The organism is Algoriphagus sediminis (assembly GCF_030403435.1).
GTDB classification, from domain to species: Bacteria; Bacteroidota; Bacteroidia; order Cytophagales; family Cyclobacteriaceae; genus Algoriphagus; species Algoriphagus sediminis.
Window position 1 is genome coordinate 518,487 of the sequence record NZ_JAUEPH010000003.1, and the last position, 115,343, is coordinate 633,829.

Sequence of the window (115,343 nt, forward strand, 5' to 3'; positions counted from 1 at the left end):
CTGAGTCCCAAGGCCGTGTACACACCTCAGCTGCGACAGTAGCGGTACTTCCAGAAATGGATGAGGTAGAAGTAGAGATTGATATGAATGATGTTCGAAAGGATACCTATTGTTCTTCCGGGCCTGGTGGACAGTCTGTAAATACCACCTACTCAGCTGTACGTTTGACACATAATCCAACTGGTTTGGTAGTCACATGTCAGGATGAAAAATCTCAGATTAAAAACTTTGAGAAGGCACTGAAAGTGCTTCGATCCAGGCTCTATGAAATGGAACTCGCAAAGCATAATGAAGAAGTAGGTGCCCAAAGAAGATCAATGGTAGGTAGTGGAGATCGATCTGATAAAATCAGAACTTATAACTATTCTCAGTCTCGGGTAACCGATCACAGAATAAATAAGACGGTGTATAATTTGCCCGAAATAATGGATGGAAGCATCGAGGAATTTATTTCAGCTCTTAGACTAGCCGAGAATTTCGAAAAAATGAAAGAAGGAGGCATGAATGAGTGATAATCGGTTATTTTTATCAGTTAAATATTGATAGATTTGATTTAACACTTTTCAAAAAAATAGGAATAAATGGTTTTATCGGGGGAGAGAGAAATTAATTTGGTTACTTGGAATGAAGCCCATTTCCATCAGCTTTATCCTTTGGCTAATAATCCTAAAGTAGCCATGAACCTGAAGGATAGTTTTCCTCAACCTTACACGATTCATGATGCAAGACATTGGATTGAGCATAACCAAAAGTTTAACCCACCACAGAATTTTGCAATTGAGTTTGAAGGAAGACTTGCAGGTTCAATAGGAGCTGAGATGGGGAAGGCAGAACTTCGCACGAATATGGAGCTGGGCTTTTGGATTGGAGAGCCTTTCGCAGGAAGAGGGATAGCCACAGAGGCCGTGAAAATTTTCACTGAATACATTTTTGATAAATTCGAAATCCAGAGAATTTTTGCTCAGGTTTATGACTTCAATGGAGCATCAATGAGTGTTTTGGAAAAGGCTGGCTACATCCCAGAAGCCATTTTAAAAAAGGCCTTCATCAAGAATAATACGATTGGAGATATCTTTCAGTATGTCTCTGTTCGTGGAGAGACTGAAGATTCTATTTGACAATTATTCTTCGAACAATCTGCCCTTGATTTCCGGTCATTCTAAGTAGTAGAACCCCACGTGGGAGGTTTTCAAATGTTACTTTTTGGGACCTACCCAATAAATCTACCTGTCGAATCAGACTACCCTGAAGGGTCCATATTTCCACAGATTTCCAAATTGCCAAATAGTCAGATTCAATTTGAAGCATACCAGAACTTGGGTTGGGATAAATGAGCAAACTGGGGTCAATAGGCTCTTCTAAGGAGGTAATAATATTCACTTCAATATTCAGAGTTTGTACTTCTCCTTCGTTACATTGATTTCTCGGTGTGACTGTAAGGGTGTACTCACCCTCCTCTTCCCATTCTATTAGGATATTTCCTGTTCCCTGACCTGAAATAATCTTACCACCTTCGGAAGAGATTTCCCATGTGTAATTTATTCCTTCTTCTTGTGTGATTTGATAGCGAGCTTCACCCAGTCCAGTTAGGGTTTCTCCTTGAATAGATGAGGGCTGGTCTGGCGCGGAGTTCACTTGCACGGGTAATGTCAATCTCTCAGATTCTCCGCATTCATTTGATAAAATGAGGCCTAATTCCTGAATTCCATTCTCTGTCCAATTTATTGAAACCTCGGTTTGCCCTTGTCCCGACTCAATTTCACCACCGATTACCTCCCATAAAATCTCTATCTCATCAGCTATTTCTATGGTATAGGTTTCGAGAATCCCGGTACACACGGTTCCATTTCCAACTATTTTATCAACTGAGGGGATGTCAGATACCAAAACTTCCATGGAAGAAGTCTCTCCATTTCCACAGAAATTCTCATTTGAAACCAAAACAGCGTTTCTGCCTACCCTATCCCACCGCACTTGGATTCGACTAGTTCCTTGGCCCTCAAGAATCGTCCCACCATCCACTCTCCACTCGATGAAGGCATCGTCTATCTGGGGTTCATCAATTCTATATTCTTCGATCACAAGACAGCTAGTTTCAGGCCCGGTAATTTCGCTTAGGGCTCCGGGTGGAGTGCAGGTGTAGTTTAGGAAAGTTCCCTCCTCTCCCACGGCGTATGCGATTAGAGGAGTGGCAATGCTCACTGAGTGGAGGTCCGATCGTGTACCGCTTGGAATTTGCACCCATGTTTCACCACCATCTTTGGTTTGAATGGTCAGTCCATTGTTTCCTACGGCCATGCCAAGCAGATCATCCCAAAAATCTACATCATTAATGTTTTCTGAATAATTGTTTTGTATTTCCCTCCAGACTAGAGCCTTTTCTTCACCCTTCAGAATGATTCCGGCATCTCCTACAATTATAGCGGTGGAGGAATCCAATTTGGCTAGAGCGTTAAGGTTTTCCTCGGTTAGTTTAGGTAGGTTTTCCCATTCATTCCCTCCATTTGACCAGCTGATCTGGCCATTATCACCCATGGCAAAACCAACTTGAAAATCGAAAAACGTTACGTCCCTTAGATTTGTAGAGGTATTGCTAATTACTCCAGGATCCCAAGTGCCGCCTGAATCGAAAGACCTAGAAATATATCCTTCTGAACCTGCGATATAGGCGACTGAAGGTGCAAAAAGATAAAATCCATTAACATCATTTTCTTGTTGGGTAGGAACACTTACCCAAGTTCTGGCTGAATTGCCAGTCCGGTATATTTTCCCATTTGCTCCTGAAACGTAACCAAATCCGGTATTCCAAAAATCAGTACTTATTATATCAGTGGGTTCAGGGAGAGGGCGATAAATTAAAGATGCTCCAGCATTGCCTGTGACATAGACAGCGCCACCCTCACCTGCTAAGAATCCAAATCGATCGGATTTGAAATCAACATTTGAAAAGTTATTCCGAATACCGGCTAGTCTAGAAGTCCAGGATCCGCCACCATTCGTAGAGACAATCAAATAACCGTCCTGTCCGACTGAGGTGGCGATATTGGTTTCAGGGATAAATTCTAGATCTCTCAAGTAGCGTAAGTTATCATTTCCCAGATTTGCTCGGCCGAAAGTACTTCCACCATTCGTGGATCGGATTGCAGTTGCATTTTCACCCACAGAAATGATGATATTGGCATTGACCGGACTGATTTTGATGTCATTTAAAGGATCCGAAACACCACTGTTCAAAGCTTGCCAGGTAGCTCCAAAATCTGCTGACTTGAGAATCGTCCCCTGATCACCCACCAGGTAACCGTTTTTATTTTGATCAAAGAAGATACTGTTGAGGTCGAAGTTCGTTCCAGTGGAAATTGAAGACCAGGAATTGGATTGATTGGCTGAAAGATAAAGTCTTCCTTGATTTCCTACTGAGAAAATTGAATCCTCGGAGAAAAAGAAAAGGTCCTTTATAATTAAGTTTGGAACACTTGGTGAGGTGGTCCAGGATTGTCCCAAATCGGTGGAAATGAGAATTTGTGAATTGCTAAAAATGGTGATGTAGTCCTCCGTGAAAAATCGAATTCCCTTGATGTCTTCATTGGTTGGCGAATCAACTGTACTCCAATTTTCACCAGAATCTGTGGATCGGATCAAATAACCATTGTCACCTACAGCCAAGCCGATTTGATTATTGAGAAATTTGATATCCAGAATTCTAGAGGTTGGAAGGAAATCAACTTCCTCCCAGCGCGTTCCGCCATCGGAAGTTTTGATGATTAAGTTTTCTCCTGCGGCAAAGGCTGTGTTTTGATCAATCCAATCAATTGTCTCTAAGTCCAAGCCCCAACTTTGTAAACGAGTCCAGGTCTGAGCTTTGGCCGAATAGGCCAAAAAAAATATCAAGCATATGCCGAGAACAGATGAGCGCATCAACCAAAAATAGCATACTTTATAGAAACAACTACGAAACCAAGGACAGAAACACTGAGTTCTTAAATCATTCGATTCGGAAACTCCGGATATTTAAGAAATAAGTAAATTTAAAGCATGAAGAGAATCTGGAAAGCCCCCGTCGTTTTTGTTGTAATTTCATTTTTGCTTTTTGCTTGTGGAGGAGGTGAGCGAGTTTCGAAAGAGGTTTTTGATGAAGTTAATGAAAACATGGAAGTGAAAAGGCTGACTGAGGCAGAGATACTCCAAGAGGCCATGATTTGGGGTGATTCTATTACCCTTGAGGCTCAAAGTCAATTGATTTCAGCACTGACTAATGCGATCTCAGAAAATGGAACCTCCGGGGCTGTGGAGTTTTGTAATATTCAGGCTTTACCTATTCTCTCCGAGGTTTCAGAGCAATATGGTGTGGAATTGCGAAGGGCTTCCAATCGATACAGAAACCCTGCAGACAAACCCAATTCTGAAGAAGAGGCAATTCTGGAGGCATATGAATACAATGCTGAAAATAATCTACAGAGTGACCCTAATATCCAAAAAATAGATGGCGGAGAGACCTATCTATATACCAAAGCGATTAAGATACCAAGTGCATTTTGTCTGAGCTGTCATGGTACACCTGGTACCGACATAGAGGATGAAACACTAGGAATGATTGATAAACTTTATCCAGATGATAATGCGAAAGGACATGAAATAGGAGATCTACGAGGAATGTGGTCCTTAAGGATTCCAAAAAGTGAGGTGGTCAAGAGAATGTGATGCTAATGAGAAAGCGCTTTCTTTTTCTTTGATAATCTGGTATTTTGAAGGGCTTTGAAGTAATCTAGCCCTATGCCCAATCTGAATTACACTTTCCTCTTGCTTATTTTTTCTCTTTACCAGTTTTGGACTGGGCCTGGTGAGTCGCCAGAATATCAGGCTGAGTTTAAACCCTATAATCAGGAAATTCCTGGTACTCAAGTTGCATTTGAAATGATGCCCATACCTGCAGGAGAATTTTCTATGGGCTCAGAATCAGGAGATTTTCCTGATGAAAGTCCCTTGCATAAGGTGACTCTTGATGCTTTTTGGATGGGTGCACACGAGGTGACTTGGGATGCATTTGAATTATTTCTGGATAAAAATTATGAGTTAGCTATTTCCGAAACTCCGCTTTCTGAAGAGGTAGACGGATTGACCCGGCCAAGTTTACCCTATCTTGATATGACCTTTGGAATGGGTAAGGAAGGAAAGCCTGCAATAGGTATGACCCAATATGGAGCCATTCAATTTTGCCGATGGCTTTACTTGAAAACCGGTATTTTTTACCGTCTGCCTACCGAGGCTGAATGGGAATATGCCGCAAGAGCAGGTACCGAGACCAAATTTTTCTATGGAGATGATTCAGGCAAATTGTCAGATTATGCTTGGATTGCTTCTAATTCCGAAGGAACCACCCAGAAAATTGGACTTAAGGAAGCTAATCCCTATGGACTGTATGATATCTATGGAAATGTGATGGAGTGGACCTCGGATCAGTATGAAGAAGATTTTTATGCAAATTCCACAGATGAGAACCCACAAAACCCATCGTTGCAGCTTTACCCTCGTGTGGTCAGAGGAGGGAGCTTTAAGCATAGCAAAGAAGAAATCAGCTCATCTCGGAGATATAAAAGTGATCCGAAATGGAAACAATTAGATCCTCAAATTCCCAAGTCCCAGTGGTGGTTCCCAGAGGCACCGTTTATCGGAATGCGTCTGGTGAGGCCTTTTGAGACACCATCTGATGAAGAAATTGAGGCGTACTACTCAAGAGAACCAATTCCAGATTATTAATAACCCAAAAAATAAAAACCCATGAAAAACCCAAAAACAAGAAGGGACTTTTTGAAAGCCTCCGCTCTCGCATCGGGCGCATTGATAACCCAGCCTTTTACTCTTCATGGAGCGTATGCGGCTCCTGATAATCATCTTAAATTAGCCCTAATTGGCTGCGGGGGACGAGGTACCGGAGCTGTTTTCCAGGCCTTTGATACAGGGCAGCCGATCAAATTGGTTGCTATGGCAGATGCGTTTAGAGATCGATTGGATAAAAGTTTAGAGCCAATTTTAAATAAATATGGTGCCGATAAAGTAGATGTCCCGGAGGAACGAAAGTTTGTTGGGTTTGATGGATACAAGCAGGCCATGGCTGAAGCTGATGTGGTGATTTTGGCTACGCCTCCTGGATTTAGACCCATGCATTTTGAGGAAGCAGTCAATCAGGGGAAGCAGATTTTTATGGAAAAACCGGTTGCTACTGATGCTGCAGGAATTCGAAAAGTTTTGGCGGCAGCTGAATCTGCCAAAGCTAAAAAGCTGAATGTGGTGGTTGGTCTACAAAGGCATTATCAAAATAATTACCGTGAAACCATTAAAAGAATTCATGATGGGGCCATTGGGGATATTGTTGGAGGTCAGGTGTATTGGAATGATGGAGGTGTTTGGGTTCGGGAGAGACAGCCAGGTCAGACCGAAATGGAATATCAAATGCGCAACTGGTATTACTTTAATTGGCTTTGTGGTGATCATATCACCGAGCAGCATGTCCATAACATTGATGTCGCCAACTGGGTGAAAAAGGGATATCCTGTGAAAGCAGAAGGCACAGGTGGTCGTCAGGTTCGTACAGGTAAGGAACATGGTGAAATTTTTGATCATCACGTTTTGACCTTTACATATGAAGATGGCTCTGTCATACATAGCGAATGCCGGCACTTTCCAGGTGCTTCCAATCGCGTCGATGAAACGTTCCAAGGGACTAAAGGTAAAGCCTATTTGAGTGCAGGGAACCATGGAATTCTCACAGATTGGTCCGGAAACTCAATCTATGACCATGATCGCGAGAATAATCCCAACCCCTATCAACAGGAGCATGATGAGCTTTGGGCAGCACTGGTGAATGGCGAATATAAATTTGCTGATGCAGAAAATGCAGCGAAAAGCACGATGACTTCCATCATGGGTAGATACGCGACTTATTCGGGAAAAGTAATCACTTGGGAGGAAGCAATGAACGGTCAGGTGAACCTTTTTCCAGAGACCTTATCTTGGGATGCGATGCCAAAAATTGTACCCAATGAGGATGGATATTACCCTCATGCCATTCCCGGAAAAACTAAAGTAGTCTAATCATGGAAAGAAGAAAATTCATCAAAAACCTTGGAGCTAGCGCCACTTTAGCGAGTATTCCTGGAGTATTTGCTTCGGCTAACTCAAAGAGCGAGCTAAAAAAAGCGGAGCCCTTCAAAATAGACTTTGCACCTCATTTTGGGATGTTTAAAAACTCCGCCGGAGAAAGCCTTGGTGATCAATTGAAATTTATGGCTGATCAAGGCTTTCGGTCTCTTGAAGATAATGGACTTTTAAAACGAAGTGTAGCAGATCAGGAAATGATCGGAAAAGCCTTAGATGATCTGGGTATGCGCATGGGTGTATTTGTAGTGGACGGTGGCCAAAACTGGATGACATCTCTGACTACCGGAAGACAAGAGTTTATGGATGTCTTCTTGGATACCTGTCGGAAATCCGTGGAGGCAGCCAAACGAGTGAATGCCAAATGGATGACGGTAGTACCCGGCTTTTATGATCGACGTATGCCGATTGGGATTCAAACAGGGAACGTGATTGAGGCAATGAAGAGGGGAGCTGAAATTTTCGAACCTCACGGATTGACTATGGTCATGGAGCCTTTAAGTGACACCCCAGAATTATTCCTAAGACGATCTGATCAGACTCATATGATTTGTAAAGCTGTAGGAAGTCCAAGTTGTAAGATTCTTTACGATATCTATCATATGCAGCGAAATGAAGGGAATCTTATTGCAAATATGGAGAGCTGTTGGGATGAAATAGCCTATATCCAAATCGGAGATAACCCAGGAAGAAAGGAGCCGGGAACTGGGGAAATCAATTTCAAGAATGTATTTGAATTCATGCATTCCAAGGGATTCACCGGAATCTATGGAATGGAGCATGGAAACGCACTTCCTGGTAAAGAGGGAGAGATGGCCCTAATTGAGGCCTACAGGGAGGTAGATATTTCTTGATGGCTCGATTATTTATTCTCTCCTCTTTTGGATTGATTTTCTTCCTCAATTCTAATTCGATCTATGGCCAGTCTTGGAAGGAGTTTGATACTTCGGTCAAAGCGTCTCTAAGAGGGCTGTCTGTAGTCAGTGAAAATGTAGTTTGGGCAAGTGGATCTGATGGTACTTGGCTTAAGACATTGGACGGAGGAAAAACCTGGGATAATGGAGTCATTGAAGGGATGGACTCTGTGGATTTTAGATCAATCCATGCTTTTGATGCAAAAAATGCTGTGGTAGCCTCTGCAGGTCAGCCAGCTGTGATTTACCGCACCTCTGATGGAGGGAAGAATTGGGATCATATGATGACTTTATCCAAGGAAGCCTTCCTTGATGGGATAAGCTTTTCTGACTCATTGAATGGATTTGTTTTTGGAGATCCATTAAAAGGACATTGGATGATCCTAAAAACCACTGATGCTGGCAGATCGTGGAGTCATATGGAAAATCCCCCAAAAGTAGTAGAAGGTGAAGCAGGGTTTGCAGCAAGTGGTTCATCCATGGTTTCAAGTGAGAATTTGCTATGGATAGGGAGTGGCGGGGCAGAATCTAACCTTTGGTTTTCTGGGGATTCGGGCCAAAGCTGGGAGAAGTTCCGAAGTCCATTGGCTCAAGGAGAACCTTCAAAAGGCATATTTTCTACTTGTTTTGCAGATTCTGATTTGGTAGTTTCTGTGGGAGGAGATTATTTGAATCCCGAAGAAGCGGATTCTACCTTAGGTATATTTTCGATTTCTAAAAAGAAATGGCTAGACACAGAATCCCAACTATCAGGTTACAGATCTGGGGTGACCTATCTAGCTCAAAAAAAACTACTCGTAGCAGTTGGTCCTTCTGGATCAGATATTTCCATGGATTTAGGAAAAAATTGGACTTCATTTGATGATAAAGGCTACCATGCAGTAATGACTGATCGAAGTAGTGAAGTGGTGTGGGCTAGTGGAAGCCAGGGCAGGATAGCTAAACTAATCCAACATTAATCTCAAATCATAAAGTTTATAAATTTTGATTATCTACTTTAGGATTTTGGTTCGTGATATTATCTTTGAATCCCTTTAAACCTATTCATCCAGACTGTGAGCAATTTTGAAATTATACCTTCCATTTGGCTAATTGATGGCAAATGTGTGAGACTGAAGAGAGGTGATTTTTCTACTGAGGAGGTAATCTCAAACAATCCTCTCGGAATTGCCCAATCCTTTGAATCAGTTGGGATAGGAAGAATTCATCTTGTTGATTTAGACGGTGCCAGAAGAGGTGAACCTAAAAATTATCATATCCTCGAAGCGATAGCCGGATATACTGATCTTAAAATAGACTTTACCGGAGGGGTAAATACAGATGGTGATGTGATAAAGTCTTTCGAGAATGGAGCTGCAACAGTTACGATTTCCTCGGCCGCAGCAAATCATCCTGAGCGTTTTGCCCAGTTTATCCTCAGCTATGGGAGGGAAAAAATTATTCTGGCAGCGGACACCGATCCGGTAGACTACAAGATTAAAATTCGCGGTTGGCTCAAGAAGACCAAAATTGATCTTTTTGACCATATAGAATTTTTTTATGAAAGAGGACTAAAGTATGTGAAGGTTTCAGATATCTCCAGAGATGGGGTAATGGAAGGCCCTAATCTTGGTTTATATAAGGAGGTTCTTGATAAGTTCCCGACTATATCTTTAAGAGCCAGTGGAGGGATTCGCGGGATAGACGATTTCAAAAAATTGAGGGATATGGGAGTTCAATCAGTACTCTTTGGACGCGCGTTTTTTGAAGGAAAAATATCCCTAGATGAAATTGAAAAATTCAAAAGCTCGAATTAGTCAGCTTTGAATTTGTCTACGATATAAAGAAATAAATTAAATGAGAGGGTCGAAGCGCCCTCTTCCTTTTTTGCAACAACCTTTTCGGTTTTTTCTTCTTGCCTTGTAGGCGTCTTAGGTTGACCTATTGAATTTGGGAGGTTTTTGGAAGGTGTTGATGATTCGATATCCAAAAGACCATCTGACATTACTACATCAGAACTAACTGGTCTATCTTTAATTACGTCAGGATTTTCCTTGTCCTGATCAGAATTTTGCTCCGATTGAGCATATCCCGAACCAACAAAAAAGAAGAAACCGATCGTTAAAAGAGCAACGAAAGGTAGTTTTTTCATGGTAAAGGTCGTTTTAGAAAGCATGTTTTGCAGTTTCTTGCGACTAGTTAACATTTATTGTTGGAAAAGGTTCGTAAAATTAAGAAAAAATATCACGATGCAAACGATTGATTTCAAAGATTTCGCACGAATCGATCTCCGAGTGGGTACGATAAAAGAAGTTCAAAGGTTTGATAATGCTCGAAAGCCGTCATACAAAATTTGGGTAAATCTGGGAGAAGAAATGGGGTTAAAGAAATCTTCAGCACAACTGACTTCGGTCTATAACCCGGAGGAATTAATCGGTCAACAAGTGGTTTGTGTATGCAATCTTAAGCCTAGGCAAATAGCCGATTTCATGTCAGAGATCTTGATCACAGGATTTGATACCAAAGAAGGAGTGGTGATCACCACGGTTGAGAGGCCTGTTCCTGATGGAAGCAGACTGTACTAATCATATTGGTACTTTTATTTTTAAGCCAATTTCTGAAAGCTCCGATGGATACGTTTCCAAATCTGGACAGTACCCTGCCTTAACCTTTCCTCCTTTTAATTCAAACCTATATTGATGAAGAGGGCAAATGATCTCACCCTTCTGGTTAATACTACCTTGAATTAGAGAAGCTCCTCTGTGCGGGCAGAAAGCATCAAAGACAAAGAATTCCTGATTTCTCCTTGTAATACCAAATAACTTCCCGTCTATTTTGATTTTTTTTATTGCACCTTCTGGCACAAGCGATAAAGCCTCTTCCAAGGTATTTCCTATCACAAACTCCTTCATCCATTTACCTTTTGAATCTGAAAAAGACCAATTCTGGGGAATTGCTTTTAAATCTGTGATAAGTTTGATTATTTAATCTTATAACAAAAAGAAAAGCAATGAAAAATCTTTTGATTCTAACCTTTGTCCTGGCTTTTAGCTTTGCTCATGCACAGGATATAGAAGGAGCCTGGAAGCTCACGCATCAAAACGGTCAAATGGTGACCGATATGGAATATGTAAAAATTATTCAGGATGACTACTTTTCCTTCGGAGCAAAAAGCCTTAGCGATAATCATTTTGTCGCAGCTGGAGGTGGTCCTATCGAAGTAGATGGCGAAAAATATATTGAAACGCTCGACTTTTTCACTCTTAATCCTCTACAGGTAGGGACTGCTACAATTTTCAAGTTGGATATGGTAGATGGGAAAATGGTTATTTCTGCCAATACCGATAATGGGATGCTGGTAGAAATATGGGAAAGAATTGAAGGAAATTCCGACCAGCTAACCAGAAACTGGGTGATTACCGGGAGGAAAAGAAATGATGAAATCAGTCGATCTACACCTGGTGCTAGGAGAACTATTAAAATTCTAAGCGGAGGTCGTTTTCAGTGGGTTGCTTTTAATTCAGAAACGAAGGAGTTTATGGGCTCAGGAGGAGGGACCTATACTGCTGAAAATGGAAAATATACAGAAAACATTACCTTTTTCTCAAGGGATGATAGTCGAGTAGGAGCTTCCTTGGAGTTCGATTTTGAAGTCATTGATGGAGAGTGGCATCATTCAGGATTAAGTTCACGGGGGGACCCAATCTATGAGATTTGGTCACCGTATGAAACAGCCTATAACCCTTCTAATTAAATGATAAAGGACCTCTTTTCCTTCTTAAAAAATCCAAGCCGATTTGAGGAGTATACTCCCATGACTGCGAAGGATTTTTTTGTTCTGCTTTTTGCAGTATTAGTCGTAATTACGCCTTATGGGCTGATTATGGAACAGCTGGATCTTCAGTTCGACAACATGGTGGAAGAGCTGATGAGGGATTATAAATGGATAGTAGTGGCTGGAGCCATTATTCTTGCCCCAATTCTTGAGGAGCCTGCATTCAGAATGCATTTGGATTACAAACGAAATTCATTTTTCTGGGGAATAGGTTTGGCGATTCTTTTTTTGTCTGAACTTTGGTATATCCCAGTAGCCTACATGGGCTATCTCTTTTACTGCTGGATGAAAGTAAAGGAAAATGATCCTCCGAAACTCAAATTTGTGGTTTATACCTCCGCCGCTTTCTTTGGTCTTGTTCACCTTGGCAATTACCAAAATGTAGATTGGTCTCAATACTTTTATTTCATGCCAATATTAGTTTTGGCACAATTTCTATTAGGGCTGGTATTGAGCTTCATTCGGATGAAACATGGTCTTAAATACGCTATATTTTTTCATGGAGCGTATAATGCGATTTTGCTCATCCCCACAGCAATCTGGGGTGATTTCTAAAAAAAGGGAGCTTCAAAGCTCCCTTTTTTACACTTCTTCTACCGCGTAAAGTGATTTAAGTTTCTCTGTGGTATAGAGCACATCATCCATGGTATTAAATCGGCTGAATGAAAAACGAACAGCATCACGTTCTGGGGAGTGGTGAAGCGCTCTAAGAACATGTGAGCCTACTGTGGCTCCTGAGCTGCAAGCCGAACCTCCAGATGCTGAAATACCCTCCAGGTCAAGATTAAAAAGAAGCATGCCCCGGTTTGTCTCAGAGGGAGGAAGGCTCACGCTTAAAACTGTGTAAAGGCTTTTATTTAAATCTGCGGAGTTACCATTAAACTCTACCCCAGGGATTCCATCTTTTAATTCTTCAATAAACCTGGTTTTTAAGGATTCAATATGCTTTTGATGATCAGCCATATCTTCATAGGCTATTTCAAGAGCTTTGGCTATGCCCACGATACCTATTACATTTTCAGTGCCACCACGCATATTTCTTTCCTGAGCTCCACCGTGGATAAATGGGGGGATTTTTTTCTCCTTGTTTAAGTACAAAAAACCGGAACCTTTAGGACCATGAAATTTATGTCCGCCGGCTACAAGGGCATCAATAGGCAAGGTAGAAAGGTCATGGGTGTAATGCCCCATTGTTTGCACCGTGTCTGAATGAAAAAATGCCCCATACTCTTTCGCAAGGGTTCCAATTTTTTCAATATCATTGATATTGCCAATTTCATTATTAGCCTGCATCAAGGAAACAAGGCTGTTTGGGTTATTTCTTAACAAATCCTCAAGTTGTTCGAGGTCAAGATCACCTTTTTCATTGACATTGAGGATACTCAATTTGATATGTCCCTTTTGTTCACATATCTCGAGAGTATGAAGAACAGCATGGTGCTCAAGCGGGGATGTGATGGCATGAGTAATCCCACGGGCTTCTATACTTCCCAAAAGAGCCATATTATCCGCCTCAGTACCTCCAGAAGTGAAGCAAATTTCACTCGGGCTTGCATTCAAAAGCTCCGCAACTTTTTTTCTGGCTCTTTCTATTGCAGTACGTACTTCCCTACCATGACTATGCACCGAGGATGGATTTCCATAATGATTTCTCATGTATGGCAGCATAGCTTCGATCACTCGATCATCCATAGCCGTAGTCGCAGCGTTATCGAGGTAAACTTTCATTTCTTCAAATGTTAGGTTATTTCAATATGAATCAAATCACAGTGGAGTTGACAATCTCTTTGATATCCTGAATAATCTTTTGCGCCAGGTGTTCAGCAGTGGCTTCAGACTGGGATTCAGAATAAATCCTGATTATTGGCTCTGTGTTTGACTTCCGCAAATGTACCCATTCCTTTTCAAATTCGATTTTCACCCCATCAATTTCATTGATTTCGTGGTTTTTGTATTTGGTTTTGATCTCAGAAAGGATTTTATCCACGTTGAGTTCGGGAGTGAGTTCAATTTTATTTTTGGAAATAAAATACCCTGGATAAGTGGCTCGAAGTCTGGAGATGGATTTCCCTGTTTTAGCCAAATGGGTCAAAAAGAGTCCGATTCCAACCAAAGCATCTCTACCATAATGTGAAGTTGGGTAAATTACTCCTCCATTCCCTTCTCCGCCTATTACGGCATTCACTGCCTTCATTTGATTTACTACATTCACCTCTCCAACCGCTGCCGCGTGATAAACCCCTCCGTGTTTCTCAGTAATATCCCTCAAGGCACGAGTAGAAGAAAGATTAGACACAGTATTTCCTGGAGTCTTTGAAAGAACATAATCCGCTACGGCTACCAATGTGTATTCCTCTCCAAATGGAGAGCCATCTTCATTTACAAAGGCTAGTCGGTCCACATCCGGGTCCACTACAATTCCAAGATCAAAATTCCCTTTTTCCAGTTTGGCAGAAATATCCCTCAAATGTTCAGGTAATGGTTCAGGATTGTGAGGAAAATCTCCTGTCGGCTCACAAAACATTTTCTCGATCACCTCTACTCCTAACGCTTCAAGAAGCTTTGGCACCACAATACCTCCCGTAGAATTAACTGCGTCCACCACTACTTTGAACTTGCGGGCTTTTATGGCGTCTACATCTACTAGTTCCAAATTGAGTACATGCTGGATATGTTTATCCATGTAGTCATTGATCTGGATGTACTTGCCAAGTTTCCTTATTTCGGCGAATTCGAAATCTTCGCTTTCAGCTCTTGCTAGAATATCCTGACCTTCTTGAGCAGAAATAAATTCTCCTTGATGGTTTAAAAGTTTGAGTGCATTCCATTGGATGGGATTATGACTTGCCGTCAAAATAATACCTCCTCCTGCTTTCTCCATTGGAACTGCCAGCTCGACTGTAGGGGTGGTACTTAGCCCCAAATCGATCACATCGATTCCAAGGCCTTGTAACGTTGATGCGACCAGGTTTGAAACCATCTTACCGGAAAGACGCGCGTCTCTTCCAATTACAATTTTTCGGTTTTCTGAATGATCAAGAACCCATGAGCCATAGGCTGATGCGAACTTGACAACATCTACGGGTGAAAGACCTTCGCCCACCTTGCCTCCAATAGTACCTCGAATACCGGAGATTGACTTGATTAATGCCACTTAGAAAAGATTTATTGAAAAAGAAAAGCCTCCATTTAAGAGGCTACTGAATTATTTGAATTTGGCGAGTACCTTATCTACTTCGTTATCAGGATTTCCGCAGCTACTATTCGCATCTACAGTCTTGCCACAATAGCTACAAGTTCCCCCATCCTTATTTAGATAAGGGTTTTGTGAAGCACATGTCCCTTTGAACTCCCCGTTCTTTAAAAAGAGAAGCCTTACGGACATCAGAATAAAGAACAAAGCGATAAAACCAAGGGTAAGATATACAGTTGCCATAACGAATATTATTGCGCAAATTTAAAACTTTACTTTGACAACGTCCACACTTTCTTCATAGTTTCCTCATTCATGACAAATTTGAGTACCAGAGCCCAAAAGCTAGAGGCATTTGACAGACTTTTGACCATAATGGATGAGCTGAGGGCTCAATGTCCATGGGACAAAAAGCAGACAACCGAAAGTCTTCGACATTTGACCATCGAGGAGACCTTTGAACTTTCTGATGCCATTTTGGATGGTGATGCAGACGAAATCAAAAAGGAGCTTGGAGATCTGCTTTTGCATATAGTTTTTTATGCCAAGATCGGCTCAGAGGAAGAAACCTTCGATATTTCCACAATAATTGATTCGCTTTGCGAAAAACTTATCCGGAGGCATCCACATATTTATGGAAATACAGAAGCCAAAGACGAGGAAGCGGTGAAGCAAAATTGGGAAAAAATAAAGCTGAAAGAGAAAGGGAATAAGTCTGTGTTGGGAGGAGTCCCAAAGTCCCTTCCCGCTTTGATTAAGGCGATGAGGATTCAGGAAAAAGCCCGAGGGGTTGGTTTTGACTGGGATGAAAAAGAGCAGGTTTGGGAAAAGGTGGAGGAAGAGATGCAGGAATTTCATACCGAGTACGATGGAGCCTTGTCAGAGAAAGTAGATAAGGAAAAGGCTACTGAAGAATTCGGAGACTTACTTTTCTCCCTGATAAACTACTCTCGATTCATTGACATTAATCCAGAGGAAGCCTTGGAAAGAACCAATCTTAAATTCATCAAAAGATTTCAGTACTTGGAGCAATCGGCGAAAGAGGCAGGAAAGCAAATTTCGGATATGACTCTTGACGAAATGAACGTTTACTGGAATGAGGCAAAAACAATTTAATCATCGAATCTTTTTTAATAGGTAAATCATGAGCAAACAAATCATTTATACACCCGAAGCACCCGAACCCATCGGGCCTTATTCTCAGGCCGTTTTAGCTGGGGATACACTTTACGTTTCCGGAAACATTGCTTTGGATACGGAAGGAAATCTGATAAATGAAAATATCACGGAGGAAACTCATGCGGTTATGAAAAATATGGAAGCCGTATTGAGGAGGGCTGGCTTTGGTTTCGAAAACGTGGTTAAGTGCAGTATTTTTGTGAAGAGCATGGGGGATTTTGTCGCGGTTAATGAGGCTTATGGTCAATATTTTAAAACCAACCCCCCAGCCCGCGAGACGGTGGAAGTTTCTATGCTTCCAAAAAATGTAAATGTGGAGATTTCTTGTATTGCAGTAAAATGATTTAGTGGCACATTGGCTTCCATATCACTCTGAGACTCTTGTCAGCTCCTTTTCCAAGGAAGAGGTAAGGGACTGTTTGAAGAAGGCAACATCCGAGGTTAACTATCTGGATCGCAGGAGTATGACTCGAGAAGGAGTAAAATTCAATGGGCTAATCGCTGAATCTGGATTCAAAATTTCCAAGATTGTGGACAAGGGAGATACTTTTCTGCCTCTGATACTGGGAGAATTAGAAGCTACACCTCGGGGGACCATTATTTTTTTAAAATTCCGACTTTTCCCCGGTGCAAAGTTTTTTCTTGGACTTTGGTCTGTTCTGTTAATCATCTTTGCCGTGGTATTTGCGTGGGTAAGCTCCGAGCTTAGTTACGCCCTGTTCTGCCTTCTGGCAGGAGTGTTGAATTATTTTATTTCAGTTTTCTTTTTCCAACGTCAGGTAAAGGTGTCAAGAGACATATTTATGGAGCTCCTTGACCTCCAGGTTAAGGATTAATCTGATGATTGGCTAGGCAAAAAACCTCATGGGCTGTATTTTAGCGGTCCAAAAAACAACACGAACATGAGCATTCGAATAGAAAAAGATACCATGGGTCCGGTAGAGGTCCCTGCGGACAAATATTGGGGAGCCCAAACTCAAAGGTCCATCAACAATTTTAAGATCGGCGGAGAGAAAAATCAGATGCCTATAGAGATTATCAGGGCATTTGCCATTCTTAAAAAAGCGGCTGCGCAAACCAACGCTGAGTTGGGAGTACTGGCTCAGGAAAAGGCAGACACTATTTCTACAGTTTGTGATGAGATTTTGAGAGGAGAGCTTGATGATCAGTTTCCTTTGGTGGTATGGCAAACAGGCTCAGGCACACAGTCCAATATGAATTCGAATGAGGTAATCGCCTACAGATCTCATGTGCTTTTGGGTGGATCTCTTGAGGATTCAGTGAAAAAGATTCATCCAAATGATGACGTAAACAAGTCTCAGTCATCCAATGATACCTTTCCTACTGCTATGCATATCGCCGCGTATAAGATGGTAGTGGAAACCACCATTCCAGGGGTGGAACAGCTTCGAAATACGCTTCATGCCAAGGCAAAAGATTTCGAAAATGTGGTTAAAATTGGAAGAACCCATTTTATGGATGCCACACCACTCACTTTGGGACAGGAGTTTTCTGGTTATGTAGCTCAATTGAATCATGGATTAAAAGCCCTAAGAAGTACCTTGGATCATCTGTCAGAACTCGCGTTAGGTGGAACAGCAGTTGGCACAGGGTTGAATACACCGAAGGGCTATGCTGAAAAGGTCGCAGAAAAAATTGCTGAATTCTCTGGACATCCTTTCGTCACGGCACCGAATAAATTTGAGGCTCTCGCTGCTCATGACGCCATGGTTGAGGCTCATGGGGCTTTGAAGCAATTGGCAGTTTCTTTAATGAAGATCGGAAACGATATCCGAATGCTATCTTCTGGACCAAGATCCGGAATTGGTGAAATATTGATTCCTGAAAATGAGCCCGGATCCTCAATTATGCCTGGGAAGGTAAATCCAACGCAATGTGAAGCTTTGACCATGGTCGCTGCCCAAGTAATGGGAAATGATGTGGCCATCAGCGTGGGTGGTTCGACAGGACACTTTGAGCTTAATGTATTTAAACCGATGATTGCCGCAAACTTCCTTCAGTCAGCTCGTTTGATTGGAGATGCCTGCGTTTCCTTCAATGATAATTGCGCGGTAGGAATCAAACCAAATGATTCGATGATCAAGAGGCACTTAGAAAATTCTCTGATGCTGGTAACTGCATTAAATACGCATATAGGATATGAGAATGCTGCAGCCATAGCTAAGAAAGCTCACAAGGAAGGTACAAGTCTAAGGGAGGCCGCTATTGCTTTAGATCTTCTTACTTCAGAACAGTTCGATCAATGGGTAAGACCAGAAGATATGACTGGAAGCTTAAAATAAAAGCGTACTCAGAATGAAAAAGCCTGCTATAATCACTATAGCAGGCTTTTTTGTTTTGTGCAAAGTTTATAATCAATCTTCCTCCTGCACACTTTCATTTGCAGTAAAAGGATTGGATTTTCTCAAAAGCCCGTCAGGAAGCTCTCCTTCGGTGCTGGCCACCACGGTACATACCGTAGCATCGCCGGTCACATTGACCACCGTCCGAAACATGTCCAAAATTCTATCAGGTGCTAAAATCAACGCAATGCCTGCGGCAGGAACAGCGATAGATTCCAAAACAATGATCAACATGATTAAACCTGCCCCCGGAACTCCAGCAGACCCAATGGAGGCCAGAGTAGCCGTCAATACAATCATCAGCTGCTGGGTGATGCTTAAATCCATTCCTAGGGCCTGGGCGATAAATACTGCGGCAACACCCTGGTAAAGGCTGGTTCCGTCCATGTTTACTGTGGCTCCAAGGGGAAGTACAAAGCTGGATACCTCTTCCGATACACCGAGTTCTTCTTCTACTTGCTTCATCGTCACTGGAAGTGTGGCAGAACTTGAACTTGTGGAAAAAGCCAATAATTGAGCCGGACGAATTGCCTTGAAAAAATCCAAGTAATTAATTTTAGTGAAAAGCTTCAGTAAAGTGGGATATGCCACCAAAATCATAAACAGTAAACCACCCACTACCACGAGGCTGTACTTTAAAAGGGCAAATAGAAGTGCAAAAGCTGAATCTGGATTATCCCCGGCAATTTCTACAATTAATGAAGCCATTAATGCGAATACACCATATGGAGCAATCATCATAATGAAATTCACAATCTGAATAATGACATCATTAAACCCATCGAAGAATGCGATAACCGGATTTGCTTTTTCTTTTGGGATTTTCAAAAGTGCAATTCCAATAAGGATGGCAAAAAACACGACCTGAAGCATGGCTCCATTATCCGTTGTTGCCTGAAAGAAGTTTTGCGGAACGATATCAACCAAAGGCTGTAGGGGTCCCTGGTTTTGTAATTCAGCAGCTGCACCCATTCGGGATCCGGCATCTCCTTCGTACAGACTCATGAGGTTTTCCCGGGTCTCCTGAGGAAGGCTTTTTCCTGGTTTAAATACATTTACCATGAGTAGACCCATGGTTACCGCCAGCACTGTGGTACACAGATAAATGGTGATGGTTTTACCACCAATTCTACTCAGCTTAGAAATATCACCAAGGTTTGAAACTCCCACTACAAGCGATGCCAACACCAAGGGTACGGCAATCATCTTTAGGGAATTAATAAAAATGGTCCCTACCGGCTTGATGTAATCAATCGTGAAAGAACTGGGTATGGCTGTGAAAATTACCACCAGCCCAAATGCAAGACCCAGGACAAGTCCGATGATAATTTGTGTATGTAATGGGATTTTTTTGAACATCTTTTTCAGGTTGATGGCTTACAGTTTATTGCTTTTTGCCAACAAAATATAATCGACAATGACTAAAGCGGCCATGGCTTCCACGATCGGTACGGCTCTGGGCACTACACAGGGATCATGTCTGCCTTTTCCCGAAACAGTTACCCGCTCTCCATCTTCATTTACCGACTGCTGATCCTGCATAATAGTGGCTACTGGTTTAAAGGCCACATTAAAATAAATGTCCTCTCCATTGGAGATTCCTCCTTGGATTCCACCCGAATGATTTGTGGTGGTTCTCGTTTCACCCTCTTTCTGCACGAAGGAGTCATTGTGTTCAGAACCCCTCATCTTGACTCCGTCAAAGCCGCTGCCATATTCGAATCCTTTTACCGCATTTATGCTCAGCATGGCTTTTCCTAACTCCGCATGAAGTCTGTCAAAAACAGGTTCTCCAATTCCAGCTGGTGTATTTTGAATCACGCAAGTGACTATACCGCCAATGGTATCCCTGTTTTTTCTTACCGAATCGATCAGTGTGACCATCTCTTCAGCAGTTTCAGGATCTGGGCATCGAACGATATTCTCTTCGGCTTTCGCCAAATCCATCTCTTTGTAATTCTTGGTTAGGGCCAAATCCCCAACCTGTGAAACATATGCTTGAATAGAGACTCCGTAATGATTCAAAAGTTGCTTTGCGATAGCTCCTGCAGCTACTCGGGCCGCAGTTTCCCTTGCACTGGAGCGACCGCCGCCTCTGTAATCACGGATTCCATATTTTGCGAAATAAGTAAAATCCGCATGTGAGGGGCGGAACTTATCAGCGATGTGAGAATAATCTTTGCTCTTTTGATCAGAGTTCGGGATGACGATCCCTATTGGAGTACCAGTGGTTTTTCCTTCAAAAACACCAGACAGAATCTGAATTTGGTCCTCTTCCTTTCTTTGAGTGGTGATTTTGGATTGGCCGGGTTTACGCCGCTGCATTTCCTTGATGATCTGAGCTTCATCGATCATCAGTCCTGCAGGACAGCCTTCAATAATCACACCTAAAGCTTTGCCATGAGATTCACCAAAAGTGGTGATCCGGAAAAGCTTACCGAAAGAATTCCCCATTATTTTCTGCGAATTATCAACACGACCAAAATTATTACAGCTAGCAAGAGCAAAGCATTGATCGCCGCGGCAAAATAGTACTTATATTCCTCGTTTAAAAACTTGTTGTCTTCTATCGCAATTCGATCATAAACCCCGCCAAGACGAAGATTTGAGATGGATTCGTTCACTTTGGACTCACCGCTCACCAGTATTTTAGCTGCTGACTTTAGCGTGTCATAAACTTCCCGGGAGGGATCAAAGTAAATCCATTCAAATTGATCTGCCAGGTTATATTCTCCGGCTTCGTTTATGGTGATGTAGTAGTTAAATTCCTTTATCCCGGAAACCCGCCCATAGCCTCTGTTGATTTGCTGCCTGACATTCGGGTCATAGGTGCTGAGATTTGGGACGGAAAGACTTTTCGGGGGAGAGATGGAATTAATATTTCCTACACCGCTGATTCCAAAGCTATAATCAAACCCTTGTCCTGTTTCGACAGAAACTTCATCAATGTTTTCTCTAAGCTGAAATTCTCCCACGCTGACTTCATTTTTCAAAGGATGTGGAGGCAGTGGTTTCACTGCAATGGTTTTTGGGGCCGAATAGAATGTTTTGATATCCTCAAGTCGGTTGGCACCAAAAAAGCTTGGATTTCTGGCCACCTTATATTTAATCATGTCCCAGGCTATAGAAGGAATTTTTATTTCTCCTTCGGCAAATGGGAAAAACGTCGCCTCGTAAACCTTATATCGGGTCCATTGCTTTCCGTTGAAATTGACTTTTTCAGGTTCAATGTTGGTGATATTGAAGTTTTCCTCCCAAACATTTGTGGGCTTAATTTCTTTAAGGATTTTATCCAGTTGCTGTCCAGGCTCATAAAATTGGAAAGGCGCTTGATTTTCCTCAGACATGTAAAAAGCCAGGTTCATAGTGAATCCTTCACCCGCATAGATTTCCTCTTTATCCACTGAAACACCAAAAAATGCGTCGTCCTCCATTTCAATATATTCAGGTTCGGTGGTAGGCCTTCTGGAGAAGAAATCGGAAAAAGGATCACTAGGACTTCCACCAAAGCCCTGATTAGAAACTGCTTCGGTTACAGTGATTTCTTGTCCGGGAGAGGAGTATTCATTCCCATTGATTTCAATAGTGAAAGGAGCCAAGGTTGTGGTTCCCTGTCGAAGTGGTTTGTAATACTGAATGAAACTATTTGAACTGGTCATTTGACCATTGATCAAATTCATGGAGGAGGACTGAGAAACGCCCTGTTTTTGAAATCCTGGAATTTCAGGAAACTCGGCATTCGACCGGATTTTTTCATTTTCCAAAGTGACTTTAATCGTAAAGGTTTCATTGATACCAATCTCGGTTGGACCTAAATCAATCGTAACTTCCTGAGCCAAAAGCACTCCTGAAAAAAGAGTGAGGAAAAATACCAAAGACGTAAGTAAATGCGTTTTACCCATGACTGCGAAAATAGGGATTATTCTATTTGGAATGATCCTCAAAATAACGTAACATCATTGGATTTGACTCCGTATGGAGACTTAAAATCAGTTAATAACTTCTAAACTCTTTAAAGTATGATCGAATATGTAAAGACCATTCTGCAAAAGGTCAGCTTCAGTAAGTACTTATTTGAGAGAGAACTTAGAAAAGGCCTTCGCTTAATCAGGCCTGAGGAAGCTGAGGAATTTAAAAACTGGTGTTATCAGATGTTTGAGAGGCTCCATGGAGCCATTCTCAATCGCTACTTCAAACCCGCTTTTTAGGGTATATCCCCGACATTCAGTCGGGGATTTTTTTTGTCCATTTCTTCAAAGGTCTTTATTGGAACAATTCCTTGGCTCGGCGGAATAATGATTTAATTTTGCCTCAAATTTTATCAAAGGAAGATGAATCAAAAACCAACACTTTTAGTGCTCGCTGCCGGAATGGGAAGTAGATATGGTGGAAATAAGCAGATCGACGGCTTCGGGCCCAATGGAGAAACTATTCTGGAATATTCCATTTTTGATGCCATTCGAGCCGGATTTGGTAAAGTGGTGATGATCGTGCGAGATGAGATTCTTGAAGTAGCTCGGGAAAAATTTATGCCGAAGCTAGAAGGAAAGATCGAAGTGGAATGGGTGATTCAGTCTTTGGAAAGCTTTGTTCCAGCGGAACTTCGTCAGGCAGATCGGGTGAAACCTTTTGGTACGGCCCATGCCATGCTTTGTGCAAAAAATGTGATTCATGAACCCTTTGCCGTCATCAATGCAGACGATTTTTATGGAAAGGAAGCCTTTGAAGTACTTGGCAAGTTTCTTTCTGAAGAAGTGAAGCCTGATTTACATGCTATGGTCGGATATGCTATTCAGAATGTACTTTCTAAAAATGGAACTGTAAGTCGCGGGGTTTGTGAGACCAATGAAAAAGGCCAGCTGATAGGAATGACCGAAAGAACCTCTATCGCCAGAGAAGGGGATAAAATTGTGAGTAGAGGTGAAGATCAGGAATTAGTGATTAAAGAGGGTACTCCGGTAAGCATGAATTTTTGGGGTTTTCACGCGGATGTTTTTGCAGATGTGCAAAGGATGTGGGATGAATTTCTTCCTGCAAATCTTCATAATCTAAAATCCGAATTCTACATTCCAACTGTAGCAAATAATCTCATTCAGGAAGGTAAAGCAGCGTTTGAGATTTTGCCTGGTGGCAAAACATGGTTTGGGGTAACCTACACAGAAGATAAACCTGTGGTGATTGAGTCATTAAAAAATTTGCATGAGTCCGGGGAGTATCCTGAGAGGCTTTGGTAATTAGCCTATTGCTTCACCGTTCCAGATTCTACCTCAAAGAAAAAGGCCTCAGCATCTAATTCAGAAAGAATCGAATACGATCTTTCCGGACGGGCATCCGTCAGAAAAATCTGACCAAAAGTATGTTTGGAGATTAGCTTCATCAGCTGCTCGATTCGCTTGTCATCCAGTTTATCAAAAATATCATCTAGGAGAAGAAGTGGTTTTTCTCCTTTTTCTTTTTCGAAGATTTGAAACTGGGCTAGCTTTAGGGCAATGATAAATGACTTTTGCTGTCCTTGACTTCCGATCTTTCTTAAGGGATGTCCATTTATTAAAAAGTGATAGTCGTCTTTGTGGATACCCGCGGCTGTACTTTTAATCATTAGATCACGATCCCGCTTTGAAAAAAAATAATCCTCAAAATTTTTATCCAGAGCTCTGGTTTCATAGCTGATTTCCACCTTTTCCTGTCCCTCGGAAAGTTCTTCATAGTATTTCTGAAGAATGGGGCCTAACTCGTCTAATAGTGCACTTCTTTTACTCGCGAGACTTTCACTTAAAGAGATGAGTTCCACATCGTAACTACCCAGAAGCGTAAAATCTGGTCTGCCTGTTTCTGCAAATCTTTTCAATAAAGCATTTCTTTGCTTCAAAAAATTATGGTAGCGAATCAGTTTTTGTAAGTATTCACGATCCAGTTGAGAAATAAGGCCATCAAAGAACTTCCTTCTTCCATCACTTCCCCCGCGAATCAAATCTGTATCATCGGGAGCGATTAAGACCAGCGGGATTGTACCGACATGTTCTGAGTTTCTGGACAATGGGTTTTCATTCTGGAAAATAGTTTTTTTCTTCCCCTGCTCCATGGTACATCTCACCTCTAGGTTTTGTCTGGAAAGCTCAAAATCACCCTTAATGGTAAAAAAAGGCTGATCATGGAGCACATTAAGGGTGTCACTGGATTGAATGGCACTTTTTGTTAGGGATAGATAATGAATCGCATCCAGAATGGTTGTTTTTCCACTTCCATTCAGTCCCACTATGCAGTTGATCTCTTTGGAAAAGAGTAGCCTGGATTTTAGGTGATTTTTGAAATTGATGAGCTCCAGAGACTTCAGGTGCATCTGCGGGTTTAATTATTTGATTGCTACCCTTATTTTTAGGTAGGGTTGATTATATTTGAGGCCTAAAATTAGCAAAATTGATCAGTTAGATATGGCAAAAAGACGGACTACGGCGAAAGCGAAAGCGAAATATTCAAAGGAGACCTATACCTTTTGGTACGAGAGTATGCTCTTGATGAGACGGTTTGAGGAGAAAGCCGGTCAACTTTACGGTCAACAAAAAATTAGAGGGTTCTGTCATTTGTACATTGGGCAGGAAGCCTGTGCATCAGGGGCGATTACTGCCCTTGAAAAAGATGACAAGTGGATCACTGCCTATCGTGATCATGCTCATCCGCTGGGATTGGGAACTGATCCCGGTGCGGTGATGGCGGAGCTTTTTGGCAAAGCCACCGGAACCACCAAGGGAAAAGGTGGCTCTATGCACATTTTTGATAAGGAAAGGAATTTTATGGGAGGTCATGGTATCGTAGGGGCGCAGGTTCCTATGGGACTTGGAATTGGCTTTGCAGAAAAATATAAGGGAACAAAAAATCTCTGCATCTGTCATATGGGTGATGGAGCAGTGAGGCAAGGTGCAGTCCATGAAGCTTTTAATTTAGCCATGCTTTATAAGACTCCTGTAATTTTCGTAATCGAGAATAATGGCTATGCCATGGGTACCTCTGTGAAAAGAACTTCGAATGTGACAGAGCTGTATCAGATAGGAGAATCTTATGATATGCCTGCCTTCCCAGTAGATGGGATGAATGTAGAGGCAATCCATGAGGCAGTGGCAGAAGCAGCGGAAAGAGCTCGAAGAGGTGATGGTCCAACTCTTCTTGAGTTCAGAACTTATCGATATAAGGGGCATTCTATGTCTGATCCGCAGAAATACCGAACCAAAGAAGAGGTGGAAGAGTACAAACAGCGCGACCCAATCGAGCAGGTACTGAAGACCATTCAGGACAATAAAATCCTTACTGAAGAAGAAATCAGCGAAATCAACGCGAAAGTGAAAAAGCAGGTAGCTGATGCTGTGAAGTTTGCAGAGGAGTCTCCATGGCCAGACGGACAGGCAGCATTTGAGGATGTGTATGTTCAGGAGGACTATCCATTTACCATGGAATAACCTTAAAAAATCAAAAAAGAAGCCATGAAGTGATTCTCAGCTTCATGGCTTTTTTATTTGTCTTTGAGGTATTTATAAAAACCGTATATTTGCGGCTGAAATTTGAGCAGTATGGCAACTAAAAGAAGCAAAACGAAGCATCACGATCCAGCAAACGATCTATTGGAAGACCCATCAATGATCGCAGAAAGACTTGGTCGTGGTGAAGAATTTGTAAAGAAAAATAGTAAAATATTAGGTGGAATTCTGGGAGCTGGAATTCTTGTTATTGCAGTAATCCTTTATTTCCAAATCAACAATCAGAACCAGAATGAAAACGCACAGGAAGATATGTTCCAGGCGGTTTATTTCTATGAGCAGGATAGTGTTGAGTTCGCTTTGAACGGTGATGGGATCAATTCAGGTTTCTTACAAATTGTAGATGAGTACAAAGGTACGGATGCAGCGAACTTGGCTCATTTTTACATTGGTTCAATCTACATGAGTGAAATGAATTTTACGGATGCATTGACTCACTTGGAGCAGTTTTCTTCTGACGATTATCTTGTGCAGGCTAAGGCATATTCGCTCATAGGTGATGCTAATTTAGAATTGGGTAATACTCAAGAAGCGATCTCATATTATGAAAGAGCTGCGGAGTATCAGGACGATAAATATTTCACTCCAAAATATCTTTCTAAGCTAGCTATAGCTTATGAAGAAGCGGGACAGCTTGAAGATGCAATAGAAGTATACCAGAGAATTGAAGATGAGTTTTTCGAGTCTTATGAATTTGCTGGGGCTCGAAAACATAAAGCCAGACTAGAGGGTCTTGCTTCTAATTAATTTGTGAATCAATCATGATATTTAAAGAGTAAGGCGTGGGTCTTACTCTTTTTTTGTTCGAAAAAATTATATTCCGAAATGGCAACCTCCAATAAAAACCTAAGCGATCATTCCTCTAAAAACATCATTGATGTGAGTGGGAAAACCTTTGCTATAATCGTTTCAGAATGGAATGAGGAAGTGACAGAATCACTTTATTCCGGGGCATATCAAACTTTATTGGACAATGGAGCTCACAAGGAGAATATCATTCGTAAGAATGTCCCTGGCTCTTTTGAACTTACCCTTGCTGCGCAGTGGATGGCCAGCGAAGCGGATATCGACGCTGTGATTTGTTTGGGTTGCGTGATTCAGGGTGAGACTAAGCATTTTGATTTCATTTGTGATGCAGTGGCTCATGGGATTACAAACGTGGGTTTAAAATATAACAAGCCTGTGATTTTTGGGGTTTTGACTCCAAATAACCAGCAACAAGCCCTTGATCGTGCTGGTGGAAAGCATGGAAACAAAGGAGATGAAGCGGCGATTACCGCCATTAAAATGCTAGGTTTCTAAATAACCAACTTTGCTTTTTTGAAATGAGAATAATGAAATTCGGGGGAACCTCTGTGGGTCGCCCAGAACGTATGCATCAGGTGATGGAGCTGGTATCAAATACCGGAGAGGATACCATCGTTGTTTTATCAGCATTATCAGGAACTACCAATGCATTGACGCAAATTGGAGAAGCCTTAGCGGAAGCTGATCGTCAGCTTGCAAAGGAGAGAATAGATGCCTTAAATCAACATTACTTGGAGTTTTATCTTGCCCTTCTTGAAAGTGAAGAGGGAAGAGAAAAGGCAAAGAAGGTAATTGATGAGCATTTTGAGTTTTTAAATATTCTTCTAAAAATCTCCTTTAATGAGGCCCTGAATCTGGATATCCTTGCACAGGGGGAATTGCTTTCTACCAAGCTTTTCTTTATCCTTTTGGAAGAGAAAAATGTGGAGGCTACTTTTCTAATAGCCTTGGACTTCATGAGTATAGACGAAAATGGAGAGCCAGAACTCGAGAAGATTTCCAAAAGGTTAAAGTCTATTCTTGACCAAAATGACGGTACCAATAGACTTTTCATCACCCAAGGTTACATCTGCAAAAATCACAGAAACGAAGTGGATAATCTCAAACGTGGAGGTAGTGATTATACCGCCTCATTGATCGCAGCGGCTACCAAAGCACGGGTTTGTGAGATCTGGACGGATATAGACGGTATGCATAATAATGATCCAAGGGTGGTAGATCGGACCAGGCCTATCGCAAAGCTTTCCTTTGACGAGGCTGCTGAGCTCGCCTATTTTGGTGCCAAAATTCTCCATCCAGCTTCTATTTGGCCAGCCCAACAATACAATATTCCTGTGCGCCTTTTGAATACCATGCAGCCTGAGGCACCGGGAACGATCATCAAAGATGAGGTTCCAAGGGATGGTGTAAAGGCGATAGCCGCCAAGGATGGCATCACGGCCATAAAGATCAAGTCCAGTAGAATGCTTTTGGCATACGGATTCCTGAGAAAAGTTTTTGAGATTTTTGAAAAGTACAAGACTCCCATCGACATGATTACGACCTCTGAGGTGGCGGTGTCGGTAACCATTGATGAGCTTAGTCACCTTGACTTCATTGTGGAGGAGCTTGAACCTCTTGGGAATGTGGAAGTAGATTCCGGGCAGTCTATCATTTGTATTGTTGGAAATAGAATTGCCGAAGATGAAGGGACCTTAAGGTCGGTTTTGGATGCCTTGAAAGGGATTCCGGTGCGGATGCTTTCTTATGGAGGAAGCCGTCACAATGTGTCGGTATTGGTAGATTCAAAAGTCAAGCAAAAAGCGCTTAATCAACTGAATGAAGGTGTATTTACTTGGTAAAAAAAACCTATGAGTGAAGAAAATCAGAAAAAGAACTATTTGCAAAAACTTCAGGAAAAGTGGAATTTGGATAGCCTGAAGCAGGTCATCATAGTACTCATTGTGTTTGCTTTTACCGGAACCACCATTCTATTTATCAAGCAGCCCGTACTAGATTTTTTTGGTGTTCAAAAAGGAGGCTTTGTAAACACAGTTTTTTACCTCTTGCTCGTATTGCCCCTATACCAAATTCTGCTTTTGTTTTATGGTTTTATTTTTGGCCAATTCAAGTTCTTCTGGGAGTGGGAGAAAAAGACTTTCCGTAGAATAGGATCCCTTTTTGGAAGAAAATCTAAGAAATCCGACTCCAATTAATTGCATGTTTTTTCTGAGTCCGGATTTGATTGAGGATAGGACGATTTTCTTCTGAACTTAGATCCGGGTCATTTCCTAAAGTTAATTCAGCCGCATCTCGGGCAAGGGTTAACAAAGGTGCATCTTTACTTAAGTCAGCAATGAGTAAGTCTGTAACACCACTTTGCTGGGTTCCCATCATATCTCCCGGACCGCGAAGTTTTAAGTCCACATCGGCGATTTCAAAGCCATCGTTTGTCCGAACCATGGTGTCCAATCGGATTCTTGAGTCTTTTGAGAGTTCATATTTACTCATCAAAACACAATAGCTTTGCTCTGCACCTCTTCCCACTCTTCCTCTCAGCTGATGCAGTTGTGACAGTCCAAAACGTTCAGCATTTTCAATAATCATCACCGAAGCATTAGGGACATTCACGCCAACCTCGATCACGGTCGTGGCAACCATTATTTTGGTTTCAGCCTTCACAAATCGCTGCATTTCGTAATCTTTGGCATCGGCCTTCATTCCCCCATGAACAATGCTCAAAGGAAACTCTGGGAAAGCCCGCGAAATACTTTCATATCCATCCATAAGATTTTTCAAATCCAGCTTTTCTGATTCATCAATGAGAGGATACACGATGTAAACCTGTCTTCCTTTTTTGATTTCCTTTTTGATAAAGCTGAAGACTAGGGAGCGATCTTTGTCGTATCGATGTACCGTTTGGATGGGTTTACGACCTGCAGGCAATTCATCGATGACTGAAATTTCAAGATCCCCATGAAGGGTCATAGCCAATGTTCTAGGTATCGGGGTGGCGGTCATCACCAAGACATGTGGCAGGAAATTTTCATTTTTTGCCCAAAGCTTTGCCCGCTGGGCCACACCAAATCTATGCTGCTCATCGACTATAGCAAGACCTAAATTTTTAAACTGAACCACATCTTCCAAAAGGGCATGGGTGCCAATCAGAATTTTCAGTTCTCCACTTAATAATTCCTCATGAATCTGACTTCGCTCACTTTTTTTACTTGAACCAGTAAGCAAAGCAATTTTAAGATTCATGAGATCAGCATATTCCTTCAGACCTTCAAAGTGCTGGTTCGCTAAAATTTCCGTGGGAGCCATAAGGCAGGATTGGGCTCCTGAGCTTATCGCGAGAAGCATACAAATAAAAGCAACCATGGTCTTCCCACTACCCACGTCCCCCTGAATCAATCGGTTCATCTGCTTACCGGATTTCATGTCTCGATAAGCTTCCCGAATCACCCTTTTTTGAGCATTTGTCAGTTCAAAGGGAATATGGTTGGCATAAAATTCATTGAGTAAGTCGGTGTTCGAAAGAATCTGACCGGGAGATTTTGCTGTTCGGGTAAGCTTCATTTTGAGTAGCCTGAGCTGTAGGAAAAAAAATTCCTCGAACTTCAATCTCTTTTTTGCCGCCTGAAGAGCCTTGCCCGAACTTGGGAAATGAATCTCCTTCAAAGCTTCTTTTTTCCCTATCAGGCCAAAACGATTCATGAGCTCCGTTGATAGGGTTTCCCTAATTTGGTTTTGGGTAAGAGCCAAAAGCTGCTCCTGAAGTCTTGAGATTCCCCTGGAATCCAGAAATCTGGCTTTCAGTTTTTCGGTAGTAGAGTAGACAGGTTGGTAACTGTTTCTTTGCTCCCGAGACTGGGAAAGTGGCTCCATCTCCGGGTGAGCAATGCTCCATTTTCTACCAAATTGGGCGGGTTTTCCGAAGAAAACGTAAACTGCGCCGATGGGTAGCTTTTTTTGAACCCATTGGATTCCTTTGAACCAGGTCATTTCCATGGAGCCTGTCTCATCCACCACCTCAGCTACCAATCTTCTTTTGCCACCAATTCCCAGAATTTCTAGCTTTTTCACCTTGGCAACCACCTGAACATTCTCAAGGTCTCTACTTAGCTGATTTATTTTCCAAAAACGGCTCCTGTCCTCGTAGCGAAATGGGTAGTGTTGGATTAAATCTCCATAGGTGAAAATAGACAGCTCTTTATTAATGAGCACAGCTCGCTGTGGGCCAACGCCTTTGAGAAATTCTATTTTCGTGTCAAAAATACCGGGCAATTGAGCTGAGGTTTATCCGAAAGGCAAATTATGTTCTTCACCTTCATCAGGCAATGGAATGTCAGTTTTTGTCAGAGCCAAGTGAGTTAAAAATTCCTTCAATCTCTTCCCTTTTTTCCTGCATGCTCCCCAAGAGCTTCATTTGATTCTTTGCGCGGTTTAAGTTTGCCAAAGGATGATGCACATGATAATACACGTTTCCTTCCAGATGATCAGTCAAAAAACGAAGGCCCATCATGAGGGTCATGTATTCCCCGGCTAGTTTTAAAGATTCTATCTCGGGCTTTGAAATGTCTTTCCCGAAACCGCTTAAATATCCTTTGAGCAAGGCCTCAAATAGGGCAACTTGCAGGTTAACCTGAGCCAAGTCTTCGCTGTTTTCATCCGCTCCAGAAGCAGCAGTACGTACTAAGTCACCAAAATCATACATAATGTAGCCCGGCATTATCGTGTCCAGATCGACCACCGCATTTACATTTTTCAGATCTTCAGAGAAAATGAGGTTATTAAGCTTGGTGTCGTTATGAGTGATCCGTAGGGGGAGTGTACGGATAGATTGGCTGTAAGTATATACAAGATTACCCTGGTTTTTGTAAAAGTCTGTGATGGGATTCAGTTCCTCCGAATGGGTACTTTGAGATAAAACATTTAGAAAACGCTCATATCTTAAATCGAGGCGATGGAAATCAGGTATGGTTTCACTCAGACTTTCTGGGTGAATAGAGTTCATGGCTGCCGCAAAGCTCCCAAAGCTCTTTGCAGCCTGAAAAGCCTGTTCCGGATTTTCTGGATAGTCTATTGATTTTCCTTCCACAAAATCAAAAAGTCTGAACAAACCTTCTTTGCTTCGATAAAGAAGTTCACCGGATTTCCTTGGGATTGGGAGGGGAACCTGAAAAGGTAATCTTTCGAACTTAGCCTCCGAATGAAGGGTTTTCTGATTTTTGGTGATTTTTTCAGGAGACTTAAATACCTCATCATTGAATTCCTGCAAGATGAACTTTTTAGCCTTGGTCTCTACCAGAAAAGTGCGATGAATATGGCCATTACCAAAAGGTTTGTACCTCATCGCCTCCAAATTCCCTATTGGGAAATGAGAAAGAACAGAATGGATTTGCTCGGAATTCATTTCCCAAATCTACGGGATGAATCTCAAAGTTAATCATTCAACTACCTCCGGAGTTTATGGATTCACTTGGATTGTGTGCTTGAACTTTACTTGATAGAAATGCCAAAACTTAATTGTATTTTTCTTTCCTTGATAAACTTTTTATGATACATTGCTAAAAATATTATAGAAGTTTTTATGCTTTTATAAAAAAAATTAATAAACCTTCTTTTCACCCCAACCTAGAAGCTATGAATGTTACCGGAATTGATTGGGCCATTATTGGGGCCTTTTTTCTTGTTTCCCTTCTGATCGGTCTTTTTACATCCAAAAAGGCAGGTTCATCCGCTAAAGAGTTCTTCCTTTCAGGTAGAAATATGCCCTGGTGGCTTTTGGGTGTTTCCATGGTTGCAACCACCTTTTCTGCTGATACTCCAAATCTTGTCACTGATATTGTCAGAAAAAATGGTGTCGCTGGGAATTGGACCTGGTGGGCTTTCCTACTTACTGGAATGCTGACTGTTTTTGTATATGCTAAGCTCTGGCGTAGATCAGAAGTGACCACGGATTTAGAGTTTTATGAATTGAGGTATTCTGGTAAAGGTGCAGCATTCTTAAGGGCATTTCGGGCCATATATCTCGGGGTATTCTTTAATGTGGTGATTATGGCTACGGTCTCGCTAGCCGCTATTAAGATAGGTGGGGTAATGCTTGGACTCTCCCCAGTGCAGACCTTGCTTATAGCCTCAGTAGTAACGGTGGTTTATAGTTCGCTTGGTGGTTTGAAAGGGGTTTTGTTGACTGATTTCTTTCAGTTCTTCATTGCGATTATTGGCTCTTTTGGAGCTGCTTATTACATCATAGACCTTCCGGAAATTGGTTCGGTAAGTAACCTTCTTTCCCATGAAATGGTAGCGGATAAACTGGATTTCTTTCCTGATTTCTCTGACCCCAATGCCTACATACCTTTCTTCCTTTTACCGATTGCTATACAGTGGTGGGCTACATGGTATCCTGGTGCTGAGCCAGGTGGTGGTGGTTACATTGCGCAGCGAATGCTTTCAGCCAAGGATGAAAAAAATGCAATGGGAGCAACCCTCTTTTTCAATATTGCGCACTATGCATTAAGGCCATGGCCATGGATACTGATAGCTTTGGCTTCATTGGTGATCTTCCCAAATATTAGTGACATGCAAGCGGCCTTCCCTGCCATTACAGAAGACAAGCTTGGGGATGATCTCGCATATTCGGCTATGCTCACCTTTTTACCCACTGGATTAATCGGAATTGTTTTGGCCTCTTTGATTGCCGCTGTGATGTCGACTTTATCTACACATCTTAATTGGGGCTCATCATATATTGTAAATGACTTTTATCTAAGATTCTTAAAGCCAGAGGCCTCTGATAAGGAATTAGTAGCGGTGGGAAGAATTTCGACTGTCACATTAATGGTTTTATCCGCTGTTTTGGCTTTAGCACTTTCGAGTGCCTTGGATGCATTTAATATTCTCCTTCAGATCGGAGCCGGCACGGGTTTGATCTTCATTCTGAGATGGTTTTGGTGGAGGATCAATGCTTATACAGAAATTTCTGCTATGGCTATTTCTTTTGTGGTTGCAATCTTTTTTGAGGCCATAAATCCAAATATTGGACTGATTGACATTCCTGAAGACCAGGCTTATTTGAAGCTTATTTACAGTGTTTCAATTACTACCGTAGGATGGCTTCTGGTCACATTCTTTACCCAGCCTGAAAAGGATGAGGTATTGTTAAGCTTTTACAAAAAAGTGAGTCCAGCTTCCTTCGGCTGGAAGAAAATCCTAGATAAATATCCAGAAATCAAACAAAATCCAGGACAGCTTCCGAAAGAAATCGGAATGATGCTTTTGGGCTCTGTGATGGTTTATACCGCGCTTTTCTCCACTGGATTCTTTATTTACAGCGAAATTCTTGGAGGAATAGTTTGCGGGTTGATCGCTTTAGCTTCAGGCTTAGTGATGCTGAAAACCTGGAAGACACTGGATTAATTTTCAAAGGTGACAGAATTCATCAAGTGAGCCATATCAATTTTGATGTATTCAATTACTGGGGCGAGTGAATCATTTTTCATCGCGGTATTGAAATACAGGGCTCCTCTCAAAAAGTGCTGAGTTGAATCTGTTACGAAGAATTGAAACTGGGTAGGAACTTCTCCCTCCAATTCAGCCACCACACCTGTGTATCCATTTGGAGTGATGGTGATGGCCTCTTCAATTCCGTAAGCCTTGATTTGATGCTTGGCGGTTAGCTTAAATGCATCCTCGGATAAGGTTCTGAAGTCTACCTCATCCCCATCGATCTCCTTATAAGTCATATGGATTTTAGCCCCAAAATCCACATAGTGAAGATTAATCCAGTTCTTCTCGGCTAGGTTAAAGGAGTCTGCTTCCACTTGGCTATATTTAGAATGTTCCAATTGATAGGGCAACTCCCTAGTTAGCTCCTGAAACTCATGTTCTGGGAGATCGATACGATTATATCCAGGCGGTTTAGGTAAGTAGTTTTCCGAGCAGGAGCTCAAAAGAATTGAGGTAAATAGGATCAAAGCTGATCTCTTCATAGAGTAAATTTAGTCGATTGGGTTTGAAATAGTCCGGAATAAGTACAACTTTAACGATAAATCAAACACCACGTTACTATGAACAAGTTCACAAAATCGTTTGGAGCATTCGTGTTCTTCATTTCATTTTTGGCTATGGGAAATCTACAAGCCCAAACCACTATGGAAGAATTCGCCACCAAGTGGAATCATGGGAAGCAATTCACCATTGATGTTTTAAATGCGATGCCTGATTCGGGAATGGATTACAAAACTGACCCTGAGGCCATGTCCTTCAAGGAACAAATACACCATATTGGATCGGCAATAGTTGGGATAAGCCAAGGGCTACTCAAAGGAGGTGAAGCCTCGGCTCCTCAGATTGATGTTGCAACTGCATCAAAGGAAGAATTAGCTGCATTTTTAGAAGAGGCATATGAATATGGGAAATCAGCTATCGTTGGTTTGAGTGAAGCCGACCGTGCGGAAGTAATCAATGCTTTTGGAAATGAATTGACCAGAAGACAGGTAATTGCCATGTTAGATGATCACTGCACTCACCATAGAGGGGCAGCTATTGCCTATCTAAGAGCAAATGGAGTGACTCCTCCAGCATTTGTAGGTTTCTAAGCAGACCTTACCAAGACCATGAATAAGGCTGGATCAATATCCAGCCTTTTTTTATTCTGTGACCCAAGCTACTTTTTCGTCTAGCGGATCTCGTTTTCCAGTCGGCCAATTATCAGAAGCTGGTTTCGCGACATAGAAAAAGCCCATCAACATATCTTCGCCCTCTAGACCAAAGTCTTCTCTGGCCTCCGGCCAAAAGGTAGGGCCGCCCGTTCCCCAATATCCAGCGAGTCCGTATGCAGAGGCAGTCAGGTACATATTCTGAACCGCCATAGCTGTAGCAGCGATTTCTTCCATTAAAGGAATATTTTCAGAACGCTTCATCAAAATGGCAATTACGTGGGAAGCTTTTTGGGGGTTGTTTAGAAACTTTTCATAGGTGGCCTCGATAAAAGGAGTTCCATTTTTCTCTGCTCGCATTTTATACATATCGGCCTGATATTGCCCAAACTTCTTAAGGCCTTCTCCAGTGTAAACGATAAACCGCCAAGGCTGAGTAAGCTTATGTGTAGGGGCCCATCGCGCATTTTCGAGCATTTCTTCGATGATGGCATCATCTATGGGGTCATTCTCCTTAAACTGTGCCACAAACATGGATCTTCGGCCACGGATTATTTTGGTTACTTCTTCTGGGTTAAAGTCTGGTTTTTGCATTCTTTTTTCTTTTCATAAATCAAAGATGGGATAATTGGTTCCCTTTCTGATTAGTTTAAAATTCCAGTTATGAATTCCCGAATATCCTCGGCCAGTGCATCAAAATCTTCTTGCCGATTATACATCATATGCCCTGCTTCATAATAGGTCATATGAATACGATCCTGAGGGAATTCATGTCGAGAAAAGGTGAATTCTGAATCGAAGAACGGAGTGATTAAGTCGTAATATCCATTTGCTACCATCACTTGAAGCTGGGTGTTTCTCCTCATAGCCTCGCTCAGATTTCGGGCAGTGCTAACATAAGATGGCTCCCAATAGCCTCCTGACGAGGGTTTCCAATCCCAACCGGACATACTTTGGGAAGAAGTGAAATAGGGTCTATCCATTTCCACTTCGAGCTCATTCATCAAATAATCATTGAAAGTAGCAGTGTAGGCTGCACTAGTCATGTAGCTACTTGGATCTCCTAAAACCGGGTTCTCTGCAACCGCTTCGGTCTCTTCATTTAAAAATCTCCCATCCAGTGTGCCTATGACTTTGCGCTCATCGCGCAAAAGCTCTTTCTTAAATCGGCCCATCAAGATCTGATTATCCGAAAGAAGAATGTAATCTTTATCTAATCCTGTGAAATAGGCTAGTTTCTCCGCGATGGCATCCTTTTGTTCCAGAGTTTGTTTTTGGGCTAGGAACAAAGACTCAAGATATTCTCCATAAGCGAATTCTCTAGCCTCTTGAGCAAATTCCTCTATGGTTTTACCTTGTCCCGCTTTGCCATGATACCAGGCAGTGACCGCCTGAGATGGTAGGTAAGTGAATAGTGAGGTCAGGTTATCCTTTGTGGAAGTGGATCCTGCGTAGTCCAAAGCCTGAGAAATCAAAACCAATCCATTCAATGCCATAGTTTGACCACCGCCTTGCAATATCTCGGTGATGAGTGCGGCTCTGGTAGTACCAAAGCTTTCTCCGGCGATAAACTTCGGCGCTTGCCAGCGATTATGCTTGGTTACCCATGTTCTCATGAATTGTGCAATTGAATTGGCATCCGCTTTCAAACCCCAAAAGTCTTCACCTTCCCCTTTGCCTTCCAGTTGGCTGAATCCAGTTCCGATTGGATCCACAAAAACCAGGTCTACCAAGTCAATTAGGAAGTCAGAATTATCCACCAATTCGTATGGTGCAGCACCATCATCTTCATCAGCATCGCTATCCACTTTGACCACTTTAGGTCCAAAAAAGCCCATATGCAACCAAACTGATGCAGAACCAGGACCACCATTGAAAATGAACATCACCGGGCGAGGCTCATCATTTGGAATTCCAGTTTTTAAATAAGAAGTACTCCACATCGAGCCGATGACTTCTCCCTCAGAATCCTTGATGAATGTTTCTCCCACGATGGCATCGTAGGTAAGGAGCCTTCCCCCAAAAGTTCCTTGATGACTAGTCTTGAATTCTTTTGGCTCTCTGGGCTCCCAAGCCTTTTCCTCCTCTTGAGCGAAAGAGATGGTGCTGAAGAGTGTCATCACTAAAACCATACTGATAATTCGTCTCATAGTTCTTGGTTAAAAGTCTAATAATTAAAACCTAGCTTAATGCCTCCATACCAGTTTCTGGCTGGGGAAGGCTGATAAAATCTTCCTCCAAATGGATTGAGGTCATTCCCAAGGGAATACACTTCATCCAGTAAATTGTCTATTCCTGTAAATATCTCCAAATCCCATTTTCTTCCAAGATTACCAGCCCAGCCAATTCTCAGGTTCATCAGATTAAATGGATCCTGATAAACTGAATTAGCATCGTTTAAAGGTATTTCAGAGACGTACTGATGAGTTAGATTTAAATAAATCCCAGGAGATGTACGCAGGTCGAATCTGCTGACCAAAGTGGTTTGAGGAACTCCCGTAAGATCATTTCCTGAAAAATCGTTCTCTCTTTTTTGATAATCTACGAAAGTGAAAAACTGACCTGTGTAAGCCGTTCCAAGGCTTAGGTTTCTAATCGCTGCCGAACCATTTCGAATAAAGTCATAATCTATGGCCGCTTCGATTCCTTTCTGGTCCGTCGCCCCGGCATTTTGGAAAAGAACTACGCCTTGCTCATTGGTAAAGGTGGTGATGGTCTCATCCAACTTGAAAAAGTAAGCCGTAAAGTCAATGTTCAGTTTTTCTTTCCCATGGCGGAATCCGATCTCGTAGTTTTGACCTCGCTCGGCTTCTAAATCAAGATTCAAACTCCCTTCATTGGTTCGGACTTCGTCGATGGTTGGAGGTGAAAAGCCACTACTTATACTTCCATACATCGCGGTGAATTCAGAGATTCTATAGTTCAGAGCTACTCTTGGAATCAGGATAGGATCGAAAGTTCTTTTTTGAATTCCGGTAGCTCCTCCTGATGCATCTACTTGCCTATCTATTTCAAAACTTGAGAAGTTTTCACTTAGACCTAGTGTAAAAAGGAACTTCTCGGATAAATTCCATTCCAATTGCTGGAAGAGAAATGCCTGGCTTGCTCTGAGCTTATCAGCAAAGCGGATGGTGTCAGCCACACCATTCACATTTCCAAAATTTTGAGCATCGGTAACACTTCCCTGAGCTTCTGCCCCGAGGACAATTCTCATGGGTTTTTTGAGAAGATTTCCATTTAATTCAAAGCTCGTTCTACCGCCATACCCGAAGCTTAATTCCTTTTTATAATCCAGAATAAATGGATTTTCAAACTCGGTTGTCATGAGGTAAAGAGCTGTTGTATTTTTAGTATTTGTTGAGAACGTATAGGACTGGGCCAGGGAGCCAAAAATCGTTTGTTGGTCGATAGAGCTATTCTGGTTTTCAGAGCCAGGTCTGGCCTGAGTCGGATCTTCATTGAGCTGATCTTCATTTAGTCCTCCCGGAATCTCATATTGAAGGTCTGATACCAAAAGCTGGGTTCTGATTTCCTGTTTTTCAGATGGATTAAAGCTCCCGGATAGCTGAAATACTTTACGGTCCATGGCAGAATGATCACGATAGCCATCAGATTTTTGGCTTACAAATGAAGCTTCCAGAGCTCCTGAACCAATTTTTTGAGCTAGGCCCAGTCGATATTTTACCAAGCCAAAGTCACCTAAAAGCAAATCGGAGCTAACTCGATTTCCACTTACTTGAGCAGGGCTACTCAAATTAATGACTCCACCATTTCCTGCACCATAGACACTTCCTGAAGGACCTTTAATGACTTCTCCGGTTCGGATATTGGTAAGGTCCAGAAGGTTCAGAGGAGTGGTTCCATCCGGTGCGGTAAATGGAACCTCATTCCAATACACTTTTACATTTCTCACCCCAAAAGGAGCTCTGAGCGAACTGCCGCGTATTGAAACCCTATAACTGGCTGGTGCACGCTCTTCGATTCGTACCCCCGGCTTTGTATTAAAAGAATTGACAAGGGAGGTTTCATTGAAGCGATTAAAGTCAGCTTCCCGAACCACGGCAATTGCCGCGGATTGCTCCAGCAGAGGTCTTTGGGATTCAAAAGCAGTAACGGTAACCTGGGATAGGTCGATCGCAAGCTTTTTTAAGAAGACTACATTTTCTCCGGGTGAAAGTCTGACTCGGAGTGTCTGGTAGCCTTCTTTGGATACGATAAAGGTTTCAGACTTTAGAGAATTAAAGGTCACTTGACCTGATTCATCACTTAATTCTGTTTTGCCATCTACACTTTCAAAGATGACATCCTGAATCGGAATCTGACTTTCCTGATCCAAGACTTTGATGGTAATTTGCCCGTAGCAGACTAGGCTGATGAAAAGGAGCAGAAGGGTGAAAATTCTACGCATGGTGAAATTTAATGTATTTTTTGGAAGAGCTTTTACCTGAAAAGACCAATGGTCAGGTAAGGTGATGGACCAGCAAAATATCCTTTCTATTTCCACATAGAATCCGTAATATTCCTGTCTACCAACCAGCCATGAAAAAGTATTTTTATTCCGTTATCCTTTTGGGTTTCTGGGCTTGCCAGCCGAAAGTTGCTCCCCCTGAGCCGGTGTTGCCCATCCCGGATGAAAGACAGATTCTTTGGCAAGAGCTAGAGTATTATGGATTCATTCATTTCAATATGAATACATTCTCGGATCGGGAATGGGGGTTTGGAGATGAATCCCCTGAGCAGTTTAATCCTACGGAATTGGATGCCAGACAATGGGCGAAAGTGGCCTCAGAAGCGGGAATGAAAGGCTTGATTTTGACGGCAAAGCATCATGATGGTTTTGTACTTTGGCCATCGGCCTACACTGAGCACTCAGTAAAAAATAGCCCCTGGAGAAATGGAGAGGGCGATTTGATTCAAGAATTTGTTGATGCCTGTAGAGAATTTGGGCTGAAGCCCGGAATCTATTATTCCCCATGGGATAGAAACCATCCTGACTATGGCAAGCCTGAGTACATTACTTACATGCGAAATCAGCTGACTGAGCTACTCAGTAACTACGGGGAGATTTTTGAGGTTTGGTTTGATGGAGCGAATGGCGGAGATGGTTGGTATGGCGGTGCCAATGAAACCCTAAGAGTGGATAAGCTGACCTATTACGATTGGCCGAATACGCATGCTTTGGTTCGGGAACTCCAACCCAATGCAGTTTTATTCAGTGATGCCGGTCCGGATGTTCGTTGGGTGGGAAATGAAAGTGGCTTTGCTTATGAAACCACCTGGTCGAATTTATTTCGAGATTCGGTTTATGCTGGGATGCCGGAGTATGCTCAGGAATGGTCGGATGGACAGGAGAATGGCTCGCATTGGGTTCCAGCTGAAACAAACGTCTCCACGAGACCAGGCTGGTACTATCATACTTATGAAGATCATAAGGTGAAAACCCTCGATCAGTTGGTGGGTATTTATTATGAAAGTATCGGTCGAAATACTTCGCTTTTGATCAATTTTCCCGTGGATACCAGAGGTTTGATTCATGAGCAAGATGAGGAGGCAGTTTTGGCTTTAGCCACAAAAATAGAAGAGGACTTCGCGTATAATTTGCTTGGTGCATCTGAGATCAAGGCCTCAAGTGAAAGGGGAAAATCCTATGAAACAGATAATTTGATTGACCAGGATTATGAATCCTACTGGACAGTTCCTGATAATTCATCAGACTGGGAATTGACTTTTGATTTTGGAAAGGAAACTACCTTTAATCGACTTTTAATTCAGGAATACACTCCGCTGGGGCAAAGAGTTAAGTCATTTGTACTAGAAAAAGAATTGGATAATGGCTGGGAGCCAATCGCAGATGGGACTACTGTGGGCTACAAGAGAATTCTGAGATTTCCCGAGCAAAGAGCAGAGCGGATTCGGCTTCGATTCTTAGATGCCAAAGCTATTCCGGTTATCTCAGAAATAGGAATTTACGATGCTCCTGCGCTTTTGATCCCTCCAAAAATATCAAGGGAAAAGAGCGGAATAGTTACGCTTACCTCTCCTGATGAAGATCTGGAGCTTTACTATTCCCTTGGTGCTGATGGAGACGAAATTCCTTATTCTCAGCCTTTTCAGATTGATGAAGCGGTGAGTTTGACGACTTTTTCGAAGGACCCTGGAAGTGGAGAAACCAGCCAGAAGTCTGTAGTGACTTTGGGAAAGAGTAAGGCTTTATGGGAAAGTGCGGATGAAAAAATCATAGACGAGAACCCTCAGACCTACTGGACAAGTGAAAATAATTCAATTGAGATTAATCTGGGAGAGGAGTTGGATATTTCAGGGTTTACCTATTATCCCATGCAAGCCCGATATCCCAGTGGATTTATCAGCAAGTATGAATTTCAGGTGAGTCGAGATGGGAAGCTTTGGAAGAAAGTATCCGAAGGTGAGTTTTCAAATATCCAAAATAATCCTGTGCAGCAAGAGATAAGGTTTGATGTGGAAAAAGCCAGGTTTATCAGGCTCACGGCCATCCAAACTGTGGATAACCAAGCAGCGACCTTTGCAGAGGTTGGAATCATTACGCCCTAAACTATGAGAAAAGTACTTTTTTTGATTGGCCTTATGGCCCTGAGCGAACTTAGCTTTGCCCAGCAAAAACCCAACATCATCATCCTCTTCGCTGATGACATGGGTTATGGTGATGTGGGAGTGAATGGCCATCCCACCATCCAGACACCAAACCTCGATCAAATGGCGATGGAGGGAATTCGCTTCACCAATTTCTATTCCACATCGCCTGCCTGTACCGCCAGTCGATATGGCCTTTTGACTGGTAGATATCCAGAACGCTCCGGATTCGGATGGGTTTTAAACCCGGATTCTCCCAGAGGAATCCATCCCATGGAGTATACTCTTGCAGAATTTCTGAAGGATGAGGACTACAATACGGCCATGTATGGGAAGTGGCATTTGGGAACGACCAAAAGAGAATATCTGCCTCTGCAAAACGGCTTTGATGAGTACATCGGTCTGCCTTATAGCAATGATATGATTCCTCCAAAGTGGCCGGATATTCCATTGCTATCAGGGAATGATACGCTGGAGCTGAATCCTGATCAGACCAAACTCACCCAGCTTTACACCGAAAAGGCCATAGATTTCATCAAAAAGAATGAGGACAATCCTTTCTTCATTTATCTTCCCTATGCCATGCCGCATGTGCCGCTTTATCCCGGGGAAAGGTTTCAGGGTAAATCCAGACGTGGACTTTATGGTGATGTAATTGAGGAGATTGATTGGTCCGTCGGACAAATTTTGGATTACCTAAGAGAAAATGGATTGGCGGAAAATACAATGGTTTGGTTCACCTCGGACAACGGGCCTTGGATAATCAAGGATGAATTGGGAGGATCTGCCGGTCTTTTTAGAGATGGAAAAGGTTCCACCTGGGAAGGGGGTCAAAGGGAACCTGCATTTTTTTGGTGGCCTGGGGAAATAGATGGAGGCGATGTTTACATGGAAATTGCCTCGACCAAAGACATTTTCCCAACAGTTGCCGGGATACTTGACAAGGAACTCCCAAATGATAGAATCATAGATGGAATAGACCTTTCTGAGTTTTCACTTTTAAAAGAGCAAGAGGAGCGGACCTTCTTTTATTATGGATTTGACAATACTGTTTTTGCCGTGAGGCATGGAAGATGGAAACTGCATATTCGTACAAATTCCCAAACCGGAAAAACCTATTTCGATGATCCTTTACCGTTGCTTTTTGATGTAGAAACAGATCCTTCTGAGCAGTATAATTTAGCCGCTGAGCAACCAGAAATTGTCAGACAATTACAAATCCTAATCCAAGCACACAATGAAGAATCCGCGGAGAATCCTGACTTTTTTACCCTTGAAGAAGGAAATGAAAAGTAAACTGATATTGGCCTCAGCGTTTCTGCTCATTCTAGTTTCATGTGCTAAGCGGGAGGCTGAAGTTCCGAATCCTTCCAAGCCAAATATCCTGGTGATTCTAACCGATGATCAAGGTACGCTGGATCTAAATAGTTACGGAAGCACCGACATTGAAACTCCAAATCTGGACAGGCTTGCCGCGGCCGGCGTTCGGTTTACGCAGTTTTATTCCGTCGCTCCTGTCTGTTCGCCTTCAAGAGCAGGACTTCTTACAGGGAAGTATAATTACAATGCAGGGCTTTTTGGAAATGTGGATACTCCAAACAACGACCCAGAAGGTAAAACCGGCATGCCTACGGAGCAAGTGACCATGGCCGAAGTATTTAAGCCGGCTGGCTATAGAACGGCCTTGATCGGGAAATGGCATTTGGGACATACCCCTGAAAAACTTCCGAATGGACAGGGGTTTGATTATTTCTTCGGACATCAAAGAGGGTGCATAGATAACTATTCTCACTTCTTTTTTTGGAATGGTCCAAATCTTCATGATCTCTACCAAAACGAAACTGAAGTCTACCGGGAAGGGGAGTTTTTTGGGGACTTGATGGTGGAGGAATTAGTGAATTTTACCCAGCCCAAAGGCGATCCTTTTTTTGTGTATTGGGCGATTAATATGCCCCATTATCCTTATCAGGGGCGTGAAAGCTGGCTAAAAAATTATGCCAATTTGCCTAGCCCAAGGAAAGAGTATGCTGCTTTTATTTCTACCATGGATGAGCTGGTGGGTAATGTTTTGGATCATCTGCAAGCCACGGGGCAGATTGATAATACGATCATTGTTTTCCAGTCTGACCACGGTCACAGTGTGGAATCTCGGGCTTATTTTGGCGGAGGAAATCCAGGCCCATTTAATGGAGCCAAGTTTAGCATGCTGGAGGGTGGAATCCGGGTTCCGGCGATTATATCCTGGACTGATGGTGATATTCCAAAAGGTGAGGTAAGAAACCAATGGGCCGGGGCAGTGGATTGGCTTCCCACGCTTGCTGATCTGGCAGGGGTGGACCTTCCAGATGGTGAAATTTTGGATGGGTTTAGCCTGAGGGACGTGATCTATTCCAATGCAGATTCACCACATGAAACCATGTTTTGGGCTACTGGAAATCCTGAAGTCAAAACAAATTCCTGGGCCGTTAGAAAAGGTGATTGGAAGCTTCTGGGGAATCCATTTGATCCTAGGAATGAATTGGAGTTTTTGGAATCAGATTCTCTTTATTTAGTGAATTTGAAGCAGGACAGCACAGAAAGTCAAAATCTGGCAAGTATGCATCCTGAGGTACTTTCCGAGCTAAAGGCTATTCATAACAATTGGCGTAAAGAAATTTTGAGCCAATAGTCAGTTTTGGGTGGTTTTTCGGCTGGGATTTACTTAGTTTATATGCCTAATTACCCAAAATAATTATCTATGAATAGAAGAATTGCCCTTAAACATCTCGCGATGGTCACCGGAGGCATAGCTTTGATCCCTTCCTGTGACTTCAGCTCTGATGATATTATTGCCGCTTACGAGAAACTACAGATAAAAGCCTCCGAAAAAGATCTGCTTGGTGCCATTTCAAACACCATCATTCCCGCAGGGGAGATAAAAGGCGCACTTGATATCGAGGTGCCGGATTTCATTTTGGTGATGGTGAATGACTGTGTGAAGTCTGAAGATCAAAACAGATTTATGGCGGGGCTAAGAGCTTTTCCGGAATTTGTAAAAACCAAAGCTGGAAGCGGCTTCTCAAGTTTAAGCGACAACGGAAGAGAAGAAATCATTAAGGAAGGACTGGCAGCGGAGACTGAAGAATCCGCCAACATCAAATACTTCCTTCAAATGGCCAAACGATTTACCATCCAAGGTTACATGGCCTCCGAGTATATACAAACCGAAGTCATTCCTTATTCCTTGATTCCAGGTGAATACAATGGAGCTGTTTTGATTTCAGATATCAATAAACCAAGGATTAATGGCTAATCTAAACCTAAAGAATAAGCAAGATCGAACTTACGAAGCGATCGTGGTAGGATCAGGTATTTCCGGGGCCTGGGCGGCCAAAGAACTTTGTGATCTGGGGGTGAAAACCCTGATGATCGAGCGGGGAAGAAATGTGGAACATAACAAGGACTACCCTACCACAAATATGCTTCCTTACCAGTTTGAGCATAGAAACCAGCTCACAGAAGACATAAAAAAAGAAAATCCGGTCATCAGTAAATGCTATGCGTTTCGGGAAGATGCCATGCATTTTTTCGTAAAAGATAAAGAGCATCCCTATGTTCAGGAAAAACCTTTTGATTGGATTCGTGGCTATCAGGTGGGTGGTAAGTCATTGCTTTGGGCGAGACACGTTCAGCGCTGGTCCAAGTATGATTTTGAGGGGCCAGCCAGAGATGGCTTTGCAGTGGAATGGCCTATCACTTACGACGAGATCGCTCCCTGGTATAGTCATGTGGAGAAATTTGCCGGGGTAGCCGGCAACAAAGACGGATTACCTAATCTGCCAGATGGTGAATTTCTTCCAGCTTTCAAACTGAACATAGTCGAAAAACATTTCCAGGAAAGCCTGAAAAAGAACTATGGCAATGACCGCCACATGATTGCGGCCAGAATGGCTCATATCAATGGTAATCCTGAGAAGTTTGTGGAACAGGGTCGTACACTTTGCCAAAGCAGGAATCTTTGCCAAAGAGGATGTCCATTTGGGGGATATTTCAGTAGTAATTCTTCTACAATTCCGTGGGCGCTGAAAACAGGTAATCTCACATTGAGGCCTATGGCAGTAGTGCACTCCGTGATTTATGATGAGGAAAAAGGTAAAGCTACCGGTGTCAGAATCATCGATGCAGAAACTAAGGAAATGGAGGAGTTTTATGCTCCAGTGATTTTCTTAAATGCAGCCGCTTTGAACACTAATGCGATTCTCTTAAACTCTAAATCTGATCGCTTCCCTGAAGGCTTGGGAAATGATAACGGATTGCTAGGCAAGTACATTGCTTTCCATAATTATCGGGCAAGAGTATCAGCTGAATACGAAGGTCTATCCGAGTACACCACGTCGGGTGGCAGACCAACTAGTGGTTATTTCCCAAGATTTAGAAATGTGTACAAGCAAGAGACCGATTTCCTCAGAGGGTATGCGGCTGGTTTTGGAGCGAATAGAGGTTCAAGTCCGGACACTGATGCCATAGGAATGGAGCTTAAAAACAATCTTCTCAATCCAGATCAGTATGGTCCATGGAGAATAGGTTCTCATATGATGGGAGAGACTATCCCAAAAGAGACAAACTATGTGAAATTGGACCCCGAGTTGACCGATGATTTTGGAATCCCACAGCTGCGAGTTTCTGTGGATTATGATGAGAATGATGAGAAAATGACCAGGGATTATATCGAACAGATGTCAGATATGTTTGAAAAGGCTGGATTCACTAATATTCGGTCCAGTGATAGTAAACAAGCTCCCGGTTTAGACATTCATGAAATGGGAGGCGTGCGCATGGGCAAAGACCCAAAAACCTCACTTTTGAATAAGCATCATCAGCTTCACGCAGTTCCAAATGTATATGTGACGGATGGGGCATGTATGACCTCTACCTCTACTCAAAATCCATCACTGACCTATATGGCTTTTGCAGCGAGGGCTGCGCATCATGCGGTGGAAGAAAGTAAGAATTAAGTTTTTAGAAAGAAGGCTCGAAAAATTAAATTTGGGCCTTCTTTTTTAGTAAACATTTGACTTTATTTTTTTTAATAAATCGTGAAGCAAATCTCCAAGTCCAATGAGGTCAGTAGCTTTTACATCCATAGAACCGGCATAACCCATTTTATTGATGATGCTCTGAAAGCCTTTAATTATTCTTTCGGATTTCATGACTTCAGGAGCTTGAACTCGAATGATAAATAGTTCATCCGCGCTCGATATTTCACCATTAGTGATCACTCTAAATTCTCGGGTAATCACACATATGAGATCAGGAGCAATGGCTAGCGGAGAAGTATCTTGGGTAGAAAAAACAATGAGGTTTTCATTTTGATTCAGTATGGTATAGAATAATCCGGCTTTTTCACTATCTGCAATTACTATTTTTCCATGGTCAAAGCCCCCTCCTACATTATCCAATGTATTTAATACCTTACCTTTTCCGATCAGCTGGGCTTTTAGTTTATTTACTTCTGCAAGAGATCCTTGATCAGGAATAGATAGTTTTTGTAAACTCTGAATAACCTTACCCATCGCTATGCTCAGACTTATAGTTCCAGGTATCATGGTTTGTATAAGTTTGGAGATGGGGTTGGAAAACATCGCGAGGCTGGCGGAATTACCAAAATCTGGTATGCTTATTATTGGTCTAAGCATTTCATCGAGCTTTGCTGATGAATCACAAATCAAGGTGACCGATTTATTCTGGTCATTGGTAATCACTGCCGGAGAGACAGACAAGTCTCCATTTGCCCAGGTTGTGAGCTCTATCTGAGGTACGGCCCGTCTGGCCCCATCACCATCTAAAACCACCACTTTTGGATTTGCTGCGGCAAGTACAAATGGAACCATTGTACTTTCTGGCCCTAACTCCACTGGTAATACAGCAAGGGTTTCAACTTGTGTATAATTCTTTTGATAGGTAGCAAGACTTTCGAAAGCTGCAGAAATTGCGATATCTTGTCTACTCTCGATTGCTGAGACAGCTCCAATGTCGCAAATGACCATGCCCAATGAGTTCTGGTCTAGGTTGTCGTCCTTGGTTACCAAGGAAATGGAGAGGTCAGGTTTTTCACTTTTCAGCTTGCTAAGAAAATCATAACCGGTTTTGGTCATTCCACCACCTCCACTTCCCAAAAATGCCGTGCCTAGGATTATCTGCTCTAGTTCAGTGAAACCAATCTTTTTCATACCGTTCCATTTAGGATATTAATGAGTATATTATTTCGAATTAAATCTGTTCTAACTTAACATAATTTTTCAAATGGACTGGAGTGTAAAATATGATGAAATCAAAAATGATCTTAAAACCGGTGATGTGGTTTTGATGCATGGGGATTTTCCTATGAGCAAAATGATTCAATTTCTTGAAGGGAGTAAATGGACTCACTCAGGTATGATTATTCTTGCTGAGGATATAGGGAAAAAAGGTCTATGGCCAGATGTTCTTTTTTGGGAATCAAACAGCTTAACTAACCTTCCTGATTTGATTACTGGTAAAAATAAAACGGGACCGATGTTAGTACCCTTCCAAGAAAGGCTTCAGACAAATATGAATAATTACTACGACAGTATTTTTGCCACCCGGCCAAATAATACCCCGATGGATGCTGAGTCTTATAAAAAAATGTGGCAATTCATGCCTTCTGTTTCCAGTGCCGTTTTTCCGACCGATCTTAAGATGTGGAAGGAAAACTACGAGGGAAGACATAGTGGAAAGTTTACAGGTACTGCGCAGATTTTTTGTAGCGAGTTACTGACCATGACCTATCAAGCTATGGGTATAATGTCTGAGAATTGGGTGCCAAATGCAGTCAGACCAAAGGATTACTCAGCTGAAGGAAACATTTCATTTCTTAAAAGAGGAGCTTTACTACCTGAAATTTATATTAGCATTGCAAAAAATAATTAATGAAGCGTAACCAGCTTTTTTCTGGTTTCTTATTGATATTCCTGAGTCTTCTTGCTCATTTTACCGTTTTTGGCCGGTCCAATTTTTCTGCAAGGTCTGGAGTGTTGAAAGCCGAACCTTCTGAATCAGGTAAATTATCTGCGTTTCCTCTTTCAGGAGAATGGGAATTTTTTTTTCAGAAGTTTGCCACAGAAATCTCTCCTCAAGACGAAGGACAAATTCTGAATGTACCAGGAGACTGGCATGAAGTCTCCGATTTCGGGCCTAATTATACTGAAGGATTTGGTACCTACAGGTTGAGGATTTCAGGTCTTAGAAATGGTCAAATCTACGGATTGAAAATCCCTACCATCCATAGCGCTCACCGTATAATTCTTGACGGGACTTTGATGGGAGGGTTGGGTGAAATAGGGCGTACTAGAGATGAGGTGGTTCCAGAAGTAGGAGGTCAAGTCCTGTACTTCACTGCTGAAGCAGCAGAAATCATTTTATTGATTGAGGTGTCTAATTTCCATTATTTCCAATCTGGGATATGGTCGCCTATTTTCTTGGGAGATGAAATGTCCATTCTTCGGATGGATAGGACAGACCGAATGTATTCCTTTTTGTTAGTAGGGGCTCTATTGATAATGGGTATTTACCATTTGTTTCTGGTTTTTATTCAAAAGAGATTTAAAGAAAGTTTATTCTTCGGTGCAGCTTGTATTTTCTTAGCTGTACGTGAACTCGCAGGTCCAGATGCTATACTCCTAGATATTTGGCCCAGTTTAAGCCATAGTTTCATTTTGAGGCTTGTTTTTCTCTGCTTGGGACTTGCCTTTATGTTTCAAACACTTTTTGTTTTCAAATTATTCCTAGAGAATAAGAAATCTTGGGTTTTTAAGAGTCCCATAATCGTAACTGTTGTTTTCATCTTGGGGATTCTGGTTTTAGACACGAGGACCGGTTCAGTTTTCTTTAATTATTTCACATTGATTTTGGCTCCTCCCTTTCTACTCTTTTGCATTTATTTGGTCATCAAAGCTGTAGTCAAAAAGAGAGAAGGAGCTTTTATTTTTCTTTCGGGTCTTGTTTTTTTCTACACAGCAGCGACTTACGATTTTATCTGGGCTTTCAGAGATGCAGGAAGTGGAAGCTCAAATTACCTCCTTCCTTATGGATTCTTTTTCTTGATCCTGAGTCAATCTGTTTTACTCGCTATTCGATTCAATAAGGCATTTATAAATGAGGCGAAACTTTCGAATAGGCTTAAGCTTACTAATGAATCATTTAGGAGGTTTGTGCCTCAAGCATTCCTTAAACTTCTCGGTAAAGAGGATATTATTGATGTAAAACTAGGAGATTCCATTTCCAGGGACATGACCGTACTCTTTGCCGATGTGAGAGACTTCACTTCTCTTTCTGAAGGTCTTTCAAGTAAGGAGACTTTTGAATTCATCAATAGATTATTGAAACGGACTGATCCCATTATTTCTAAAAATGGCGGGTTTATCGATAAGTACATTGGAGACGCTGTAATGGCTTTGTTTGAAGAATCACCAGATGATGCCTTAAAGGCTGCCATAGAGCTTCAGAAGCAAATAGATGAAGCCAACAAATCCTCCGGATTGAATATAGGCCTGGGGATAGGGGTTCATTTCGGAAATCTGATTTTAGGCACTGTGGGTAGCGACCAAAGAATGGATGGCACGGTGATTTCGGATGCCGTAAATACTGCAAGCCGGATAGAAGAGTTGACGAAAACCTATAATGTCAGGATCCTGATTAGTGATGACTGTAAAATAATGTTGAATAATCCGGATGAATTCAAATTCCGAAAAATTGATGAGGTAAACCTTAGAGGGAGAAAAGCACTTACCAAACTTTATGAAGTGATTTTTTCTGAGTCAAAAAATCAGGAAGAATTTCTGGGTCTTTATGAAAAAGCTTGGAGCTTTTACCGACAGGTAAATGTAGTTCCTGCCAAGGAGCTTTTTGAAAAATGCCTAGATTTCGAACCAGAAGATGGACCGAGCAAATACTTTTTAAGGAAAATAAAAGAATACAATAAGGCACGTCCTCGTCAATTTGAATAGATTTTGGCTAAACTTGGAATTTTGGGCTAAGTTTTTGTTAGGAAGGTTGGATAAAAAAAGGGATGTGAAAATTCTAAGAAATTCTTTTATCTGGGTTACAGTATTAGGTCTTGTGGCAAGCTGTGGTGAGGAAGAAAATCCTTTTCCTCCAGGTCCCGGACCAGATGGTGATATCACCTTCGGAATTCGTGGAGATCTCGACTTAAGCGATTATGAGAGAGTGGCTAGGAATGATGCTCCCTATAATACAAGCGAGTACCCTGATTTTTCACCTGTTGTTTCCTTTGTTTACAGTATCAATGGGTCCGATGAATATGATTTCGTTGCTTCGGGAGTCCTCATTAGTCCGGATTGGATTTTGAGTGCCGGACATAATTTCTTCGTTTCTGATGACCAATCTTCACCTGCCCCAGAATCTGGAATTCGGGCGGTCTATGGTGATGACCCCAATAATGAAGATAATTATCTCGAGGTGGAAGAAGTAATCTACTTTCCAACATGGTTGGAGGATGACGATATATTTGGTAAAGCCAATGATTTCTGCCTTGTGAGACTGAAGGAGCCATTAAATGGTATTACCCCTGCAAAAATGCTCACCACTGAATCAGAACCTTTGAATACCTTGGTTTGGGCATGTGGTTTTGGAGATTATTCTCAAGAACCAGGTCAAGATCCAGATTTTTATTCCTTGAAACATGCTACTTCCAGTATTCTGGATAGGGTGGTAGGTGGAATTACATCTTCATCTTCAGCAGGAACGTTCACTGGTGGTTTGTTGGCCGTGGATTTTGATTCCCCAAGTGGACAAATCAACACACTGGGTGATGATTATATTTCACCTGATGAGCCTCTTTTGGGAACTGGAACCAGTAGCCCAACTGTAACCGAATTTGAGGCAGGAGCAGTTCAAGGTGATAGTGGTGGACCGCTATTCGTTCGAGTGAATGGAGAATGGCTGGTGGCCGGAATATTATCCGGTTCGGCCGAAGAGCCTTTTATCGGACACGTTGGTAATAGCTATGGGGAAATAGATATTTACACCCGTGTTTCCTTAGCTTACGATTGGATTAATGAGGTGACAGGATTGTAGGCTTTAGAAGGGAAGTTTTTCTAAATCTACATTACCTCCGGAGAGGATAATCCCTACTTTTTTTCCTTGAAACTTAGATTTGTTGGCAAGTAAAGCCGCCAGAGGCACAGCACAGGATGGTTCTATGATGATCTTCATGCGCTCATAAATCAGTCTCATAGCCGAAACTATTTCATCATCGCTCGCAAGTAGAATGTCTTTGACATACTTCTGAATGATTTCAAAATTAAGCTCACCTAAAGAGGTTAAAAGCCCATCTGCGATCGTATTAGGGTTAGTTTGTGGGATTAGCCTACCTGCTTTAAAAGACTGGTAAGCATCATCGGCCCCTTTTGGCTCTGCTCCATATACTTCAATTTCAGGATCCCAATAATGAGACAAAAGCGCAGTCCCTCCGAGCAAACCTCCTCCCCCGACTGGGGCCATTAAAACTTCCAGATTGTCTTGTGCTTCTAAGAATTCCAGGGCACAAGTAGCCTGACCCTCTATCACATCCATATAATCGTATGGAGGGATAAAAGTAGCTCCAGTTTCATTTACCACCTTTTCCAAATTGGTTTCTCGCGCTTTTAGCGTGGGTTTACATTCTATTATTTTACCACCATATCCTTTGACCGCTTTTTTCTTGATTTCTGGTGCATTGGATGGCATTACTATATAAGATGGGATTCCAGCAACTGAAGCGGCCCTTGCCAATGCGGCGGCGTGATTTCCACTGGAGTGGGTAGCTACTCCCTTCTTTTTTTGCTCATCGGATAGCTTCATCACAGAGTTGGCAGCACCCCGGGCTTTGAAAGCTCCTACTTTTTGGAAGTTTTCACACTTGAAAAACAGCTCACAACCCGCTAATTCATTTATGGCAGAGCTGGTGAGGATAGGAGTATTATGGATGAATGACTTTATTCTTACTGCTGCAAATCGAATGTCATTGAAACTGGGGAATTCCTGTTTTTCCATAGTGAAATGTAAAAATTAATCTGCGACAAAAGAAAGGTTCTAAACCAGAGTTTTTACATGAAGAGTTTAGGATAAAGAATCATTTTTTTAACATTTGAAGATGAATTGGAATGAACCATTGATCTTCCCGATTATGGGGGAAGATTTGACCCATGAGAACAGCCTTAAAATGGATTTTTCTCCTGCAAATGAAGAATTGAAAAAGGTTGATTTGAGTAGTACTGAAGCTTTTAATCGATTTGTATTTGGGCAGTTGAAGTCGGAAAATAAGAAATTTGGCCTTGGTGGCTATCTAGAGAAAAGAGCCATTTACCAAAGGTCGGACATGTTTGCCACCAAACAGGAAGATTTTCGAAACATCCATTTGGGGGTTGATATTTGGGTGGAGGCTGGTGCAGAAGTTTTTGTACCCTTGGATGGAGAAGTTGTGGGTGTTCAGGATAATAAAGGCTTTGCGGATTATGGACCTACGATTATTCTAAAGCACGATTGGGAAGGTAAGACACTTTTCTCCCTTTATGGTCATCTGTCAAGAGAGGATTTGAAATTTCTGGAGGTAGGTCAAAGGGTTATTTCAGGAGAATTGCTTTGCCACGTGGGGCCATATCCTGAAAATGGGGATTGGCCACCTCATCTTCATTTCCAATTAATGCGGGATATGGAAAAGAATTCAGGGGATTATCCCGGAGTTTGCTCTGAAAGGGAAAAAGAACACTTCTCAAAGAACTGTCCTGACCCTAACCTTTTTCTGAATTCGAAGGTGCTGGATTAGGTGTTTGCCAAAGTCATAAGGCGAAGACCTCTTAGTGTCAAATTTTTATCAGACTCATCAAATACCTCTTGGAGATTGGTCAGAATTTCAGATAGACCGCCTGTGGCAATGACCTTAAAAGATAGCCCGGTTTCTGATTTGATCTTCTGAATCATTTCTTTGACCAAGCCTGAATAACCGTAAAGAATACCTGCCTGAATCGCGTGAACGGTGTTTTTGCCAATGACTGACTTAGGAAGTTTGAGTTCGACCTGAGGGAGTTTAGCGGTACCCGAAGACAATGAGCGAATAGCAGTCTTCAATCCAGGGACGATACTCACTCCTAAAACCTGACCGGAATCATCTATGACGGTAAAGGTCAGGGCTGTTCCAAAATCCACTACGATGCTGGCCTGTTGGAACCTATCCCAGGCTGCCAGGACATTACACATTAAATCTGTCCCGATCTCATCCGGCCTGATGGTTTTCACCGGAAGCTTTGAGTAGCTTTTACTACTAATTAGATAAGCTTTGGTACCCAGGAAGCTTTGGCAGTAATCCAAAAGAATGGGATTGATATGTGGAACTACCGAGCTAATTCCTATTTTCTCAATGTCCTGAGGGCCTAAGCCATGCTCCAGAAAATAAAGCGGTACTTTTTTGGCAAGCTGGGCCCTGAGGCTTTCGGGTTCAGTATCCAATCTGAAATGATTGGTCCAGGTTTGATTTTCTTCATTATGGATGGCGAAAACTATATTCGAGTTGCCAACATCAATCGCTAAAAACATATATGGGGCTTTTGATTAAATTTAGTCCTTCAGTTTTTCAAAATCTAATTTAATCTCAGATTGTAAACATGTTCAGGTTAAGAGAAGGAGTAAAAGAAGATCTACCCAGGGTTTTAGAGTTAATTAAAGAACTCGCCATTTATGAAAAAGCCCCGGATGAAGTCGATAATACTGTAGAGCTGATGGAAGAACAAGGCTTTGGTAAAAATCCTGTCTTTGGTTTTTTTGTCTGTGAGAAAGAGTCAACAGGAGAAATAATCGGTACGGCTATTTATTATTACCGTTATTCTACCTGGAAAGGCAAGCGAATTTACCTGGAGGATTTAATTGTGACTGAAGAAGAAAGAGGGCAGGGTGCTGGAAAGATGCTCTTCGATTCCATCATCCAGAAAGGGCTTGAAGAAGGTTGCTCAGGAATGATGTGGCAGGTTTTGGATTGGAATGAGCCGGCTATAAACTTTTACAAAAAATACTACAACGCCACCATTGATGAGCAATGGTTCAATTGCAGTTTACAAGACTCAGAAATGAGGGAAATTTTAAACAAATAAAAAAAGGCTGGTTGAAAAACCAGCCTTCCATTTTATGATTTTAAGCTATAGTTTGGAGCTTCACGGGTTACGCTTACATCATGAGGATGTGATTCCTTCACGCCCGCCGCGGTGATTTTCACAAATTTGCCATTCTTCTTCAGATCTTCGATGGTGGCTGTACCACAATATCCCATCCCAGCCTGAAGACCTCCTACTAATTGATAAAGAACCTCAGCCACAAGACCTTTATAAGGCACTCGCCCAACGATTCCCTCTGGAACTAGCTTTTTGATATTATCTTCAGCATCCTGGAAGTATCTATCTTTTGATCCGGATTCCATGGCCTCCAAAGAACCCATTCCGCGGTAAGACTTGAATTTTCTTCCCTGGAAAATGATCATTTCACCGGGAGCTTCTTCAGTTCCAGCAAGTAAGGATCCAATCATGATGGAATTTCCTCCTGCCGCTATGGCTTTAACCAAATCTCCTGAATATCTGATACCACCGTCTGCAATGACCGGTACATTCCTATCCTTAAGTGCTTCAGAGCATTCGAATACTGCTGATAACTGTGGAACTCCCACACCTGCAATAATCCTGGTGGTACAAATAGATCCTGGTCCAACACCAACTTTCACAGCATCTGCTCCAGCATCCGCCAATGCGATAGCTGCTTCTGCCGTGGCAATATTTCCCACGATCACCTCCAGCTCTGGAAATGCATCTTTGATTTTTCTACAGGTTTCAATTACACCTTTAGAATGGCCGTGAGCAGTATCTATAGAAACTACATCCACTCCTGCTTTTACCAAGGCTTCCACTCGGTCCACAATATCGGCCGTTACGCCTACCGCGGCACCTACCCGAAGTCTTCCGTACTCATCTTTACAGGCATGTGGTTTATCCTTTCGCTTCAGAATGTCCTTATAAGTAATCAGACCTGAAAGCTTATTATCCTCATCCACAATGGGAAGCTTTTCGATTTTATATTCCTGAAGAATCTCCTCGGCTTCTTCCAAGGACACCCCTGACTTTGCCGTAATGACATTTTCAGTCGTCATAATCTCTTTTATTGGCCGATTTTGATCCTTGATGAATCTTAGGTCTCTATTGGTAATGATTCCTTTTAAAACACGTTTTTCATCCACCACAGGAATCCCTCCTATGTGATATTCCTTCATGATAGATTCGGCGTCTTTAACTTTGGCACTGACGTGCAAAGTGATTGGGTCCAAGATCATCCCTGCTTGAGATCTTTTCACTTTTCTGACTTGAGCAGCCTGCTGCTCGATGCTCATGTTTTTATGAATAAATCCCAATCCACCCTCCAAGGCGATAGCAATAGCAAGCTCTGCTTCGGTAACTGTATCCATGGCCGCAGAGACCAGAGGAATATTCAGTCGGATGTTTTTGGTTAATTGTGTGGAGGTATCAGTGTCTCGGGGGAGAACTTCTGAGTATCCTGGAACTAGAAGCACGTCATCGTAGGTGAGAGCTTCGTAGAGGAACTTGTCTGAATTTCTGTTCATAGCAAATATCGGTTATAGGTAACCCTATTTGCCCGCCAAAGATACACACAAAATCCCGAGTGGTAAAAAGCCTTTGAAAAATAATTTTAACTATAGAAAACCGAGAAAGCTTTTTCCCTGAAGAGCATACCAAAAAGTGCCAGAAGAAAGAATAATATATAATACCCCAAAGGCCCATATTCCTTTAGGGTTATGGCGAAAAATGTACCAGCCGGCAAGAGATAAAACCTGTAGCCCATGCAAGGCAAAAAAGTGAAATATTCTTAGGTCTCCGTAAGCTTTGGCCCAGCTTAAAAAGAAAATACCTTCCTGACCGTCAGCCGCTCCCACGGTATGACTCAACCTTGCCGCCATAATGTAACCCTCATACCCCCCTATGAGAAAAATGATCAGTCCCAACATCACTCCAACCTTATAACCCTTTGCCAAACCTTTTTCTCTTGCGAAAAGGATTAGCAGATAAACATAGAACAAGGAATTGACAAAAATAAGTATGCCCATAATTCCGAAAAGAATACCATCGGTAGGGGAGGACACATTGAAATGAGAAGCCTTGCCCTGGAAAGCTTGAAAAGTAATGATTACAAGTTCTCCAGCCAGACAAATTACTGTTCCAATGCTAATAAGTCGAACCGCTTTTCGATTCGAAATATCATTCATCAGCCACCCTGTGGTCCAAAATAATACTGCAATGGATAAATAAAACTTAATGGGCTTGTTCCAAATATTGACCCCATAAAGCTGACGACCATCAAGAAAAGAGAGAATCACCATCCCTAGGCAAATGATAAAACAAATTAGCCCTGAGTAAGCCAGAAGCCTATTTCTCCTTACTAATTCAAAATACCAGCTCTTCATCATAAGGGTGATGTGGGAATCTTTTCAAATGAACTGTTCTTATGATTATGTACAAGAGAAGACCTGCCGGACCGAGCATAAAAGTGCCAAGGAGGCAAGGTAGAATCACCCATCTGTTGATTCCCCTTTTTTTGGCATCTTGAGTAATCCACATTCCCACGAAGAGGTCAAAAACCAGATAGTGAATCCATCCGGCCAGTACTGCTTCATCCTTTGAAAAAAGAGCCTTGACATTTGCCAGGCTATCAAATCCCCCCTGTGAATCACCTCCCAGACCTGAGGCTATAAACCAAATGTATGTCAGTGCCATAAGCACAAAAACTCCTGAGAAGATTACAGTGAAAACCCATTTCTTTTTGTAGAAAACGAAAAGGAATATCCAACTGAAAAATGCAACCGAGTTGACGATGGAAAATATTTGTTCGAGTGTCATAGGCCTGATTTTTCTTTAAAGTACATAATTGTACCCTAAGTTTCAGACCTCCAGGCTCTACTTTTTTAGAAGTCGTGCGATGTAAAAACCATCAAAACCACTCTCCTGAGAGAGAATTCTTTGCTCATCCATTAACTCAAAATTCTTTCCGGCCTCACTACTGAGAAACTTTTGGACCTGCTCCTGATTTTCAGAAGGAAGGACACTGCATGTCGCATATACCATTTGCCCTCCGGGCTTAAGCATGGTTGGGTAAGTTTGAAGAATTTCAGCCTGAGTTTCTTGTACCTTTTTGATGGATTCTTCTGAGAGTTTCCATTTGGTATCCGGGTTTCGGCGTAAGACACCCAAGCCAGAACATGGAACATCCAGAAGTAGTCGATCAGCTGACTCCTTTAGACGTTTGATCGTTTTAGAACCCTCGATGAGCTTTCGTTCAATAATAGAAACTCCAGATCTTCTGGCTCTCAGTTTGGTTTGTTGAAGTTTCCATTCTTCCAGATCCATGGCGATTATCTTTCCCTTATTCTCCATTTTTGCAGCGATGTGCAAAGCTTTACCACCGGCACCAGCGCAGGCATCTATTACACGCATGCCTGGCTCTACCGCCATAGCCTCAGCTACCAATTGGGAAGAGCCATCCTGTACCTCAAAAAGTCCCTCCTTGAAAGCAGGATTTTGGAAAACATTCTGTCTTTCTTCCAGAATAAGGGCATCCGGATAGCCTTTAATGGTATGGGTTAAAATTCCGTCTTCTTTTAATCGGTTCTTAAGTTTTTCGCGATTTGCCTTAATGGTATTTACTCTCAAAACCACTTCAGCTTCCTGGTTAAGACTGTGAACTTCATCCATCCATTTGTCTCCCAGTTCTTTTTCTCCCAGCTGATATAACCAATCAGGAAAAGACTCTATGGTGGCAGGATCTTCTAGAGATTCATATTTCCCCTTAAGTCTCTCTGGATTTAGGCCTTTAAACTCTTCCCAAGGAGGAAGCTCGTTTCCCTTCATCAGCCAGTAAGTCCCGAAGAGATCCCAGTAGTCTTTAGACTTGCTGAGATAATTGATCAGTCGCCACCAGCGGACCATATCATAAGTAGTTTCCGCTATGAAGGCTCTATCCTTAGCTCCCCATTTTGGATTAGATTTAAGCGTTCTGGCAATGACCTTATCCGCATATTGTCCCTCTTCGAAAATCGCCTCAAGAGCAGAATGTACTCCTTTGATGGTATTGTTGTGTAGCCTCATCCTTTGTTTACTAATTGCACAAAGGTAGGATTTCTTTATGAAGGATTTATGAAATTAAAATGGGCTGAAAACTAAACCCAAACGAATTCCTTCCCTACTGACTGCTGAGCCAAAATCTGTGTAGGAACCCATATAGGCTTCGATCTTATCAAAAATTGGATCAGTCGAGGAAGAGTCAAAGTCTCCGGTTCTGGCATCTGAGATATTTTGTCGCCTCAATTCAAGCAAATTGGCGCGAAGCTCAAGCTTAATCCAGTCGCTTGCCTGATAAGCAAATGCGGCATCCACCCCAAACCTCCAATTCTCTTTTCGGATAGGCACCTGCAAAGGTCCAGCAACAATGCTAAGACAGTTGATACACGGATCAAAAAATCCAGAAGGGTAATAGATATTAAGGTTACCGGAATCTCCGGATTCTCTCATGACGTATGGGCTTAGATTGATTGAGGTTTTTGCTCCAAGCGTAAAGTACCTTCTTGCGAAGAGACCTACTCCAAAGAGGTTGTTATCAATCGAAACATCGTAGATATCTGTTCTGGAATTATAGCCTACAACCATTCCATCTTCACCAATGATCGGGTTTTCATAAGTAAATGGGAATGAATTCAATTGCTGCTCATAGGAGTTGATGCTGGACATAATTCCTACATCCCATTTGTCGCTGACCTTTAGTCCTATCATAGGACGAATACTTGAGAATTTCTCATTTTCAATTCCGAAGTTGCTTCCGTCCTTTATGGATTTTTGCCAGTAGCTTCCGTCTAGACCGAACCAAAAATTGTTGTCGGTTTGAGCTGTTGCAAAAGAAGTGATGAGTGAGAATAGATAGATAAAGTAAATTCTTTTCATAGTTGGTTTGCTAGTTTGGTACTTTTACGGCAAAGTCTACTGCGGAGTTAAATTATGAGTCAGTTATTTCGACAAATTAAAGGCTGGGTAGCTCAGCTTGAGCAATACGATTCGGTGGAGGCTGAGTCATTGGTTTCCTGGCTTTTGGAAAAGCATTTTGGGATCAGCAAGAAGGATTGGAACAACGATATAGATATTGAAAAGCCTGAGCTTTTCCTTGCTGATTTAAAGGGTCTTGCCACAGGGAAACCCATACAATATATTCTGGGCGAAGCTCCATTTTATGGGCGTGATTTTTTAGTAAACGAGGCGACTTTGATTCCCCGGAATGAGACTGAAGAGTTGGTTCACTGGATATTGACGGAAAACAAAAGAGCGGCTTATTCATTTTTGGACATAGGGACTGGTACAGGTTGCATCCCTATCACCTTACTTCTCGAGTTGGGTTCGGGGAAAGCCTACGGTTTAGATGTTTCTAGGGAAGCTTTGGCGGTAGCTGAATCAAATCAAAATCGATTTAATACAGATGTAAATTTCTTTCAGGGAGATATTTTTAAAGAAATTATATCTCTGCCAAAACTAGATTTTGTGGTGAGTAATCCACCGTATGTTTTGGAGTCGGATAAGCTTCAGATGGAAAGAAATGTACTTGAATTTGAGCCAGAAAAGGCCCTTTTTGTATCTGACGATAATCCTCTCATTTTCTACAAAAGAATAGCCTCGGTTTCCAAGAAGCTACTCAGAAATGGAGGGAAACTGTATTTCGAAATCCATGAAAAATTTGGGAATGAACTCGCTGAAATATTGGCATCTGAAGGTTATGAATCCATAGAAATCAAAAAAGATCTGAACGGTAAGGATAGAATGGCAAGGGCTATTTGGAAGCCTTGAGTTCTTCCCCGATCCAAAAAACCTCCTTTGCTTCCAAAGCTGTGGTGCCCTCTGGAACTTCAAATTGAGTCAGATATAAATTTGGAACAATTGTCACTCCAGATTCATTACTGATTTGGATGGGTAAATCATCCTTTGCAAGAAATCTCAAGGTAGATTCCCTAAACCATTTGGAGAGCTTTTTATGGCGTACAGGATAGTACTTCCAGTTTTGGTCAATGATAGTCAAGTTTATCTTATCCAGCAAGGAATTAAGTTCCAAGAATTTTGAGTGATCATAGCCTACCAGATGTGCTGCAAAATGATCTGTGGCTAGTAAATATTTGATTCCATCACTCAGGAAATTTTCACTTTCAGATTGCAAAAAAATAATGGGGGATTGTTCATTCAAGAGATTTTTATTTACGTTTTGAAATTTCTCAGTTGCTATCAGGACATCTACTTTAACCCCCCAGCTAATTACTTTTTCAAGAGATTTTTCCGTGGCTATGACGGTTGGAACCCATTCCAGCATTGGGCCTATACTGTCAAAAGAAACCCCAACAGTATCAAGGATGAAAACTGCAGGTTCCTGTTGCTCTTTTACAAAATGATGCGATGACATTAGCTCCAGAGTTTTTGGTAAAAATTCAAGGAATTTTGATAGGCTAGACCTTTGAGTTTTTCCTTGGTCAACCTTTGATTCAGATGATCCAGAATCGAAGGATATTTACTTGCATTTTCTGCCAAAGGAAAATAGAAAGGAAATCTTTTAGGGTCAGGGAAGTCTCTAGTGTAGAAAAAATCTGCGCCGAAGCAGATGGCCTTTTCCCCACCGATTGAAAACCCATGGAGGATATGCTCATAAAGTCTTTCAGGAACTTCATTATCTAAAAAAGCTCTTAGGAAATTTACTCCCAGAAGGCCTTCTCGATGAATCAATTCTTTTGCAAACTCGTCAGAAATATTTCTTGGGTGACTCCAGATCGACCTAAAATTGGAATGGCTGGCAATCACCGGGATTTCCAATCCCTTTTGAGTTATATGGTTTAATATTCCTCCAGCCAGTTCATCTGAAGTATGAGATAAATCAACAGGAATTTTAAGGCCGTCCATTAAATCAAGCAGCCTTTTTCCATCTTCTTTTAGCCCAATTCCGGAGGTATAGTTTCCTCCTCCAAATCGATTTTCAGTATGATGAGTCAGACTGATATAGGCTAGTTGACCAGTCAGTGAGCGAATTTTCTGAAACTGTTTTTCAATTTCAGAAAATGATGCCTTTTCATTTCCCAGACCCGCTGCATTTTCGATCGAAGCGATTAAAGATACTTTTTCTAAGGAGGGCCAATTATCTAGATTTTGAACTAGATGAATGAGATCATTCGGGTATTTAGAAGGAAGTTCGCTGAATATTTTGGCCTGATTCAGGGCCGAATTCATAGATTCTGGAGAAACTCCTGTATAAATGGCACAAACCTGAGTTTTGACATTTCCCTTCTTTAAATATGGAACCGCACAAGGCAAATACTCACTCGCATCATAAGGACTCGCTTCAGGGAATTTATCCAAGTAGGAAAGCAAATCGCAATGCATGTCAAAAATCGGGAGGGGCATAAACAGTATGTTTGAAACAAAGTAAGCCAAAAATCAATTGGATTTTAATACTTTTAATTTCAAAAAAAGATTAACCAAAGCCAGAAATGAGCATTTCAAAACCCTTCAATTTTAACAAGTGGATCGATGACAACAGGCATCTGCTTAAGCCACCGGTAGGAAACCAGCAGGTTTACAAAGGCAATGATGATTTTATAGTCATGGTAGTCGGGGGTCCAAATGCCAGGAAAGATTATCACTACGAAGAAGGGGAAGAATTTTTCTACCAGATAGAGGGAGACATTGTTCTCAAGATCATAGAGGATGGAAAACCGAAAGATGTGGAAATCAAAGAAGGTGAAATCTTCCTTCTTCCTCCCAGAGTACCCCATTCGCCTCAGCGCCCTGCAAATACTGTCGGCCTGGTAATGGAAAGATATCGGAGAAAAGGAGAAAAAGATGGTTTTCTCTGGTATTGCGAAAATTGCGGGAATAAGCTTCATGAAGAATATGTGGAGCTTACTGATATCGTGAAGCAGCTTGCCCCAATCATGGAAAGGTTTTGGAAAAATGATAAATACCGGACTTGTAAATCATGCGGGACTTACATGGAAAAGTAAACACTTTCACTGTTCCAGACTTATGAACCTATGAGCAATATTGAATATCAGTTTAGCGAGGACTTTGCCCGAGAGATGGATAAAAAGGATCCATTGGCAGGTTTTCGGAATGAGTTCCTGTTTCCGCAGATTAATGGTAATCCAGCGATTTATTTCTGTGGAAATTCTTTGGGCCTTCAGCCAAAAAACACCAAAGCCTACATCGATAAGGAACTTCAAAATTGGAGTGAGCTCGCTGTAGATGGTCATTTCGAGGGGGAGGATGCCTGGATGTATATCAGGCAAAAATCGAAGCCCGCTCTCGCTGAGATAGTGGGTGCACATACCCATGAGGTGGTTGCCATGAATAATCTCACTAGTAATCTTCACTTTCTATTAGTCAGTTTTTTTCAGCCAAAAGGCAAAAGGAATAAGATAATTTGCGAGGCAGGGGCTTTTCCCTCTGATCAATATGCTTTAGAAAGTCAGGTAAAATTTCATGGGCTCAATCCTGATGAAGTGATTGTGGAGTTGGCACCAAGACAAGGAGAACACACGTTGAGGACTGAGGACATCATCAATAAAATTGAAGAGGTCGGGGAAGAACTTGCGCTTGTGATGATGGGTGGAATCCAGTATTACTCGGGTCAGCTCTTTGACATGAAATCCATCACAGAGGCCGCTCATAAGATAGATGCTTATTGTGGATTTGATTTGGCACATGCCATGGGCAATGCCCCCCTCAGCCTGCATGACTGGAATGTAGACTTCGCTACATGGTGTAGTTATAAGTATTTAAACTCCGGTCCTGGGAATATTTCAGGAATCTTTGTGCATGAACGCTTTGCTGATAATGCGGACTTACCAAGATTTGCTGGCTGGTGGGGACACGATGAGGGTCAAAGGTTTCTGATGGAGAAAGGCTTTATCCCAATGCACGGAGCGGACGGTTGGCAAGTGGCTAATTCTAATGTTCTAGCTTTGGCAGCACATCAAGCTTCACTGGATTTATTCCAAAAAGCCGGGATCAAAAATCTCAGGAAGAAAAGTGAGATTCTCACAGGGTATCTTGAGTTTCTGATTGAGCAAATAAGCGGAGAATCAGGTGTTTTGGAAATAATTACGCCTAGAAGCCCATCGGAAAGGGGCTGTCAGTTATCTTTGCTAATCCATAAAGGCGGTAAGGCAGTCTTTGACTCCTGGTACGGAAAGGGTGTGGTTGGCGATTGGAGAAATCCGAATGTGATCAGACTGGCTCCAACGCCCATGTACAATAGCTTCACGGACGTGTATCAATTTGGCCGGATTCTGGAACAATCCCTCGCTGAGTTCGCTTAATCAATTGACAGTAAATTAGTTCCTGATGAAAAACAACAAGGTAACTCTTCTTGGTGCTGGATTAATCGGCTCTCTTATGTCCATTTACCTGAGGAGACAGGGTTTGGATGTTAAGGTCTATGATAAGCGACCAGACAAAAGAAAAACGCCTTTTACTGAAGGTGGACGCTCCATAAATATGGCTCTAAGCACACGTGGTTGGAAAAGTTTGGAGGAGTGTGGTCTTAAAGACAAGGTTTTGCCTTTGGCAATTCCGATGTATGGCCGAAGAATTCATGATGAGCATGGAGGAACTACTTTTGCGCCCTATGGGAAGGAAGACCAGGCGATTTACTCTATTTCTAGAGGAGGATTCAATCAGCTTCTGGCTGAAGAAGCCGAAAGACTGGGAGCTGAATTCTGCTTTGATCACAAGGCTAAAGACACTGACTTCAGAACTCAGGAGATTACCTTTGAAACCCCGGAGGGTGATAAGGTGATCCAATCAGATGTTATAATTGGGGCAGATGGGGCTTACTCATCCTTGCGTATGTCCATGCAAAAGCAAATCCGCTTTAATTATAAGCAGGAGTACATTTCGCACGGTTACAAGGAATTGACTATACCTCCTACTGAGGATGGTGAATTTGCAATGGATCCCAATGCGCTTCATATCTGGCCAAGGGGTAAATTTATGCTCATTGCCCTGCCCAACCCGGATAAATCCTTCACCGGGACCTTATTCCTGCCTTTTGAAGGAACCAAAGTTTGTTTCGATAAAATTCAGGATGCTGGTGATTTAACCAGTGTTTTTAAAGCCTACTTCGAGGATGCATATCAACTTATGCCAGATCTGACCGAAGAGTTTTTCCGAAATCCTACTTCAGCATTGATTAATGTAGAATGTTATCCTTGGGTTAATGGTCAAAGTCTCTTGATCGGGGATGCCTCCCATGCCATGGTGCCATTTTATGGTCAGGGTATGAATTGTGGCTTTGAAGATTGTTCCATTCTAAATGGGCTAATTGAAAAATACGGAACCAGCAGCTGGGATATGGTTTTTGAGAAATTCCAGAAAATCCGAAAGGATGATACTGCGGCTATTTGCCAGATGGCAATGGATAACTTCGTAGAGATGAGGGATACAGTGGCAGATCCTAAATTCATGCTCAGGAAAAAAATTGAGGCAAAGCTTCATGAACTGTATCCAAAAGACTGGGTTCCGCTTTATACCATGGTGACTTTTACGGACATTCCTTATGCAGAGGCATATGCCCAGGGTAAATTACAGGAATCCATTATGGATAAGGTGATGTCAAATCCCTTAATCACGGAAAATTGGAATAAGATGGATTATGAGGAAATTATCAATCAGCTTGATTCAGCCAAAGCAGTCTAAGGACTGCTTTTTTATTTATACAGCTTCCTGACTTCTCTTTCAAATAGATTTTTTACCGAATGTCCTTTATGATTTTGGGAATACCACCAATAAGTGGTAAAATATGTTCACTTAGTTGATTTTCAGGCTACTTAAGCTTGGACTTTGATTAAAGAATACCCAAAATAATTCCTGATGTTACGTAGTTTATTCATTGGCTCTGCTGTTGGACTGTTGTTGTTGACAGCTTGTGAAGAAAAGAAAAGCATTCCTGTTGAAACTGAGGATTCACCAGCTAGAAGTGCTGAGGAGGAAATGAAAACATTCGTCTTGGAAGAAGGATTCAAAATTCAGTTGGTAGCATCTGAGCCTCTAGTGCAGGATCCTATTGCCATGTCATTTGATGAAGATGGTCGGCTTTGGGTGGTAGAAATGCGTGGTTTTATGACCGATCTGGAAGGTTCAGAAGAGGATAAGCCAATCGGTAGAATATCAATTCTTGAGGATACGGATTCAGACGGGCAAATGGATAAAGGCACAGTGTATCTGGACAGCCTGGTAATGCCAAGGGCTGTAGGCCTGGTAAGAGGAGGGGCCTTGATTGCAGAGAATAATTCCCTTTGGATGACTCAGGATTTGGATGGTGATTTAGTCGCCGATACCAAGGTTTTATTTGACTCCACTTATTCCCAAAATGGAATTCCTGAGCACTCGGATAATGGCTTGCTGAGGGCAATGGATAATTGGTATTATTCAGCCAAGTCTAGACTTCGGTACAAGGAGGTTGATGGTGAATGGATTCGTGATAGTACGGAAGCAAGAGGCCAATGGGGGTTAAGTCAGGATGATGAGGGTCGCCTCATTTATAATTACAATTGGTCACAACTCCATGGAGATCTTGTTCCTCCAAATTATTTATCTCGTAACGCAAATCATAGGCCATCTACAGGTATTGATCATGGATTGACTATTGACCGAAAGGTCTTCCCAATCCGTTCAAATCCTGCAGTAAACAGGGGCTATATTCCTGGCACCTTGGATGAGAGAAACAGATTATTGGAGTTTACAGCAGCATGTTCCCCATTGGTTTACAGAAGCGAAACTTTCCCCAAGGAGTATTATGGAAATGTATTCGTTTGTGAACCCTCAGGCAATTTGATCAAGCGAAATGTGGTAGAGGAAAATGGGGCCATTCTCACCGCCTTTGATCCTAATCCTGGAACTGAATTTTTAGCATCTACAGATGAGCGTTTCAGGCCAACCAACACAGCCCTCGGCCCAGATGGAGGTCTTTACATCTCCGATATGTATAGAGGGTTGATTCAGCATGGAGCTTATGTAACACCCTATTTGAAAGAGCAAACTATTGAAAGGGGGTTGGTTTTGCCGGTACATCTCGGTAGGATTTGGAGAATTGTTCCTGAAGATTGGGAGCCTTCTCCCTCACCTAAATATTCACAAGCGAGTACTGAAGACCTGGTCGAGGCACTTTCACACGAGAATGGCTGGCATAGGGATATGGCACAGCGATTATTGGTTGAGCGAAATGATCCTCTTGCGGTTGCGTTGCTTGAAAAAACACTTGAAGATGGAGCTTCGGAAAAAGGCCGTCTTCATGCTTTATGGGCTTTGGAAGGACTCGGTCAATTGAATTCCTCTATTCTCGTTAGGTTACTGGATGATAATTCGATTCCGATTAAGAATGCCGCCCTCCGAATTTTGGAGCAGGAGTCCAAAAACTCAGATGAGCTAAAAAATGCATTGGCTTTGAAACTCGAGCAAATGTCACAGACTCCTAACCAGAAGGAAGCCTTACAAATTGCTCTTAGCTCAGAGGCCTTAGATGCCCCGTTCGCTATCCAAACTTTGAAACCGATTCTCGCCAATCATGGTGAGGAGCCTCTAATTAGAGACGCGGTGATGAGCAGCCTTGAAGGGAAAGAATTTGAATTAATGCAGGCCCTCTGGAATGAGCCAGACTGGTCCGAGCCTAGTATGGAAAGGGAGATTTTTATGGAAAATCTTGCCTCTGCTGTTGTAAAAAATGGAGATGCAGATGAGTTGGAGGCTACCTTGGCTCTGATTAATTCTTCAAATCAGGAGTTTGGATGGAGAGAGAAAAGCGTACTGATGGCCATGTCTATTCAGGCTGCTGATCCTGCATATGTCGGTAGTATTCAATTGGCAAGTTCACCTGAGCTTTTCTCAAGATCTGATTTGCCCCTGGATGATAAAAAAATAGGAACACTAAAAAGCTTGTTCGTATGGCCTGGTCATGAACCTGAGCTATTAGCCAGTTCTTCCGGTATCCTTGACGAAGGAGCGAGGAAACAATTTGCCGAAGGCCGACAAAAATATCTCACGAGCTGTGCAGGCTGTCATGGCTCTGACGGAAAAGGAGCAACGAGAATGGGACCGCCACTTGCCGGTTCAGAATGGGTTTTAGGGGATGAAAAGCGTTTGGCTTTGATCTTACTGCACGGGATGGAAGGTCCGCTAGAGGTAGCGGGAAAAACTTATGATGCTCCAGAAATCTTACCAGTCATGCCTTCACATTCGACCATGGATGACGGAAGTATCGCATCCATACTTACCTATATTCGAAACGAATGGGGAAATGAGGCGCCACCAATATCCAGGGGAACAGTAGGGTTTACCAGGCACCGATCCCAAGGGCGAGTGTATCCCTGGAGTGCACCGGAGCTGAATGAGCATATACAGAGAGAGGCTGAAGCCAAACCAGAAGAATAGCCTAAAATGATAAACCCCAGCCAAATTTTCGAATCAAATACCAGGAGATCCTTTTTAAAAAAGTCAAGTCTCGGACTTCTTGCTTTGACCCTGCCTTTTACTTCCTTACCAAAGCCGCTTCGTGGAGTGGGCATGGGGGTTGTGGTCCATTCTTATTGGTCCCGCTGGGGAGCAGACAAGGGCTCTATCAAATATCCCGGATTTGAGAATGCTTTGGATCTAATGAGGCATTGTCACTCTATAGGTGCAGGCGGAGTACAAGTTGGGGTGAGAAATTGGGCGAGTGATTTTGCCAAGGAGGTCCGGGATGAAAGAGAAAATCTGGGTCTTTACCTGGAAGGAAGTATAGGACTTCCAAAAAACGAGAATGAGGTTTCGGCTTTTGAAGAGGAAGTTCGCTCCGCAAAGGAAGCTGGGGCTACTGTTTTGAGAACCGCCTGTCTAAGTGGGAGAAGATATGAGACATTTGATTCAGCTGAATCCTACCAAAAATTCAAACAAGAATCCATTCAGGCCATCCAAAGGGCAGAACCCATCATTAGAAAACATAAAATGAGACTAGCTGTGGAGAACCATAAGGATTGGTTTTCTCAGGAGCTGGTCGAAATGATCGAAACTATTGGTAGTAATTGGGTAGGAGCTACTCTGGATTTTGGCAATAATGTGAGCCTTCTGGAGCATCCAATGGATGTAATACGGAATCTTGCACCTGTGTCATATTCTACTCATGTGAAAGATATGGGAGTTCGCGAATATGAGGGTGGTTTTCTGTTATCTGAGGTGCCTTTAGGGGAGGGAATCGTTGATTTAGAGGAGGCGGTAAAGCTTTGCCAAAAAGCAAACTCAGACATCCGGTTTTCCTTAGAAATGATCACAAGAGATCCATTGAAAGTGCCCTGTAAGACGGATAAATATTGGGAGACCTTCGGCGAAAAGTCAGAAAAAAACCTTGAAGAAACCATGAAATTTGTAAGTGAACATAGCTTTGCGGCAGAGCTGCCAAAGCTGGAGGGTTTAACTTCTGAAGAAAAGCTCGCCAATGAAGAAAATAATATTATCGCTTGTTTAGATTACAGTAAATCTGAACTTGGACTTACTTAAAAAATTAAAACCCAACCATAAAAATGAGTACAGCAAACACACCATTACCAGGAATTAAACTTTTTGATCTAAGCGGAAGGACGGCCATCATCACCGGGGGCTCTAAAGGGCTTGGCCTGGCTATGGCGGAAGGACTTGCGTCTGCAGGATGTAATGTGGTGTTCGTGAGTAGAAATGGGGAGGAAGGTGCTGCCTCAGCGGAAAAGGTTGCCAAAAATTTCGGTGTTCAGGCCAGAGCATTCTCTGCCGATGTAACGGATTTACCTGCTTTGGAAAAAATCGCAAAAGAGGTCTTTGATGAATTTGGACGAATAGATGTACTGATCAATAGTGCCGGAATTAATATCCGGGGAGCCATTGATGAATTAACACCTGATGATTTTCAAAAGGTGATGGACATCAATGTGAATGGAACATGGAATGCGTGCAGAGCAGTCACACCTTATATGAAAAAAGCCGAGAAGGGAAGTATCATTAATCTGGCAAGTACACTTGGATTAGTTGGCCTGGCGAATAGAACTCCTTATGCCACGAGCAAAGGAGCTGTAGTGCAACTGACCAGAGCTTTGGCACTGGAATTTGCTCCTTTCAACATTACGGTTAATGCCATTTGTCCTGGACCATTTTTAACAGAAATGAATACTCCGATCGCTGATACCGAAGAAGGTAAAAAGTTTGTGGTAGGAGCTACCGCTCTTGGGCGATGGGGTAAACTGGAAGAAATTCAAGGAGCAGCGATTTATTTGGCGAGTGATGCCGGAACCTATATGGTAGGATCTATGCTAACTGTGGATGGAGGCTGGACCGCCAGATAATCAAGAGCTAGCTTCTTCAGGAATCATTTCTAGGATTTCCTCAAGAAAATTCCGCTCATTAGATAGTCTGGGTACCTTATGTTGTCCTCCTAGCTTCCCTCTTTTTGCCAGCCAGCTATCGAAAATACCTGCTGGTGCAAGATGAATTATCGGTTTTGTGAGAGCCAAATCCTTATACCTTTTGGCATCGTAGTCAGAATTAATTTCTCTTAGGTTTTTATCCAGGAGAGAGCCGAATTCTTCCATGTTAGTGGGTTCTGAGTGAAACTCCACGATCCATTCATGAGCACCTTTTGAGCCATCTCTGTCAAAATAAACTGGGGCAGCGGTGAAATTAGAAATGGAGGCAGAGGTCTGATCTGCAGCTTTCTGAATCGCTCTTTCGGCATTCTCCACGATAACCTCTTCTCCAAAAGCATTGATAAAGTGCTTGGTTCTTCCAGAGATTCTAAATCGATAAGGATCGGTAGAAGTGAATTTAATGGTATCGCCTATTTTGTATCTCCAGAGACCGCCATTGGTTGTTATGAGTAAGGCATAGTTTTTATCCACTTCGACGCCTTTTAAAGAGACCACTTTTGGGTCTTCTTTTTCCCAATCTTCCATGGGTATAAATTCAAAGAAAACGCCATAATCCAACATCAATAGTAACTCGTCAGAATCTGGTTGATCCTGTAGTCCAAAGAAACCCTCAGATGCATTATAAGTTTCCATGTATCTCATCTTGGATGAGGGGATAAGTTTTTCGAATACTGATCTGTAAGGACCGAAAGCTACCGCACCATGGAAGAAGACCTCAAGATTTGGCCAAACCTGAAGGATATTATCCGCTTTTTTAAGCTCCAAAATCTTTTGTAATAATACAATGGTCCAAGTAGGGACACCTGTAATGGTTATTACATTTTCATCCATGGTGTCTCTGGCAAGCTTTTCAATTTTCGCTTCCCATTCATCCATTAATGCAACATTAAGGCTTGGCGTTCGGATAATTTGAGCCCAAATGGGAAGATTTTGCATGATAACTGCTGAGATATCACCGGCTTTGGCAGTTCCCTGTGGGTTGAGGGGATTTTTTTCCAAGCTGCCCCCAATGGCCAGATTCTTCCCACTGAACATTTTAGTGTCCGGATTATTTTTCACATAAACCGAAACCAAGTCTTTGCCACCTTTGTAATGGCATTCCTCCAGGCTTTCGGTGCTCACGGGAATATATTTGCTTCTACTTGATGTGGTTCCAGAAGACTTTGCAAACCATTCGATATCGGTGTTCCAAATTACCCTTTGCTCACCAGCCATAGTCTGGTCTATGTAGGGCTTCATGCTCTCATAGTCATGAATGGGAACACGATCGACAAAATCCTGATAGGATTTGATGTTCTTAAAATCGTGGGATTTACCGAATTTGGTTTTTTTACCTGCCTCTATAAGTTCATCGAAGATTTCCTTCTGGGCCTCATGGGGATGAGATTTGAAGTTTTCAATTTGCTTCAATCGGCTTTTAAAAAGCCAGGCCATGAAAGAATTGATGATCTCCATTAGCTAAAAGTTTTTCTTTTGAGTTCGAATTGGCTCCCAAGATAAACTTTTCTCACTTGTTCATCGGCTGCTAGTTCCTCAGCGCTTCCTGCTTTTAAAAGGGAACCTTCGAACATCAAATAAGCTCGGTCCGTAATGGAAAGTGTTTCGTTTACATTGTGATCTGTAATCAAGATTCCGATGTTTTTATTCTTGAGCCTTGCCACAATGGTTTGAATCTCCTCAACTGCGATCGGGTCCACCCCTGCGAAAGGCTCATCCAAGAGGACAAACTTTGGGTCCACGGCTAGAGCTCTAGCGATTTCCGTTCTCCTTCTTTCACCTCCAGAAAGCACCATTCCAAGGTTTTTCCGAACATGTGTGAGTGAGAATTCTTCAAGTAGACTTTCAGTTTTTTCTTTACGCTCCGCTTTAGTCATGGACGTCATTTCGAGCACCGCCATTATATTCTCCTCAACTGAAAGCTTCCGAAAAACTGAGGCTTCCTGTGCCAGGTAGCCTATTCCTTGCTTTGCCCTTTTGTACATCGGAAGACTGGTGATGTTCTCATTTTCAAGAAAAATTTCACCATGATTTGGCTGAATCAGGCCGACAATCATATAAAAAGAAGTGGTTTTTCCAGCCCCATTAGGACCGAGGAGTCCTACAATTTCCCCCTGCTCTACTTCTACGGTGATGTCATTCACCACCTTTCTGCCTTTGTATATTTTTACCAGGTTTTCTCCTCGGAGTTTCATATCAGTCAAATTTGATGTCTTTCACATAAACTTGCAAACTACTATTGCCTCGAAAGACATTTTCCCGAATCTCTCCGAGCATGTTAAAGCGGATTTTGCTTCGCAAAAGTCCCAATGTGGTTCGATCCTGATCTTTGACAGGGTCCGCCATCCCAAAACCCAGGCAAACTATACTTTGGTCCTGACCTTCCTGATGAATAGTGAAGCGTATGTGTTTCTCCTTCAATACGGAAATATTCTCCGCATAGACGTTTTTAAACATAAAAATTGGTTCTGGATTTCCAGGACCGAATGGGGCCATTTGCTTCAGGATACTGTAAAACTTTGGGGTGACATCATCCAGTTTTATTTCATCGTCAAATTCAATCACCGGGGTCAAGTGCTTTTCCTTAATCCGGACTTTTACTACCTCCTCAAACCTTTCCTGAAATTCCTGAACCTTATCCATGGAAAGAGTAAGTCCAGCAGCATATTTGTGCCCTCCAAATTGCTCCAGTAAATCTGAGCATTCGGATATGGCATTGTAGATATTAAAACCTACCACGGAGCGTGCACTGCCTGTGGCTTTTCCATTGGACTCTGTGAGAATAATGGTTGGTCTGTAGTATTGCTCTATGCATCTGCTGGCCACAATACCAATCACTCCCTTATGCCAGTCGTTTTTAAATAAAACGGTGCTATTCCATTCCCTTTCTTCTTCACGTGTGGCAATCATTTCTAAAGCTTCCCTAGTAATATTCTCATCAAAATTCCGCCTGGTGCTGTTCACTATATCAACCGCCTTCGCCAGCTTTTCAGCTTCAATTAAGTTCTCGGAAATTAAAAGCTCAACACTTGCACCAGCATGTTCCAACCTTCCTGAGGCATTGATTCTTGGTCCGATTTTAAAAACGATATCTGAAATGGTGATATCACTACCTAGTTTTCCGGCCATAATAAGCGCCTGCATTCCTGGTCTAGGCGAAGTATTGAGTTGTTTTAAGCCAAAATATGCTAGGGTTCGGTTTTCACCTGTAATAGGAACGATGTCGGCAGCAATACTAACCACCAGCAAATCAAGTAGAGGGTAAAGGATGTCTTCAGATTTACCCAGCTTTCTACAAATTGCCTGTGAAAGTTTAAATCCTACGCCGCATCCGCTGAGTTCTTTGTATGGATAATTGCAGTCCTTTCTTTTTGCATCCAAAATAGCTACTGCGGGAGGAAGTACTTCTCCCGGAGTGTGATGATCACAAATGATGAAATCTACCGATAGTTCTTTTGCAAGGGTTACATTTTCTATCGCCTTGATCCCACAGTCTAGGGCAATTACAAGAGAGAACCCTTCGTCTGAGGCATAGCGAACTCCTTTTTCAGATATTCCGTAACCTTCCTGATATCGATCTGGAATATAATAATCGATCTTGGAATGGAGCGTTTTTAGAAAGGAGTAGAGCAAAGCTACTGCCGTGGTACCATCCACGTCATAATCTCCATAGATCAGGATTTTTTCATCATTGGAAATGGCCTGAAGTATTCGCTCTACCGCCAGATCCATATCCTTCATCAGGAAAGGGTCATGAAGGGATTTGAGGTCAGGTCTGAAAAACACTTTAGCCTCTGCGAAGTCTTTTATACCTCTTTGAAGGAGGATGTTTGCCAAAATGGAATTGACATTGATTTGCTCTTGAAGAGTGGCAATGTCCATTTCATCAGCTTCAGGCACAGACTTCCAGATGTACATCATAAGGCTAAGTTAAACAATAGGCAGGAGACCTCATGTTCCCAATTTTGCAATTGGATAAGGCAAATTTAGAAGGGACTGATAATCAATTGTATTAGCCTAAGGGATTTTTTTTGAAGTTTTATACTTTGAATAAAAGTATGCTGGAAAGATTAGAGCTTTGAGCTTCCAGTCGTTTTTTTCGCTTAGGCTGAGGTTTGAATCTTCGTGGACTTCGCGGTACATTTTTCCCGCCAAAAGGCAATGCCCAATCAGAAGCAAAAAGACAACTGCATAAAGGATTAATTCGCTCATGGCTTCTGGAAAATAATTGCTGCCCAGCTGTCCTTCAACCCCGTTTTGATCAGCTTCAAACCAAGCTCAGTGGCCTTTTTGGACAAATCCTTTATGTCTGAATCATAAAACCCACTGAGCAAAAGATAGCCTTTCGAGGATAATAGGCTAACATAAATCTCCATTTCATCAAGAAGAATGTTCTTATTGATATTCGCTAGGATGATGTCGAAGGGGCCAGTTAGTTTTATATCTCGAATGGTTCCATGTCCCATGGTCACGGGCAGGCCATTTAATTCGAAATTTTCATTTCCATTTTCAACAGACCATTCGTCTATATCAAAGGCTTCAATTTTCGCAGCACCCAGCTGATGGGCCATGATAGCCAAAATACCGGTCCCTGAACCTACATCCAGAACTCTTTTGCCTTCATGTTCTTTGGCCAGTTCGCCCTGATGTTTCAGCATCAAATAAGTCGTGGCATGATGACCTGTCCCAAAAGACATTTTAGGATTGATTAAAATTTCATGCTGATACCCTTCTAAGGGTTTATGAAAAGAAGCCCGGACGTAAACAAGATCATCCACTGAAATGGGATCATAATTTTTTTCCCATTCCTCATTCCAATTTTTTTTCTCCAGTTTGCCTTCCTCAATAATCAGGTCGGCGAGATCTTTATATTGATTTACTAAATCTTCGAATCTTCGGCCATCAAAATCATCAGAAAGAATATACGCATCAATGCCTTGGTCGGTCTCTAAAAATGAATCAAATCCAATATCAGATAATTCGGCCATCAGGATTTCCCTGAATTCTTCCGAGCAGGAAATTTTGAACTCCAGGTAATCCATTTGGTCTCAATAAGACTTAATGATGTCCACAAAATCTCTGGATTTCAATGAAGCTCCTCCGATCAGGCCTCCATCAACATCTTCTTTCGAAAGCAATTCCTTTGCATTGCCAGGCTTCATACTCCCTCCGTAAAGAATCGGAGTCTTATTGGCGAGGTCCTTACCGAACTTGCTTGCAATATGTCTTCGTAGTGCCAGATGCATTTCTTGCGCTTCTTCCGCCGTAGCAGTTTTACCTGTGCCAATGGCCCAAATAGGTTCATAGGCGATAACCACTTTAGACATTTCTTCGGGAGAAAGATCGAATAAACTTTGAGTTAATTGGAACTTCACATTCGGAATGTGAGTGCCGGCTGTACGGATATCCAGAGATTCTCCACAGCAGAAAATTGGGGTCAAACCATGTTCCAAAGCTTTTTTGACCTTAGTAGCCAAAAGTTCGTTTTCTTCATTGAAGTATTCTCTTCGTTCACTGTGTCCAATAATCACAAAATCTGTATTGAAGGACTTTAAAATTTTAGCGGATACCTCTCCGGTGTACGCTCCTTCCTCCTTATCCGAGCAGTTTTGGGCACCCACGAAGACATTTGCTGTGCTACCAATCAGTTTTTTAACCGTTGAAATATGCGGAAAAGGTACATTTAGAACCACTTCTACATCTGAAATGGACTCGTCTTTGTACATATTTACGATTTCAGAAGTGAGCTTTTGCCCCTCTTCATAAGTCATATTCATTTTCCAGTTCCCGGCAATAATTTTTTTCCGCATGATCAGTTCGACTATTTTAGATGTATAAAAATATAAGTGATTAAGATTTAAGGACTCCAAATTACAGAATTTGTCCATGTGGCGAAAAAATTACTCAGGTGAAGCCCGAAAAAATTCCTGGGAGCCGGAAGAGGTGAAGGAAAAAATGATGGCCTATTGTGCCTATCAGGAAAGGTGTATCTGGGACGCTAAAAGGAAAATGTTTGAAAAGCAGGTTTCTGAAGATGTTCAGGAGGAAGTTATTGGGTATTTACTGGATGAAAAGTTTATTGATGAGGAGCGCTTCGCCAAAGCTTTTTGCAGGGGCAAATTCAACATGAAGAAATGGGGGAGAAAGCGGCTTTCTATGGAGCTGAAAATGAGGAAAATTCCTGAAGAACTTATCCGAAAAGGACTTTCTGAAATCGACCCTTACGCTTATTATGATACTCTGCTTTTCGAACTGGAAAAAAGATGGGCTCGGGAGAAAGAGGGCGATCTAAGGAAGAAAAAGTACAAAGTCACCCAATACCTGATGTCAAGAGGATACGAGTACGATTTGATCAAAGAAGCTATTGAGGATTTTTCAGAGAAATAGACTTCGAACTTTTCTAATCAATCATCTCCGTCATAATCTTTGCTGAAAGCAGACAAAGTGGAATACCTCCTCCTGGATGAACACTTCCCCCACAGAAGTAAAGATCCTTGATATCGCTGGAGAAATTGGCATGTCTGAGGAAAGCAGAAAACTTATTGTTGGAGCTGTTTCCATAGAGAGCGCCCTGGGCTGAAGAGGTTTTGATTTCTATCGTTCTGGGATCTAAAATCTCCTCCACAGCGATCAACGGTTCGATATCCGTTTTTAGAATTCTATTCACCTTGTGGATGATATTTTTCCTGGCTTCATTAATTATTTTCTCCCAATCCTGCCCTTGATTATTCGGGACATTGATCATGGTAAACCAGTTCATACAGTCCTTCGGAGCATCATCCGGTTTATAGGTGGAGGTGATATTAATATAGACCGTAGGGTCCCGGTAGGGTTCTTTTTTATGGAAAATATGATCAAACTCTTCCAAATAGTTGTCGGAGAAAAGGATATTATGAAGGTCAAGCTCCGGAAAGACTCTTTCAATTCCCCAATAGAAAATCAAAGCAGAACTTGATTTGGGCTGATTTAGCAATCGCTTTGGCTGCTTTTGCTTTTTCAGAATAGTCTTGTAGGCATTGACCATATCCATGTTATTTACCACCAAATCTCCATGGATTATTTCTCCATTGATTTTAATCCCTACAGCCTTTTTATTCTCAACCAGAATCTCTTCTACCTTCTGACCAAAGTTGAATTTCACTCCTAAATCCTGAGCCAGCTTGTATAGGCTAAGGGTGATGTCATGCATTCCTTTTTTTGGAAAGAATGCACCGATATTAAATTCCAAATGAGGAATAATATTTAGCGTTGCCGGGGTTTCGTAGGGGTTAGAACCGTTATAGGTAGCATAGCGATTGAAAAGCTGAACCAGCTTGGGGTTATCGAACTGCCTTTTATTTGCTTCATCCATGGTTTGAAATATGCCAAGCTTTCCCATTTTCAAATAGGATTTCATAGCCTCTGGATGAGTCCAAGTGGACAGTTTATGCAGGGACTTATGCATAAAAAGAGGAGCCAGATGTTCATAGATAAACCTTGATTTCTCCAGTGAATCCCTCACATTATCCGCAGGTTCATCCAGCTCTCGTTCTACTTCTTCTGATAGCTTATCGATGTCCGCATAAGCTTTGATGGTTTTACCATCTTCCCAGAAATAGTGACAGGCTACAGGAAGTTTCAGGTATTGAAAATGATCTTCGGTTTTGCGTCCAGCTAGCTTAAAAAGTTCTTCAACCTGTTCTGGGAGTGTAAAAAGCGATGGTCCCGCATCGAAGCGATAGCCATCTTTTTCTATCTGAGAAAGCTTTCCTCCTGGATAGTCATTTGCCTCAAAAACCTCGACTTGGAAGCCTTTTACGGCAAGCCGAATGGCAGAAGCTATACCGGCAATACCGGAACCGATGATCAGTGCTTTTTGACTCATAAATTTTTCAAATCAAAGCTAGGAAAAGGCTATTTCTATTTCTCTTAAAAAAAGAAAAAATCCCTAAAGTGTTTCAGGGATTTTCCATTTTCTCTTAAGAACCATTGATTACAACTTCTCAAAAATTCTTCTAAAGCTAGTTGCTTCAGCAATTCTACCGTGAAGCTCGGAGATCGACACTCGCTCCTGTTCCGTAGTATCTCGATGACGGATGGTGACCGTGTTGTCTTCCAATGTCTGATGATCTACTGCAATACAGAATGGAGTTCCGATCAGGTCCTGACGGGTGTATCGCTTGCCAATCGAAGCTGCTTCTTCATAAACAATATTGAAGTCATATTTTAACTCCTCTACTATTTCTCTGGCCTTCTCCGGTAGACCATCCTTTTTGGTCAAAGGAAGTACTGCCGCTTTCACCGGAGCTACTGCTGGATGGAATTTTAGGTAAACTCGCTTTTTCTCATTTTCCGTTTCCTCAGTATAAGCATTGCAGAGGCTAAGTAGAAATAATCTGTCCGCACCGATTGAGGTCTCGATCACATAAGGTATGTAATTCTGATTGACCTCCGGGTCAAAGTACTGCTGCTTTTTCTTCGAGTACTCCTGATGCGACTTCAGGTCAAAGTCAGTTCGGGAGTGAATTCCTTCCACTTCTTTAAAGCCAAATGGAAAGTCGTATTCTATATCCATGGCAGCATTGGCGTAGTGGGCCAATTTCTCATGGTCATGCTTTCTAAGCTTTTCTTTGGGCGTGCCTAAAGCTAAATGCCATTTCATCCTTGCTTCAGCCCAGCTTTCATACCATTCCAACTCTGTACCAGGGCGAACGAAAAATTGCATTTCCATCTGCTCGAATTCCCTCATTCTGAAAATGAATTGTCTTGCGACGATCTCATTTCTAAAGGCTTTGCCGATCTGTGCGATACCAAATGGCACTTTCATTCTTGCGGTTTTTTGCACATTAAGAAAGTTGACAAAAATACCTTGCGCAGTCTCTGGACGTAGATAAATGGTCGATGCATCCTCAGCTACGGATCCTACCTGAGTAGAAAACATTAGGTTAAATTGACGGACATCGGTCCAATTACTTGTACCGCTTATGGGGCAAGTGATTCCCTCATCAATAATTAGCTGCTTTACTCCCTCCAGGTCTTCAGCATCCAGTAACTTGGCGAGTTTCCCTGTTAGTTCATCTGCTTTTTCCTGATTCCCCTCTCTTTCGAAAACTGCAGCATGCTCCTCCACCAAAACATCGGCTCGATATCGCTTCTTTGAATCCTTATTATCGATCATAGGATCATTAAAGCTATCTACGTGTCCTGAAGCTTTCCAGGTGGTAGGATGCATGAAAATCGCGGAGTCGATGCCAACAATATTTTCTCTGGTTCTGGTCATAGTTTCCCACCAGAGTCGCTTTAGATTATTTTTAAGCTCCACCCCATAAGCACCATAGTCATAAACCGCCTGCAGGCCGTCGTAGATCTCAGAACTTGGGTACACAAACCCATATTCTTTTGCATGGGATATTATATCTTTCAGTTGGGCATTTTCAGCCGGAGTTTCTTTTTTTGCCATGGCGGCAAAATTAAGGAAACAATTCTATTTGGATGCTTGAAATGAGTGAAATGAGTCTCTAAACCCAAAAATTTACCATCCTCCCTCTTCTTGGAAAATGCTTCTTTTTTCCTTGGAGCTAAGGAAGGAGGCTTCGATGATTCTTAGGACTGAAATAGCCTGCTGAAGAGTTACTTTCAATTCCTCCTCACCCCGTGCTACTAAGGCTATGTTGTCGTAATAAATTCTATAATCTCCCGGGATAGTAGGGTATGGCCGGCTTTCCTCTTCTAGGTACATTGTACCAAATTTATCCATAGATTCTACTCCCCAATCTTCGTCATCAGGACTCATGCCTTCTTTAAAAGCGGCTTCCTGAACATCCAGCCCAAACTTCTGATAGGAGCCTTTCTTTCCTAAGAGTAAAAATTTAGGTGTGGGTGCATTGACTAAAACTCCAGCTGTTACTCGAGCCTTAAAGGAACCAAAGTCCAAACTGATATCGAAATAATCATCAGCAATAGTCCCGGTTCTTTGCTTTCGAATATCTGCATAAATAGATTTTGGAGAACCAAACTGAAGAACTACCTGATCAATTAAATGTGTCCCCAAATCATAAGTCACTCCATTTCCAGGTACATCTTCGTCACGCCAATTATCTCGTAATTCGGGTCTAAAACGATCGAAATGCGACTCCAGATAAATGATCTCTCCAAGAATATCCCTTTCGATAATTTCTTGGATAGTCATAAAATCTCCATCAAACCTTCGGTTTTGGAATACGGAACAAATTAGCCCATTTGCTTTGGCCAGTTTATCCAATTCTTCAGCTTCATCAGCAAACACCGTGACCGGCTTATCCACCACCACATGTTTTCCTGATTCCAGTGCCGCCTTAGCCATAGGGAAATGATATTCATTTGGAGTGGTAATGACTACCAGGTCAAAATCCTCTCTAGAGATCACCTCATCGAAACTCCTGAGAACTTCCACATTGGGGAATTTTTCCAAGCAACGGTTTCCACTTCTCTCGACAATTGCAGCCAAATCAATGCCTTTACAAACATCGAGTAGTGGGCCATGCATTTTCTCAGCGACGGATCCATATCCGACCAAGACTGTTTTTAATGGATTGCTCATTAAATATTCATTTCGTGGATTTTATTAATCAGCTCAATGCGAGAGTTTACCTGTAGCTTTTGATGAATGTTTTTTCGATGGGTCTCTACGGTTTGTATGCTCAGGCTCAGCATAGCAGCTATTTCTTTATTCATATTACCTTCCTTGATCAGGTGGATGATCTCAGACTCCCTTTTGGAGAGTTTATATTTTTCCCGAAAAGCATCAAAGAAAGATTCCGGATTAGCTTGCTTAAGGACTCTTTTATAATCCAGAACATGCCTGCCTTCGAAAACTTCATGAATAGTAAAAACAACTTCATCCGGATCGGAATCTTTCAGTAAAAAAGCATCTGCACCCTTTTTCACACATTCCTTAAACATCTTCTCATCATCATACATGGAGAGTACTACTACCTTCGGGCCAAGCTTTTTCTTTTTCAGAACCTCTATAACACCAAAGCCATCAAGCACAGGCATGTTTAAATCCGTGAGAACTACATCCACGTCGTTGGTCTTTAAGAAATCTACTAGTTCTTGTCCATCTGGGAAAAGCCCTAGAACATGAAAATCTTCATATTCTTCAATCAGGCCTTGTAGTCCTTTGGCAAAAAGAGTGTGGTCGTCGGCAATTGCGATTCGAATCATTACATTAAGGGCGAACTACAAGTTATGTTATGATTCTTGATTTGGCAAAGAAAGTCTGATTTCAGTTCCTTCGTCCAAAGCTGATTGCAGTTCAAATTTACCCCCAATGGTCGCCATCCTTTTATTTAGGTTCGTCATCCCTGAGCCCTGCGATACATTTTTAGCATCAAAACCCTTCCCGTTGTCCTTTATCTGCAGATACTTTCCTTTGCCATTTTGCATGAGGCGAATTTCTATTTTATCAGGTGAGGCATGCTTGATAGCGTTATTCAGTACTTCCTGAATTACCCTGATCAAAACCAGTTTATGGTCTTTTCTAAGTTCAAGAGGGTCAGTTTGTACTTTTAGACTTGTCTTACAAAAGCCAGTAGACTCTATTTTCTGTAGTTGCTGCTCGATGAATTCTTCCAGGGTTATTTCTTCAACCCAATCTACATTCAGGGTTTTTGAAAGGGCCCTGACCTCCTGAATGACTTGATTAAGGATGTTCTGTCCCTCCATTTTCTTTTCAGGTTTGGAGGAATTAAAATTAAGCTTTGCGAGTGAAAGGAGCTGACCAATATTATCATGAAGCTCCCTGCCGATCTGAGTAAGTGTTTCCTGCTGAATCTCGTTTTCGATATCTACCAGAGTTTTTTCATAGTCCGCTTTAAGGCGATCCATCTCTTGCTGGTTTTGGACTTGCCTTTGCCTATGGATAAAAATCATCGCTACCACGAATGTAGACATCACCCCGGCAAGCAGGATAGTGGAATAAATGATGATATATATCTGATTCTCAAATTCCATAGTAGGGCTCTTTCTGAAAGAATTTAGGGAATTTTGGAGAGATCAAAATCAAGAATAAAACGAATAGATTTATGATTCCCATTATCATATCAATAGTCATAAGACTGACCCCCAAATCAGGGTTTACTTCATAAAGATACAAGGATGAAACCCATGTGATATAAGTTAGGGAATAAGTAAATAATAAGAATGTGACCTGCCAAAATGAAATTAGCCGAAGTGGTTTGGCGACCAGATATTTTGAATCAGTGATTAACCCAATAAAGTATAATCCACAGGCTATAAGAATCATATTTGCGCCAACCGCAAAAATCATGGGCTGAGTTAAATAGAGAGGTTCCAGTTGGGTGATCAAAGAAACGGATATAACTACAAGGTAGATGATTACAAGCCAGTTTATGTATTTTCTTTTAGATAAGGGTAGCCAAGACCTTACCAGCAAGAGAAACATGGTAACTATGACGTACTGATTAAAGATATTATAAACCCAGGCATTAAAATTGAGGTTTTCGGTGTTTCCTAAAAAGCTATTCACCACAGAATTAAATTCCGGGTTCAGTTTACAGTAAGTTGCCAGGTTTTCATAAAAAGCTGTAATCACCAAAATGGAAAATGGCAGCAAATAAAACTTCTCCCTTCTACATTTTTTTGGAAGCAAAAAAAAGTAAACGGTTCCGATCAAGAAAATCAGATTGACCGAACCCGAATACCAATTAAAATAGGCGTCCACTATTCTTTATCCTTCTCGTTTATTCGCATTTTGGCGGACATTGATTTCCACGATTTGCATAGGTCCCTCCATCTCTACTTTCTACATCTTTTGCAGAGTCACCATCCAAATTAGCGGGGCTCATTACAAGGGTCAGTCTGCCATCATATTCCTCTGCTTCTTTACCATAGAATTGCTCGGCAATTTCTGTGGTGTATTCTGTAAAATAGAATTTTATTCCTGATTTCTTTGGGTCCTTGCCAGCTTTGTCAAGCAAACCCTCCAAAGTCTCCCTGTCAAAAAATACCCAATTAGTCTGATCCTTCACTTCTCCCCCTCGTCGGGTTCCGGTTCTGCCTTTCTTGACTTCTTTATCATACTTCGCTTTCATTTGTTCGAAATCCTTTCGACTGATGTTCATAAAAATGTTATTTAAAAATGAATTTATTAGAGGGATAAAAGATATAGATTTCAAAACTATAAGCATAAAAAAAGGGTGAGATTTCTCTCACCCTTTCAAAATGTTTAAAATGTCTTATGCCAATTTTTTCTCAGTTTTGGCTGGTTCTTCACCCTTTTTCTGTAACAAATCCACCACAATTGGAGTGGCGATGAAAACAGAAGAATATGTACCAACCAAGATTCCTACAAGGAGTGCGTAAGAGAACCCTCGAAGTACTTCTCCCCCAAAGAGGAATAATACAATTACCACGATTAAGGTAGTAAAGGAGGTGATTAAAGTTCGTCCCAGGGTCTGATTGATAGCGTCATTGAAGACTTTGATGAGGTTATGAGTACCTCTGGCATCAATGTTTTCCCTGATTCGGTCAAATACAATTACTGTATCGTTTATGGAGTAACCGATTACTGTCAGGACAGCGGCAATGAACACCTGGTCAATTTCAAAGGTGGCTCCCAATGCGCTGGCGATTGCAAATGCGGCTACCACAAATGCGGTATCATGGATCAATGCGATAATAGACCCCAAAGAGAATTGCCATTTTCTAAATCTCAAAAGGATATAAAGGAAGATCGCGATCAATGCCACAATCATGGCTTCACCTGAAGATGCCTTGATATCATCCGCCACCGTGGCGCCAACTTTCGAAGAACCGGTAATCGCAAATTCTGTATCAGTCAAACCTGCTGCATCCGTAGTGAAGGCAAGTCCGGTCACATTGGCAATTCCTTCTTTCACTTTTGTCTCGACTTCAAGGTTTGACTCGGCATCGTCTTCGTTGATGAGATAGGAGGTTGTTACCTTAAGCACATTATTAGCGCCATACGTTTTTACTTCCACAGAGCCATCAAATTCTCCATCTAGACCTACTTTCAATTCAGAGGCCGACATGGGTTGACTAAACTCTACAATGTAAGAACGACCTCCTGTGAAGTCTACCCCAAATTTTAATCCATTAATAGCTGCAATTCCAAGACCCACAACAATGATGGCGGTGGAAGTCATGTAAGCAATTCTTCTCTTGCTTAGGAAGTCAATGTTTAGCTTACTCAACACATTCTTAGCAAGAGGCGTTTCGAAGCTGATTTTGCTCTGGTTACCTTTCTTACTCATCCAGGATACGATCACTCGAGTGATAAATACCGCGGAGAAGAAGGAAGAAGCAATACCGATCATCAACACAATGGCAAATCCTTTTACTGGACCTTGACCCAAAGCATAAAGAATCGCACCAGTAAGGAAAGTGGTCACGTTCGAGTCAAGAATCGCACTAAACGCTTTGTCATAACCGGCACTAATTGCCTGAAGCAAACCAACACCATTTCTCAGTTCCTCTTTGATCCGCTCGAAAATCAGCACGTTTGCATCGATAGACATACCAATGGTCAATACAATACCTGCAATACCTGGAAGGGTAAGTGCAGCACTAAGTTGAGCAAGGATTCCTAGAATAAAGAAGATGTTAAATACTAAAGCAGAGATCGCTACTAGTCCTCCTTTTGCATAGTAGGCAACCATGAAAAGTACCACAATTACCAAACCGGCAACCATAGAAATCAAACCTTGATTCAAAGCTTCTTTACCGAGGGTTGGACCAATGATACTTTCTTCTACAATTTGGGTAGGAGCTGGAAGAGATCCAGATTTCAGGATGTTCGCCAAATCCTGCGCTTCCTGAAGTGTGAAATTTCCAGATATTTCCGATGAACCGTTAGGAATCTCACCATTTACCACAGGAGCAGTGTAAACATAATCATCAAGCACTACAGCCACTCTTCTTCCAATATTCTCAGAAGTAATTTTTCTCCACTTTCTAGCACCCTCTGAATTCATTTGCATGGAAACTGCAGGTCTGGAAGTTTGATCCAGAGCCTGACGAGCATCGGTAACCACATCACCTTCCAGCGGTGCTTCGTCGGTACCTCTTCTCATTTTGATCGCATATAGCTCAAGATTTTCAGAACCGTCGTCTGCAATCACTGGCTTCACAGCCCAAAGTAGTTTGATGTCTCTAGGTAAAATCCTGCTGTATTTCTCTTGCTTCAAAACCCTGTTCACAGCCATGGTATCCTTGATATCGTATACCATTCCCAGATTAGTTTTCATCAGCCCGAGTAGAGGAGAGATGGAATTATTCTGTATTGGGTCTATTTCTTCCAATTGCTTCTCAAGAGCATTGATCAAAGAATCTTCTTCAGAAAGTTCTTCATCAGACTCTTCAGACACTGCTTCCTCCTCTTCAGGTTCGGAAGCTCGGTCAGCTACCCATGCAGAATTGATCGCCTCTAGAGATCCACCGATTTCATTAAACTCGGCAACTTCCCAGAACTGTAGCTTAGCCACACCCTGAAGAAGGTTTCTTACTCTTTCCTGATTGTCAACCCCTGGAAGTTCAATTTGAATTCTTCCGGATCCCTGAATCCTTTGAATATTTGGCTGAGATGTACCGAATCGGTCGATTCTAGTTCTCAGAATGTTGAAAGAACGATCAATCGCATTTTCAATTTCTGAATCGATGATTTCAAGAATTTCAGCGTCACTGGATTCCAATGAAATTCTACCTCTGTTTGCTGCAGTGGCGAAAATAGAGCTTAGGTTAGTGTCTGGCTTTCTCTCTTGAAAGGCAGCATAGAAAAGATCAATATACTTTTCATTGGAAGTTTTGGCTTCCTCACGAGCATCTTCTACGGCAGCATTGAACGCTTCATCTTTCGGGTTTCCTGCCAAACCTTTAACGATCTCTACAGGAGATACCGCAAGAGTTACGTGCATACCACCCTGTAAATCCAAACCGAGTCCAAGCTCAGTTTCCTTTACTTCCTGGTAAGTGAAATCAGTCCCAAGGAAGTTATAAACAGGCTGTCTCCAGATGGAATCCAGATAAGACCTTCTTTTGGCAAAGTCAACATTGCCGGAGGAGTCAGTCGCATAGGCCTGAGCCTCTTCTTTGACACCGTTTGATACAAATGTGAATGACAGATAGTACAGACAAAGGCCCGTAATAATCACTGTCAAAAACACAATGACACCTTTATTTTGCATAAGGATATAATTATTAAGATTTAGATAAATACAAATAGAATGACAGGCAAGGATTCTTGCTGTCTGGTAATCAGGTAATTAAGCAGATACTAGGGTCCTTGTGGGGATATGACCCTTTCAAAAAATAACTCGCCTAGGGATGCACTGAATCCAACCGGCTGAATGATGGTTTCAATCAACTGGTTTTCAGAGTCTACAAGCTCGTAGATCAACCTGAAGGCAGTCTGAGTAATGTGGAGCGCAAAAGGAACAACTGCATCAACAGCCACAGAAACGAATGTTTGATTTTCATTTTCTGTGCCTTGTTCCTGCATCTCAATAGCAGAATCCTGTATGGACTCATTGAGATATTCCAGGCTACTGAAGAATAAGCAGAAAAGCAACGCAAAGCCCACGGCTAAACGCTTTCTGAATAAGTCGCTATTTCTGTTCTTTTGCTTCATGCAGCGCAAATATAGCTATTATTTAAAATCTATGTGTTTATGATTCTAAATTTTTGATGCCGAAGCAGCCTTACTTGATAGGTATGTATGAATGACCTCCAGAGCCCTGTCAAAGTTTTTGTTATTAGGAATAACCAAATCTGCCTCGGTCTTGTAGGGCCCAATGTATTTATCGTAAGCGGGCATCACATGGTTTTCATATCTATATAAAACATCATCCAGATCATATCCTCGTTCGACTTTGTCACGAAGTATTCTTCTTTTTAGCATCAAATGCTCCTTGGCATCGATAAAGATCTTCAGATCCAAAAGATTGGCAAAACTTGGATGATAAAAGACGAAAATCCCTTCCACGACCAAAACAGAAGCCGGTTTGAATGTCATGATTTTTGCTTTTTGGGATTCGTTATTAAATGTATATTCAGGCCTGCTGACCTTCTCCCCGGATTGCAGTTTCTTTAAATCCTCTTCAAAACTCACAAAATCAAAACTCTGAGGAATATCGAAGTTCTCTATTCCATTTTCATCTTTTTCCTGAAGATCAATAGATTTATAATAATTGTCTTGAGAGATCAAGCAAACCTCCTCGTCTTTAAAACTGTGAATTAGTTTTTCAAGGAAAAGAGTCTTTCCGGATCCAGATCCTCCTGTGATTCCTACGGTGAAAGGTTTGTTCATGCCTAAATTTATTCATTAAGAGTGGATCAGGGCTTTCTTTCCATGAGAAACTTAGAAAGCTTCTTTACAGCCAGGCCCCGATGGCTGATTTCGTTTTTTTCTTCCAAACTCATTTCTGCAAAGGATAGACTTTTTCCGGATGCCTTAAAAATAGGGTCATACCCAAATCCACCATCTCCGGTTTCTTCCTTAAGAATTTCACCATCTACGATTCCCTCGAAGGAAAATTCTTTACCACCAATTATGAGCGCTATCACAGTCCTGAATCTTGCCCTTCGGTTTTCCTGATTCTTCAGGTTTTCCAGAAGCTTCTCAATATTGCGCTGATCTGATCGAGGCTCTCCAGCATATCTTCCTGAATAAACACCAGGATCCCCATTCAAACTTTCCACCTCCAAACCAGTATCATCCGCGAAGCAATCCACGCCAAATTTATCATGAACAAATCTTGCTTTTTGGAAGGCATTCTGATCCAGGGTATCCCCTGTCTCAGGAAGCTCTTCAAAGCATCCAATCTCCTTAAGCGAGACTATTTCAAAGCGGTCTCCCAAGGCAGATTTCACCTCTTCAATTTTCTTTGGATTATTCGTGGCGAAGCAGATTTTCATCACCCAAATAAAACCATAAATTCGCTTTTGACATAGAAAATAAAGACCTCAACCATTTCATAGCTTTTAGCCCCTACCCAAATGAAAAAAATAACTGTTTACTGTGGCTCTCGATCCGGAAATTCGGAAATCTACAAACAAGGAGTGGAAAGGTTGGCTCAGGAGATGGTAAGAAGGGATTTAAGCCTGATTTATGGAGCAGGCCATGTGGGTCTGATGGGGGTGATTGCCGATGTAATGTTAGAAAATGGCAAAGAAGTCATTGGAATTATTCCACAAAAATTGGTCGATCGAGAGGTGGCTCATCAAGGTTGTACTGAGCTGGTCATTGTGGAAACCATGCGAGATAGAAAATGGCTCATGGCTGAGCAGGGGGATGGTTTTATAGCCATGCCGGGTGGGATTGGTACTCTGGAAGAGCTCTTTGAGGTAATGACTTTGAATCAGCTGCATTACATAGAGAAGCCTCTTGCTTTGTATAATCTGGCTGGATATTATGATCCCTTGCTAAAATTTCTGGATCATGCCTCAGAGGAAGGCTTTTTATATGGCTCAGTGGAAAAAAGTATTATTGTGTCGGATGATCCTGTTGAGATCATGGATAGAATGCAGGCTTTTCAGCCAACCGGAAATTCAGATTGGTAACATTCCCCTAAGCGCAATTCAAAAGTCAAATTTAGCTTTTGGGAATTTTTCGATGGGAAAAGGGCTATTTTCCAAAGCTTATTCGGTTTCATTTGTATTATTTTCTACTTTTGATCAAGTCTTTCTAAAATGATCGAAAAAATCTTTCCTCTGGACAAAAACTATATTCTGCGGCAAGCTCAGTTTGCCATGGAAGAGGAATTGATGGACCAAATGGTTTACGAGCTTAAGCGCTCCTACACATATCTGTATAATCCGCTCAGGTTAATGGATGAAACCTACGCACAGATTTTGGATACTTTTGAATTTCCTTCCGATCGATTAAGACTTATCTACCGTCAGCTTTGTGGTATCTACCGCTACAAAAATGCCGACAACCAACTCAAAATGCTTTTCGATGGTCGTTCACATTTTGACGTATTCAAAGAAGAGTGGGAGGCAGACTTCATAGCTTATGTGAAGGAGCTTGGCCAACATGAACAATACGTGAAGACCCTGCTTCGAATGACCATTTTATATGACGGTGAATCCCGCGCTGAGTGGGCAGAGAATCATTGTAAATCCTTTATTAACCAATTTTTTGGTGTTAAAGTGATCAAAAGTCATGGTGAGTTAAAACTCAAAGTCAGCTAAATCAGCTCCCGGATTCGGGAATCCAAACAACTTCTAAAGCGGGATTCTCCATATCCCTATCCAGCGGAAAAATGGGTCTTTCGAGACGCTTATAATCCAAACGTTCTAAATCCTGATCAACTCCACCCGGTGTCAAGGCCATAATCCAACCTTTTCGCATTTCGTAAAGCTCTGGAACCAGATAACCGATCTTCACAACAACGATATCGGTATTTCTAGGATCTAATCCGAGGTTAGTAAAATCTTCTTCCTGATGGTAAGGCTTGCGACGATTGGTTACAATTACGCGAATGCTTCCTACCCGAACGACAACCTCTACATCGGCATCTACATCACCTTCCAAAATGCTTTCAATTTCACCTTCGAGTAGGATAGGGGGAGCAAATCTATCATCCACTTCTGCGCCCACAAATGCAGATACTTCGCCACCTTCTCCAATTACTAGTGCTTTATCAATCAGCTTAGGACCCGGAATAGAAGCATAAATCAGAGAAGGACCAGATTCAGATTTGAACTCTTCACGAGCCAAAAGCTCCCTCAATGTCCAGGTTACATCACCAGCACCTCCGGCTGTGGGATTATCGCCCATGTCACTGATGATAAATGGACTTTCATCACTATTCAGCGCCAATTCAAGACTTTCATCCAATGAAGCCACCGGAGCGACGAACTCAAATTCATTCCGTACATCCCAGAAACTCTGAGCCAGCATCTTTGCTCCTTTTTCGATTTCTTCTTGGTCATCCCCTGTGACCATCACTACTCCGTGATTCCGAGGTTCGTCCGCCCAGGGATATCCCATCCATATTGCAGCATCGATCACTCCAGGTTTGTCTGCTACTCCCGGTACTTTGGCATAAAGCCCCTTTCCCGGCTCAATCCTGGTACTGGTCTTCTCTCCGGGTAATAGAATGGGTACTTTTACCCAAGCCTTGTATGAGGGTTTTCCTTTTCCAGATTTAAGACGTGAAATGAGATTCGCTACTGCTCGTCTCTTTGACTCAATGGCATCCTCATGAGGAGCCATACGGTAGCAGGTAATTAGATCGGAATTTTTTGCCAAGGTATGAGAGACATTTCCATGTAAATCCATGGAAGTGGAAATCAAGGTTTCAAAGCCTACCACCTCCCGAACTCTAGTTATAAAATCCCCTTCCGGATCATCCAAGCCTACAACGCTCATGGCACCATGGATGTCGAAAAATAAACCGTCATAGGGCAAATCCGCTCTCAGCTTATCCAGAGTTTCCTCAACTAATTTTTCATAAACCTCTCTTTTCACTGCCCCACCAGGAATGGCATGCGCACGAAGTGTGGGTACCCAATTAGCGGATTTTCTGAGAACGGAATCCTCCCTCATGAATGGGTAGAAAGTAAACACTTCTTCATCCCTTCGGGCTTTGAAGGCCATTTCATCTGAAAGAGCAGGAGAAAAGGTGCTGGACTCTATAGCCAGTCCGGCAATTGCAATCTTCGGTAACTCTTCTTTATTGGGCTCAGCTGTACAGCTAAAGAGAATAATCAGGGAAAGGAGATAAATGTAATTCTTCATAATTCTAGTAGTCAGATTTAAAAATTTGATCCATAAGCACCCATTTCTGTCCCGGTTTAGCCCAGGGTAAAGGCTTTTGAAAAGTCCACATGAGATCTTCCCATTCTTGGATCTTAGGGTTGGCCGCGTCTTTTTTGGCTTTTTCTTCAAAGCTGAAATCATCCTCAGTTTCCATAACTAAAATCATTCGATTTCCCGTTCGGAAAATTTCAATGGATAAAATCCCACAAGCCTTGTCATGGGCCACTACTTCCGGCCAGGCATTGCCTGGAGCATGGTATTCTTCATATTTTTTGATGGATTCTTCATCGTCGATGAGATCGAGGGCTAAGTAAAATCTTTTCATGTATTCAATCTTTAAAGAATCGAGTGAAACTTTCTATGGTCATTTTCGCAGCTTCTTCTGGGTTGGGAACTGGAAAGGCTTCGGCAGAGATAAAACCACTATATCCACTTTCTTTCAAAACCTTGGCGATGGGACTCATGTCCGTGTGGCCGGAGCCAATTGGCGAGCGATTGCTGTCTGCGAAGTGGATATGACCAATTTTTGAAGCATTTTCTTTAATACTTTCTGCAAGATCTGATTCCTCAATATTCATATGAAATAAATCCGCGAGTAGCTTAACCCCTTTAGCATCTCCTTCCTTCAGTAAGGCAGCTCCATCTGTAAGTCTATTAATCAGATTCGTTTCGTACCGGTTTAGTGGCTCATAAATCAAGAATGTGTTTAAGCTTGCAGCCAAAGCTCCCAATTCTTTGAGTGCTTCCTTTAGCCAGTTCAAACTTTGGCTTCTGGAATTTCCCGGAAGGGCATGCCCTTGCATGGATCCGATAATAGCCGGAGCACCAAAAGCCGCTCCAAAGCGGATCATACCTTCGATAAATGCCTTTGCTTTCTGTCGGATGCTAGGATCTGGATCTGTCAAAGTAAGGCCGTGCAGAACTTTCCCTGCTCCTGTCCCTACCGCGGCGAGCTCCAATGAATACTTCTCCAAAAGTTCATGCAGGTATTCAATTTCCATTAATTCGGGGGAAGGGGTAAAGAGCTCTATCCCATCAAATCCAAGGTTTTGAGCCTTCTTCATTCCCTCCTCCAGGTCTTCCCAAAAAATCCATGGGCCGGTTTTGATTTGAGGGACTAATGCTATGGTTACTGCTGATTTGATCATGCTTTCTCTAAGTCAATCATAATTTTTATAATTCCTTTGGCGTCTTTCGCCCAGGCTTCCAAAGTTTCTGGCCCTTCATCAAGCGAGATGGTTTTACTAATGACTTCTTCCACTGGAAATCGTCCTGATTCCAGATACTTAATGACCATCGGAAAATCCTCTCGACCTACGCAGTTTCGCGAACCCAAAATTTCGATTTCCTTTTGTACAAAAAGAGAAGTGTTAAAAGAGACCTCATGCTTTGCATAGCCTATGCAAACCACCCGGCCAGTGAAAGCCACTTCTTCTACTGACATCTGATAGGTTTGAGGGCTACCCACAGCTTCTATGATCACATCCGGCCCATGCCCACTGGTACACTCCTTGAGAAATTCGGACACAAGGGTATGAGTGGGATTCGCTGTGAACTCTGCCCCGATTTTCTTTGCAACTGCTATTTTGGAATCATCAAGGTCTATAGCAATTACCTTCGCCCCTCGCTCCACAGCTCCCGCTACCGCACCAAGTCCTACGATTCCGCACCCGATCACGGCAACCATATCCTCATTACTCACTCTCCCTCTATCCACAGCATGAAAGCCTACGGTCAACGGTTCAGCCAAAGCTAATTCCCGGGTACTCAGTTTCTCGGAGTAGAAAAAATCCTTCCAGGGTAAAACGATATAATTAGTCATTGCTCCAGGTCTGCGAACCCCCATGGTTTTATTGGTTCTGCAAGCATTTGGTCTTTGATTTAAACAGGCTTTGCATTTGCCGCAGGCTAAGTATGGATAGACTGTACCCCTAAGACCTTTGTAAATCGACTTTGGGACACTATTTCCAATTTCTTCCACGATCCCTCCGACCTCATGTCCGAGGATATTCGGGTATTCCTGAAGTGGGAACATACCCTTGAAGGAATTCAGATCCCCTCCGCAAAAACCCACCTTATCCACCTTAAGGAGAATCTCTTCATCTCCTGGAGAAGGTTTTTCTATTTCGCGGATTTCTGACTTACCAACATCAGTTAAAAAAAGTGCTTTCATAGGCTACAGGTTGTTCTCAGGTTTTCCCTCGAACCACATTTGATTTTTATAAGGAGCAACAAGCTTTTCTATCGACTTCATCAACTCTTCCGGAATGCTTAAATCAATTGCTGCCAAGTTTTTCTCCACTATTTCCGGTTCACACATTCCCACGATGGTCGTGGAGATTCCCTCATGCTTCATTGCAAAATTCATAGCCACCTGACTGAGGTCAAGTTCATAACTTTTGCAGAGTTCTATCAGCTTCGGCTGTAAAGCTTTGACTTCATCTGGAGATCGATGCCATTCTGGCAATTCGGCATCTGAGAGGATGCGTTGCATCAAAGGCGCCGCATTCATGAGTCCGAGATCTTTTTCCCGACTCAGCGGAACCAGCTCGTCATTTATTTCATCTTCCAGCAGATTATAATGGCCCCATGATAAAATCGTATCTATTTCTACTTCTCTGGCGATTTGGGCCAAGTATCGAACGGGCAGTCCCGTGATTCCCACAAAGCGGGCCTTCCCTGATTTCTTCACTTCGTGCAAAGCTGGAATAGCCACCTCGGTGATGAGGGATTTATCCACGAACTCAATATCATGCAGCTGGTAAAGATCAAGATAATCAGTCTGTAACCGCTTCAGTGAATCTTCAATACTCGAAAAAATTCGCTCCCTGGAAAAATCAAATTCCTCCAGACCATATCTGCCGCATTTACTGGCAAGGGTAACTTTATCCCGTTTGCCCTTCAGGGCTTTCCCCAGACGAGTTTCTGCCAAGGTCAATCCATAAAAGGGAGCCACATCGAAGAAATTGATTCCTTGATCTATGGCTAAATGTGCAGAAGCCAATGCGGTGGACTCATCCACAGGGTCGAAAACATTCCCCATAGGAGATGCTCCAAACCCCAAAATAGAGACCTGTAGCTCTGTCTTTCCAAGTCTTCTAAACTCCATGCTTTAAGATAGAAGTTTTACTTCAATTCTGACTACCACCTCGGTCTGATACCGGGAGAGTATGGGAAAGTAAGACTCTCATAATAGTCCAGATCATGCTCAGGCTGCTCCCAGTCCGCAGGTATCTCCATTTTAGAAAATTGTTGAAAGTACAGAAGACAGGCATCTCTCCACCATTTAGCCTCTTTCTCCTGAATTTCCAGATGCATCAAAACATGCTCAAAGCGCTCTTCATCCACCATTCCTTGAAGATTTTCCCAATCCTCTTTCATATGGCTCACGATTTCTGCCCCTTCGTAATACTCCCTAACGAGCTGCATCCAGAGCGAATTCCCTGTGCTTAGCTCATGATCCCAGGGGACATGATGAAACCAGAGTAAAAATGGCAAAGGACATGTTTCCATATTTTCATATTTCGCCGCTAGCATAGGGTGATACTGTTCCAGTGCATTACTTCCTGTGACCGTTCTGTCAAAGCCCAATCCTTCAGAATCTGCTTTGTGGTAATATACTGAAGTCCAGTCTGCCCTGGACATTTCACTTACCCATGGACCGGGTCCAAAATGATGTCCCGGACCCATGATATGATGAAGCCCGATAGGTGTCATATATTTCACACAAGCTTCATATGATCTATCCAATAAACTGCTGACGGTTTGCACTACTTGTTCCTCGTGGCCAAAAGTGAGTTTTGCCCATTCTTCGAAGATGTCATCTGATTTAGAATTAGGGTTCCAGGCCATTTTTCCATAGGCAAACCAGTCTGCCTGGGCAAATAGATTTCCCGTCCAGTTTCTAGAAGTTCCTATGTTAGAAACTCCAGCCATTCCCGTCAATTTTTGATTAGTTAGTGAACCGTCTAATACCTTCGCAACAGTGGAATTTTCTCCAAACTGATAGGTGTCAGTTTGAAGAATTTCTTCATACATATTCGATAGGCCCACCAGATGCGTTCCCTGTCCCAGATATTCTTTGGTAACCTGAAATTCCATCATCACAGGAGTTTTGCGCATCGCACCAAAAAGTGGATGGATGGGCTCTCTGGGTTGAAAATCTATAGGGCCATTTTTCACCTGTACCATTACATTCTCTCTGAACTGACCATCGAGCGCCATGAATTCATCGTAGGCCTGCTTTGCCCGGTCTACGGGCTCTTCTTCACTGTAAACAAAAGCCCGCCAGATCACCACACCTCCAAAAGGAGCCAGGGCATCTGCGAGTAGATTTGCTCCTTCAGCATGGGTTCTTCCGTATTCCTGAGGCCCGGGTTGGCCTTCGGAATTTGCTTTCACCAGAAAACCACCGAAATCCGGAATTTTTTCATAAAGCTCGGCAGTTTTTTCTTTCCACCATTGCTGGACTTTCGGGTCCATAGGATCAGCAGTTGCCAATTTACCCAGCTCAATAGGCGAGCTAAAACGGGCTGTGAGAAATAGTTTTATCCCATAAGGGCGAAAAACATCAGCCAGGGCTGCCGCTTTCTCCAGGTAATCTTCCCTGAAAATCAAGGAGTTTGCATTTACATTGGTTACTGCAGTGGCATTGATCCCAATCGAAGCATTTGCACGAGCATATTCTATGTATCGCTTATCTATAAATTCGGGTAATTGATGCCAGTTCCAAATAGAAAAACCAGCATAGCCTCTTTCTACCGTTCCGTCTAAGTTATCCCAATGGTTAAGCATTCTGAGCTTAAGTTTAGGAGCTTGGGAAATCCTGATATCTTCTATTGGTTTTTGTAGCTGAAGATGCCTCAGAAAGTGAAAAACGCCATAGAGCACACCGCGCTCATCTGTTCCCAGAATATAGGTTTTACCCTCAAATCCTTCAATGATAAATGCTTCTTCCTTTTTGTTATCCGGGTTTTCATCAGCGACTGTAGAAAGGAAAGAAAAGTCTTCCCCGATAGAGCCAACGATAATATCAGCTTCTGTCTGGGTGCTTACAGTTTGGGTTTTTTGGGTAAGCAGGCCATTTAGGCCCTTTAGTAATTCATTTTCGGCTGTTTTAAAGATTTCTCCTTCTCCTAAAAATGCTATTGTCCTTAAGTTAGCCTGGTAATTTTCCAGTATTTCAGGATCAGAAATTTGATCATATCTGAGCCAAAGACGATAACCATCATCTGCCTGTAATCGGAGTGCAAGGCATATAAAGAAAACCAGAAATAGGTGCAGCTTAAAGTTCTTCATGCAGGATATTACAAAATCCATTTTGAATTACCGGAAAAAATAAAGGTCTTTAAGGTTGCGTTTAGCGAAAGTAAAAAGGGCGTTTTAACACCCTTTTTACTAATCGACCTTTATTATTTTTTGTAAACCTGTACCCCTTCTTTGATGGTTTCTAAAACCATAATGTTTTTTATTTCTTCCTCAGGAACTTTTAAAGGGTTTTTATCAAGAATAACCAGATCAGCTAATTTACCTACTTCAAGGGTTCCTTTACTGTCTTCTTCAAAATGCTGGTAGGCTGACCAATCCGTGATGCCTTTCAGTGCCTCATACGCGGTTAGTTTTTCATCAGCACCAATTACTTGTCCTGATCTTGATTTTCTTTCAACAGAAATCCCAACCATACGCATCAAATTTGGTAGAGCCACAGGTGCATCTGTGTGAATGGTGATGCGTAGGCCTTTATTTAATGCAGTTCTCGTCGGACTGATGAAATTTCCCAGGCTATCGCCAATAATTTGCTTGTGCCAATCCCCCCAGTAAAAAGTATGGAGAGGAAATAGAGAGGCAATTACGTCCAATTCCTTGAACGAATCCAGCTGATCTTCGCGGACGTACTGGCCATGAATAAGGACACTTCTCCGATCATTATTTCCAAACTCTTCTGAGGCAGGTTTCATAGTTCGAATCATTTGATCCATAGCAGCATCCCCATTAGCATGGGTTAAAACCTGCCAGTTATTGCTAAAAGCTTTCTTGTATAATGCCGTAACCACACTGTCATCCGGAATAGCCGGATAACCTTGGTATCCTTGCTCCGCACCATCTGGTGGAATCAGATAAGGCTCTGTTCGCCAGGCTGTTCTTCCCTGAGGTGATCCATCAAGAGTTATTTTCATTCCACCAATACGGTAATGATTGTGGTAATCCTTACTGTTCCATTGAGAATCCATATAACCGTCTACAAACATATAGTCGATATAGCTTACCACATCTAATTTTAATTTGCCAGCCTCTGCTTTTTTAACCAGCCCTTCATGATTTTGCATGGTGCGACCATCTTGGGCCGTGGTGTAGCCATAAGACAAGGCCATGTCTTGACCCTTTTCGAAAAAGCGCTCAGCAGCTTCCTTGGTAGCTGGGGTAAGGGCTTTTAGATAATATGGAATTGCAGCCAATTCCTCCAACACACCATTGGGTTCGTTGTTTGCTTCTCTGCGGATGATTCCTCCTTCCGGGTCTTCCGTATTTGAATCTATACCTAATTCTTCCAATCCTTTTGAGTTGACCACAGCAAAGTGCCCAGATATATGAATGATCATGATGGGGAATTCGGTGCTTACTTCATCCAGATCCTGCTTGGTCGGAAAGCGCTTTTCTTCAAGTACCGAATCATCAAATCCAATTCCGAAAATCCATCCTGTAAGGGCTCTATTTTCAGGTGTATTCCACTCTTTTAATATGTTGATGAGAGTTGGGATATCCTTGGCCCCTGCATCCGGAGGTGGTAAGATTTGGGCACCAATGGCCTGAGATGAAAAATTGTCAAAGTGCGCGTGCCCATCAATAAATCCCGGAAGTAGAGTTCTTCCATTAAGATCTATTTTTTTGGCTTGTCTGTACTTTTTTTCAGCTTCTTCCTTGGTACCTACAAAGGCAATTTTTCCTTCTTCTACCACCAAAGCTTCAGCATATTGAGGACTGTCCCCTCGCATGGTAATAATATCACCATTCAAATAAACCGCTTGATTAGAGGGAGTGGTTTGAATGTTACAAGCAACTACTATCAAGCATATCACTGCAATAATTAAAATCTTAATTTTCATAGCATTGAGAAATAATTTTGGCCAAAATTTAGGCTATGAGTAGTCGCCTAGCAAAGCACTTAATTTACTAAATATACCCCAATCTGAAAACTCTTGAGACTTTTCGGAAGCAGGTGAGGCCTTGTCTGCTGAGAAGCAGATTGAACTTGTGTTTTATTTTAACGGCCACCGACAATCATCCCCCTCGTTCCTTTGTAAAAAATGCATTCTCTTTTCTAAACGATAATGGTATTGTTGGGTTAATAATAGGACTCCAACCGCAATCTTAAGGATACTGCCACCTTGTTTTACTCCATTCAAATGAGACATATACCACTATTATTGATTCTTTTAATCTTTGCCATTAATCTTCCTGGAATAAGTCAAACATTGATTGATACTGCGAATCCTCCCAATAAACTTCGAGTATTTGTCGATGGTTGTGACCGCAGAGATGGGGGCTGTGATATGGATTTTATCAGAACGGAAATTACCGCTGTTGATTTCTACAGGGATAATCAAGAGGCAGACGTTTTTGTGCTCATTAATGATAACAGGTCCGGTGGAGGTGGTAGACAATATCAATTGATTTTTATAGGCCAACAAAACCTCCATGCAGGAAGAACCGACACTCTTTATGTCAATAACAGACAGACGGATACAGACTTTGAGATACGGGAAAAACTTACCCGTTTTATCAAATTAGGTTTGGCTCCATATGTGGCGAAAACCCAAGCAGGAGAGGGCGTGATTATCGACATGAAAGCTAACTCTGGTGTTCTTGAAAATACCGAACAGGAGATCGTTGATCCCTGGAACTTCTGGGTTTTCAATCTGGGGAGTGATGCAAACATTGAATTAGAGGAATTAAGCAGGGACGTTAATTTTGGTGCAGACTTTAATGTGAACCGGATTACAGATGATTGGAAAATCAGCATATCCGGAAGAATAAATGAAAGGTTTAGAACCACGGTTCAAAAAGAACCAAGAGTTGATGAAAATGGCGATCCGATTCTTGATGAAAATGGCAATCCAATTATCGATGAAGTCGAGAGTGATTTTGATGTGTCAGAGTTTGGTTTTGGTCACCAGCTGGTAAAGTCCATTTCACCCCAATGGTCTTATGGATATGATCTTGATGGTCGTCAGAACACTCGGTTTAATTATCAGTTTCAGGTCAGCTTCAGGCCTGCCATAGAGTATAATTTTTTCCCAGAATCAGAGCAGAACTCTAGGTTTCTGAGAGTGAATTATGGGGTGGAAGTAAGGAATAATAGATATGTGGAAGAAACTATCTATGGAGCAACCGAGGAGACCAGAGCTCTACAAAGTTTGAGAGTGAGTTTGGGATTAACACAACGTTGGGGTAACCTGCAAGTTGGATATCGCCTGAGAAGTTATCTCGATGATTTTAGCTTTTGGACCACAGGATTAAATATTAGCGCAGAAGTCCGTGTAACAGGAAATTTTTCGTTTTTTGTTAGGGCAGAAGGTAACTACGTGAAGGACCAGATTTATCTGGCATCAGGAGATTTCACCGAACAGGATATTTTGAGTGGGAGAGTGACTCTTCCCTCGGCCTATACCATCGATACCAGATTTGGGCTTAATTACCGCTTTGGTTCCAATCTGAATAACTTCGTGAATCAACGATTCTTTGGAAGAGCCAATTTCGTCGGAAACGATTGATGTTAATTTAAAGGTGCCAAAAAGATAGGGTATACCCTTTCACACTCCGTATCAAAAAATTCCTTCTCTATCCAATCTCACAGGAATGAAAACTAAATTGGTCAAGCTGCGCCAGAATCAGGTTGAGTCGAAGTAGCCTGCTATTTTATTCAGCTTTAATTCTAGCTACTTTTTCCTTCCCAAAGGAAGTAGCATTGGAACTCTTCTTTTGTAGTCTTGGAATGCCTCGGGCCTTTTTTTCATCATTTGCTTTTCTTTCATGGGGATAGAAGCAAATACGAACATGGCCAGCATCCCTACCGGGCCTAAAGCTGTGTACCATGGCGCTCCATATCCAAATCCCATAAACATCAAACCAAACCAAAAAAGGATTTCACCCAGGTAGTTTGGGTTTCGCATATGTGCCCAAAGGCCGCTTTGGAGTAAATCCTCTTTCTTTGGATTGGGTCGTTTTCGAAATCGAATCAATTCGCGATCTGCAAAAAGCTCAAGCAAGGTTCCAATTATTCCAAGGGCAAAGCCTAACCAAAACAATCCACTTGATTCGAGTTCCCCCAATTCATATACCCAGAATAAGCCGAGTATACTCGCGAAAACGATTAAGGTGGGATATAAATGAATCGCAGAGAAATTGATTGGCTGGAAATACTGTTTGAATTGATGTCTGAAATTCACGTAGCGAAAGTCCTCATGGTGCCATCCCGGCCAACCAATTCCCCAATTGAAGGTCAATCTCCAGGACCAGAAAGAAACGACGAAGGCCGCTGACCAATGGTAGATCGTCCAATCTTGACCTCCGAATGCATGATACCAGGCAAGGATAAAATAGAAAGGAATCACACTCCAGTAGGCATCATACATGCTACTGTTCTTCTTGAATAGGGAGAAGATGAAAGTCACCACTGTCATGGCTAAGTCCGCATAAAAAAAGCGGGCTATGCTACTTTCTCCCTCGAAGTATTCAAAAGTAAACCAGCCACAGGCTGCAATTATGAGATAGTAAAAGCCTACTTCAATAAGTGCTTTTGCCTTCATGAGAGAGTGATTTGATTATAATGATTCAGGTTTTGATAGCGATCTGCCAGCCAAGAAATTTGGCGTAGTTCTTTTTCAGATTTTGCCCAGGTGATTTTAGCGAATTTGGAAACTAGTCCGGTGGCATGCTTGTCCTCATCGTGTGTAGCGAATACATGCTTTGGCTTCAGGATGTCCACCAGTTCTTTTACATTCTCTATTCCTGGGGAGACAGTTCCTCCAAGAAGAGCAGGCAACCGGTATTCATTAAACGGAGTAATTAAAACTTCACAGCCTGGCCCTTTTTTCATAAATGAGATCTGTTCGGTGTTTGGGTGAAAACCATGGGTTGCCAGAAAAACTCGTTCTCCCTCGGACTCCAGCATAAAGGCATCGTAAATGGGATCAATTTTTCTGGAGGTAGGCAAAAAAGTGAATGTGGTTCCCAAAAATTCAAGCTCAGGCTCCGCTTTACTCATCCCAACTATTTCCGCTTCAGGCAAAATCTTTTTTAATGCCTTCTGGATGCTTGAAGGTGCAATGACCTTCTGGGGCTGTAGTTTTTTTAGGGTTTCCTTATGGAAGTGATCAGGGTATTTCTGTGTGATTAGGACTGCATCAAATTCAGGTACATCCTGAAAAGAAAGGGGCTTAGTTCTATGCCATTGGGTGTTGAACCAAGAGAAAAAATCCACCTCAGTTCCTTCCAGCCAGGGATCGATCAATAGTCTTAATTCATTGATTTGCAAAAACCATGAATTATCAAGATTGAGTCTTTGGATTTTGATCATATAAAAAACTAAGGCCTGGAAGACTTTGGTTTCACTAGATAATCAGAATCTGGATGATAGGCAATGGAATTATATGGGTTTCCTTGTCTTATTCTTCCAAGAAAATCAAAATAACCAACAAACCGTCTTGCCTGACGAGGGCAGGCCAGAAAGAAGACAATCAAGTTTATTCACCGAAGGCAGGTCAAAAACAATCCCCTCTATAGGCTAGTGAGCTCTACAAAAAAATACTAGTAAATGAACTATTGATTATTCATGGAAGCCTTTGTTGCCGCCAGTTTTTCCTTGTATTTATTCATTAAAGCATTCGCAAAAGCCGTTTTATCATTCCTTAACAACTCCATTGCTTCTCCATTAACAATGGTTGGATGGATATCCCTTAGGTTGCCATCACTCCAAGATGCAAGCTCTACCAATATGGGAGCTAACGCCAAGCCCTTATCGGTTAAAAGATAAAGGTTGGTCTTTTTATTTTCTGGACGTTTTGTTTTGATGATGATTCCCACCTCCTCAAGAAGTTTGAGTTTAGAAGCAAGAATATTGGTAGCAATAGCTTCTTCGCTTTCCGTAAAGTCTTTGAAAGTTTCCTTGCCTTCAATGAGCATTTGCTTAACGATAACCAGTATCCACTTGTCGCCCAGAACATCTAAGGCTGAGGTAAACGGGCAATTACATCTGAAGTCTTGTGGCATATGTTAATACAGGATTAAATATTACTTGCAAAATGAAATTAATTTAAAATGACTTGCATTTTGAAAGTTATTTGATAATATTGCTTGCAAAACAAAAGTAAAAAATTTTTCCAAATGAGAAAAGCATTCACAGTATTGGCACTTTCAGGTCTTCTCGTTTCCTGTGGCAATGCGCAGACAAAATCAACAAGCGAGCTCAATTCTAAAGAATCAAACGAAATGAACAACAAAGAAATCGTAGGTACCTTTTTAGGTGCTGTTGCGAAACAAGACGCTGAATCAATGCGCAAATTTGCTAATGCGGATTACATTCAGCACAATCCATTTGTACCAACTGGTTTAGAACCTTTTATTGGTTTATTACCCGTTTTAAAAGAACACGGAACCTATGCCGAAAACGTGCGAATGTTTCAAGACGGCAACTATGTGTTTATGCACAACATCTGGAAAAACGCCAAACCTTTTGGGGCAGATGAAATGGTGGCTTTTGACATTATCCGTGTGGATGAAAACGGGAAAGTAGCCGAGCATTGGGATGCAATGACCGATTTAGTGAAAGAAACTGCAAGCGGAAGAACACAAACTGATGGACCAAATACTGTTGAAGACTTAGACAAAACCGAAGCGAACAAAGCCTTGGCAGTTTCCCTTATTGAGGACGTTTTAATGGGTAAAAATCCAAGTAAGATTGGCGACTATATCAGGTCCGAATCGTACCATCAGCACAACCCACAAATTAAAGATGGTCTAACTGGCATAGTGGAAGCAGTGGAGTATCTCACTTCTCAAAACAATATGTTTAAGTACACAAAAATCCATAAAGTATTGGGTGAAGGCAACTTCGTGCTAGCAGTAAGCGAAGGTGAATGGAATGGTGGTAAGAAACACGTGTTTTACGACTTGTTCAGAATGAAAGGTGGTAAAATCATAGAACATTGGGATGTAATCCAAGATATACCTACAGAAGGGTTGGCTCACAATAACGGAATGTTTGGGTTTTAGTCAGCGTTTTAAATTACATTATAAAAATCCAGAATTGTATTTGTTTACAGTTCTGGATTTTTGTTTTTCCTAACGGTCTCGGATATGGTGCGTGTCCCGCAGGGCATGCACTATACCCGTTGTTACAAACCGTTTTTATTTTCTATAATGTTCTTTGATAATCTGTCTAGAAAATCCTGGGAAGTAAAGTAGATTTTCATAAACGGACGAGAACCATACGATAACAGTATTGGTCTTTGGTGAAACATATATTCCTTGTCCATATCGGCCTGCCTTGTACATATCGCCATCATCAAAAACACAATCCCACTGATAGCTTGCATGTGATGGAATTTCATTGAAGTATTTAGCATTGTTTGAACCTTGCTCACCTTTCAGATAGGCATCTGAATATTTTTTATCGTACGCTTTTTTGAAATATGAGTCACTTACAATTTGCTTGTCTGACACTTTATTCCAACTAGGAGTAAATAACATTCCAAATCGCCCCATATCTCTAAGCCTTGAAGAAAAAATAGCACCATTCAAAACTTCACCCTGTGGAGTTATAGCATAATGCCCTTCGCTTTCCATTCCAACTTTTGTCCAGATTTTGTCGCTTAAAACATCTTCAAATTTCTTATTGGTTACTCGTTCAACTATGATGCCTAGGATTTGTGTATTCATAGTTGAATAATCAAATTGAATACCTGGTTCAATGTAAAGCTTTACATCTTTCATTATATCAAAAAGTGATTTTTCAGAAGGTTCAGAACGGGTTGCAATCGCATATGCAAACCCAACTGCCAACGGATGTCCAGGGGTTTTAAAATTTTTATTGGTTTCTACGTAATCCATGCCCGACACATGGTGCAAAAGGTGTTCAACTTTTACCTTCTGCCAATCTTCACTTGAAAACTCAGGGATATAATGTGTTACGTTTTTATTTAAGTCAATTAAACCTTCTTCTTCTAGAATATGCACCAATAAACCAGTTAATGATTTAGAAGCTGAGAACCATACATGTTTATCAAGACGCCTCATACCCATGTATTTCTCGAATACAATTTTCCCTCCATGAATAATCAATACCCCTTGCATTCTTGCTTGTTCGTCGTTTAATAATTCTCTAAAGGTTTTATCACCAGCATTGGTATATGTCATTGTTTCAAGAATATCCAAATTGATTTCTTCCTCTAGGAGAGCAACTTGTCCATCACGATAAATAGTTCCTGTATTTGCTACTTCGGTAAGATTAAGAAATCCATACGCTCCTGCATTATCAGCCGTAATAAAACTGCTACTTCGGTATTTATTTCTGTATTCTTGAGCTTGTTTAGCTGATAACCCGTCCTTATATATCGAAACAGCTTTTAACTCAGAATTGCTTTTATCAACCTTTTCAACTTGTTTTTGTGTTTTTACAGCTGTTTGCTCTTTGGGTGTATTTTGGGTACAACCAAAGCCTATAATTAAGAATACAATTATTAAAGGCAGTTTATTTTTCATTATGTACAGATTTAATATTGATGGCTTGAATGGTTTGTAACGGTTGGGCTATGAGTAGTTGCAATGTTTAGCGCTTAACTTTGCAAGTACACACCAAACTGAAAATCCGAGAGGATTTTCAGAAGTAGGTGGGACTAAGCAATTACTTATAGGCATTGTTGGCAATATTTTTTTATCTGGTTATGTGATTCTTTTGAAATATTATTTTCTTATCCTAAAGAAAAAACGTTGCTCCAATTCTAATTGTATTTATATCATTTGTAAAATTAGGATACCACCCTGTGTTGACTTTAAATTTATTTGGGGTAATTATGTAGTTAAAGTTAACTTCAGCTTGCCAAATAGTGTCAAAATCAAACATTGTAACAATAGGATTTAAAAACACAAATGCTTGTTTACTAAAACTTAAGCTCATGTTGGTTTGAAACCCTAAACCACTTTCTTTAGGCTCTGTTAAATACACATAATTAACTCCAGGAAACAAGGATATGTTTTTATTCAAAACAAGCCCGACCACTCCACCTACCGCAATAGACCAGGTGTCAGAGCCAAGACCCTTTTCAGCTGAACCTGTTGGAATTGTAATATCAGTAAATGGCGCAATGGCTATAATAGTGCTTGATATATTTCTTTTTACTACGTTAAAGTAACGCAATCTAACATCTGAAAGCCCAAATTCATTTGTTGCATCATTATACAATAGCGGTACTTCTCCTAATAAAAGATTATTAGGATTGAAAGCATATTGAAAATTAACTCTTGTACCATAAGTTGCAAAACCGTCATAAGCGTTATATTCACCTAATGTGTTAATTTGTGTGTAAAGATTAGTAGGCTTGGAAGGGTCTATTTCTTCTTTTGTATTTTGTGCTTTTATACTATGAAAACAGAAAGCTATCAAGATCAAACTTAAAAATTTATATTTCATATTATTTATTTTTGAGAGAATTCTTTAGTAAAAGACTAATAACAAGACAACAATTATTATAATGCTTTTTTCGCCTTTGTTATGTACAACATTTACATTTTATTATTATTTAAATAAACAAAAATTTTATATTTACTAATTAATAGAATGTTTTCATAAATTTTTTTTAAATATAATGAATAAACTTTTCACACTTTTCTTATTAATATTTGTTATTCACTATACAAGTTTCTCACAAAATGATTCTCTCGTGCTAAATAACGGAGATTTTATTGTAGGAGACTTAAAAAGTATGTTCAAGGGTGTTTTGACTATTGAACCATCATATTCAGACTCAGATTTTAAAATTAAATGGAAAGACGTTAAAGAATTAAAGGCAACTCAGCGTTACTTCATAGCGCTTTCTGATGGGCTAAGAACTAATGGAACATTAAAAAGTTCAGGTATTGGAAAACTAATAATTCACAAAGGGGAAGGGGATTACCTAACTGTTAATCAAAGTGATGTTGTTTACATAAAAAGTATAGATAGTGGTTTTTTAAGCCGTCTTTCTGCTAATATAGATTTTGGTTTCACATTAACTAAAGCTAATAACCAACAACAACTAAACGGTAATTTAAGGATGGGATATTTGGCGGATAAGTGGACGACTAGACTATTTTATAACACGTTATTGACCAAACAAGATGATGCGTCAGATATACGGAGAAATGATGCTGGAATTGAATTTCTCTATATTTTGCCTGAAGATTGGGTTCTTGGCGCAAGCGTAAATCTACTATCAAATACAGAACAATCCTTAGACTTACGCTTAACAAGTAAAATGGGAATTGGTAATTATTTAAAATATTCTAATACGATGTATTGGAATGTTTTGGCTGGTTTTGCGTATAATACTGAAAGCTTCTTACCTATTTTAAATCCAGAGCAAGGAATTACTACAACAACACCGAATAGAAAATCATTTGAGGGATTTTTGAAAACAGAATTAAACATATATGATCTCGGTGATTTAGAGCTTTTCACCAATATAATTCTATACCCTACAATTTTTTCAGATACCAATGTTAAGTCTGGTCGCACTAGAGTAGACTTTAGATTCGATGTAAAGTATGATGATCTCTTTATTGAGGATTTTTACATCAGAGCAGGTTATAATCTCAATTATGATAATAGACCAGCTGAAGCAGGAAAAGCATTAGATTATATCTTTACTACAGGATTTGGCTGGGAATGGTAAATTCTACTACAATCAAAAAAACACCAAACTTGGTATTAGGGTTACCTTTTATAAACTTGTTTACCCTCTTTATAAGTTTCTAAAACTATAATGTTTTTTATTTCTTCTTCAGGCACTTTTAAAGGGTTTTTATCAAGAATAACTAAGTCGGCAAGCTTACCTTTTTCAAGAGTTCCTTTGGTGTCTTCTTCAAAATGCTGATAGGCTGACCAATCTGTAATGCCTTTGAGCGCTTCGTAGGGAGTTGTCTTCTCATCCGCACCAATCACTTGACCTGAACGGGACTTTCGCTCAACTGAAATCCCGACCATCCTCATTAAATTTGGCAGGGCTACAGGTGCATCTGTATGGATGGTTATCCTCAAACCTTTATCCAAGGCTGTTCTGGTAGGACTGATAGAGTTTCCAAGGCTATCTCCAATAATCTGTTTGTGCCAGTCTCCCCAGTAATAGGTATGTAGCGGAAATAATGAAGCAATGACATTCAATTCCATAAAAGAATCAAGTTGATCTTCCCGAACATATTGACCGTGGATAAGAACACTTCTTCGGTCATCATTTCCAAATTCTTCTATGGCAGGCTTCATTGTACGTATCATCTGGTCCATTGCCGCATCACCATTGCCATGGGTCAAAACTTAACAGTTGTTTTTAAACGCTTTTTTATACAATGACGTCACAACACTATCACTAGGAATTGCTGGATAACCGCTGTAATCTGGGTCTGCCCCATCTGGTGGAATTAAATACGGCTGAGTTTGCCAAACTGTTCTTCCCTATGGAGATTCATCAAGTGTTAAAAAGATGCAAAGCACAGCAAGTAATTAATTACGTTTTATTCACATAATAATTCCTATTTAATCATTTTTATAAACGCTTTTGCCTTCTTCTATGCATTCTGTAATCTTTGTTGAATGTATTTGCATTGGATTTATTTTTAATGAGTTTTCATCAAAAATAAACAAGTGGGCCAAAGCTTACTTTTTCAAACGTTTACTTTCATTTATTCTCGTAATTTGGCCCATATTTCAACTTTTGCCCTTTTAGTAAATATGATATTCCCAGCTGAGTCATAATCAATTTCTAATTCTTTTAATTTAGTATCATTTCCAGGTAGCTTAAACGCAAAAGATGACATCCCATTGGTAAAAACACCGGTGCCTTTTGGATAGAATTCTTTTTCTGTGCCGTCGGACATTTTGACGCGTAGCTTTTTAAGCTTAACGGTTCCCCGAATACACTTTAACTTTATTGTAGAAATGTTTTGTTTTTTGCCAAGCATATTGACTTTATCTGTTTCAGCCATGTAAGACACAGTTTTTTCCGATAGTTTTATCCAACCCTTTTCTTCAGACTGCGCGAAGGAACGAAGCCCAAACGCAACAATCAATACCAGAGCTAATAGAATACTTTTTTTCATTTTATTGATATTTTAATTTTGTTAACCGACAACAGCGGTTCAATTCTTTGAGTGTTTTCAATCCAACTTATTTAAATTAATCATAACCTTTTTGGTCAAAAAGAACTGTACAACCATACCAGATTTGATCTTGGTGATAGGATTTATTCTTAATTTCGGTTAAGCCATTTAGCTTCAGGCGGTTGGTTTAAATTGCCCACAACGGTTTGTGCAAATGCAGTAACCGACGTTTGGAGGATGTTGGCATTTTGCACATTGTTGGCATCAGTTATCTTCTTTTTAATCTCCTTTTAGAAAAGCCAATACTTCTTCATTTTCTTCATTCATCAAAATCAAATTCAGTCCTTCTAATTTATAAAAGGCTACTTGATTAATTGCTTTGATAAAAGCCTCAGCAGTATCCATTTTATGGCACATTTTCTTGGTGGAGGCAAGATTTCCAAAAACAATTTGGTTTTCGGTCACTTTCTTTATCCCTCCTGAGTATTGATTGCATCCATCATATCCGAACACCTTCAGGTCGGTTAGGTTAATTTCCATTCTCGGTATCGGTGACATACGGTTAATGGGGTTTCCATTTATTCTTGTAGTTACCCAAATATCATGAAGTCTTTGATTTGGATTATTTGGCTTTTCTTTTATGAATTCAAGAATTTTCTTTTCCGTTTTATCAAAAAATATAACCGTCTCGCCTTGTATTTGATAAGTCGATATGGAGTTAAGTGTTTTTTGAAACTCAGGTTCAACATTTTTGTTGATGCACGCTTTTTTTGTACCTGCCACTGTTCCTAAAGATATTTCGGAAGCAGTCAGAGTCTCTATTTGACCTGTAAAATTATTGCAACCTCCATTTGCTGCCAATACTTTTTTAGAGAGTTCAATGGTGATAGTTGGTATAGCTACCATTCTGTTAAGTGGTGCATTGTTCAGTTTTACTAAAGTCCAATCACCGTTCAGTTCTGAGCGAATATCTTTTTGCTTATCCAATACTTTTATAAGTTCGTATTTAATAGAAGAGCCGTCAGCAGGTACTTCGTTTTTATCTAATCGGGTTTTCTTGACCTCAATCTTTTGAAGATAACCTTCTTCAAATTCAAAGCCTTTTATAGAAGCATAGAAGTTTTCCCAATTAGGGTTGTTTATATCTTCTCCCCTATAAATGTTTAAACATTGCATTTTCCCTGCTCCCGCAGAACATTCGGTTTTTATACCGCTTACCCAGAAAACTTTATTCATTTTGTTTGAGCATGATTGAATTAGTACCAGTAAAAATAAAATTAAAAGTAATTTTGTCAGATTCATTATTATTGATTTTACTTTTTTTAATTGATGCCAACGGTTTTGTATAAGAACCGTTTAAATGGTTTTTATACATTGTTGGCAATAGTTTTTTATTCTGTCTGTTTGAATTCTTTGCTAATCGAATAATCACCTTTATAAACGATCCCGAAAATGCCAATATCTTTAATCTTTAGAGGATCAATTTTAAATGGATTTTCATTTAGAATTGTAAAATTGGCAATCTTATTCACTTTTAAAGAACCAATTTCATTTTCTAAGTTTAAGGTTCGTGCAGCATCAATAGTAATAGCCTTCATAGCATCAAAAACAGAAATTCTTTGATCTTGTGAGAATTTACTTCCCTGAGAGGTTTGTCGGTTCACCGCGGTCCAAACAAGGGTTAATGGTTCCACTGGAGCCATTGAAAAGTCTGAATGAAATGAAAGTGGAATATTTTGATCTGTTAGAAGTTTAAGTGCTACAAGATTTTCAGCACGGTCAGAACCAAGCCCAAACTCTGAATATTTATCGGCTAGTGCCCAAAGATAATATGGATTTACAGAAGCTTCTATGCCCAGATCAGCCATTTCACGAGTCATTGATTCATCAAAATATCCCATATGATGAAGAGTTAGACGATGTTCTTTCCTTGGACTGGTTTTCTGTGCCTTTTTTACTAGATCAATAACCATTTGTTGCCCTAGATCTCCGTTTGAATGGACATGAATTTTATAATCATTATTCCAATACATCATGAGTTGCTCTTCGAATAAATCCAGTGGGGTCATCCATTCTCCATGATGCCCATCCGTGTATCCATCTTTCATTTGCATGAGTTGAGAATAAATGGCACCGTCTGAAAATAGTTTTACCTGTTTGGGTAAAAACTTAACATTTAACCTGTTATAAGATCGTACAGTGTCCAAGGTTCTCATAAATGCCATGGCTTCTTCATTGCCACCTTTCATTCCATATAACTGGGTGCCACTTGGAATCAAATACACATCATAGGGAGGATTATTTTCCATTTCCTTCATGAGCAACTTTAGTTCTCCATCAAAATCAGAGCTCGGAAAGCCTGGTTCTGCAATAGTTGTGATACCATTCTGATGTAACAATTCACTCATAGTGCTGAGACCTTTGAGATAGCTGTTTGGCTCAAGCAAGATGGGAGCCATCTTAGGGACTAGTGCAAGCCACCCTCCTTCAAAAAAATGACCTTTACTCCATTCTACCTGAGGGTTATCTTTAAAATCACTTTCCTTGATGCCTAATTTGGCAATCGCAGCATCATTTAAATAAATTTCGTGGAAAGAACGGTGTATGATTCCAACAGGTTGATTTCCAGCAATTGTATTAAGAAGGCCTTTCGATAGTTCTCCATGCCAAAGTTGATGATACCCCCAGATGAAATACATTTGATCTGGGAAGGCATTTGATTTTATAGATTCGCTAATTCTACTGCGATATGCTTGTTCGCCTTGGACACCTTTTTTGGTTCCGGAAGGTAATTTCCAATCGTAAGGAGCAATGATTTCGTTTTGAAGCATGATGGCAGCCAGAGAAGGGTGCAAATGAGGTTCAATAAAACCTGGCATGAGCGTCTTGCCTTCCAAATCAAATTTTGTTGCATTTTTATACCGGTTTTCAGCTGTTTTTAGATCTCCTTCAAAAATAATTTTTCCATTAGCTTCTACTATGGCTTCCAAATACTGTGGACTTTCTCCTTCCATCGTGATGATGTCTCCATTAAAATAGATTTTGGTCGATTCATCTGAAGCATTTGAGTCCTTACTTTTTTTCGAAGAGTCGTTGCACGAAGAAAAAATTATGGCACTAAGGATTAAAAATAAAAAGGTTAATTGTTTCATGCTTTTATAATGTTATAATTATTGCCAACGTTGGTGTATAAATTTCAGTTGCGGAAAATCGGTACGATTTTCCGAATGATGTATAAAGATAGTAAATTGTAATGAATTTCTTTATAAGAAATTCAATCGCAATTGAATTTATGCTTTGTTGGTTGCAGTAAGATTTCAGTTTTTTAAGGTTCATTCAGCGTTTTGTTTTGCGTTCAGTTATTCAATTCTACATTTTGATTCTGCAATTTTTGGAAATCGATTGAGTAGAAGTGGTTAATTCACGTTTTTTTTAATTCCGCTCGAGTTGGTTTCAGCGCACAATTCCGTTTTACATTTTTCAATTCAGCATTACGTTTTGGTTTTGAGTATTAAATTCAGTTTTTGCGCAAAGTTCCGCTGTTTTCAAAGTTCGGAATTCACACGATTTATACGTTTAGTATTTAATTCCGCTATTGTAACCAACGGTTTTGGCTATGGTTTCGTTGCGTGAAAATCCGCGAGGATTTTCCGCCGTAAACCGAAGTTAGCAAACACGCAGGAATTTCCGCGAGGAAATTCCGCCGTAATGAACTATAGCCGTTGTTGTAAACAGTTATTTTTTTATTCGTTTTAATTCAGTTAATCGGTTTTTATACATCTCGAAAATGACATCAGGATTCCATTCTTCGTCTTCCGTTTTTCCGTGTCCAAGTGACATTAACGCAATCAATTTTCCGTTTTCCGCATAGAATTCGCAATTCCAACTCATTTGAGTGAAATAGTTTTTCGGCATATAATTTTCCGTTTCTCTTGCGTAAACCAGCTCACCATTTTTTTCAAAGTATATTTCTTGATAATACGTTTCCTTTTCGTGAGACTCAATTGTTATTATTCGGTTTCCGTTTTTCAGATTGCATATGTTCCAAAATTCCGTTTTATTATTAAAGTCCGAAACAGCGTCAATTCCGCCAGAACAATTGGATGAATTTTGTTTAAATTCTGTATTGATTTCCAAGCGTATTTTTTCTTCCTTTTCACGTTGGCTTTGAGCATTACAACTCAAAATTCCAAAAGTCAATATTAAAGTCAGAAATGCGTTTTTCATAATTGTTTACAACTGCAGGGTTAAACGTAGTTCTGGTTTGAGAATGAAAAGATAATAAATTCTTGAGCAATAATTAGAGAAAAGGTCTTCCTTATACTCTCTAATTATTGATTGTCAATTAGCTTCGCGTGAGAGAAGCGTAAATTGTAGAATTTATTAGATTGGGAATTCGAGGAGCAGGATCAAATTACTATTAACCGACGATGTCGCACGTTTTGGCTCGAGGCCCGCTGAAGGCGATATTTTTGGGATTGGCCATAATGGTAATTTGGTTTAACCCTGCAGATGATAGCACGTTTACTTTAAGATGCATTGTCTGCGAAGCAGCGCAGATTAAAGTTCGCCTTTGGCGAATGTGCTATCATCGGTTTGTGTATGAGCAGTAGCGGATTAGATACGACTACTTTTCAGTATGAAATATACTTAAATTCAATCAAAAAGCGGTTTGAGTTAGTACCCGAACCGCTATTACTTATACACCTTGTTGTGTGCTGCCTTTTATTATTCTTTGATTTTGCAAGTTTTAATTCCAAACGGTGCATAAAGTGGACAAAAGCTAATCAAACTTGTTAAAACGAATACTCCTGCAAGTACCAATAAAATGATACCTAATGTACCTGATATTGTTCCTGTAAAATAAAGAACACTAACTATTGCAGTGATTATAACTCTTATAATTCTGTCTGCTGAACCCATATTTTTTTTCATAATGAATAATTTTAAATTATTGTAAGATTACCTTACAAAGGTAAATAGGCGTTTAGAGCTATGCAGTGACTGTAGTCACCACTCGTCAATAATTCTGATTTTACCTGATTTTTGTTCAACTTTCCCGTCTGTTTCAAGCTTTTTTATAACTCTAGTAACTACTTCACGAGCAGTTCCTAATTCATTAGCTATTTGGGAATGACTCATATTAACAAAATTGTTATGACCTAATTCAGTCTTCCTCTTCAGATGGTCGAACAGTCTTTTATCCATTTTATCCAATAACAAGCTACCTATTGTGTCTAAAAGCTCCACATATCTTAGATTAAACTGATTGTAGAAAAGTTCGTTGAAGTCTTGATGTTCTCTTAGCCAAGTTGGTAATAAATGAACAGGTAATAAAAGTACTGTTGAATCTTCTTCTATTGTTGCAAATACTTTACTCGGGGTATTTCTTAAAGCCGCATAAAAAGACATTACGCAGCTTTGGGCTGATTCGATATAGTATAGTAGCAATTCTTTCTCATCAAATCTTGAATATACTTTTATCAGGCCATTAACAACAATCGGTAAAACTTTGACATACTGCTGTTCTCTTAAAATTTCAGTTCCTTTTGGGAATTGCTTTATGCTAGATTCTTGCAGTATTTGTTCAACCAAATCAGGTTTAAGAAAAGATAATATTTTTCTGTCAAATTCCATTTTACGTCTTTTTCTTTGGTTGCACACAACGGTTTGGCTATGCGCAGTGTCCCGAAGGGCATTGCGTATAGGTTTTGTTGTGCCCCGTTTTTATTTTTCTTTTCATTCTATTTGCGGTGGCGTGAAAGCTCTTTGTAACCGCACGTAGGAGGATTGCAATGTGCTTGAACTGAGCGTTGGCTCATTCATTTCCTACTATTTTGTTTATGAACTTCAAAGTCTGTTCGTAACCAACAATAATTGTCACAATTCCACTGACTAACGTTACGAGAGCAATAAGACCTGATATGACCTTATAAATCAAACTGTCCTTAATTGAGTTCAAAGTCCGATTGCTTATAATCCCAAACCAACTAAGTATGAAAATTGGGATGCTCAAAATTTCTCTGAATCCTTCTCGAAACCAAATTATTGGATTTCTCAGGTTTCGTTGAGTATCCTTTTGATACTCTTCTAAATGTCCAATGTATCGGAGCATGCAATCGTCAACGGAAGTGACGTCAAAGTCTTGAATAGAACCGTCACGAAATTTCGGGAGCGTATTTATTACAATTTGATAATTTGAAACCTTATAAGTTTGGAAAGGAGCTATGTAATCCATAATTCCAAAAGTTCCCAAGTAGTTTTGAATTCTACTGACATTCATTGTCAACCATACATATTGCTCACCATCAAAATTTCCTGAGCGACTCCAACGGTCATAATTTTTGAAATACTTGTTGGCAAACTCAACGAATTTGTTCCTGTATTCTCCCGCAAAGTCAATTTTCTTAACAAATCGGTTATGTCTGTTATAGACCTGAACAAAGCCTATTATGAAGATGACAAGAATGCCCGATATGATGATTGCGGTT

The 115,343-nt window shown here is 41.3% G+C and carries 109 protein-coding genes (2 of these 109 cut by a window edge); 47 read left to right on the plus strand and 62 right to left on the minus strand.

Features of this window, described 5'->3' with window-relative positions; all coding sequences use genetic code 11:
* Positions 1–512, plus strand: partial view of a peptide chain release factor 1 gene (prfA, locus tag QVH07_RS08630; protein WP_289999762.1) — the 3' end only. 565 nt of this gene lie to the left of the window's left edge; only the last 512 of its 1,077 coding nucleotides appear in the window; the start codon falls outside the window, past its left edge; its stop codon occupies positions 510–512.
* A gap of 69 nt (positions 513–581) precedes the next feature.
* Entirely contained in the window at positions 582–1,118 is a 537-nt protein-coding gene (locus QVH07_RS08635) for a GNAT family N-acetyltransferase (protein ID WP_289999763.1), read from the plus strand.
* Here QVH07_RS08635 and QVH07_RS08640 read toward each other — a convergent pair.
* Positions 1,111–3,915, minus strand: coding sequence for a YCF48-related protein (locus QVH07_RS08640; protein ID WP_289999764.1), 2,805 nt, complete (start codon positions 3,913–3,915; stop codon positions 1,111–1,113). The genes QVH07_RS08635 and QVH07_RS08640 overlap by 8 nt on opposite strands.
* Before the next feature lie 117 nt (positions 3,916–4,032).
* On the opposite strand from QVH07_RS08640, the gene QVH07_RS08645 reads away from it, so the two are divergent.
* The 6 genes from QVH07_RS08645 (at position 4,033) to QVH07_RS08670 (ending at position 9,862) form a co-directional block, all read left to right on the plus strand.
* Complete coding sequence (locus tag QVH07_RS08645; RefSeq protein WP_289999765.1) at positions 4,033–4,698, plus strand: Tll0287-like domain-containing protein; 666 nt, start codon at positions 4,033–4,035, stop codon at positions 4,696–4,698.
* A gap of 72 nt (positions 4,699–4,770) precedes the next feature.
* Complete coding sequence (locus tag QVH07_RS08650; protein WP_289999766.1) at positions 4,771–5,754, plus strand: formylglycine-generating enzyme family protein; 984 nt, start codon at positions 4,771–4,773, stop codon at positions 5,752–5,754.
* A 21-nt stretch (positions 5,755–5,775) separates the two neighbouring features.
* A complete protein-coding gene (locus QVH07_RS08655) occupies positions 5,776–7,089 on the plus strand; it encodes a Gfo/Idh/MocA family protein (RefSeq protein WP_289999767.1) in 1,314 nt (437 codons plus the stop codon).
* 2 nt (positions 7,090–7,091) lie between these two features.
* Positions 7,092–8,006: a hydroxypyruvate isomerase family protein gene (locus QVH07_RS08660; RefSeq protein WP_289999768.1), complete on the plus strand. Its 915-nt coding sequence runs from the start codon at positions 7,092–7,094 to the stop codon at positions 8,004–8,006.
* Positions 8,006–9,025: a WD40/YVTN/BNR-like repeat-containing protein gene (locus tag QVH07_RS08665; protein ID WP_289999769.1), complete on the plus strand. Its 1,020-nt coding sequence runs from the start codon at positions 8,006–8,008 to the stop codon at positions 9,023–9,025. The genes QVH07_RS08660 and QVH07_RS08665 overlap by 1 nt, the downstream gene beginning before the upstream one ends.
* 96 nt (positions 9,026–9,121) lie before the next feature.
* Positions 9,122–9,862, plus strand: coding sequence for a 1-(5-phosphoribosyl)-5-[(5-phosphoribosylamino)methylideneamino]imidazole-4-carboxamide isomerase (locus QVH07_RS08670; RefSeq protein ID WP_289999770.1), 741 nt, complete (start codon positions 9,122–9,124; stop codon positions 9,860–9,862).
* On the opposite strand, the gene QVH07_RS08675 is transcribed toward QVH07_RS08670, so the two are convergent.
* Positions 9,859–10,197, minus strand: coding sequence for a hypothetical protein (locus QVH07_RS08675; RefSeq protein ID WP_289999771.1), 339 nt, complete (start codon positions 10,195–10,197; stop codon positions 9,859–9,861). The genes QVH07_RS08670 and QVH07_RS08675 overlap by 4 nt on opposite strands.
* A 97-nt stretch (positions 10,198–10,294) precedes the next feature.
* On the opposite strand from QVH07_RS08675, the gene QVH07_RS08680 reads away from it, so the two are divergent.
* A complete protein-coding gene (locus QVH07_RS08680) occupies positions 10,295–10,630 on the plus strand; it encodes a tRNA-binding protein (RefSeq protein WP_289999772.1) in 336 nt (111 codons plus the stop codon).
* On the opposite strand, the gene QVH07_RS08685 is transcribed toward QVH07_RS08680, so the two are convergent.
* On the minus strand, positions 10,631–10,957 hold the full coding sequence (locus QVH07_RS08685) for a Rieske (2Fe-2S) protein (protein ID WP_289999773.1): 327 nt from the start codon (positions 10,955–10,957) through the stop codon (positions 10,631–10,633).
* A gap of 98 nt (positions 10,958–11,055) precedes the next feature.
* Here QVH07_RS08685 and QVH07_RS08690 point away from each other — a divergent pair, with 98 nt between their 5' ends.
* Both QVH07_RS08690 and QVH07_RS08695 read left to right on the plus strand, forming a co-directional pair.
* On the plus strand, positions 11,056–11,799 hold the full coding sequence (locus tag QVH07_RS08690; RefSeq protein WP_289999774.1) for a hypothetical protein: 744 nt from the start codon (positions 11,056–11,058) through the stop codon (positions 11,797–11,799).
* Positions 11,800–12,435, plus strand: coding sequence for a CPBP family intramembrane glutamic endopeptidase (locus QVH07_RS08695; RefSeq protein ID WP_289999775.1), 636 nt, complete (start codon positions 11,800–11,802; stop codon positions 12,433–12,435). It abuts the gene before it with no gap.
* Positions 12,436–12,462: 27 nt separating this feature from the next.
* Here the strand turns inward: QVH07_RS08695 and QVH07_RS08700 are convergent, their stop codons facing one another.
* From QVH07_RS08700 to QVH07_RS08710, 3 genes are read right to left on the minus strand one after another with little or no spacing between them, the layout of a single operon-like run.
* Positions 12,463–13,608, minus strand: coding sequence for a cysteine desulfurase family protein (locus QVH07_RS08700; protein WP_289999776.1), 1,146 nt, complete (start codon positions 13,606–13,608; stop codon positions 12,463–12,465).
* 31 nt (positions 13,609–13,639) lie between these two features.
* The gene (gene glmM / locus QVH07_RS08705) at positions 13,640–15,034 is read right to left on the minus strand and encodes a phosphoglucosamine mutase (protein WP_289999777.1); all 1,395 of its coding nucleotides are present in this window, start codon (positions 15,032–15,034) and stop codon (positions 13,640–13,642) included.
* Positions 15,035–15,085: 51 nt separating this feature from the next.
* Positions 15,086–15,316 carry a hypothetical protein gene (locus QVH07_RS08710; protein WP_289999778.1) on the minus strand — a complete coding sequence of 77 codons (231 nt, stop codon included), beginning with the start codon at positions 15,314–15,316 and terminating at the stop codon, positions 15,086–15,088.
* A 72-nt stretch (positions 15,317–15,388) separates the two neighbouring features.
* Between QVH07_RS08710 and mazG the strand changes: the two genes are divergently transcribed.
* The 4 genes from mazG (at position 15,389) to fumC (ending at position 18,555) form a co-directional block, all read left to right on the plus strand.
* Positions 15,389–16,189, plus strand: a complete 801-nt coding sequence (mazG, locus tag QVH07_RS08715; RefSeq protein WP_289999779.1) for a nucleoside triphosphate pyrophosphohydrolase — start codon at positions 15,389–15,391, stop codon at positions 16,187–16,189.
* A 28-nt stretch (positions 16,190–16,217) separates the two neighbouring features.
* Entirely contained in the window at positions 16,218–16,595 is a 378-nt protein-coding gene (locus QVH07_RS08720) for a RidA family protein (RefSeq protein ID WP_289999780.1), read from the plus strand.
* A 4-nt stretch (positions 16,596–16,599) separates the two neighbouring features.
* The gene (locus tag QVH07_RS08725) at positions 16,600–17,088 is read left to right on the plus strand and encodes a hypothetical protein (protein ID WP_289999781.1); all 489 of its coding nucleotides are present in this window, start codon (positions 16,600–16,602) and stop codon (positions 17,086–17,088) included.
* A 66-nt stretch (positions 17,089–17,154) separates the two neighbouring features.
* On the plus strand, positions 17,155–18,555 hold the full coding sequence (gene fumC / locus QVH07_RS08730) for a class II fumarate hydratase (RefSeq protein WP_289999782.1): 1,401 nt from the start codon (positions 17,155–17,157) through the stop codon (positions 18,553–18,555).
* Positions 18,556–18,627: 72 nt separating this feature from the next.
* On the opposite strand, the gene QVH07_RS08735 is transcribed toward fumC, so the two are convergent.
* From QVH07_RS08735 to QVH07_RS08745, 3 genes are read right to left on the minus strand one after another with little or no spacing between them, the layout of a single operon-like run.
* A complete protein-coding gene (locus tag QVH07_RS08735) occupies positions 18,628–19,974 on the minus strand; it encodes a dicarboxylate/amino acid:cation symporter (RefSeq protein WP_289999783.1) in 1,347 nt (448 codons plus the stop codon).
* Positions 19,975–19,992: 18 nt separating this feature from the next.
* Positions 19,993–21,069 (minus strand): chorismate synthase, encoded by a 1,077-nt coding sequence (gene aroC / locus QVH07_RS08740; protein WP_289999784.1) that lies wholly within the window; start codon positions 21,067–21,069, stop codon positions 19,993–19,995.
* Entirely contained in the window at positions 21,069–22,517 is a 1,449-nt protein-coding gene (locus QVH07_RS08745; protein WP_289999785.1) for a BatD family protein, read from the minus strand. The genes aroC and QVH07_RS08745 overlap by 1 nt, the downstream gene beginning before the upstream one ends.
* Positions 22,518–22,634: 117 nt before the next feature.
* On the opposite strand from QVH07_RS08745, the gene QVH07_RS08750 reads away from it, so the two are divergent.
* Both QVH07_RS08750 and QVH07_RS08755 read left to right on the plus strand, forming a co-directional pair.
* Positions 22,635–22,823 (plus strand): hypothetical protein, encoded by a 189-nt coding sequence (locus tag QVH07_RS08750; protein WP_289999786.1) that lies wholly within the window; start codon positions 22,635–22,637, stop codon positions 22,821–22,823.
* A gap of 123 nt (positions 22,824–22,946) precedes the next feature.
* A complete protein-coding gene (locus tag QVH07_RS08755) occupies positions 22,947–23,849 on the plus strand; it encodes a nucleotidyltransferase family protein (protein ID WP_289999787.1) in 903 nt (300 codons plus the stop codon).
* 5 nt (positions 23,850–23,854) lie between these two features.
* Here QVH07_RS08755 and recF read toward each other — a convergent pair whose 3' ends face one another.
* On the minus strand, positions 23,855–24,955 hold the full coding sequence (gene recF, locus QVH07_RS08760; RefSeq protein WP_289999788.1) for a DNA replication/repair protein RecF: 1,101 nt from the start codon (positions 24,953–24,955) through the stop codon (positions 23,855–23,857).
* Positions 24,956–25,046: 91 nt separating this feature from the next.
* Here recF and pdhA point away from each other — a divergent pair, with 91 nt between their 5' ends.
* From pdhA to QVH07_RS08785, 5 genes are all read left to right on the plus strand, one after another.
* The gene (pdhA, locus tag QVH07_RS08765; RefSeq protein WP_289999789.1) at positions 25,047–26,066 is read left to right on the plus strand and encodes a pyruvate dehydrogenase (acetyl-transferring) E1 component subunit alpha; all 1,020 of its coding nucleotides are present in this window, start codon (positions 25,047–25,049) and stop codon (positions 26,064–26,066) included.
* 111 nt (positions 26,067–26,177) lie between these two features.
* On the plus strand, positions 26,178–26,891 hold the full coding sequence (locus QVH07_RS08770; RefSeq protein ID WP_289999790.1) for a tetratricopeptide repeat protein: 714 nt from the start codon (positions 26,178–26,180) through the stop codon (positions 26,889–26,891).
* Between the two features lie 78 nt (positions 26,892–26,969).
* Positions 26,970–27,446: a 6,7-dimethyl-8-ribityllumazine synthase gene (ribH, locus tag QVH07_RS08775; protein WP_289999791.1), complete on the plus strand. Its 477-nt coding sequence runs from the start codon at positions 26,970–26,972 to the stop codon at positions 27,444–27,446.
* Positions 27,447–27,469: 23 nt separating this feature from the next.
* On the plus strand, positions 27,470–28,792 hold the full coding sequence (locus tag QVH07_RS08780; protein ID WP_289999792.1) for an aspartate kinase: 1,323 nt from the start codon (positions 27,470–27,472) through the stop codon (positions 28,790–28,792).
* A 9-nt stretch (positions 28,793–28,801) separates the two neighbouring features.
* A complete protein-coding gene (locus QVH07_RS08785) occupies positions 28,802–29,146 on the plus strand; it encodes a DUF6787 family protein (protein ID WP_289999793.1) in 345 nt (114 codons plus the stop codon).
* Here the strand turns inward: QVH07_RS08785 and recG are convergent.
* The gene (recG, locus tag QVH07_RS08790) at positions 29,124–31,217 is read right to left on the minus strand and encodes an ATP-dependent DNA helicase RecG (RefSeq protein WP_289999794.1); all 2,094 of its coding nucleotides are present in this window, start codon (positions 31,215–31,217) and stop codon (positions 29,124–29,126) included. The two genes, QVH07_RS08785 and recG, sit on opposite strands and share 23 nt — an antisense overlap.
* Before the next feature lie 61 nt (positions 31,218–31,278).
* Positions 31,279–32,346: a phosphotransferase enzyme family protein gene (locus tag QVH07_RS08795; protein ID WP_289999795.1), complete on the minus strand. Its 1,068-nt coding sequence runs from the start codon at positions 32,344–32,346 to the stop codon at positions 31,279–31,281.
* Between the two features lie 230 nt (positions 32,347–32,576).
* Between QVH07_RS08795 and QVH07_RS08800 the strand changes: the two genes are divergently transcribed.
* Positions 32,577–34,352, plus strand: a complete 1,776-nt coding sequence (locus QVH07_RS08800) for a sodium:solute symporter family protein (protein WP_289999796.1) — start codon at positions 32,577–32,579, stop codon at positions 34,350–34,352.
* Here QVH07_RS08800 and gldD read toward each other — a convergent pair.
* Positions 34,349–34,924, minus strand: coding sequence for a gliding motility lipoprotein GldD (gldD, locus tag QVH07_RS08805; RefSeq protein ID WP_289999797.1), 576 nt, complete (start codon positions 34,922–34,924; stop codon positions 34,349–34,351). The genes QVH07_RS08800 and gldD overlap by 4 nt on opposite strands.
* Positions 34,925–35,002: 78 nt before the next feature.
* Between gldD and QVH07_RS08810 the strand changes: the two genes are divergently transcribed.
* Entirely contained in the window at positions 35,003–35,533 is a 531-nt protein-coding gene (locus tag QVH07_RS08810; RefSeq protein WP_289999798.1) for a DinB family protein, read from the plus strand.
* A 51-nt stretch (positions 35,534–35,584) separates the two neighbouring features.
* On the opposite strand, the gene QVH07_RS08815 is transcribed toward QVH07_RS08810, so the two are convergent.
* The 3 genes from QVH07_RS08815 to QVH07_RS08825 are packed head-to-tail and all read right to left on the minus strand — an operon-like array spanning position 35,585 to position 40,001.
* The gene (locus tag QVH07_RS08815; protein WP_289999799.1) at positions 35,585–36,187 is read right to left on the minus strand and encodes a nitroreductase family protein; all 603 of its coding nucleotides are present in this window, start codon (positions 36,185–36,187) and stop codon (positions 35,585–35,587) included.
* Between the two features lie 50 nt (positions 36,188–36,237).
* Positions 36,238–37,743 carry a S10 family peptidase gene (locus tag QVH07_RS08820; RefSeq protein ID WP_289999800.1) on the minus strand — a complete coding sequence of 502 codons (1,506 nt, stop codon included), beginning with the start codon at positions 37,741–37,743 and terminating at the stop codon, positions 36,238–36,240.
* Between the two features lie 17 nt (positions 37,744–37,760).
* The gene (locus tag QVH07_RS08825) at positions 37,761–40,001 is read right to left on the minus strand and encodes a TonB-dependent receptor family protein (RefSeq protein WP_289999801.1); all 2,241 of its coding nucleotides are present in this window, start codon (positions 39,999–40,001) and stop codon (positions 37,761–37,763) included.
* 131 nt (positions 40,002–40,132) lie between these two features.
* On the opposite strand from QVH07_RS08825, the gene QVH07_RS08830 reads away from it, so the two are divergent.
* The 5 genes from QVH07_RS08830 (at position 40,133) to QVH07_RS08850 (ending at position 47,196) form a co-directional block, all read left to right on the plus strand.
* Positions 40,133–42,163 (plus strand): alpha-L-fucosidase, encoded by a 2,031-nt coding sequence (locus QVH07_RS08830; protein ID WP_289999802.1) that lies wholly within the window; start codon positions 40,133–40,135, stop codon positions 42,161–42,163.
* A 3-nt stretch (positions 42,164–42,166) separates the two neighbouring features.
* Positions 42,167–43,498 (plus strand): sulfatase family protein, encoded by a 1,332-nt coding sequence (locus QVH07_RS08835; protein WP_289999803.1) that lies wholly within the window; start codon positions 42,167–42,169, stop codon positions 43,496–43,498.
* A complete protein-coding gene (locus tag QVH07_RS08840; protein WP_289999804.1) occupies positions 43,440–44,870 on the plus strand; it encodes a sulfatase family protein in 1,431 nt (476 codons plus the stop codon). Before QVH07_RS08835 ends, QVH07_RS08840 begins: the two co-directional genes overlap by 59 nt.
* Before the next feature lie 69 nt (positions 44,871–44,939).
* On the plus strand, positions 44,940–45,494 hold the full coding sequence (locus QVH07_RS08845) for a gluconate 2-dehydrogenase subunit 3 family protein (protein WP_289999805.1): 555 nt from the start codon (positions 44,940–44,942) through the stop codon (positions 45,492–45,494).
* Complete coding sequence (locus QVH07_RS08850) at positions 45,487–47,196, plus strand: GMC oxidoreductase (protein WP_289999806.1); 1,710 nt, start codon at positions 45,487–45,489, stop codon at positions 47,194–47,196. Before QVH07_RS08845 ends, QVH07_RS08850 begins: the two co-directional genes overlap by 8 nt.
* A 45-nt stretch (positions 47,197–47,241) precedes the next feature.
* Here the strand turns inward: QVH07_RS08850 and QVH07_RS08855 are convergent, their stop codons facing one another.
* Complete coding sequence (locus QVH07_RS08855) at positions 47,242–48,411, minus strand: S-methyl thiohydantoin desulfurase domain-containing protein (RefSeq protein WP_289999807.1); 1,170 nt, start codon at positions 48,409–48,411, stop codon at positions 47,242–47,244.
* Positions 48,412–48,484: 73 nt separating this feature from the next.
* Between QVH07_RS08855 and QVH07_RS08860 the strand changes: the two genes are divergently transcribed.
* The 3 genes from QVH07_RS08860 to QVH07_RS08870 all read left to right on the plus strand — a co-directional run bounded on the left by QVH07_RS08860 (position 48,485) and on the right by QVH07_RS08870 (position 52,297).
* Positions 48,485–49,132 (plus strand): hypothetical protein, encoded by a 648-nt coding sequence (locus tag QVH07_RS08860; RefSeq protein ID WP_289999808.1) that lies wholly within the window; start codon positions 48,485–48,487, stop codon positions 49,130–49,132.
* Entirely contained in the window at positions 49,132–51,207 is a 2,076-nt protein-coding gene (locus QVH07_RS08865; protein ID WP_289999809.1) for an adenylate/guanylate cyclase domain-containing protein, read from the plus strand. The genes QVH07_RS08860 and QVH07_RS08865 overlap by 1 nt, the downstream gene beginning before the upstream one ends.
* A gap of 64 nt (positions 51,208–51,271) precedes the next feature.
* The gene (locus QVH07_RS08870; protein WP_289999810.1) at positions 51,272–52,297 is read left to right on the plus strand and encodes a S1 family peptidase; all 1,026 of its coding nucleotides are present in this window, start codon (positions 51,272–51,274) and stop codon (positions 52,295–52,297) included.
* A gap of 3 nt (positions 52,298–52,300) precedes the next feature.
* On the opposite strand, the gene QVH07_RS08875 is transcribed toward QVH07_RS08870, so the two are convergent.
* Positions 52,301–53,254 carry a pyridoxal-phosphate dependent enzyme gene (locus QVH07_RS08875; RefSeq protein ID WP_289999811.1) on the minus strand — a complete coding sequence of 318 codons (954 nt, stop codon included), beginning with the start codon at positions 53,252–53,254 and terminating at the stop codon, positions 52,301–52,303.
* A 100-nt stretch (positions 53,255–53,354) separates the two neighbouring features.
* On the opposite strand from QVH07_RS08875, the gene QVH07_RS08880 reads away from it, so the two are divergent.
* A complete protein-coding gene (locus tag QVH07_RS08880) occupies positions 53,355–54,026 on the plus strand; it encodes a peptidoglycan DD-metalloendopeptidase family protein (protein ID WP_289999812.1) in 672 nt (223 codons plus the stop codon).
* On the opposite strand, the gene QVH07_RS08885 is transcribed toward QVH07_RS08880, so the two are convergent.
* The gene (locus QVH07_RS08885; RefSeq protein ID WP_289999813.1) at positions 54,023–54,793 is read right to left on the minus strand and encodes a type III pantothenate kinase; all 771 of its coding nucleotides are present in this window, start codon (positions 54,791–54,793) and stop codon (positions 54,023–54,025) included. The genes QVH07_RS08880 and QVH07_RS08885 overlap by 4 nt on opposite strands.
* A gap of 68 nt (positions 54,794–54,861) precedes the next feature.
* Here QVH07_RS08885 and QVH07_RS08890 point away from each other — a divergent pair, with 68 nt between their 5' ends.
* A complete protein-coding gene (locus QVH07_RS08890; RefSeq protein ID WP_289999814.1) occupies positions 54,862–55,344 on the plus strand; it encodes a GNAT family N-acetyltransferase in 483 nt (160 codons plus the stop codon).
* A gap of 32 nt (positions 55,345–55,376) precedes the next feature.
* On the opposite strand, the gene guaB is transcribed toward QVH07_RS08890, so the two are convergent.
* The 5 genes from guaB to QVH07_RS08915 all read right to left on the minus strand — a co-directional run bounded on the left by guaB (position 55,377) and on the right by QVH07_RS08915 (position 60,240).
* Positions 55,377–56,855: an IMP dehydrogenase gene (gene guaB / locus QVH07_RS08895; protein WP_289999815.1), complete on the minus strand. Its 1,479-nt coding sequence runs from the start codon at positions 56,853–56,855 to the stop codon at positions 55,377–55,379.
* 90 nt (positions 56,856–56,945) lie between these two features.
* Positions 56,946–57,716: a hypothetical protein gene (locus QVH07_RS08900; RefSeq protein WP_289999816.1), complete on the minus strand. Its 771-nt coding sequence runs from the start codon at positions 57,714–57,716 to the stop codon at positions 56,946–56,948.
* Positions 57,694–58,146, minus strand: coding sequence for an ABA4-like family protein (locus QVH07_RS08905; RefSeq protein ID WP_289999817.1), 453 nt, complete (start codon positions 58,144–58,146; stop codon positions 57,694–57,696). The genes QVH07_RS08900 and QVH07_RS08905 overlap by 23 nt, the downstream gene beginning before the upstream one ends.
* A 57-nt stretch (positions 58,147–58,203) precedes the next feature.
* A complete protein-coding gene (locus tag QVH07_RS08910) occupies positions 58,204–59,391 on the minus strand; it encodes an RsmB/NOP family class I SAM-dependent RNA methyltransferase (protein ID WP_289999818.1) in 1,188 nt (395 codons plus the stop codon).
* Positions 59,392–59,445: 54 nt separating this feature from the next.
* Positions 59,446–60,240 (minus strand): hypothetical protein, encoded by a 795-nt coding sequence (locus tag QVH07_RS08915; protein WP_289999819.1) that lies wholly within the window; start codon positions 60,238–60,240, stop codon positions 59,446–59,448.
* Positions 60,241–60,294: 54 nt separating this feature from the next.
* Between QVH07_RS08915 and prmC the strand changes: the two genes are divergently transcribed.
* Positions 60,295–61,131: a peptide chain release factor N(5)-glutamine methyltransferase gene (gene prmC / locus QVH07_RS08920; RefSeq protein ID WP_289999820.1), complete on the plus strand. Its 837-nt coding sequence runs from the start codon at positions 60,295–60,297 to the stop codon at positions 61,129–61,131.
* Here the strand turns inward: prmC and QVH07_RS08925 are convergent.
* Positions 61,115–61,735, minus strand: a complete 621-nt coding sequence (locus QVH07_RS08925) for a thiamine pyrophosphokinase (RefSeq protein WP_289999821.1) — start codon at positions 61,733–61,735, stop codon at positions 61,115–61,117. The two genes, prmC and QVH07_RS08925, sit on opposite strands and share 17 nt — an antisense overlap.
* Entirely contained in the window at positions 61,735–62,724 is a 990-nt protein-coding gene (locus tag QVH07_RS08930; protein ID WP_289999822.1) for a dipeptidase, read from the minus strand. The genes QVH07_RS08925 and QVH07_RS08930 overlap by 1 nt, the downstream gene beginning before the upstream one ends.
* A gap of 86 nt (positions 62,725–62,810) precedes the next feature.
* Here QVH07_RS08930 and QVH07_RS08935 point away from each other — a divergent pair, with 86 nt between their 5' ends.
* The 6 genes from QVH07_RS08935 to QVH07_RS08960 all read left to right on the plus strand — a co-directional run bounded on the left by QVH07_RS08935 (position 62,811) and on the right by QVH07_RS08960 (position 70,664).
* Positions 62,811–63,323, plus strand: coding sequence for a 3-hydroxyanthranilate 3,4-dioxygenase (locus QVH07_RS08935; protein WP_289999823.1), 513 nt, complete (start codon positions 62,811–62,813; stop codon positions 63,321–63,323).
* 30 nt (positions 63,324–63,353) lie between these two features.
* Positions 63,354–64,640, plus strand: coding sequence for a kynureninase (gene kynU, locus QVH07_RS08940; RefSeq protein WP_289999824.1), 1,287 nt, complete (start codon positions 63,354–63,356; stop codon positions 64,638–64,640).
* 25 nt (positions 64,641–64,665) lie between these two features.
* Complete coding sequence (locus QVH07_RS08945) at positions 64,666–66,018, plus strand: FAD-dependent oxidoreductase (RefSeq protein WP_289999825.1); 1,353 nt, start codon at positions 64,666–64,668, stop codon at positions 66,016–66,018.
* A gap of 174 nt (positions 66,019–66,192) precedes the next feature.
* Positions 66,193–68,748, plus strand: coding sequence for a DUF7133 domain-containing protein (locus tag QVH07_RS08950; RefSeq protein WP_289999826.1), 2,556 nt, complete (start codon positions 66,193–66,195; stop codon positions 68,746–68,748).
* A 6-nt stretch (positions 68,749–68,754) separates the two neighbouring features.
* Positions 68,755–69,849: a sugar phosphate isomerase/epimerase family protein gene (locus tag QVH07_RS08955; RefSeq protein ID WP_289999827.1), complete on the plus strand. Its 1,095-nt coding sequence runs from the start codon at positions 68,755–68,757 to the stop codon at positions 69,847–69,849.
* 23 nt (positions 69,850–69,872) lie between these two features.
* The gene (locus QVH07_RS08960; RefSeq protein ID WP_289999828.1) at positions 69,873–70,664 is read left to right on the plus strand and encodes an SDR family NAD(P)-dependent oxidoreductase; all 792 of its coding nucleotides are present in this window, start codon (positions 69,873–69,875) and stop codon (positions 70,662–70,664) included.
* Here QVH07_RS08960 and QVH07_RS08965 read toward each other — a convergent pair whose 3' ends face one another.
* The 5 genes from QVH07_RS08965 to tpiA form a co-directional block, all read right to left on the minus strand.
* Positions 70,665–72,200: a GH3 auxin-responsive promoter family protein gene (locus QVH07_RS08965; protein WP_289999829.1), complete on the minus strand. Its 1,536-nt coding sequence runs from the start codon at positions 72,198–72,200 to the stop codon at positions 70,665–70,667.
* Positions 72,200–72,937 (minus strand): LPS export ABC transporter ATP-binding protein, encoded by a 738-nt coding sequence (gene lptB, locus QVH07_RS08970; protein ID WP_289999830.1) that lies wholly within the window; start codon positions 72,935–72,937, stop codon positions 72,200–72,202. Before lptB ends, QVH07_RS08965 begins: the two co-directional genes overlap by 1 nt.
* Before the next feature lies 1 nt (position 72,938).
* On the minus strand, positions 72,939–74,663 hold the full coding sequence (gene recJ, locus QVH07_RS08975) for a single-stranded-DNA-specific exonuclease RecJ (RefSeq protein ID WP_289999831.1): 1,725 nt from the start codon (positions 74,661–74,663) through the stop codon (positions 72,939–72,941).
* Between the two features lie 287 nt (positions 74,664–74,950).
* On the minus strand, positions 74,951–75,784 hold the full coding sequence (gene prmA, locus QVH07_RS08985) for a 50S ribosomal protein L11 methyltransferase (RefSeq protein WP_289999833.1): 834 nt from the start codon (positions 75,782–75,784) through the stop codon (positions 74,951–74,953).
* Between the two features lie 6 nt (positions 75,785–75,790).
* On the minus strand, positions 75,791–76,552 hold the full coding sequence (tpiA, locus tag QVH07_RS08990) for a triose-phosphate isomerase (protein WP_289999834.1): 762 nt from the start codon (positions 76,550–76,552) through the stop codon (positions 75,791–75,793).
* Positions 76,553–76,628: 76 nt separating this feature from the next.
* Here tpiA and QVH07_RS08995 point away from each other — a divergent pair, with 76 nt between their 5' ends.
* Positions 76,629–77,129, plus strand: a complete 501-nt coding sequence (locus tag QVH07_RS08995) for a regulatory protein RecX (RefSeq protein ID WP_289999835.1) — start codon at positions 76,629–76,631, stop codon at positions 77,127–77,129.
* Between the two features lie 13 nt (positions 77,130–77,142).
* Here QVH07_RS08995 and crtD read toward each other — a convergent pair whose 3' ends face one another.
* The 11 genes from crtD to QVH07_RS09050 all read right to left on the minus strand — a co-directional run bounded on the left by crtD (position 77,143) and on the right by QVH07_RS09050 (position 88,655).
* Complete coding sequence (gene crtD / locus QVH07_RS09000) at positions 77,143–78,606, minus strand: 1-hydroxycarotenoid 3,4-desaturase CrtD (RefSeq protein ID WP_289999836.1); 1,464 nt, start codon at positions 78,604–78,606, stop codon at positions 77,143–77,145.
* Positions 78,607–78,714: 108 nt separating this feature from the next.
* Positions 78,715–80,181, minus strand: a complete 1,467-nt coding sequence (locus QVH07_RS09005; RefSeq protein ID WP_289999837.1) for a glycine--tRNA ligase — start codon at positions 80,179–80,181, stop codon at positions 78,715–78,717.
* A 72-nt stretch (positions 80,182–80,253) separates the two neighbouring features.
* Positions 80,254–81,300 (minus strand): oxidoreductase, encoded by a 1,047-nt coding sequence (locus QVH07_RS09010; protein ID WP_289999838.1) that lies wholly within the window; start codon positions 81,298–81,300, stop codon positions 80,254–80,256.
* Positions 81,300–81,926: a response regulator transcription factor gene (locus tag QVH07_RS09015; protein WP_289999839.1), complete on the minus strand. Its 627-nt coding sequence runs from the start codon at positions 81,924–81,926 to the stop codon at positions 81,300–81,302. The genes QVH07_RS09010 and QVH07_RS09015 overlap by 1 nt, the downstream gene beginning before the upstream one ends.
* Positions 81,927–81,953: 27 nt before the next feature.
* Positions 81,954–82,715, minus strand: a complete 762-nt coding sequence (locus QVH07_RS09020; protein ID WP_289999840.1) for a sensor histidine kinase — start codon at positions 82,713–82,715, stop codon at positions 81,954–81,956.
* Entirely contained in the window at positions 82,705–83,316 is a 612-nt protein-coding gene (locus tag QVH07_RS09025) for a histidine kinase (protein WP_289999841.1), read from the minus strand. The genes QVH07_RS09020 and QVH07_RS09025 overlap by 11 nt, the downstream gene beginning before the upstream one ends.
* A 148-nt stretch (positions 83,317–83,464) precedes the next feature.
* Positions 83,465–83,845: a molecular chaperone DnaK gene (locus QVH07_RS09030; protein ID WP_289999842.1), complete on the minus strand. Its 381-nt coding sequence runs from the start codon at positions 83,843–83,845 to the stop codon at positions 83,465–83,467.
* A 114-nt stretch (positions 83,846–83,959) separates the two neighbouring features.
* Positions 83,960–86,926: a protein translocase subunit SecDF gene (gene secDF, locus QVH07_RS09035; RefSeq protein ID WP_289999843.1), complete on the minus strand. Its 2,967-nt coding sequence runs from the start codon at positions 86,924–86,926 to the stop codon at positions 83,960–83,962.
* Between the two features lie 89 nt (positions 86,927–87,015).
* Entirely contained in the window at positions 87,016–87,369 is a 354-nt protein-coding gene (locus tag QVH07_RS09040) for a hypothetical protein (protein WP_289999844.1), read from the minus strand.
* Positions 87,370–87,414: 45 nt separating this feature from the next.
* Positions 87,415–88,047: a uridine kinase gene (udk, locus tag QVH07_RS09045; RefSeq protein WP_289999845.1), complete on the minus strand. Its 633-nt coding sequence runs from the start codon at positions 88,045–88,047 to the stop codon at positions 87,415–87,417.
* A 26-nt stretch (positions 88,048–88,073) separates the two neighbouring features.
* Positions 88,074–88,655, minus strand: coding sequence for a non-canonical purine NTP diphosphatase (locus QVH07_RS09050; protein ID WP_289999846.1), 582 nt, complete (start codon positions 88,653–88,655; stop codon positions 88,074–88,076).
* A gap of 81 nt (positions 88,656–88,736) precedes the next feature.
* Here QVH07_RS09050 and QVH07_RS09055 point away from each other — a divergent pair, with 81 nt between their 5' ends.
* Together QVH07_RS09055 and QVH07_RS09060 are read left to right on the plus strand one after the other, a co-directional pair.
* On the plus strand, positions 88,737–89,300 hold the full coding sequence (locus QVH07_RS09055; RefSeq protein WP_289999847.1) for an LOG family protein: 564 nt from the start codon (positions 88,737–88,739) through the stop codon (positions 89,298–89,300).
* Between the two features lie 129 nt (positions 89,301–89,429).
* Positions 89,430–89,933 (plus strand): hypothetical protein, encoded by a 504-nt coding sequence (locus QVH07_RS09060; protein ID WP_289999848.1) that lies wholly within the window; start codon positions 89,430–89,432, stop codon positions 89,931–89,933.
* 1 nt (position 89,934) lies between these two features.
* Here QVH07_RS09060 and QVH07_RS09065 read toward each other — a convergent pair whose 3' ends face one another.
* The 7 genes from QVH07_RS09065 to QVH07_RS09095 form a co-directional block, all read right to left on the minus strand.
* A complete protein-coding gene (locus tag QVH07_RS09065) occupies positions 89,935–91,485 on the minus strand; it encodes a M81 family metallopeptidase (RefSeq protein WP_289999849.1) in 1,551 nt (516 codons plus the stop codon).
* Positions 91,486–91,489: 4 nt separating this feature from the next.
* A complete protein-coding gene (locus QVH07_RS09070) occupies positions 91,490–91,831 on the minus strand; it encodes an L-rhamnose mutarotase (RefSeq protein WP_289999850.1) in 342 nt (113 codons plus the stop codon).
* Between the two features lie 4 nt (positions 91,832–91,835).
* Positions 91,836–92,654 carry a sugar phosphate isomerase/epimerase family protein gene (locus tag QVH07_RS09075; RefSeq protein WP_289999851.1) on the minus strand — a complete coding sequence of 273 codons (819 nt, stop codon included), beginning with the start codon at positions 92,652–92,654 and terminating at the stop codon, positions 91,836–91,838.
* A complete protein-coding gene (locus QVH07_RS09080) occupies positions 92,651–93,679 on the minus strand; it encodes a zinc-binding alcohol dehydrogenase family protein (RefSeq protein WP_289999852.1) in 1,029 nt (342 codons plus the stop codon). Before QVH07_RS09080 ends, QVH07_RS09075 begins: the two co-directional genes overlap by 4 nt.
* Positions 93,680–93,682: 3 nt before the next feature.
* Positions 93,683–94,615, minus strand: a complete 933-nt coding sequence (locus QVH07_RS09085) for an aldo/keto reductase (RefSeq protein WP_289999853.1) — start codon at positions 94,613–94,615, stop codon at positions 93,683–93,685.
* A 32-nt stretch (positions 94,616–94,647) separates the two neighbouring features.
* The gene (locus QVH07_RS09090) at positions 94,648–96,804 is read right to left on the minus strand and encodes an alpha-glucuronidase family glycosyl hydrolase (protein ID WP_289999854.1); all 2,157 of its coding nucleotides are present in this window, start codon (positions 96,802–96,804) and stop codon (positions 94,648–94,650) included.
* Between the two features lie 113 nt (positions 96,805–96,917).
* Positions 96,918–98,609 (minus strand): amidohydrolase, encoded by a 1,692-nt coding sequence (locus QVH07_RS09095; protein ID WP_289999855.1) that lies wholly within the window; start codon positions 98,607–98,609, stop codon positions 96,918–96,920.
* 300 nt (positions 98,610–98,909) lie between these two features.
* Between QVH07_RS09095 and QVH07_RS09100 the strand changes: the two genes are divergently transcribed.
* A complete protein-coding gene (locus QVH07_RS09100) occupies positions 98,910–100,277 on the plus strand; it encodes a hypothetical protein (protein ID WP_289999856.1) in 1,368 nt (455 codons plus the stop codon).
* A 165-nt stretch (positions 100,278–100,442) separates the two neighbouring features.
* Here QVH07_RS09100 and QVH07_RS09105 read toward each other — a convergent pair whose 3' ends face one another.
* The 3 genes from QVH07_RS09105 to QVH07_RS09115 all read right to left on the minus strand — a co-directional run bounded on the left by QVH07_RS09105 (position 100,443) and on the right by QVH07_RS09115 (position 102,774).
* Complete coding sequence (locus QVH07_RS09105) at positions 100,443–101,312, minus strand: DUF1295 domain-containing protein (RefSeq protein ID WP_289999857.1); 870 nt, start codon at positions 101,310–101,312, stop codon at positions 100,443–100,445.
* Complete coding sequence (locus QVH07_RS09110) at positions 101,309–102,082, minus strand: MBL fold metallo-hydrolase (protein WP_289999858.1); 774 nt, start codon at positions 102,080–102,082, stop codon at positions 101,309–101,311. The genes QVH07_RS09105 and QVH07_RS09110 overlap by 4 nt, the downstream gene beginning before the upstream one ends.
* A gap of 242 nt (positions 102,083–102,324) precedes the next feature.
* On the minus strand, positions 102,325–102,774 hold the full coding sequence (locus QVH07_RS09115) for a winged helix-turn-helix transcriptional regulator (protein WP_289999859.1): 450 nt from the start codon (positions 102,772–102,774) through the stop codon (positions 102,325–102,327).
* Between the two features lie 114 nt (positions 102,775–102,888).
* On the opposite strand from QVH07_RS09115, the gene QVH07_RS09120 reads away from it, so the two are divergent.
* Positions 102,889–103,776 (plus strand): nuclear transport factor 2 family protein, encoded by an 888-nt coding sequence (locus QVH07_RS09120; protein ID WP_289999860.1) that lies wholly within the window; start codon positions 102,889–102,891, stop codon positions 103,774–103,776.
* A 135-nt stretch (positions 103,777–103,911) separates the two neighbouring features.
* On the opposite strand, the gene QVH07_RS09125 is transcribed toward QVH07_RS09120, so the two are convergent.
* Complete coding sequence (locus QVH07_RS09125) at positions 103,912–105,264, minus strand: serine hydrolase domain-containing protein (RefSeq protein WP_289999861.1); 1,353 nt, start codon at positions 105,262–105,264, stop codon at positions 103,912–103,914.
* 214 nt (positions 105,265–105,478) lie between these two features.
* Complete coding sequence (locus QVH07_RS09130) at positions 105,479–106,192, minus strand: hypothetical protein (protein WP_138259773.1); 714 nt, start codon at positions 106,190–106,192, stop codon at positions 105,479–105,481.
* A gap of 175 nt (positions 106,193–106,367) precedes the next feature.
* Here QVH07_RS09130 and QVH07_RS09135 point away from each other — a divergent pair, with 175 nt between their 5' ends.
* Positions 106,368–107,432, plus strand: coding sequence for a DUF481 domain-containing protein (locus QVH07_RS09135; protein ID WP_138259772.1), 1,065 nt, complete (start codon positions 106,368–106,370; stop codon positions 107,430–107,432).
* 41 nt (positions 107,433–107,473) lie between these two features.
* Here the strand turns inward: QVH07_RS09135 and QVH07_RS09140 are convergent, their stop codons facing one another.
* The 8 genes from QVH07_RS09140 to QVH07_RS09175 form a co-directional block, all read right to left on the minus strand.
* Complete coding sequence (locus QVH07_RS09140) at positions 107,474–108,067, minus strand: amidohydrolase (RefSeq protein ID WP_289999862.1); 594 nt, start codon at positions 108,065–108,067, stop codon at positions 107,474–107,476.
* A gap of 368 nt (positions 108,068–108,435) precedes the next feature.
* On the minus strand, positions 108,436–108,852 hold the full coding sequence (locus QVH07_RS09145) for a DUF2541 family protein (RefSeq protein WP_289999863.1): 417 nt from the start codon (positions 108,850–108,852) through the stop codon (positions 108,436–108,438).
* Positions 108,853–109,131: 279 nt separating this feature from the next.
* Positions 109,132–110,088, minus strand: a complete 957-nt coding sequence (locus QVH07_RS09150) for an META domain-containing protein (RefSeq protein WP_289999864.1) — start codon at positions 110,086–110,088, stop codon at positions 109,132–109,134.
* 155 nt (positions 110,089–110,243) lie between these two features.
* Positions 110,244–112,004, minus strand: a complete 1,761-nt coding sequence (locus QVH07_RS09155) for an amidohydrolase (protein ID WP_138258249.1) — start codon at positions 112,002–112,004, stop codon at positions 110,244–110,246.
* A 583-nt stretch (positions 112,005–112,587) separates the two neighbouring features.
* Complete coding sequence (locus QVH07_RS09160) at positions 112,588–113,079, minus strand: hypothetical protein (RefSeq protein WP_289999865.1); 492 nt, start codon at positions 113,077–113,079, stop codon at positions 112,588–112,590.
* A gap of 501 nt (positions 113,080–113,580) precedes the next feature.
* The gene (locus QVH07_RS09165) at positions 113,581–113,787 is read right to left on the minus strand and encodes a YgaP family membrane protein (RefSeq protein ID WP_289999866.1); all 207 of its coding nucleotides are present in this window, start codon (positions 113,785–113,787) and stop codon (positions 113,581–113,583) included.
* Positions 113,788–113,862: 75 nt separating this feature from the next.
* Entirely contained in the window at positions 113,863–114,489 is a 627-nt protein-coding gene (locus tag QVH07_RS09170; protein ID WP_289999867.1) for a Crp/Fnr family transcriptional regulator, read from the minus strand.
* 181 nt (positions 114,490–114,670) lie between these two features.
* Positions 114,671–115,343, minus strand: the 3' portion of a protein-coding gene (locus tag QVH07_RS09175) for a hypothetical protein (RefSeq protein WP_289999868.1). 5 nt of this gene lie beyond the right edge of the window; 673 of the gene's 678 nt are visible here — the last part of the coding sequence; its start codon lies beyond the right edge, outside the window; the stop codon is at positions 114,671–114,673.

Bases quoted from the DNA above. Each gene is read 5' to 3' on its own strand.
- QVH07_RS08665 (WP_289999769.1), top strand. From the start codon at position 8,006: ATGGCTCGATTATTTATTCTCTCCTCTTTTGGATTGATTTTCTTCCTC.
- QVH07_RS08770 (WP_289999790.1), top strand. From the start codon at position 26,178: ATGGCAACTAAAAGAAGCAAAACGAAGCATCACGATCCAGCAAACGAT.
- prmC (WP_289999820.1), top strand. From the start codon at position 60,295: ATGAGTCAGTTATTTCGACAAATTAAAGGCTGGGTAGCTCAGCTTGAG.
- QVH07_RS08890 (WP_289999814.1), top strand. From the start codon at position 54,862: ATGTTCAGGTTAAGAGAAGGAGTAAAAGAAGATCTACCCAGGGTTTTA.
- QVH07_RS09040 (WP_289999844.1), bottom strand. From the start codon at position 87,369: ATGAAGCAAAAGAACAGAAATAGCGACTTATTCAGAAAGCGTTTAGCC.
- QVH07_RS08840 (WP_289999804.1), top strand. From the start codon at position 43,440: ATGAAGAATCCGCGGAGAATCCTGACTTTTTTACCCTTGAAGAAGGAA.
- QVH07_RS08755 (WP_289999787.1), top strand. From the start codon at position 22,947: ATGAATCAAAAACCAACACTTTTAGTGCTCGCTGCCGGAATGGGAAGT.
- QVH07_RS08885 (WP_289999813.1), bottom strand. From the start codon at position 54,793: ATGTTTTTAGCGATTGATGTTGGCAACTCGAATATAGTTTTCGCCATC.
- prmA (WP_289999833.1), bottom strand. From the start codon at position 75,784: ATGGATTACCTGGAGTTCAAAATTTCCTGCTCGGAAGAATTCAGGGAA.
- QVH07_RS08835 (WP_289999803.1), top strand. From the start codon at position 42,167: ATGAGAAAAGTACTTTTTTTGATTGGCCTTATGGCCCTGAGCGAACTT.
- QVH07_RS08880 (WP_289999812.1), top strand. From the start codon at position 53,355: ATGAATTGGAATGAACCATTGATCTTCCCGATTATGGGGGAAGATTTG.
- QVH07_RS09065 (WP_289999849.1), bottom strand. From the start codon at position 91,485: ATGAAGAATTACATTTATCTCCTTTCCCTGATTATTCTCTTTAGCTGT.
- QVH07_RS08720 (WP_289999780.1), top strand. From the start codon at position 16,218: ATGAGCAAACAAATCATTTATACACCCGAAGCACCCGAACCCATCGGG.
- QVH07_RS08695 (WP_289999775.1), top strand. From the start codon at position 11,800: ATGATAAAGGACCTCTTTTCCTTCTTAAAAAATCCAAGCCGATTTGAG.
- recJ (WP_289999831.1), bottom strand. From the start codon at position 74,663: ATGATGTACATCTGGAAGTCTGTGCCTGAAGCTGATGAAATGGACATT.
- QVH07_RS08955 (WP_289999827.1), top strand. From the start codon at position 68,755: ATGATAAACCCCAGCCAAATTTTCGAATCAAATACCAGGAGATCCTTT.
- QVH07_RS09145 (WP_289999863.1), bottom strand. From the start codon at position 108,852: ATGAAAAAAAGTATTCTATTAGCTCTGGTATTGATTGTTGCGTTTGGG.
- udk (WP_289999845.1), bottom strand. From the start codon at position 88,047: ATGAACAAACCTTTCACCGTAGGAATCACAGGAGGATCTGGATCCGGA.
- QVH07_RS09070 (WP_289999850.1), bottom strand. From the start codon at position 91,831: ATGAAAAGATTTTACTTAGCCCTCGATCTCATCGACGATGAAGAATCC.
- QVH07_RS08700 (WP_289999776.1), bottom strand. From the start codon at position 13,608: ATGAAAGTTTACCTCGATAACGCTGCGACTACGGCTATGGATGATCGA.
- QVH07_RS08675 (WP_289999771.1), bottom strand. From the start codon at position 10,197: ATGAAAAAACTACCTTTCGTTGCTCTTTTAACGATCGGTTTCTTCTTT.
- tpiA (WP_289999834.1), bottom strand. From the start codon at position 76,552: ATGCGGAAAAAAATTATTGCCGGGAACTGGAAAATGAATATGACTTAT.
- QVH07_RS08830 (WP_289999802.1), top strand. From the start codon at position 40,133: ATGAAAAAGTATTTTTATTCCGTTATCCTTTTGGGTTTCTGGGCTTGC.
- QVH07_RS09100 (WP_289999856.1), top strand. From the start codon at position 98,910: ATGAGACATATACCACTATTATTGATTCTTTTAATCTTTGCCATTAAT.
- QVH07_RS08965 (WP_289999829.1), bottom strand. From the start codon at position 72,200: ATGGAGATCATCAATTCTTTCATGGCCTGGCTTTTTAAAAGCCGATTG.
- QVH07_RS08855 (WP_289999807.1), bottom strand. From the start codon at position 48,411: ATGAAAAAGATTGGTTTCACTGAACTAGAGCAGATAATCCTAGGCACG.
- pdhA (WP_289999789.1), top strand. From the start codon at position 25,047: ATGGCAAAAAGACGGACTACGGCGAAAGCGAAAGCGAAATATTCAAAG.
- QVH07_RS08640 (WP_289999764.1), bottom strand. From the start codon at position 3,915: ATGCGCTCATCTGTTCTCGGCATATGCTTGATATTTTTTTTGGCCTAT.
- QVH07_RS09080 (WP_289999852.1), bottom strand. From the start codon at position 93,679: ATGAAAGCACTTTTTTTAACTGATGTTGGTAAGTCAGAAATCCGCGAA.
- QVH07_RS08905 (WP_289999817.1), bottom strand. From the start codon at position 58,146: ATGACACTCGAACAAATATTTTCCATCGTCAACTCGGTTGCATTTTTC.
- QVH07_RS09095 (WP_289999855.1), bottom strand. From the start codon at position 98,609: ATGAAAATTAAGATTTTAATTATTGCAGTGATATGCTTGATAGTAGTT.
- QVH07_RS08710 (WP_289999778.1), bottom strand. From the start codon at position 15,316: ATGGCAACTGTATATCTTACCCTTGGTTTTATCGCTTTGTTCTTTATT.
- QVH07_RS08815 (WP_289999799.1), bottom strand. From the start codon at position 36,187: ATGCAAAAACCAGACTTTAACCCAGAAGAAGTAACCAAAATAATCCGT.
- QVH07_RS09165 (WP_289999866.1), bottom strand. From the start codon at position 113,787: ATGAAAAAAAATATGGGTTCAGCAGACAGAATTATAAGAGTTATAATC.
- QVH07_RS08785 (WP_289999793.1), top strand. From the start codon at position 28,802: ATGAGTGAAGAAAATCAGAAAAAGAACTATTTGCAAAAACTTCAGGAA.
- QVH07_RS08930 (WP_289999822.1), bottom strand. From the start codon at position 62,724: ATGCCCCTCCCGATTTTTGACATGCATTGCGATTTGCTTTCCTACTTG.
- crtD (WP_289999836.1), bottom strand. From the start codon at position 78,606: ATGAGTCAAAAAGCACTGATCATCGGTTCCGGTATTGCCGGTATAGCT.
- QVH07_RS08650 (WP_289999766.1), top strand. From the start codon at position 4,771: ATGCCCAATCTGAATTACACTTTCCTCTTGCTTATTTTTTCTCTTTAC.
- QVH07_RS08850 (WP_289999806.1), top strand. From the start codon at position 45,487: ATGGCTAATCTAAACCTAAAGAATAAGCAAGATCGAACTTACGAAGCG.
- QVH07_RS08660 (WP_289999768.1), top strand. From the start codon at position 7,092: ATGGAAAGAAGAAAATTCATCAAAAACCTTGGAGCTAGCGCCACTTTA.
- QVH07_RS08685 (WP_289999773.1), bottom strand. From the start codon at position 10,957: ATGAAGGAGTTTGTGATAGGAAATACCTTGGAAGAGGCTTTATCGCTT.
- QVH07_RS08750 (WP_289999786.1), top strand. From the start codon at position 22,635: ATGATCGAATATGTAAAGACCATTCTGCAAAAGGTCAGCTTCAGTAAG.
- QVH07_RS08780 (WP_289999792.1), top strand. From the start codon at position 27,470: ATGAGAATAATGAAATTCGGGGGAACCTCTGTGGGTCGCCCAGAACGT.
- QVH07_RS09125 (WP_289999861.1), bottom strand. From the start codon at position 105,264: ATGAAAAATAAACTGCCTTTAATAATTGTATTCTTAATTATAGGCTTT.
- QVH07_RS08915 (WP_289999819.1), bottom strand. From the start codon at position 60,240: ATGAAAAGAATTTACTTTATCTATCTATTCTCACTCATCACTTCTTTT.
- QVH07_RS08960 (WP_289999828.1), top strand. From the start codon at position 69,873: ATGAGTACAGCAAACACACCATTACCAGGAATTAAACTTTTTGATCTA.
- kynU (WP_289999824.1), top strand. From the start codon at position 63,354: ATGAGCAATATTGAATATCAGTTTAGCGAGGACTTTGCCCGAGAGATG.
- QVH07_RS09030 (WP_289999842.1), bottom strand. From the start codon at position 83,845: ATGAACATCAGTCGAAAGGATTTCGAACAAATGAAAGCGAAGTATGAT.
- QVH07_RS09055 (WP_289999847.1), top strand. From the start codon at position 88,737: ATGAAAAAAATAACTGTTTACTGTGGCTCTCGATCCGGAAATTCGGAA.
- QVH07_RS08845 (WP_289999805.1), top strand. From the start codon at position 44,940: ATGAATAGAAGAATTGCCCTTAAACATCTCGCGATGGTCACCGGAGGC.
- QVH07_RS08745 (WP_289999785.1), bottom strand. From the start codon at position 22,517: ATGGGTAAAACGCATTTACTTACGTCTTTGGTATTTTTCCTCACTCTT.
- QVH07_RS09075 (WP_289999851.1), bottom strand. From the start codon at position 92,654: ATGATCAAATCAGCAGTAACCATAGCATTAGTCCCTCAAATCAAAACC.
- QVH07_RS08950 (WP_289999826.1), top strand. From the start codon at position 66,193: ATGTTACGTAGTTTATTCATTGGCTCTGCTGTTGGACTGTTGTTGTTG.
- guaB (WP_289999815.1), bottom strand. From the start codon at position 56,855: ATGAACAGAAATTCAGACAAGTTCCTCTACGAAGCTCTCACCTACGAT.
- QVH07_RS09110 (WP_289999858.1), bottom strand. From the start codon at position 102,082: ATGATCAAAATCCAAAGACTCAATCTTGATAATTCATGGTTTTTGCAA.
- fumC (WP_289999782.1), top strand. From the start codon at position 17,155: ATGAGCATTCGAATAGAAAAAGATACCATGGGTCCGGTAGAGGTCCCT.
- QVH07_RS08820 (WP_289999800.1), bottom strand. From the start codon at position 37,743: ATGAGACGAATTATCAGTATGGTTTTAGTGATGACACTCTTCAGCACC.
- QVH07_RS09160 (WP_289999865.1), bottom strand. From the start codon at position 113,079: ATGAAAAACGCATTTCTGACTTTAATATTGACTTTTGGAATTTTGAGT.
- QVH07_RS09170 (WP_289999867.1), bottom strand. From the start codon at position 114,489: ATGGAATTTGACAGAAAAATATTATCTTTTCTTAAACCTGATTTGGTT.
- gldD (WP_289999797.1), bottom strand. From the start codon at position 34,924: ATGAAGAGATCAGCTTTGATCCTATTTACCTCAATTCTTTTGAGCTCC.
- QVH07_RS08900 (WP_289999816.1), bottom strand. From the start codon at position 57,716: ATGATGAAGAGCTGGTATTTTGAATTAGTAAGGAGAAATAGGCTTCTG.
- mazG (WP_289999779.1), top strand. From the start codon at position 15,389: ATGACAAATTTGAGTACCAGAGCCCAAAAGCTAGAGGCATTTGACAGA.
- QVH07_RS08645 (WP_289999765.1), top strand. From the start codon at position 4,033: ATGAAGAGAATCTGGAAAGCCCCCGTCGTTTTTGTTGTAATTTCATTT.
- QVH07_RS09015 (WP_289999839.1), bottom strand. From the start codon at position 81,926: ATGATTCGAATCGCAATTGCCGACGACCACACTCTTTTTGCCAAAGGA.
- QVH07_RS08680 (WP_289999772.1), top strand. From the start codon at position 10,295: ATGCAAACGATTGATTTCAAAGATTTCGCACGAATCGATCTCCGAGTG.
- QVH07_RS09020 (WP_289999840.1), bottom strand. From the start codon at position 82,715: ATGGAATTTGAGAATCAGATATATATCATCATTTATTCCACTATCCTG.
- QVH07_RS09155 (WP_138258249.1), bottom strand. From the start codon at position 112,004: ATGAAACAATTAACCTTTTTATTTTTAATCCTTAGTGCCATAATTTTT.
- QVH07_RS08865 (WP_289999809.1), top strand. From the start codon at position 49,132: ATGAAGCGTAACCAGCTTTTTTCTGGTTTCTTATTGATATTCCTGAGT.
- QVH07_RS08795 (WP_289999795.1), bottom strand. From the start codon at position 32,346: ATGAATTCCGAGCAAATCCATTCTGTTCTTTCTCATTTCCCAATAGGG.
- QVH07_RS08925 (WP_289999821.1), bottom strand. From the start codon at position 61,735: ATGTCATCGCATCATTTTGTAAAAGAGCAACAGGAACCTGCAGTTTTC.
- QVH07_RS08935 (WP_289999823.1), top strand. From the start codon at position 62,811: ATGAGCATTTCAAAACCCTTCAATTTTAACAAGTGGATCGATGACAAC.
- QVH07_RS08690 (WP_289999774.1), top strand. From the start codon at position 11,056: ATGAAAAATCTTTTGATTCTAACCTTTGTCCTGGCTTTTAGCTTTGCT.
- ribH (WP_289999791.1), top strand. From the start codon at position 26,970: ATGGCAACCTCCAATAAAAACCTAAGCGATCATTCCTCTAAAAACATC.
- QVH07_RS09130 (WP_138259773.1), bottom strand. From the start codon at position 106,192: ATGAAATATAAATTTTTAAGTTTGATCTTGATAGCTTTCTGTTTTCAT.
- QVH07_RS08655 (WP_289999767.1), top strand. From the start codon at position 5,776: ATGAAAAACCCAAAAACAAGAAGGGACTTTTTGAAAGCCTCCGCTCTC.
- QVH07_RS09105 (WP_289999857.1), bottom strand. From the start codon at position 101,312: ATGAAGGCAAAAGCACTTATTGAAGTAGGCTTTTACTATCTCATAATT.
- QVH07_RS08875 (WP_289999811.1), bottom strand. From the start codon at position 53,254: ATGGAAAAACAGGAATTCCCCAGTTTCAATGACATTCGATTTGCAGCA.
- secDF (WP_289999843.1), bottom strand. From the start codon at position 86,926: ATGCAAAATAAAGGTGTCATTGTGTTTTTGACAGTGATTATTACGGGC.
- lptB (WP_289999830.1), bottom strand. From the start codon at position 72,937: ATGAAACTCCGAGGAGAAAACCTGGTAAAAATATACAAAGGCAGAAAG.
- QVH07_RS08800 (WP_289999796.1), top strand. From the start codon at position 32,577: ATGAATGTTACCGGAATTGATTGGGCCATTATTGGGGCCTTTTTTCTT.
- QVH07_RS09010 (WP_289999838.1), bottom strand. From the start codon at position 81,300: ATGAGCAATCCATTAAAAACAGTCTTGGTCGGATATGGATCCGTCGCT.
- QVH07_RS09090 (WP_289999854.1), bottom strand. From the start codon at position 96,804: ATGAAGAACTTTAAGCTGCACCTATTTCTGGTTTTCTTTATATGCCTT.
- QVH07_RS09005 (WP_289999837.1), bottom strand. From the start codon at position 80,181: ATGGCAAAAAAAGAAACTCCGGCTGAAAATGCCCAACTGAAAGATATA.
- QVH07_RS08825 (WP_289999801.1), bottom strand. From the start codon at position 40,001: ATGCGTAGAATTTTCACCCTTCTGCTCCTTTTCATCAGCCTAGTCTGC.
- QVH07_RS08860 (WP_289999808.1), top strand. From the start codon at position 48,485: ATGGACTGGAGTGTAAAATATGATGAAATCAAAAATGATCTTAAAACC.
- QVH07_RS09135 (WP_138259772.1), top strand. From the start codon at position 106,368: ATGAATAAACTTTTCACACTTTTCTTATTAATATTTGTTATTCACTAT.
- QVH07_RS09150 (WP_289999864.1), bottom strand. From the start codon at position 110,088: ATGAATAAAGTTTTCTGGGTAAGCGGTATAAAAACCGAATGTTCTGCG.
- QVH07_RS09120 (WP_289999860.1), top strand. From the start codon at position 102,889: ATGAGAAAAGCATTCACAGTATTGGCACTTTCAGGTCTTCTCGTTTCC.
- QVH07_RS09085 (WP_289999853.1), bottom strand. From the start codon at position 94,615: ATGGAGTTTAGAAGACTTGGAAAGACAGAGCTACAGGTCTCTATTTTG.
- QVH07_RS08735 (WP_289999783.1), bottom strand. From the start codon at position 19,974: ATGTTCAAAAAAATCCCATTACATACACAAATTATCATCGGACTTGTC.
- QVH07_RS08910 (WP_289999818.1), bottom strand. From the start codon at position 59,391: ATGAGGCTACACAACAATACCATCAAAGGAGTACATTCTGCTCTTGAG.
- QVH07_RS09050 (WP_289999846.1), bottom strand. From the start codon at position 88,655: ATGAAAATCTGCTTCGCCACGAATAATCCAAAGAAAATTGAAGAGGTG.
- recF (WP_289999788.1), bottom strand. From the start codon at position 24,955: ATGCACCTGAAGTCTCTGGAGCTCATCAATTTCAAAAATCACCTAAAA.
- QVH07_RS08810 (WP_289999798.1), top strand. From the start codon at position 35,003: ATGAACAAGTTCACAAAATCGTTTGGAGCATTCGTGTTCTTCATTTCA.
- aroC (WP_289999784.1), bottom strand. From the start codon at position 21,069: ATGGGGAATTCTTTCGGTAAGCTTTTCCGGATCACCACTTTTGGTGAA.
- QVH07_RS08945 (WP_289999825.1), top strand. From the start codon at position 64,666: ATGAAAAACAACAAGGTAACTCTTCTTGGTGCTGGATTAATCGGCTCT.
- QVH07_RS08635 (WP_289999763.1), top strand. From the start codon at position 582: ATGGTTTTATCGGGGGAGAGAGAAATTAATTTGGTTACTTGGAATGAA.
- QVH07_RS09115 (WP_289999859.1), bottom strand. From the start codon at position 102,774: ATGCCACAAGACTTCAGATGTAATTGCCCGTTTACCTCAGCCTTAGAT.
- QVH07_RS09060 (WP_289999848.1), top strand. From the start codon at position 89,430: ATGATCGAAAAAATCTTTCCTCTGGACAAAAACTATATTCTGCGGCAA.
- QVH07_RS08995 (WP_289999835.1), top strand. From the start codon at position 76,629: ATGTGGCGAAAAAATTACTCAGGTGAAGCCCGAAAAAATTCCTGGGAG.